The following is a 114074-nucleotide window of genomic DNA, read 5'->3' on the forward strand; positions in this document are numbered from 1 at the left end:
CGGCGCTGGTCGGCGGCGAGCGCCTTGGTCGGGGCCAGGTAGAGCGCGGTCGAGCCGCGGCCGTTGGGTGCCTCGGTACCGGTCAGCAGTTCGCTGAGCACGGGCGCCAGATATCCGAGTGACTTGCCTGAGGCGGTTCCTGTGGCGATCACCACAGTTTGGCCTGCTTTGGCCAAATTCATCGCTTCGACCTGGTGGGTCCAGGGCCGGCGGATGCCGAGGTCCAGCGCGGCGGCACGAATCTCGGGACGGATCGATTCGGGCCAAGGGGCGTGGCGTCCCTGGCGCGCGGGGAGATGCTCCGTATGGGTGAGTCGGTCCGAGCGGCCCCGGCTGGCGACCAGGAGGTCGAGCTGGGCCTCGGGCGGGCGGTGGCTGGGCGGCATGGAGACCCAGTGTGTCACCGGAGTGACGGAGAATCGCCGCAAGCCATCGTGCGGGCATGGTGCCAAGTGGTTGAATGAGGCGGTGGCGGCCAGTTGGCCGGACCGGCAGCATCTGGGCCGGTTGCTCGACCATGCGGTGGAGACCGTTCATACGGTGGAGACCGGCGGTGGAGACCGTCTGGGCGGGATCGGTGGTTTCGGCTGCCGGTGCGTCCGGCTCGCCGTAGAGAACGCAATGTGACCTAGCAAGGCAAGGTGCTGGAGGTTCCGTGGACCTGACCCTGTCGACCGAAACCGTAGGCGACCGCACGGTCGTCCGGGTTGGTGGCGAGATTGATGTGTACACCGCCCCGAAGCTTCGCGAGCAGCTGGTCGAGCTCGTCAATGACGGCAGCTACCACCTGGTCGTCGACATGGAGGGTGTGGACTTCCTGGACTCGACCGGTCTGGGTGTCCTGGTGGGCGGCTTGAAGCGGGTCCGGGCGCACGAGGGTTCGCTGCGCCTGGTCTGCACCCAGGAGCGCATCCTCAAGATCTTCCGGATCACCGGTCTGACCAAGGTGTTCCCGATCCACACCTCGGTCGAGGACGCCGTCCAGGCGACCGACTGATCCGGCGTGGCCCGGACCGCCCGCCGTCGTGCGGGCGGCCCGGGTCCGTTCGCTGCCCTGGACCAGCCCCGGACGGTCGGGCGTGCCAGCGGCTCCGAGTAGGCGGCTGTCGCCGCCGTCCCGGGTCGGTCCGACGCTCGGTACGCCTGAGTGCGGGGAAACCCCGAGAGGGAGAGATGGCAACCGTCGAACTGCGCTTCAGCGCCCTTCCCGAACACGTGCGGACCGCACGACTGGTGGCGGCCGCAGTGGCCAGACGCGCCGGTGTGGACGAGTCGGCTCTTGACGAGGTGCGCCTGGCGGTCGGTGAGGCCTGCTCGCGCGCCGTCGGGCTGCATCAGCAGGGCGGCGTGGGCGGTGCCGTGCGGGTGGCGCTGATCGATCAGGAGAAGCGTTTCGTCATCGAGGTCGGCGATGGTGCCGGCGAGCACAGTGAGCTTGCCGCGTCTGCCGACGGCGGTGCCGCCGAGGGCGGCGATGCGAGCGATGACGCCCTGGGCCTGGCGGTGATCACCGGCCTGGTGGAGGACGTCGAGGTGGGCCGCGACGACGACGGCGGCCTGATCCGCATGAGCTGGCCGATCAACCCGGCCTGAGCCCGGATCAGCCCGAAGCCTGAGCCTTGGATCGCCTGATCTGATCATTGGTCAGTGGCGCGTGGGTCCATCGGGCCTGATGGCGCGCCAGCGATCTGTGGTGCCATTCGACCGATGCTGATACACCCGGCAGGCTCTGATGCACCCGGCGAGCTCTGGCGCGCTCGGTGAGCTCTGGCGAGCCCAGAAATTCCGGCGCTCCTGGTGAATTCTGAGGCGATCGGGCAATTCTGTGATGGCCGGACAATTCCGTGGCAGCCGGGTAATCCCGGGATGGCTGGATAATCCCGGGGTGGTCGGACAACCCCGGGATCCCGGTGGGGTGGCCGAAAACCAGGGCTACCGGCCGTCGCCCATGATTCTTTTTTCTGCGCCGTCCACGGTCTATTTGAATCCCCGGCGGATTCCTACACTCACTCGTGGATACCCGGTCGGGGCGGGGCGGTCCGGCCCGTCCCGGTCGTCCTCGTCCCGGTCGCCTGTGCCACCAGAGCCAGCAGCGCACCGTCCGGACCGGCCGGTGCGCCGGCCGTCGGGGAGGACGCATGGCGGGATTCACACTCGACTCGGCACCGGAATTCGGATCAGGGGCACCGGTGCGCCCACAAATCATGAACATTCTGGCCGACGGTTCCAGTGGTGGTGCGGTGCTCACCGGTGGAAACCGGATTGTGGTCCTGGTGATCGCACTGATCGCCGTCGCCGCGCTCGGCGTGGCCTTTCTGCTGGTTCGTCAGGTGCTCGCAGCCGATGCCGGAACCCCGGCGATGCGGCGGATCGCCGCAGCGGTCCAGGAGGGCGCCAATGCCTACCTCGCCCGCCAGTTCCGCACCCTGGCGGTGTTCGCGACCGGCGCCTTCTTCCTGCTGATGCTGCTGCCCGCCGACAACTGGTCGCAGCGCCTGGGACGTTCGCTGTTCTTCCTGGTCGGCGCGGCGTTCTCGGCCGCCACCGGCTACCTGGGCATGTGGCTGGCCGTCCGGGCCAACGTACGGGTGGCGTCGGTGGCACGCGGAGTGACGGATGGTCAGGAGCGGTCGGCCCAGCGTGGCGCGATGCGGATCGCCTTCCGCACCGGCGGCGTGGTCGGCATGTGCACCGTCGGCCTGGGTCTGCTCGGTGCGACCGTCGTGGTGCTGGTCTACCGGGCGGACGCGCCTCGGGTGTTGGAGGGCTTCGGGTTCGGTGCCGCGCTGCTCGCGATGTTCATGCGGGTCGGCGGCGGCATCTTCACCAAAGCGGCCGACGTCGGCGCCGACCTGGTCGGCAAGGTCGAGCAGGGCATCCCGGAGGACGACCCGCGCAATGCGGCCACCATCGCCGACAACGTCGGTGACAACGTGGGCGACTGCGCGGGCATGGCGGCCGACCTGTTCGAGTCCTATGCGGTGACCCTGGTGGCGGCGCTGGTGCTGGGCCGGGCGGTGTTCGGCGACGCCGGCCTGGTGCTGCCGCTGATCGTCCCGGGGATCGGGGTGCTCACGGCGGTGCTGGGCATCGTCGCGGTCGCCCCGCGCGAGCGGGACCGCGGCGGCATGACCGCGATCAACCGGGGCTTCTTCCTCTCCGCAGCGGTCTCACTGGTGCTGGTGGCGGTGGCGGCGTTCACGGTGCTGCCGTCCGGCTTCGGCAGCCTGCGGCACGTGCCGTCCGCGATCGCCGCCCATCGCGGCGACCCCCGGCTGTTCGCGCTGTTCGCCGTGCTGATCGGGATCGTGCTGGCGGTGCTGATCCAGCAGCTGACCGGCTACTTCACCGAGACCTCCCGGCGCCCGGTGCGCGATGTCGGGCGCAGTTCGCTGACCGGCCCGGCCACCGTGGTGCTGTCCGGGGTCTCGCTGGGCCTGGAGTCGGCGGTGTACTCGGCGGCGCTGATCGGTGCCGCGGTCTACGGCTGCTACCTGCTGGCCGGCGGCTCGATCGTGCTGGCGCTGTTCGCCGTCGCGTTGGCCGGCACCGGACTGCTGACCACGGTCGGTGTGATCGTGGCGATGGACACCTTCGGCCCGGTGTCGGACAACGCCCAGGGCATCGCCGAGATGTCCGGGGAGGTGGCGGGTGCCGGTGCCCGGGTGCTGACCGAGCTGGACGCGGTGGGCAACACCACCAAGGCGATCACCAAGGGCATCGCGATCGCCACCGCCGTGCTCGCGGCCACCGCGCTGTTCGGCTCGTTCACCGACGCGATCGGCGAGGCGGTGACCAGCGCGGGCGGTACCGCCGTGATCGGCAGCCCGGCCGGGCTGAGTCTGGACATCTCGCAGCCCAACAACCTGGTCGGCCTGCTGCTGGGCGCGGCAGTGGTCTTCCTCTTCTCCGGACTGGCCGTCAGCGCGGTGTCCCGCTCGGCGGGTTCGGTGGTCTTCGAGGTCCGCCGGCAGTTCCGCGACCACCCCGGGATCATGGACGGCAGCGAGACCCCCGAGTACGGCAAGGTCGTCGACATCTGCACTCGGGACGCGTTGCGCGAGCTGGCCACCCCGGGCCTGCTCGCGGTGCTGGCACCGATCGCGGTGGGCTTCGGCCTCGGCGTCGGCGCGCTCGGCAGCTACCTCGCCGGGGCGATCGGTGCGGGCACGCTGATGGCGGTCTTCCTGGCCAACTCCGGCGGCGCCTGGGACAACGCAAAGAAGCTGGTGGAGGACGGCGCGCACGGCGGCAAGGGCAGCGAGGCGCACGCGGCCACGGTGATCGGCGACACGGTCGGCGATCCGTTCAAGGACACCGCCGGACCGGCGATCAACCCGCTGCTCAAGGTGATGAACCTGGTCTCGCTCCTGATCGCACCGGCGATCGTGAGGTTCAGCTACGGCGCCCACGCCAGCGCGGGGCTGCGCGGTGCGATCGCTGCGGTGGCGGTGCTGCTGGTGGTGGGCGCGGTGTACGCGTCCAAGCGGCGCACCGTGGATGTGGCGGGGCAGGCCCCGGCCGGCAGCGCGGTCACCGCCGAGGCGGGCGGCTGAGCCCAGCGGTCACCCGAAGCTGAGCCCACCGGTCAGCCGATGGCTTAGCCCACCGGTCCCCGAAGACGGTCGGCCCCCGGCGCGGTCCTCGCGCTGGGGGCCGACCCGTATCCGAACCCTGCTCAAGTCCCTGCTCAGCCCCCGGCCCCAGACCCGTTCGGCGGGAACCGATCCGGCGGGCGGACTCGTCGGGCAGGGGTGTCGGGTAGGTTCACTCGGGACCGATGGCGACTGATGGAGGGCTCTCCAGGTGGACGGGCGACTACTGGTGGACGGCGAGCGGAACGGAGCGCGGCGCTTCCGGCCGGGCGGTGCGGGCCGAGTGCTCGCCCTGCCGCTGCTCGGGGTGCTGCTCGCCACCGGTGCGGCGGCCTGCACCGACAGCAGCAGCGACAACAGCAAGGCGCTCGATGGTTGGGCCCAGCAGGTCTGCGACGGGCTGCGCGACCCGGTCGCACAGTCCCGTGCGGCCCTGGACGACACCGCCCAGGTCAAGCAGAACGAGTCCGCGGCCGACCTGCAGAAGCGGCTGTCCGGCGACCTCGGCCAGCTCAGCACCAGCAACCAGCAGATCGCCGATGCGATGAGCAAGGCGGGAGCCCCGAAGATCGCCAACGGCGCCGGGGTGCAGCAGGACGCGGTCAACGAGCTGCACCAGGCCTCCCAGGGCTTCAAGGACGTGCAGCAGAAGCTCACCGCGCTGCCCACCAACGACCAGGGGAAGTTCGCGGACGGCCTGAAGAGCATCGGCGACCAGGCGCAGCAGCTGGCCAAGCTGTCGAACACCGCGATGACCACGGTGCAGACCGGCGATCTGGGCAAGGCGTTCGCCCGCCAGCCCGGCTGCCGGGCCGCGGCGGACGCTTCGGGCAGCCCGGCGCCGAACGCGGCTCCGTCCGGCAGCGGCTCGCCGGCCGCCTCGACCGGTGCCTCCCCGGGCGCCCCGTCCAGTGGCAGCCCGGCAGCGGGCGGCTCCGCGTCCGGTTCCCCGAGTGGCAGCCCGAGCGCGGGTGGCTCCCCGAGCGGGAACGGCAGCGGCTCCCCGAGCGGGTCCGCCTCGCCGAGCTGACGCGAACCGTCGCCGAGCTCGAACCGCCGAGCTGACGCGAACCACCGAGCTGGGGCCAACCGCAGACCGTGTCGCGCCCTGACAGGCGGCAGCGGCCCCGGCAGGCGGGAGAATGGGCGGGTGACCACGCTTCCCACCCCCGATCCCGCCCGCCTCGCCCGCCTGCGTGAGGCGCTGCTGACCGCCTCCTACACCGCTGACGGCTGCCTCGATCTGCTCGGCCCGACCGGCTACGCAGCGCTGGCCCGCAACGAGGCGGTGCCGGCGCTGCGCGCGACCAGGGGCGGCACGCCGCTCGAGACGCTGATCCGGCTGTTCCTGCTGCAGCAGCCGGCCTCGTACGCGGCGGCCGCGGCGGCCCTGCCGGTCGATGACTGCCTGATCGACGGCTGGCTGACGGCCGACGGCGATCTGGTCCGGGCCACGGTGGACGTGCGCCCGTACGCCAACGAGGTGGCCGGCCTGGACAGCGCCGACGCCTGGGTGGTGTCCGACCTCGGCTGCGCGGTCGGCGGCGCGGGCGGGATCGGTGGCGGCGGCAGCGCAGCGGGCGTGCCGCGCCGCGAACTGGTGCTCGGGGTCGGCGGGGCCTCCACCACGCTGGCCAACCTGGCGGTCCGCCGCCCGGTCCGGTCGGTGCTCGACCTGGGCACCGGTTCCGGCGTCCAGGCGCTGCACGCGGCCCGGCACGCCCAGCGGGTGACCGGGACCGACCTCAACCCGCGGGCCCTGGCCTTCGCCCAGCTCACCCTGGCGCTCTCCGGTTTCGACCACGTCGAGACCGCCGAGGGCAGCCTGTTCGAGCCGGTCGGAGATCAGAAGTTCGACCTGATCGTCTCCAACCCGCCGTTCGTGATCTCCCCCGACAGCCGGTTCGTCTACCGGGACGGCGGCATGGCCGGGGACGACCTCTGCCGCAGCCTGGTGCGGTCCGCCGCCGCGCACCTGGAGCCCGGCGGCTACTGCCAGCTGCTGGCCAACTGGCAGCACGTCAAGGGCGAGGACTGGCACGACCGGCTGGCCGGCTGGGTGGCCGGCACCGGTCTGGACGCCTGGGTGGTCCAGCGCGAGGTGCAGGACGTGGCACAGTACGCGGAACTCTGGCTCCGCGACGGCGGTGACCACCTGGCCGGCCGGGAGGCCTACGAGGCCCGCTACAACGAGTGGCTGGACGCCTTCGAGGCGGCGGGCGTGGAGGGCATCGGCTTCGGCTGGATCACGCTGCGCAACTCCGGCGCCGAGCAGCCGGCCGTGCGCATCGAGGAGTGGCCGCACCCGGTCGAGCAGCCGCTCGGCCCGCACATCGAGCGGTGGTTCGCCCGGCAGGACTTCCTGCGCGAGCACGACGACGCGGCGCTGCTCGCCGCCCGCTACCTGCTGGCCGACGAGGTGGTCCAGGAGCAGGTGGGCGCGCCGGGCGCGGAGGATCCGGAGCACGTGGTGCTGCGGCAGGGCCGGGGAATGCGCCGGGCCACCAAGGTCGACACGGTGGGCGCCGGGTTCGCCGGGGTCTGCGACGGCTCGCTGGCGGCCGGGGACATCGTGGACGCGATTGCCCGACTGCTGGACGAGGACGGGTCCGGGCTGCGCGACCGGGTGCCCGAGTCGCTGCGGCTGCTGGTCGAGCAGGGCTTCATCGAGCCCGCCGTGTGAGGCAGCCCGCCGTGTGAGGCAGCGCGCTGGCTGAGGCAGCGCGTCGGCTAGAGCAGCCTGCCACCGGACGCTGCTCCCCGACCCGGGGAGCAGCGTTCACCCAGTCGTGACCTCTCGTTTCCCTGACGGACCCGGCGGCTCCGCCTCCGGTTGTCCCCGCCTTGCCAGGCTGCCCGGAGATTCCAGGCTGCCCGGTGATCCTCCCGGGGAGCAGGTGAGGGGGAGACGGGTGGCTGAGGAGCCGGCGACGGTCGCAGGGGGCGTATTGGTGCTCTTCGGAGGCGCACTGTTGTTCTGGTGCGCGGCGGAGTTGCGCCTGCGCCACCGGTTGCGCCGAAACGGCGTCCCGGTGACCGCCCTGGTGGTGCCGGACACCGCCCAGGGCCAGGTGGCGGACCCGGCCCCGCTGCTCTCCTACGCCACGCTGCCCGCCCTGGTGGCTCCCGGTGAGCCGGCCGAGGCCGCCGTGGTGCTGTCCCGCCCGCGCGGCACCACCACGCTGAGCCGGCCGGTCGGACTGCTGCCGGGCAGCTCGGTGCGGGTCTGCTACGACCCGCGCCGCCCGGCCCGCGTGGTGCTGACCGGCCTGGGTACCGCGGCCTCGCTGCCGATGGACGTCTTCTGGACGGTGCTCGGCACCAGCTCCCTGGCGGGCGGGCTGAGCCTGCTGGCCACCGCGCTGCGGCGCTGATCCGCCCGCGCCGATCTCCCGACGCGCATCCTCCGCCGACTCGGACAGCTACCGACTCGGACGGACAGTCATCCTCCCCCGACTTGGACAGCTACCGACTCGGACAGACGCGCATCCTCCGCCGACTCGGACGGACAGTCATCCTCCGCCGGCTCGGACAGTGCGGCCGAACTCGGCCATCGCGGTCGGCCGCCGTGTCCTGAATCGACCGGTTCCCGCCCCCACGACCGGCTTCCTGACCCGGTCAGAGGGATAACCGCGCGGCGGAAACGTCCATCATCGGGTTACCGTTCGAGTGGCGTCGGTCGGCCTTGCCGGTGAAAAAGCGGGATCCGTCCGTTTGACAAGGGTGACCAGGGTACGGTCACACTCCGCTGGTGGGGTCGTCGCACGGCGGTGGCCCAGGCGGTGGTGTGCCGGGCGTCGGCCATCCGTCGGCCAGCACACAGGAAGCGACCGGAAGAGAAGAGCGAAGGTGTCCCCGAGCAGCGAGACCGCGCAGGGCGGGAAGCGACTCGTCATTGTCGAGTCGCCCGCCAAGGCGAAGACGATCAAGGGCTACCTCGGCCCCGGCTACATCGTCGAGGCGAGCGTCGGGCACATCCGCGACCTGCCGAAGACGGCAGCCGAAGTGCCGGACAAGTACACCGGCGAGCTGCGCCGGCTCGGGGTGGACGTCGAGCACGACTTCACCCCCATCTACGTGGTCAGCGCCGAGAAGAAGGCCCAGGTCACCAAGCTCAAGCAGCTGCTCGCGGAGTCCGACGAGCTCTTCCTCGCCACCGATGAGGACCGCGAGGGCGAGGCGATCGCCTGGCACCTGCAGGAGGTGCTCAAGCCCAAGGTGCCGGTCAAGCGGATGGTCTTCCACGAGATCACCAAGGCCGCCATCCAGGAGGCGGTGGCCAACCCGCGGCAGCTCAACCAGCGTCTGGTCGACGCCCAGGAGACCCGCCGGATCCTCGACCGGCTGTACGGCTACGAGGTTTCCCCGGTGCTCTGGAAGAAGGTCATGCCGAGCCTGTCGGCGGGCCGGGTGCAGTCCGTGGCGACCCGCCTGGTGGTCGAGCGGGAGCGCGAGCGGATCGCCTTCACCTCGGCCTCCTACTGGGACCTGGTCGCCGTCTTCGGCACCGGCCGCACCCCGGCCGACTCCGCCAACCCGGAGACCTTCGGCGCCCGGCTGTCCAGCGTCGACGGCAAGCGGATCGCCAGCGGCCGCGACTTCGGCCAGGACGGTCAGCTGAGGACCGCCAACACCCTCCACCTGGACGAGACGGCCGCCCGCGCGCTGGCCGCCGCCCTGGAGCGCACCGCGTTCGGCGTGCGCAGCGTCGAGTCCAAGCCGTACCGCCGCTCGCCCTACGCGCCGTTCCGCACCACCACGCTGCAGCAGGAGGCCAGCCGCAAGCTGGGCTTCGGCGCCAAGCGGACCATGCAGGTGGCCCAGAAGCTGTACGAGAACGGCTTCATCACCTATATGCGTACCGACTCCACCACGCTCTCCGAGACCGCGGTGACCGCGGCCCGCGCCCAGGTGACCCAGCTGTACGGCGCCGACTACCTGCCGGACGCCCCCCGGGTCTACGCCAGCAAGGTCAAGAACGCCCAGGAGGCGCACGAGGCGATCCGCCCGTCCGGCGACCGCTTCCGCACCCCGGCCGAGACCGGTCTGAGCGGCGACGACTTCAAGCTGTACGAGCTGATCTGGATGCGTACCGTCGCCTCCCAGATGAAGGACGCGGTCGGTCAGTCCGTCACCGTGCGGGTCGGTGGCACGGCTGCCGACGGGCGGGACGTCGAGTTCTCCGCCTCTGGCAAGATCATCACCTTCCACGGCTTCCTCAAGGCCTACGTCGAGGGTGCCGACGACCCCAACGCCGAGCTGGACGACCGCGAGCGCCGGCTGCCGCAGGTGTCCCAGGGCGACCCGCTGGCCGCCGAGCAGCTCACCCCGGAGGGCCACGCGACCAAGCCGCCGGCCCGATACACCGAGGCCTCGCTGGTCAAGGAGCTGGAGGACCGGGAGATCGGCCGGCCCTCGACCTACGCGTCGATCATCGACACCATCATCAACCGCCGCTACGTCTTCAAGAAGGGCACGGCCCTGGTGCCGTCCTTCCTCTCGTTCGCGGTGGTGAACCTGCTGGAGAAGCACTTCGGCCGACTGGTCGACTACGACTTCACCGCGAAGATGGAGGACGACCTCGACCGGATCGCGGCCGGCCAGGCCGAGTCGGTGCCGTGGCTGAAGCGCTTCTACTTCGGCGAGGGTGAGGGCGCCGGCGGTGCCGCCGAGGCCGGCAACGGCGACGGCGACCACCTGGGCGGCCTCAAGGAGCTGGTCACCGACCTGGGCGCGATCGACGCCCGGGAGATCAGCTCGTTCAAGCTGAGCGACGAGATCACCCTGCGGGTCGGCCGCTACGGCCCGTACGTCGAGAAGGCCTCGGCCGAGGCCGACCAGCCCGGCCAGCGCGCCGACATCCCGGACGAGCTGCCGCCGGACGAGCTGACCGTGGAGCTGGCCGAGGAGCTGCTGGCCAAGCCGAGCGGCGACTACGAACTCGGCCACGACCCGGAGACCGGCCACATGCTGGTCGCCAAGGACGGCCGCTACGGTCCGTATGTCACCGAGGTGCTGCCCGAGGGCACCCCGAAGACCGGCAAGAACGCGGTCAAGCCGCGCACCGCCTCGCTCTTCAAGACGATGTCGCTGGACACCGTCACCCTGGAGGACGCGCTGCGGCTGCTGGCGCTGCCCCGGGTGGTCGGCACCGACCCCGAGGGCGTGGAGATCACCGCGCAGAACGGCCGCTACGGGCCGTACCTGAAGAAGGGGACCGACTCGCGCTCGCTGACCAGCGAGGAGCAGCTCTTCACGGTCACCCTGGAGGAGGCGCTGGCGATCTACGCCCAGCCCAAGCAGCGCGGCCGGGCCGCCGCCGCCCCGCCGCTGCGCGAGCTGGGCACCGACCCGGTCAGCGAGCGCCCGGTGGTGGTCAAGGACGGCCGGTTCGGCCCGTACGTGACCGATGGCGAGACCAATGCGACGCTCCGCAAGGACGACGACGTGGCCACCATCACCCCCGAGCGCGGCTATGAGCTGCTGGCCGAGAAGCGGGCCCGCGGGCCGGTGAAGAAGGCGGCCAAGAAGACGGTGAAGAAGGCGGCCGCCAAGAAGACCGCCGCGACCAAGACCGCCGCGACCAAGACCGCCGCGACCAAGACCGCCGCCAAGAAGACGGCGGCAAAGAAGACCACGGCGGCCAAGAAGACCACGACGGCGAAGAAGGCCACGGCGGCCAAGACCACCGCGGCGAAGAAGACGGCGACCAAGAAGGCGGCGGCCGAGAAGACCGCCGCCGAGCCTGGTCAGGAGGCCTGAACCGCGCCGGGGGCGGTGAGCTCGCTCACCGCCCCCGCGTCACAACCCGGTCATAGCCTGGCTTCACAGGGCCGTGCGCCCGTTGGCGCTCCGCCCTGCCCGCTACGCTGACCGTATGACGAGCGAGGAGCAGCCCACCCCCACTGTGCCCGTTCTCCCCGAAGTGGCGCCGGCCGGTACGCCCGGCGAGCGGGCGCGTGCCCTGCTGCGGCTGCGCCCGTACCGGCGACTGTGGGTGACCCAGCTGATCGGCGGTACCGCCGACCGGCTCGGGTTCCTGGTGCTGCTCGCACTGACCGTCACCGCTGCCGTCGAGGCCGGGCTGTTCGGCGGCGGCTACCGGGGCGCGGCCTTCGCGCTGGCCCTGGTCTTCGCCGTGCGGCTGCTGGCCGCCGGGCTGGTCGGGGTGGCGCTGCTCGGCCCGCTGCACCGGCTGCTCACCGGCCCGCTGGACCGCCGCTGGACGCTGATCGCCGCCGACGGGCTGCGCGCCGCACTGATCGGGGTCGCGCCCTGGTGGCCGGTCTGGACCCACCAGGCGGTGCCGGTCTACGCGCTGCTGGCCACGATCTTCGTGACCGGCGCGGCCGAGCGGGTCTGGTCGGCCGCCAAGGGCGCCACCACGCCCACCCTGCTGCCGGTCGGCGATCCCTACGCGCCGCAGGCCGAGCAGCGTTCGTCGGCGGCCAACCTGGACACCGTCCGCACCATCGACATGCGCACCGGCTGGGCCACCTTGCCGCTGGCGGCGGTCGGCCTGGTCGCCTTCACCCTGCTGAACAACCTGCTGGCCGCGCTCGGCGTGGACTGGCTGCGGGCCCACCAGGTCACCTCGGCCGCGCTCGGCGCGACGCTGCTGTTCGCCGGCTCGGCCGTCCTGCTCTACCTGCAGGACCTGCCCGGCGCCCCGGCCGGGCACCGGCCCGCTTCGCCGCTGCAGGGCCTGCGGGCGCCGACCGACGCCACCCCGGGCCCGGCGCTCGGCAAGGGCCGCACCGGCTCCGCCCCGTACTTCACCTTCGCCATCGCCGCGGCCTATGCGGCGATGGCCGGCACCGCGGCACTGGCCCTGTTCACCGCCGCCGAGCACGGCGCCGGGCCGATCGGCTACGGCCTGCTGGTGCTGGCCACCACCGGGCTGCCCTGGCTGGGCCTGCGGCTGACCCGGGTCACGCTGCCCGCGCTCTCCCGCCGCCGGCTGCTCGCGGTCGGCCTGCTGACCATCGGCGCCGCGCTGATCCTGGCCGGGCTGGTCTTCGACTACGTGCTGATCCTGCTGCTCACCTCGGCGGCCGCGGTGGCGGCCGGCCTGGTGGTCGGGGTCGGCCGCGGGCTGCTCGCCCAGGAGGTGGAGGAGGTCCGGCTGCCGCGGGTGACCGCGCACCTCTACGCGGTGCTGCGGATGGTCGTGGGCGCCGCGCTGGTCGGCATGCCGCTGCTGGCCGCCGCCTACGGCGAGATCGACTACGGCACCCGGGCCCCCGGCAGCTTCACCTTCGTGCACGGCGGCGCCGGCATCGCGGTGGCCACGGCCGGAGTCCTCACCCTGGCGCTGGCCGGTCTGGTGCTGCTGAAGACCGACGACCAGCGCGGCACCGTGCCGTTCGGCAAGGAACTGCTTGAGGCGCTCGGCGGTGACCGCGACGTGCCGGAGCACCGGGCCACCGGCAGCGGCTTCTTCATCGCGCTGGAGGGCGGCGACGGCGCCGGCAAGTCCACCCAGGCGCAGGCGCTGGCCGAGTGGATCCGCAGCAAGGGCCACGAGGTGGTGCTGACCCGCGAGCCCGGCGGCAGCCCGGTCGGGCAGCGGCTGCGCGGCCTGGTGCTGGACGTCGGCAACACCGGCCTGTCGCACCGGGCCGAGGCGCTGATCTACGCGGCCGACCGCGCCGAGCACGTGGAGAACGTGATCCGGCCGGCGCTGGCCCGCGGCGCAGTGGTGATCACCGACCGCTACATGGACTCCTCGATCGCCTACCAGGGCGCCGGCCGCGACCTGGCCGCCACCGAGGTGGCCCGGATCTCCCGCTGGGCCACCGGCGGCCTGGTGCCGGACCTGACCGTGGTGCTGGACGTCGACCCGACGCAGGCCCGCGAGCGCTTCACCGAGGCGCTGGACCGGCTGGAGAACGAGCCGATCGAGTTCCACGCCCGGGTCCGGGCCGGATTCCTGGCGCTGGCCGCCGCCGACCCGGTGCGCTACCTGGTGGTCGACGCCAGTAAGGCACCGGCGCTGGTCACCACCGCGATCCGGCACCGGCTCGACCGCGAGCTGCCGCTCTCCGAGCAGGAGAAGGAGGCGCGGCGCGAGCAGGACCGGCTGGCCCGCGAGGAGGCCGAGCGGCGCGCCGCCGAGGAGGCCCGCAAGAAGGCCGAGGCCGAGGAGGCCGAGCGCAAGCGCCAGGAGCTGCTGGAGAAGCTGCGCGCCGAGCAGGCCGAGAAGGAGCGGCTGGCCCGCGAGGAGGCGGCCCGCAAGCAGGCCGAGGAGGAGCGCAAGCGCGCCGAGGAGGCCCGGGTGGCCGCCGAGGCGGCGGCTGCCGAGCAGGCGGCCCAGGAGGCCGAGCGGCGGGCCGCCGAGGAGGCGCGCCTGGCGGCCGAGGCCGCCGAGCAGGCCCGCAAGGAGGCCGAGGCGCAGGCGCAGGCCGAGCTGCAGCGTCAGCGCGACGTGCAGCGCGAGGAGCAGCGCCGGCGTGCCGAGGAGGCTCTGCAGCGGGCCGAGGCGGCTCGGCAGGCGGAGGAGGCCGCCGCGGCGGCGCGGGCCGCGAACGACGCCGAGGCGGTGACCGAGGAGATTCCGATCCCGGGTGCCGATGACCTCACCGAGGAGATCTCGGAGGAGCAGCGGCAGGCGGCCGTGGCCGCCGCCGAGAAGCTGGCGGAGCAGCGCGGCGGGAAGACCGGGCGGCGCGGCGGTAAGGGCGGCAAGACGGACGGCGGCGGGAAGGACGCGGAGGCGGCAGTGGAGCGCACCGCGGTGCTCCCCGCGGTGCCGGGCGAGGCCGCCGAGGAGCGCACGGCGGTGCTGCCGGCCGTCGGCCCCGGCAAGCTGCCGCCGGTGCGGCCGGTGGAGGAGCGGGTGCCGCCGGGCCTGTGGCGGCCCGAGCCCCCGGCCGAGGCGGCCGAGCCGAAGCGTCCGCGCCGCCCGTCCTGGGCCGAGGAGACCCCGATGGACGACCTGCCGACGCTGACCGACTCGCTGCTCGGCTCCCGCGAGGAGTGGGCCCGCTGGGAGCAGGCCGACCCGGACGAGGACGACCGCGGCGGCAACGACCGCAAGCGGCGCAAGTAGCGAGGGTTCCGCGGCCCGCCCCGGTCTGTCCGGGGCGGGCCGTATGCTCGCTGGCGGAAGGCTCGAGCGGGTTGGCTCGGGCGCGAAGACCCGGCCGGTCGCGGTGCGGGCGCGGAGTGTGGGAGCAGCGGTGACCGTCTGGGACGACCTGGTGGGCCAGGAACGGGTGGTCGAACAGCTGACCGCGGCCGCCTCGGCGGCCCGGGCGACGGTGCTCGCCGGCCGTTCCGGCGCCCTGGCCCCGGGCACCAACGCCTCGCTGATGACGCATGCCTGGCTCTTCACCGGCCCGCCCGGCGCCGGCCAGGCCACCGCGGCGCGGGCCTTCGCCGCCGCGCTCCAGTGCACCAGCCCCGACCTCGACCTGGGCGGCACGCCCGGCTGCGGGTTCTGCGAGGGCTGCCACACGGTCATGGCCGGGAGCCACGCCGATGTGAAGATCGTCCGCAGCGACGGTCTGTCGATCGGCGTCGGCGACATGCGCGAACTGGTGCTGCGGGCCTCCTCCTACCCGACCGGCGGCCGCTGGTCGGTGATCCTGATCGACGCGGCCCACCGGCTCACCGAGGCCGCGGCGAACGCGCTGCTCAAGGGCGTCGAGGAGCCCTCGCCGCGGACCGTCTGGCTGCTCTGCGCGCCGTCGGTGCAGGACACCCTGCCGACCATCCGCTCGCGCTGCCGCCACCTGGTGCTGCGCACCCCCGCGCCGGAGGCGGTGGCCGACCTGCTGGTGCGGCGGGACGGCGTGGCACCGCAGCTGGCCGAGCAGGCGGCCCGGGCCGGCCAGGGCGACGTGGAGCGTTCGCGCCGACTGGCGTTGGACGAGCAGGCCCGCAGCCGGCGTCTGGAGGTGCTGCGGATCCCGCTGGAGGTCGCCGACATCGGCGGCTGCCTGGCGGCCGCCCAGCGCCTGGTGGACACCGCGAAGGCGGATGCCGAGGCGCTGGCCGAGACCCGGGACGCCAAGGAGACCGAGGACCTCAAGGCGGCCTACGGCGCGGCCGAGGGCCTGGGCGGCAAGGCCCCGCGCGGCATGGCGGGCGCGGTCAAGGAGCTGGAGAAGCGGCAGAAGAGCCGGGCCACGCGGACCCGCCGGGAGACCCTGGGCACCGCCCTGCTCGACCTGCTCGGCTTCTACCGGGACGTGCTGGCGCTGCAGTTCGGCTCGACCGGCGCGCTGGCCAACCAGGACCAGCGGGCCGCGCTGGACCGGATCGCCGCGGCCGGCCCGCCGGAGGCCACGCTGCGCCGGATCGAGGCGGTGCTGGCCTGCCGGACGGCGCTGGACCGCAACGTCGATCCGCTGCTGGCGGTCGAGGCGATGACGATGGCGCTGCGCGCGGGCTGACGGGGTGCTGCGCGCGGACCGGCGTGGTGCTGCGCGTGCGACGGGGGCGCTGCACGCGTAGCGGGGCGCGCTTCGTGCGGTGCGCGCGGGCTGGTGGTCCGCCTCCGTCCGCTGCTCGGGTGACGGTCGCTCGTTCGAGTGAACACCGTGGTCGGCGCTGCCCGGTGCGCCGCTTCCCGGGCGGCTTCTTGCACGCTGTGGAGCGAGCGCGCCGGGACCGGTCCGGCACCGAGTCCTCGCGAGGGAGTGCCCCCGATGTCCCGTCCAGTGCTGCTGGCGTCGGCCGCCGTGGTGCTGGTGGCGGGCTGCTGGTTGGCACGGGAGGCACTCGGGCGGTGGCGCGAGGAGCGCACGGCGTTCGCGTACGAGCTGGTGGCCGAGCTGCGGCCGGTGGTGCTGCGCCTCGGCGGCGCGCTGCTCTGCGGCCTGGGGGCGATGTCGCTGGCAGTGGCCGCGCTGCTGACCGGTGATCAGGCTGCGGGCGGCACCCACCGGCCCTCCGCCGAGTCGCCGGCCGTGCTGCCCACCCCCGGGAAGCCGCCGCCGTCCCCTAGTCCAGCTGCCGCGCCCCGCTTCACCGGCATCGGCCGCCCCGCCGAGGGGGAGCTGCTGGAGGCGGCGGTGCCCGGCGCGGACGGCAGCCCGCGCGCCGTACGGGTCTGGCTGCCCCCGCACTACGCCGACGAGCCGTCGGCCCGCTACCCCGTCCTGGTGCTGCCCGGCGCCGCCCCCGGCCGGACCGCGGACGCCGAGCTGCCGGACGTCTTCGACGGCCTGGCCTCGGCGATCAAGCTGGGCCGGGCCCGCCCGTTCGTGGCCGTCGCCCCCGCCGCGCCGATCGGCGGCACCGCTCAGCCCTGCGACCCGATGGCTGACGAGGACCGGATCCGGACCGCCGTGGCCGGCGCGTTCCGCACCCTGCCGCCCGGACCGCAGGGCTGGGCCGCCTTGGGCGTGGCGGCCGGTGCGCCGTGCGCGGTGGCCGCCGAGCTGACCCGCCCCGAGCTGTACGGCGCGGCGGCGGGTGTCTCCGGCCGCTACGACGCGGCGGCCCTGTCCCAGGCGGCCGGCGACCCGTCGGGCCCGGCGCCCCGGGTGCTGCTCGCTGCGGCGAAGGACGACGCCGACGGCTTGGCCGCCGCGCACCGCCTGACCGACGCGCTGCGCACCGGGCGCGGCCGGGCACCGCGCACCCAGGTGCGGATCTCCGACGCGGTGCTGGACTACACCCCCGAGCGGGAGCGGCTGCGGCTGGTCCGGCTGGCCGCCCAGTACCTGAGCGACACGCTCGCCCACCCCGCGCCCTGACCCAGCCCCGTTCCGCCTGCCCCCGATCCCGATCCCGACCCGCCGAGGAGACACCGCATGCCGCAGCCGTTGATGCCGCAGTCCTTGACACCGCTGCCGTTGAGGACGCTGCCGTTGAGGACGGTCGCCGCGCTGTTCGCCACCGGACTGCTGCTGGCCGGCTGTGCCGGTAGCCACCCCACCGGTGCGCACCCCGCCGCCGGCCCCGCCGCGCCGGCCCCGCTGCAACCGCTGCCCGCCGCGGTGCCGGCCGAGCTGACGCCCTACTACACCCAGCGGCTCAGCTGGCAGCCGTGCGACAACGGATTCCAGTGCGCCACCGTCAAGGTGCCGCTGGACTACGCGCACCCGACGGCCGGCGACCTGACCCTGGGTGCGGTGCGCCGCCCGGCGGACGGTGCGGGCGGCGCGCCGCGGACCGGTTCGCTGCTGCTCAACCCGGGCGGGCCGGGCGGTTCCGCGGTGGAGTACGCGGAGGCGGTGGCGAGCAGCTACCCGCCGGAGGTCCGCGCCGGCTACGACCTGGTCGGCCTGGACCCGCGCGGCGTCGGCCGCAGCTCCCCGGTCAGCTGCCTGAGCGGTGACCGGATGGACGCCTTCACCGCCGTCACCCCCGCCCCGCACGACCAGCACGAGATCGATCAACTGATCGCCGCCGACCGGGAGTTCGCGGACGGCTGCGCACAGCATTCGGGCGCCCTGCTGGGCCACGTCAGCACCGTGGAGTCGGCCCGCGACATGGACGTGCTGCGCGCCGTGCTCGGCGACGACAAGCTGAACTACGTCGGCAAGTCCTACGGCACCCTGCTGGGCGCCACCTACGCCGGGCTGTTCCCGTCCCGGGTCGGCCGGATGGTGCTGGACGGCGCGATGGACCCGGCGCTGGACGCGGTGACCGGCAACCGCGCCCAGGCGGGCGGCTTCGAGACCGCCTGGTCCTCGTTCGCCAAGGACTGCGGCAGCCGGACCGACTGCCCGCTCGGCACCGACGAGCAGCAGGCCGGACGCCAACTGGACGCGCTGCTGGGCTCGTTGGACGCGCACCCGCTGCCCGGCGCGGGGGCCCGCAAGCTGACCGAGGCGCTGGGGGTCACCGGGGTGCTGGCGGCGATGTACGCGCCACCCGCGTGGCCGCAGCTGCGCAGCGCGCTGGCCGCGGCGCGCGCCGGCGACGGCAGTTCGCTGCTGCGCCTCTCCGACGCGTACTACGAGCGTGCGGCGGACGGCAGTTACCGGAACCTGATGTTCGCCAACGCGGCGGTCGACTGCCTGGACCTGCCGCCGGCCTTCAACTCCCCTGCGGAGGTGGCGAAGGCGCTGCCGCAGTTCCAGCAGGCCTCGCCGCACTTCGGCACCGACCTGGCCTGGATGGGGCTGAGTTGCGCCTACTGGCCGGTCAAGGCGACCGGGGCGCCGCACACCATCCGCGCCGCCGGGGCCGCGCCGATCGTGGTGGTCGGCACCACCCGGGACCCGGCCACCCCCTACGCCTGGGCCCGGTCACTGGCCGGCCAGTTGGAGTCGGGCCGGCTGGTCACCTACGACGGTGACGGCCACACCGCCTACGGGCGGCACGACGACTGCGTGGACTCGGCGGTCAACCGCTACTTGGTCGAGGGGCAGCCGCCGGCGGACGGGCTGCGCTGCTCCTGAACTCCTCATCGGTCGCCACTGCCGCCAACCAGTCGTCCAGCAGCCGGATCTGACGCTCCGGCGGGAACTCGGTCGGCGCGAACAGCGCCTGTACCACCAGGCCGAGCACGAACGCCTGGGCGGCGGCGGCCAGATCGGCTGCCGGGATGTCGGCCGGCAGCTCGCCGCGCCGCTGGGCGATCTCCACCTGCTCGGTGAGCCTGACCCGGGAGCGCCGGTACCGTTCGGCGTGCTCGGCGGCCAGCTCCGGATCGGCCAGCGCGACGTCCCAGGAGCCGACCCAGATCCGGTTCCCGGCGGTGGTGTCGGCGTCCAGCGGCAGGACGTCGAGCAGCAGGGTGCGCAGCGCGGCCAGGCCGTCGGCGGGCGCGACCCGGCGGGGGCGCCGGGCCGACTGCTCGGCCAGCACCTCCAGGGCGGTGCGCAGCAGGGCCTGCTTGTTCGGGAAGTAGTGGGTGAGCAGCCCGGTGGAGGCGCCCATCTCGGCCGCGACCGCGCGCAGCGTCAGTGCCCCGAAGCCGCGATCGGCGAGCACCCGCCAGACGGCGGCCGAAACGTCGCGGCGGCGGGCGTCATGATCTCCACGAGCGGGCGGCATGGCGCTAGGGTACCTGCCAAACGTTTGTTGTGTACTGCTGCCGCTGCCCCCTCCAATCCCTCCAGAGGAGAAGCCGCCGTGTTCGCCATAACCCTGCCCGTCTCCCTCACGGCTTCCCGTACTGCCGTGCTGCGTCCGCTGGAACCGCACCACGCCGTCGAGTACCTGGCGCACATCGACCGGGCCCGGAACAGCGTCGACCGCTTCGTGCCCTGGGCCTCCCGCACCGTCGACCTCGACTCCACCCGGTCCCTGCTCCAGCAGTTGGCGATCGCCCAGCGGGTCGGGATGACCCTGGAGGGCGTGCAGCGCTCCTCCTTCCCGCACGGCGGGATGCGTCACGACATGGAGGTCTGGGCCGTGCTCGCCGAGGAATGGCGGGCCGCCGTCCCTGGGCGTTTCCAGGGGGTTTCTTAAGAGGTACTCCGATGGCCACAAGGCGCATCGCCTGACCGGCCGCTCCGGGGTGACACTGAACGGGCCAAGCACTCGGGCGGGTACGCACGCGGCGGCACGGCAGCGGCGGCTCGGCACCACCGGCCGCCGCCCGGCCGCCCGGCATCCGCCGACCGGGAGGAGCCCGACCGTGACCACCGCCATGACCACCGCTCCGCTCCGCACCGCCCCCGCCCCAGCCCCCGTCCCGATGGTCGAGGTCACCGGGACCGCACTGCTCCTCGACCAGCCGGCCGCACCGCTGGCCTACGGCGCCGTCACGGTGAGCGGGCTGCGCGAGACCGGCGACGCGGAGTACACCGCCCAGGCCCGCCTCCTCGGCTTCTCCACCGACGTCGGCCACGAGCCCGCGCTGATGCTGGAGGCCGCACGGCAGGCCGTCGCGGCGGGCGCCCGGACCTTCTACTCGGCGCCCCTCGGCAGCGAGACCGCCCTGACCTTCCTCCAGGTCCACTCCATGGGCCCGGGCCCGGTCGCGATCGCGGACTCCCTGCTCCTGAAGATCACGGTGACCGACCGCCGGGCCCACCACGGCACCATCACCGCCCTGGACCACACCGTCGAGCTCTTCGCCCACGACGCCCTGGTCGGCCGAGTCGACGTAGCCCTGCGCATCCGCTGACCGCCCCCTCCGACGCCCGGGGTGACGCTGACCCGCCGTCACCCCATACCCCCAGCCCACCCCATTACGGACCACCCCTCGAACCTGTGTAAACTAGCCCGCGTTGCCCGTAGTGGCAGCGGTGCCGCCTTAGCTCAGTTGGCCAGAGCAACGCACTCGTAATGCGTAGGTCGCGGGTTCGAATCCCGCAGGCGGCTCAGAGAAGGCCCAGGTCAGATACCCGCTGACCTGGGCCTTTTGCTGTTCCCCGGCGTGCGGGCAGGCGTCAGTGGCGCGCTACGAGATCGCTTGCGTGAGCGATGCGTGAGCGCGGGTGTTGATCTCGGGTTAGCCCTTGGCCTTATTGGCCTTGGACTTCGCCTTCTTCTTGGCCTTCCGCTTCGCCTTCTCGGCTTCGGCCGCAGCCTTCGCGGCGGCCTTGGCGTGAGCCTCGGCTTCGGTCTTCCGCTGGAGGGGGACGAGCTTCGCGGCGGCCTCGGCGGCGTCCTTGGCAAGCTCGGGCAGGACGCTGGTGTAGGTGTCCGACGTGATCTTGATGGAGGAGTGGCCGAGCATCTCGGACACCACCTTCATGTCGACCCCGCCGGCGAGCGCGAGGGTGGCCGCGCCGTGGCGAAGGTCGTGAAGCCGGATCGGTGGCAGGCCGGATGCGGCCACGAGGCGCTCGAACATGTCGGTGACCTTGCCCGGGTGGAGCCAGGAGCCGTCCTCGTTGGTGAAGACCCGGCCGGTCTCCTTCCAGGCCGGCCCCCAGTCGGCCCGCTCCTTCTGCTGCCGCTCGCGGTGACGCCGCAGGACTGCCACCGTGTCGTCGTCCAGCGCCACGGTCCGGAAACTCCCGTCGGTCTTGGGATCGGACTCCTCGACCTCCCAGCCGTCCTGCACGAGTTGGGCCGTGACGGTCAGCGAGCTGCGGTCAAGGTTGGTCTCGGACCACGGCTGTCCGCACGCCTCGCCCCGGCGAAGACCCCGGAAGGTGATCACGTGCCACATCGCATACAGGCGGTCGTCGGCCACGGAATCGAGGAACGCGCCGGTCTGCTGCGGCGTCCAGACCATCACGGGGGAGGGCTTTACGTCGGTCTCCTGCCACTGGGCGACCCGTTCGGGCGTCCAGACCAGACCCTTCGGCTTGGTCGCCGGGTCGAGCTCGACGCGGGCGGCCGGGTTGAAGGTGATCAAGCCCTCGGGGATGGCGGCGTTCAGGGCGGTCCGCTGGACGGCGGAACGGCCGTCAGCGCTCCTGGAAGCGTGCGGCCGGTGCAGATATGGCCACCGGCCCGCGCCCCGGCTTCCCCACCGACGTGCAGCCCCAGCTGACCGCCTTCCTCACCCAGGCCGAAGGCAGATCCCGCATCGACGAGCGGATCTACACCCAGCGCGGCACCCACCTGCCCTCCCTGGTCGCGTTCGGCGCCGCCGTCAACGCGAGCGGTTCGGTGATCACCGTCCGGGGCCGGTCCGCACTCAGGGCCGCCGACGTGGCCGGGGAGGACATCCGGGCGGTGACCGCTCTGGTGATCGCCGCCCTGGCCGCTGAGGGCACCTCTACGATCCGAGGGATGTACCACCTGCGGCGCGGATACGGCAGCCTTCTACCGAAGTTGGCTGCACTTGCTGCCTACTTGACGATCGATCAGGAGAATTCGTGACCCTCACCATGCCGTGGAAGTCGAACGCGCTCGCTGACCTGTGCGAGTGTCTGGATCTGATGACCGCTGACGGTACCGTGCCCGGCGGCGTCATCGCCCACGGCACGTTCAACAGCGACCCTGGCTACCTGGCCTCCGGCGTCGTCGCCCCCGAGTGCGGCGACGGCCGCCCCGGCCCGAACACGGTGTACGACGTGGCGTCGCTGACGAAGGTGTTGGCCACCTGGCCGATGGTCGGCGCCTCCCTCATGGATGGCTTCACCCTGGACATCCCGGTCCGCGAACTGCTGTCCGGCATCTCGGCCGAGGCACCCGGCGGTCAGGTGACGGTCCGCTTTGTTCATCGCCTTCGGCGAAGCACCACTCCGGGCAGGTTTCTGGCCCATCGGCATTCCTCCCAGGCAAACCGCAGCCAAGGAAGACGCGCCAGCCCGTTCGGCCCAGGTGCGCCGTGAACCGGATCAGCCGCGCGAAGGCGAGCTGCAGCAATCCCTCGATCCGCTCCGGTATGCCAGAGCCTTCCGTCCCCGCACCGCGCCCCTGGAGCATCAGAAGTACTGCAGCAAAGTACAGCAACCACCCCGTCCGACAACGGACGCCAATACACCTCGCACCACCTCTGACGTGCGCAGATGGCCTCAGCGACCGCCCAGCCCATAATTCGGGACGAATAGGCCATGGGTTCAAATCCCGCTACCCTGACCTAGTGCAGTGGCCCTGCCGGAGAAATCCGGCAGGGCCACTGGCGTATCTGCCGACACGAAGGCGCGGCGATCTCCCCGCTCCTCCCCCGGCCATCGGCAACGCTTGCTGGGGACACGTCAGCAAGTCCATGTCCCCTCCAATCCCACGATGTGATGCAGAACACGGGCAGATTGCGATGGCCGGTCAGCTGCCGCTGCGGGCCTGCCGACAGCTCGAACCTCGCGCCAGGCCAGGCCAACCCTCCTCCCTCTCCAAGCTCGCCCTCGGTGACCATGCCATCAGCCAGCCTTGCAACTAGTCCTGATATACCGTCAAGAAGGCGGCGGGGCAGGGCTGTTAACCTCTGCGGGCCACCGGGCCGGATGCTACTGGCGGGAGGCCGGAGAAAAGCCGGCCCCGGCGGTAGAGAGATCCGGCCGACACGGCTGTTTATAGGTGTCGGGTCGGCGGTGGCGCATCGCCGAGGACAGCGAGCCGAAGAGGTGCTCTGTTGATGTGGGTTCCAGTGCTGCTGGCTTTGATCGGAGGCGGCGTAAGGGTGGTGTGCCTGGTGGTTGCTGGCCGGATCGGGCTGGCTCGCGAGCGCGTTCGCGGCCACGTGGCTGTCGCGGTGCTGCGGGCCGCGAGGTCGGCTGTGACGGTGGTTGACCAAGGCCCGGACGGCCGCGTGCTGACCGTCCGGACGCGGCCCGAGTCGGTCATCGGTGGCACCCGGGGAGAAGCACGATGACGAGCGACAGCAGCCGCAGTAGCGGGCGGGACTTCGGGTTCGACACCGAGTCCTTCGACGACTTCTTCGCCCGGACCTACGAGGACACCCTCAAGCGGGCGGTCATGCTGTGCGGGCACCGGGAGGACGCCGAGGAGGCCGTGATCGAGGCGTACGGTCGGGCCGCCGCGCGCTGGGAAGAGCGGCTGCGCGGCTACGAATCTCCCGAAGGCTGGGTCTTCAGGGTGGTCAAACAAGAGATCTGGAAGAAGGCCACTACCGTCCGCAAGCAGCTCGCCGCCCTGCTGCTGCTTCCCGCGGCACGGCAGGCCACCACCGAACAGACCGTTGAGGCCCGCGCGGCGCTCGACGCCCTGAAGGCGCTACCGGAGCGGCAGCGGATCGTCATGGTGCTGAACTGCCTCTACGCCGTTCCGCAGTCGGACATCGCCGACCAGCTGGGCATCACGCCCAGTGCCGTCGCGAACCACGTCCTCAAGGCCCGCCGCGCGCTGCGGGCGGCGTGGGGATTCGGGCCGGACGAGGAAGTGAGCGGGCTGGTGGCGAGCCCGAGCGGTGGGCTGAAGCAGCGGGGGTCGCTGTTCCAGGACGTCGATCCACTGGTCGAGCGGTTGGCGGAGGCCGAGGCATGGCTCCAGGCCCGGTTCGAGTCGGACCCGGGCGTGCTGGATCAGGCTCGGGCGCGCATCGCGGCGGTGTCGGCCCGGGTGGGCGGGGGTCGGGCATGACATCCACCCGGAGTGGCATACTGCGTGCGCTGTTCGCCGTGAGCACGCTCGTGGGCATGTATCTGCTGGCGTTGATGGTGGTGCTGGTGGGTCTGCTTGCCATGTTCGGCCCCTTGACGCTGCACCACGGCCCCGCGAGCGATGTCCAGGTGTCCACGCGCAATATCAGGCTGATGTTGCCGATCGTTCTGGCGGTATTCTTCGGCGTCTTCGTCAGCCGACCCACGGGCACCGTCACGGACTCGGTGCTGGTCTCCCCTGCTGAGGCACCGGCCCTGTGGGACCAGGTGATTCGGCTGGCGGCCGAGGTCGGTACCCGGCCGCCGACGGAACTGCGGCTGGTGACGATTGCCAATGCCATGGTGAGCGAGGAAGCACCGATGCTGGGCCTGCTGGGCGGGCGACGTCGCCTGTACCTTGGCGTTCCACTGCTCATGGGCCTGACCACCGATGAGCTGTCCGCCATCCTGTGCCACGAGCTGGGTCACTACGCCGGCCGCCACATACGGCTGATCACAGTGACTTACCGGTGCGCCCTCGCCTTGGAACGGACGTGCGAACGGATGCGGGTCACCGCGACCCGCTCCGGCCTGGCGGCTCTGCCCATGATCACGCTGTACTGGGTGCTCTCCCGCTACACCACTGGCTATAAGTGGGTCACGCTGGCCGTCCGACGTCGGCAGGAGAACGAGGCTGATGCGAAGGCGGCCCTGATCGTCGGCGCGGACGTGACCGCCAATGCCCTGCGTAGGGCTCACGCCCTGGAAATCGCCTGGGAGGGCTTCCTGGCCACATACGTCGAACCAGTTCGGCAGCAGGGGTTCCTCCCCGCTGACCTCTTCGAGGAATTCGGGCAGATGCTCCACGATCCTCGGTACCAGCAGATGTTGACGGAGCTGAGCGACTCCCGGATACCCTCCGCGGCATCACCCCGAGAAACCCACCCGCCACTGGCCGAGCGGCTGCGCCGGCTCGATCTGCTGGACCGACCACACCCGGCATCCGGAACGCGCGATTCGGCTGCGGCGATCGCGCTCGTCGGCGACGCGAAGCCGCTGCTTTCAACCGTTCAAGAGCAGATGTACGCCACAGCACGGGCCGAGGCCGTCCTGCTGCCGTCCCCGCGCTGGACCGAAACCACTGCGGAGATCCTCGCGCAAACCCCTGCCAGGGAGCTCCTCCAGGTGGCAGGACGGCTCTCCCGGACCTCCGCACCCTCCCTGGGTACCGTCCTGGACCTGTTGGAAGGGGGTTGTGGTCAGCGACTTGGTCGGCGCCGCACGGATTCCATCGAGGAGGTCCACGACCTGTTCGGCTCCGCACTGCTCGCATTGGTCGGCCAGGCGCTAGTAGCCAGTGGCCAGGCCCGCTGGAAGCTCTTTTGGACCGGTCCCGTCCAGTTGGTCGCCGACGAGTCCATGCTGCTCGAGCTTCGGCAACTGGTCGAGTCCGCAGTGCGCCACCCCTACGAAGTGGACCGCCTGCGCCTGTGGCTCGTGCTGGCGGGGGCCGATCTCTCGATGACGCCAGAGGCCCAGCCGTCCGGTACGCCCCGACCTACGGATCGGCGAGAGGGTGCCCCGGCGGGCAGGAAGGCGTTCGGATACTCGTTGCCCTTCAAGCTGTGGACCCGGGAGGACCGGCTGACGGTCCTGATCGGCGGCGCGGTCCTTCTGGTCATCATGGTCACTGGCCTGGCCCGGGTGATTGCCAATGTGGACTGGGGTACTCCCACGGTGCCCGCTGGATGGCCGAACAACGCGGTCCAGCCGGTGCCGCCCTTCCAGCGGCCGGGTGGGGGCATCTCGCCGCCACCCGCCGCAGCAAGGCCGCTGCCATCGTGGCCACCGTTGCTCGTCGTCACCGTGCACCAAGGGGACACTCTGAGTGCGCTGGCTCAGCGCTATGGGACCACAGTAGAGGGGTTGCAGTTTCTGAACGGCCTCGGCAATTCCACCTTGATCAAAGCCGGGGACATGTTGATCATCCGACTCTGAGCCGACGAGTGGGAGGAAGCCGAAGCGCGAGCGCGGTAGTGGAACCGAGTTCTCGCGTCTCGGGGTATGGCGATCACGCTCGAGGCTGCTCGCGACCAGCTGCCCTGGAGTGGAGCTGCGTGAGCGATGCGTGAGCGGACGGCGTAGTACGTGCCGGTTCGGGTGGGATCGTGGATCACGGTGCAGCGTTCTGACCTGAGGATTCATCACCAGGTGGTTGATGCCAGCATCAGCCAACATGATCACTCTTGGGCTCGTAGTGCGTAGGTCGCCGGTTCGAATCCCGCAGGCGGCTCCATGGTGAGACCCCAGGTCATGCCTCTGACCTGGGGCTTTTCCGCCTTATCGGCCTTGGCGGTGGGCCGGGTGGGCGCTGGGTGGGCCGGTGGGGGTGGTCAGTCGGGTGGGGTGGTGATGCGGTAGCCGACGGTGGGGGTGGTGGTGATCACTGGGGGGTTGCCGAGTTTGCGGCGGAGTCTGCTGACGGTTACGGCGACGGTGTTGGTGAAGGGGTCGGTGTGCTCGTCCCAGAGCTGTTCCAGGAGGGTTTCCGCGCTGAGGTAGGCCGGGCTGGCTTGGAGCAGGGCGGTGAGGAGTTCGAACTCCTTGACCGAGAGGTCGAGTCGGCTGCCGTCGCGGGTCGCGGTGCGGTGGACGGGGTCGAGTTCGAGGCCGGCCGCGCGGAGTACCCGGGCGCGGGCGTAGGGGCGGCGGCGGGCCAGGGCTCGTAGTCGCAGGACGAGTTCGGGGAAGTGGAACGGTTTGACCAGGTAGTCGTCGGCGCCCAGGCTCAGGCCGCCGACGCGGTCGCCCGGCGAGTCGGCGGCGGTCAGCATCAGGACCATGGGCCGCTGGTCCCGTTCGGTGATCATCTGGCAGAGCGTGTCGCCGTGGATGCCGGGCAGGTCCCGGTCCAGTACCACCGCGTCGTAGGCCGTGGCGTCCAGCTTGGCGGCGGCCTCCAGGCCGTCGTAGGCGACGTCCACCGCCATGCCCTGGTCGCGCAGGCCCTCGGCCACCAGGTCGGCGAGCGATCGGGCGTCCTCCACGACGAGCACTCTCATGCCCGGGCCTCCTCGTGGTCCGCGCGCGGGAGGGTGACCGTGACGCGCAGGCCGCCCTCGGCACGGGCGTGCAGGTCGAGCGTGCCGCCGTGCGCCTCGGCGACCGCAGCGGCAATGGCGAGGCCGAGGCCGGATCCGTCGCCGCCGGTCCGCTCCGCGCCGAGTCGGCGGAACGGGCGGACGAGTTCTGCCGCCTGAGCCTGTGCCAGTACCGGCCCGCCGTTCTCCACGGTGACGTGGATGGTCCGCTCCCCGGCATGGACGGTGACGTTGAGCCAGCCCTCGGGCTCGTTGTGCCGAACCGCGTTGTCGACCAGGTTCTCCACCAGCCGGCACAGCAGCGTCCGGCTGCCGTGCACCCGGGCGCCGGGGTGGGCTGCGCGGGTCGCGGTCAGACCGCGACCGGCGAGGCTGCCGGCTTGTTGGTCGAGGGCAGCGGCGGCCAGCGCGTCCAGGCGGACGAGCTCGGTGCCCGGTGGCACGCCGTGCTGGGCGCGAGCCAGGGTCAGCAGGCCCTCCAGCAGCCGGTCGACCTGGTCGAGCTCGGTGCGGACCCGTCCCGCCAGCGTCAGGGTCTGCTGGGGGAGGGGGCCCGGCTTGGCGAGCGTCACGTCCACCGCCGCCCGCATGGTGGCGAGTGGGGTGCGCAGTTCGTGGGAGGCGTCGGCGACGAAGCGCCGCTGGGCTGCGAACGCGCCCTCCAGGCGTGCCAGTAGGCCGTCGATGGTGTCGCCGAGGTTCCGGAGCTCGTCGTGCGGGCCCTCGACGGCGAGCCGTTCGTCCAGGTTGTCGGCGGAGATCCGGCGGGTGGCGGTCGTCATCGCGCGCAGCGGCCGCAGGACGCGCCCGGCGGCGTACCAGCCGAGCAGGATCGAGAGCAGGCCCATGACGGCGAGGCCGACGGCCGAGCCCAGCAGCAGTTGGTGGGTCTGCCCGCTGCGGGCCTGGGCGAGCTGCTGCTCCAGGCTCGCGATCCGCGCGCCGGCGTCAGAAGGGGCCGAGCCACCGCTGCCGGGCGCGGACACGGCCTCCACGGATCCGCCCGCCACCAGGCCGACCACTGCCAGCATGGCGGCACCCGAGGCGAGGAAGAGGCTGGAGTACAGCACCGTGAAGCGCCAGCGGACGCTGCGGCGGCGCGCCGGTCGCGCCGGACGTTCCCGAGTCACTGTCGTCCTTCCCCCTGGCCGATCCGACTGCCTGACCAGGCTAGGCGAGGCGACCTAACAGCGGCATGACAGCTCCCGTTCCGCCCGTGTCACGCCCCCGCGCCCACCGTGGAGCGGGAACAGCCGAGCGGAAGGCCGAGTCGGGAGGACGGGCGGCAGTGATGAGGGACGCAGCAGTGGCGGGGGACGCGGCAGTGGTGAGGGACGACGTCGGCATCGAGGTGTCGGGCCTGCGGAAGCGCTTCGGCGCGACACAGGCGCTGGACGGGATGTCGTTCACGGTCCGGCCCGGTCGGGTGACGGGATTCGTGGGACCGAACGGCGCGGGCAAGTCCACCACCATGAGGGTCGTACTCGGCCTGGACGCACCCGACGAGGGACGCGCCCTGGTCGGCGGTCGGCCGTACCGGAGCCTGCGCAGTCCGCTGCGCTGGCTGGGCTCGCTGCTGGACGCCGGCGCGCTGCAGCCCAGCCGGACCGCACGCCACCACCTGCTGTGGCTCGCGCACTCGCAGGGGTTGCCCCCGAGCCGGGTGGACCAGGTGCTGGAGCAGGTGGGGCTGGCCGGCGCCGCGCGCCGCAGGGCGGGCGGCTTCTCACTGGGCATGCGGCAGCGGCTGGGCATCGCGGCGGCGCTGCTCGGGGAGCCGCCCGCCCTGATGCTGGACGAGCCGTTCAACGGCCTTGATCCGGAGGGCATCCGGTGGATCCGGCGGCTGTTGACGTCGCTGGCCGCCGAGGGGCGGGCGGTACTGGTGTCCAGCCATCTGATGAGCGAGCTGGAGGACGTCGCGGACCACGTGGTGGTGGTCGGGCGCGGCCGGGTCGTGGCCGACACCGGCGTGCGTGAGCTGCTCGCCAGGGTCTCGGCGGGCCGGGTGACCCTGCGCACCTCCGAGGCGCGGGCTGCCGCCGAGGTGCTCGCGCGCGCCGGCGGTGCCGTGCGGACGGCCGGGCCCCAGGCCCTTGAGGTCACCGGGCTGCCGGGCGAGGCGATCGTCGCACGGCTCACCGAGGCGAACGTGCCCTTCGCTGAACTGGCCACCCACCGGCCGACGTTGGAGGAGGCCTATATGGCGATCACTCAGGACTCGGTGGAGTACCGGGCGGGGGTCGAGCGATGAGGGCCCTGCGCGCCGAGTGGACCAAGTTCCGTACCGTGCGCGGCTGGCTGTGGGGCGCCGTCGCGGCGGTGCTCGCCTCCGTGCTCTTCGTGCTGGTCGGCACGGCCTCCTCGAACCAGCACCAGCAGGACGCGGCAGCGCTCCCCGTCGGCCCCGGCGGTGAAGCGGTCAACGACAGCTGCTACTTCGTGCACCAGACGCTGACCGGGGACGGCACGATCACCGTCCCGGTGGCCGCACTGAGCGGAACCTTGAGCGACATGACGGCCGGTCAGGACCGGACGGTGGCGGGCGTCACCCCGTGGTCCAAGGCCGGGATCCTGGTCAGGCAGAGCCTCGACCAGGGCTCGTCCTACGCGGCGATGATGGTCACCGGGGAGCACGGGGTGCGGATGCAGGACGACTTCACGCACGACCGGGCGGGCCTGGCCGGCAGCCCCTCCGCTGCCGAGCCGCGCTGGTTGCGGCTGGTCCGCTCGGGGACGACCGTCACCGGCTACGACTCCACCGACGGCGTGCGGTGGACCGAGGTCGGCACCGCCCACCTGCCCGGGGCAGCGGTCACCGTGCAGGTGGGGCTGTTCGTCGCCGCCCCGGCAGCGGTGCAGACGAGCGGCGGCGGGGGCAGCAGCCCCGCCACGGCCACCGGAAGCTTCGGCCGGGTGGCGCTCGGCGGCGCCTGGAGCCAGGCGGGCGGACAGTGGCAGGGCACGCAGGTGGGCGGCGACGCCGGTACGTCGGGCAGTTACCCGGCCGGCACCAGCGGCGGCTGGACCACCAACGGCGACGGCTTCACCGTCACCGGCGCGGGCGACATCGCCCCCGTCGTGGGCGGGCCCGCGCTCGGCCCCGCGTTCACGGTCGAGACCTTCCTGGTCGGCACCTTCGCGGGCCTGATCGTACTGACGGTGGTGGCCGTGCAGTTCGTCACCGCCGAGTACCGTCGCGGGCTGCTCGGCACGACTCTCGCGGCGGTGCCGCAGCGCGGCCGGGTGCTGGCGGGGAAGTCCGCGGTGGTCGCGGCGGTCGCCTTCGCGGTCGGCGCGGTGGCATCCGCCGTGAGCATCCCGCTGGGCGAACTGCGGGCGCACGCAGCGCACTTCTCGGTGCTCACCGTGCCCGTGGCGGTCGAGCTGCGCGCGGTCCTCGGCACCGGCCTGCTGCTGGCTGCGACGGCGGTCCTCGCACTGGCCCTCGGCACGGTGCTGCGGCGCAGCGCCACGGCGATCACCGCGGTGGTGGTGACGACGGTGCTGCCCTACCTGCTCGCGTTCGGCGGCATGCTGCCGACCGGCCCGGCCGAGTGGCTGCTCCGGTTCACGCCTGCGGCGGGCTTCGCCGTCCAGCAGACCCTGCCGCGCTACGGCCAGGTGCTCAGCGTCTACGCGCCGTCCTCGGGCTACTTCCCGCTCCAGCCCTGGGCCGGCCTCGCCGTCCTCGGAGCCTGGACGGCGCTCGCCCTCGCGGCGGCGACCGTGCTGCTGCGGCGGAGGGACGCATGAGTGCCCTCGACCTCACGGCGCTGCGGCGGGCCTGCCGCGCGGAGTGGACCAAGCTGCGCACCGAGGCGGGGCACGGCCGGCTGCTGCTCGGCCTGGTCCTGGTGACGGCGGGCGTCGGCGCGGCGGTGTCCGCAGGCGTCCGGTGCCCGGCGGCGGGCTGCGGCCAGGACCAGGTGCGGCTCAGCCTCGCCGGGGTGACGGTGGGTCAGGCGCTGGTCGCGATCACGGCGGTGCTGCTCGTCGGCAACGAGTACGGCACCGGTCTGATCCGCACCACGTTCGCGGCGGTGCCCCGGCGCGGCACGGTGCTCGCCGCGAAGGCCGCCGTGCTGAGCGGGACGGTTCTGGTGGTCGGCGGCGCCGCCGTGCTCGCCTCCGTCCTGGCGGGGCGGCTGGTGCTGCCGGGCAGCGGCTACACGGCCGAACACGGCTACGCCCCGCTCTCCCTCGCGGACGGCCCGACGCTGCGCGCGGCGGCGGGCTCGGTGGTCTATCTGGTGCTGGTCGCCCTGCTCGCCCTCGGCGTCGCCGCGGCGGTACGGGACGCGGCGGCCGCGGTCGGCGCCGTGCTGGCGCTGCTCTACCTGTTCCCGCTGCTCAGCCATGTCGTCACGGATCCGCAGCTGCAGCGGCTGCTGGCCCGGATCGGCCCGATGCCGGCGGGGCTGGCGATCCAGGCCACGACGGACCTGCGCCACCTCCCCATCGGCCCGTGGGCGGGCCTGGGCGTGCTGGCCCTCTGGGCGGCGGCCATGCTGCTCCTCGGTGGCACGCTGCTGCGGCTGCGCGACGCCTGAGGCCAGCCAAGCCGGGGCGCGGCGGACCAGTCGCGATTCTTTACGCGCGCTTTACACACTGTGCCAGAATTCCTGGGTGTGGCCCTGAAGTTGCTGATAGCCGATGACCAGGAGACGGTGCGGCGCGGGACGCGGCGGATCCCGGAGCGCCAGCCGGACACGGCGGTGGTCGGCGAGGCGGCGGACGGGCCGGCCGCGGTCGCGGCGGCGGACGGGCCGGCCGCGGTCGCGGCGGCCAGGGCGCCGCAGCCGGATGCGGCACTGGTGGACATCCGGATGCCGCGGCTGGACGGCCCGCAGGTCGTGCGGCAACTCGCCCAGTAATGGCGAGTAGTGGGGGAGACGTGACAGGCACGGCGTGGCGGTGGGGCGCGGCCCTGTACCTGGTGTTCGTGGCGCTGGTGGCCGCCCCGGCGGCCTTCGCGCCGCCGAGTGCGGCGCTGCTGGCGGGCAGCGCGGCGGTGGCGATGCTGGCCGCGGCGCTGCGCCGGCCGCCGCTGGGGCGCCCGGACCTGGTGACCGGCGGCGGCGCGGCGGCGGTGCTCTCGCTGGGCGTGGACGTGGGCTACCCGGGACAGCGCGGGCTGGTACTGCTCTGGGAGCCCTTCGAGTTGGCGGCGCTGCTGGTGCTGACCGCGCGGGTGATCCGGCACGGCAGCGCCCGGCAGGCCGCCGTGGTCGGCCCGGCGCTGGCACTGGCCGCCGTGCTGCTGCCGCTGCGCTTCACACTGCGGATGCCCACCGGGGCGCCGCTCGCCTCGGTGACGGGCACCGCGCTCGCCATCTTCCCGGTCGCCTGCGCCGTCGGCGTCGGGCTGTACCTGCGGGCCCGGGACGGGCGCCGGGCCCGCGCCGTGCAGCGGGCCCGGCACGAGCAGCGGCTCGAAGTCGCCCGGGATCTGCATGACTTCGTGGCCCACGAGGTGACCGGGATGCTGCTGGAGGTGCAGGCCGCCCGGGTCGGTGCGTATGACGAGGAGCAGAACCGGGAGCTGCTCGGACGGCTGGAGGAGGCCGGGCGGCGGGCCCTGGAGTCCGTGGACCGCAGCGTGCAGGCGCTGCGCGAGCCGGGCGACGCCGCCACCCGGGTGCACGGGCTGGCCGACCTGTCCGAGCTGGTCGGGCGGTTCACGGTCGGCGGGCGGATCGAGGGCCGGCTCGACCTGCCGCCGCAGTCGGCCGGCAGCGCGCCGCGCGAGATCGAGGACGCCGCCTACCGGCTGGTGCTGGAGGCGCTCACCAACATCCGCCGGCACGCACCCGGCGCGCGGCACCTGGAGGTGGTCGTGCGGTTCGTCGGGGGCGGCCTGGGGGTCACCGTGACCAACGGCGGCCGGCGGCCGGGCCGGATCACCGCGCTGCCGAGGCGCCGGCACACCGGGGGGACCGGCCTGGCCGCGCTGGCCGAACGGATCGAGGCGCTCGGCGGTCGGCTGACGGCGGGCCCGCACGAGGGCGGCTGGCGGGTCAGCGGGGTGCTGCCGCTGAGCAGCTGAGTGCGGGCCTGGGTCGTTTGAGTCGAGCTGGCGGACAACGGATACCGGCGGCAAGCGGGCCGTGATCGTCTTCGGCGTACGATGCCCGCGTGGAGGGGGAATCCGGCAGGGACGTCGCGCCGCGTCTGGCACGCGCCCTGGTGGTTGCCGTGGCCGCCGCGCTGGCCTCGGCGCACCTGCTCAAGGGGCTGGGACGGATACCGACGGCCCCGGTCGCCGGTGTCGCGATAGCCGCGGCCTGCCTGGCCCTGGTGGCGCTGCAGCTCCGGCACACCCGCTCCACCCCGGTGCGGGGGCGCGGGCCGGGCTGGGCGGTCGCGGAGCTGGCGGTCGCCTTCCTCGCGGTCGGCCCGCTGGGCGTGTCGGTCGGCCTGCTCTGCCTGCCCGCCGCCTCGCTGCTGCTGGAGCGCCGCCGGCTGCTGCTGATCATGTTCGGCACCGGCGCCGTGCTGGTCGAGGCCCTGCGGTCGGCAAGCGTCCGCGACGCCGTCGACCTGCTGCTGACCGTCGCACTCGGCGGCGTCATGCTGTACGCCGTCACCACCCTGGCACTGCTGGCGACCCGGGTGCACGCCGCCCGGCTCACCCTCGCGGCCGCCGCGGTCACCGATGAGCGGCTGCGCATCGCGTCCAGCCTGCGCAGCGAGCTGTCCCAGGGCCTGGCGGAGATCCACGGCCTGGCCGTCCGACAGGACCCGTCGGCCCTGGACCGGTTGATCGCGGTGGCGCGCCGGACGCTGGCTGCCGCCCGCGCCACCGCCGCGGAGCTGCGCAGCCTCTCGCTGGCCCCGGAGGCGGCGAGTGCCCGGGCGCTGCTGGCGTCCGCCGGTATCGCGGCCGACATCCGCGTCGGGCACCGCGAGCCGCTCGGGCCGGCCGGGACGGTGCTGGCGACGGTGCTGCGCGAGGCGGTCACCGCGGTCGTCCGGGTCGGCGACGCCCGCCGCTGCGAGGTCTCCACCGGCGAGCGGGCCGGGCGAGTGGTGCTGCGGGTGGTCAATGACGGGGTGCCGACGGCTGCCCTCGGTGCGGACGTCCTGGACGATCTGGCGGCCCGGGTCCGCGCGGTCGGCGGCCGGCTGACGGCGGGTCTGGAGCCGGACGGCCGGTTCGCCGTGGAGGCAACCGTCGCGGCCACCCCCGCCCCGGCGGCCGCCGCCGACCCGCCCGAGCTGCGCGGTGCCCTCGGCCTGTACCACTTCCTGCTCGCCGCCTTCTGCGTCAAGGCGCTGATGTTCGTCCCGGCGTCGGATCGCGGCCTCGGCGTGGCGTGCGTGCTGGTGTTCAGCGCCGCCCAGGCCCGCTTCGCCTTCCAGGACGCGGCCCTCCTCCGGTCGCCGGTCGGGGCCCGCCTCGCCCTGCTCGCCTCGGCGGTGCTCGCCCTGTTGCCGCTGCCCTGGTTCGGGCGGAACTGGATCGGCGCGGCCGGCATCCTGGCCGGCTCGCTGCTGATCGTGCTGCCGCTGCGGGCGGGCGCGGCCCTGGCCGCCGTGCTGGCGGTGGCAGCCGGCGTGATCAGCGGCCATGGTGCGGGTGCGGTGCTGCTGGCGGCGGTCAACATGCTGATCACCTGCGTGGTCGTCTACGGGGTGCTGCGCCTGGTCCGGCTGGTTCGGGAGCTCCAGCAGGCGGGGGCCGGGCTGGCCCGCGCCGCCGTTGTCACCGAACGCCTGCGCGCGGCCCGCGACTTGCACGACCTGCTCGGCCACGGTCTGGCCGCGATCCTGCTCAAGGCCGAGCTGGCGCGGCGCCTGGCGGACACGGACACCGGCCGCTGCCGGGCCGAGTTGACGGACATCGTGTCCCTGGCCGAGCGCGGGCAGGCCGAGTTGGGGGCGGTGGCCGGCGACAGTCCCCGGCTGTCCTTCGGCACCGAACTGGCCTCGGCGGCGGCGGTTCTGGAGGCGGCCGCCATCACGGTGGAGCTGGAGGACGCGCCGGTGCCGCCCGGGGCGGGGGCCGTGCTGAGCGTGGTCCTGCGCGAGGCCGTGACCAACATCCTGCGGCACAGCTCGGCCCGCCACGCGCGGATCGCCGCCTCGGTGGCCGGCGATCGGGTGCGCCTGGAGGTGGAGAACGACGGCGCCCCGGACGGCGTGACCGCGCCCGGTTCCGGGATCGGCGGGCTGACGGTCCGCGTCACCGAGGCCGGCGGCACCCTGGCGGCCGGCCCGGACGACGGCTGGTACCTGCTGCGCGCCGACCTGCCGCTGAACTGAGCGGCCGGCCCCGCTCCTTGGCGGTGCGACTCACAGCCATCCGGCGTCGCGGGCGATGCGCACCGCGTCCGTCCGGTTCCGTGCGTTCAACTTGCCGACCACCGCGGTCAGTACGTTGCGCACCGTCCCGGTCGACAGGTGCAACCGCGCGGCGATCTCCGGCGGTTCGGCGCCTTCGGCCAGTTCCCGCAGCACGTCGTTCTCCCGTGGGGTCAGCGGGTTGTCCGCCAGGTCCCAGGCGGCGACGGCCAGCGTCGGATCCAATACCCGTCCGCCGGAGGCGACTTGGCGAATCGCCGCGACGAGTTCCGGTGGCGGAACGGTCTTCAGCAGGAACCCGTCCACCTTCGCGTCCAGGGCCTTGCGGAGCAGCCCGGGACGGCCGAGCGAGGTGAGCATCAGGGTCCGGCAGCCCGGCAGCTTCTCCTTCAGCGCCGCAGCCGCCTGCAGGCCGTCCGACCGGCCCGGCATCTCGATGTCGAGGACCGCCACATCGGGCGTGAAGACCAGCGCCCGCGGCACCACGTCGTCGGCCGAGTCGGCCTGCGCCACGACCTCCAGATCGGGCTCCAGCTCCAGCAGCGCCACGAGTGCGCCGCGCACCACGTGCTGGTCCTCGGCCAGCAGGATTCTGATCACGTCACGACCCTACCCGTGACGATGTCACGGGTGCCGCGTGATGCCGTCCCTGGGCGGGGAGTTCGCAGGTCGGCAGGCTTGAGCACATGAGCGAAGCGATCACTTTGGACGCCGTGAGCAAGGTCTACGGCAAGGGGCGGGGCGCGGTCGCCGCGCTGCGGGAGGTGACGGTGCGGTTCCCCAGGGGCGGCTTCACCGCAGTGATGGGGCCGTCCGGTTCGGGCAAGAGCACCTTCCTGCACTGCGCGGCCGGCCTGGACCGGCCGACCTCCGGAACGGTCCGCCTGGGCGACACCGACCTGTCCCGGCTCAGCGAGACGAAACTGACCGAACTGCGCCGGGAGCGCGCGGGTTTCGTGTTCCAGTCCTTCAACCTGATCTCCTCGCTGACCGTCGAGCAGAACGTCACGCTGCCGCTGCGCCTGGCCGGGCGGCGTGCCGACGCCGGGCGGCTGGCCGAACTGGTCCGCCGGGTGGGGCTGCAGGACCGCGCGGGGCACCGGCCGGCCCAGTTGTCCGGCGGTCAGCAGCAGCGGGTGGCGATCGCCCGGGCGCTGATCTCCGACCCCGAGGTGGTCTTCGCCGACGAACCCACCGGCGCGCTGGACACCATGACGGCCCGCGAGGTGCTGACCCTGCTGCGGCAGACCGTCGACGAGCTCGGCCAGACCATCGTCATGGTCACCCACGACCCGGTCGCCGCGTCCTACGCCGACGAGGTGCTGTTCCTGGCCGACGGCCGGGTCGTCGACACCATGCTCGGCCCGACCGCCGCCAACGTCGCCGACCGCATGATCCGCCTGGGAGCGTGGAACCGATGATGCTGGGTCTCTCCCTCGCCACCCTCCGGCACCGGATGGCCGCCTTCGTCGGTGCGTTCGTCGCCCTGTTCTGCGCCGCGGCCATGGTCTGCGGCTGCGGGACGCTCCTGGTCACCGGCCTGACCAGCACGGTCCGGCCGGAACGCTACGCGGCCGCGCCGATCGTGGTCTCCGGGGACCGGAACGTCCACGCCATCGAGAAGCAGGGCAACGGCAAGACCAAGGAGAAGACCAAGCCGATCGCCGACCACGCCTGGGTGCCGGCCGACCTCGCCGAGCGCATCAAGGCCCTGCCGTCGGTGCGGGCGGTCGCCACCGAGGTGACCTTCCCGGTGCTGCTGCCCGGCGGTCCCAGCAGTGAGTCCTGGGGCCACGGTTGGGAGTCCGCGCCGCTGGCCGGCCTCACCCTCGCCGCCGGGCGGGCGCCGTCCGCCCCGGACGAGGTCGTCGTCGACGCGGCCACCGCCGCCCGGGCCCACCTGTCCCTCGGCGCCACCACACCCGCGCGCACCGCCTCGGGCACCCTGGCCGTGCGGGTGGTCGGCGTCACCGCCCAGGGGTTTGGCAGCCAGGCGGCGGTGTTCTTCGCCCCCGACCGGGCCCGTCAACTCGCCGGCCATGACGGCTTGGTCAGCGCGATCGGCGTCTTCCCGGCCGCACCGTCGGCCGCCGCCGACATCCGGGCCCTGCTCGCCACCGCACCGACGGTCTCCGCCGCACCGACGGTCTCCGCCGCACCGACGGTCTCCGGCGGCCCGACGGTCTCCGGCGACCCGACGGCTCCCGGCACCCCGACGGTCCCCGCCGCCGTGGTCAGCACCGGCGACGACCGCGGGACGGTGGAGTTCACCGACGCCGCCAACGCCCAGGTCCGCCTGATCAGCATGGGCGCCGTGCTGGCCGGAACCTCGCTGCTGGTCGCCCTGCTGGTCGTGGTCGGCACCTTCGGCCTGTCGATCCAGCAGCGGCAGCGGGAGATCGCGGTGCTGCGCGCCGTGGGCGCGACCGGACGGCAGGTCCGCAAGATGATCGGCGGCGAGGCGCTGGTCGTCGGCCTGGCCGCCGGTGCCCTCGGCGCCGTCGCGGGTCTGCCGCTGGGCGGCTGGCTGCACGAGCGGTTCGTGGCCCTGGACGTGATCCCGGCGAACCTGCCCGTCGTCCTCTCGCCGTTCCCGGTGCTCGTCGCGGCGGCCGCCACCCTGCTGTCCGGCTGGGCCGCCGCCCGGATCTCGGCCCGGCGCGCCACCGCCATCAAGCCGGTCGAAGCCCTCGGCGAGGCCGAGCTCAAGCCGGCGCGGCCGAGCTGGACCCGGATCGGGTTCGGCGTCCTCGCCACCGCCGGCGCCGTCGTGCTCACCGCGCTGCTCACCGTCCTGCACACCGATGCGGCGTCCACCCCGGTCTGCTTCAACGCCGTCCTGCTGTGGTGCACCGCGCTCTCCCTGCTCGGCCCGGTGGTCGTCAGGGGTGCCACCGCCGTGCTGGGCCTGCCGCTGCGGGTGTCCAGGGTCGGCGGCTACCTCGCCGCCCACAACCTGCGGGCCGGCGCGCACCGGCTCTCCTCGGTCGTCAACCCGCTGACCCTGCTGATCGCGATGGCCTGCACCATCCTGTTCACCGCGACCACCGTCGACCACGCCGCCGGGGCGCAGCGCCAGCGCGGGAACACCGCCGACTTCGTGGTGGGCCCCGCGTCCCGGCGACCGCCGCGGCGGAGGTCGCCGCCGTCCCCGGTGTGCGGACGGTGACCCGGGTGCTGCACACCACGGTTCGCGACGGCCTGACCGAGCGCAGCGTGCAGGCGGTCACGCCGGAGCACCTGGCCGACACCCTCGACCTCGGCGTCACCGCCGGCGACCTCGGCCGGCTGGCGGACGGTACTGCGGCGGCCGCCGACGGGCTGGGCTACCGGCTCGGCCAGCACGTCCACCTCACCCTGGCCGACGGCACCCCGGCCGATGTCACGGTCGTCGCCCTCTACGGCCGCGGCCTCGGCTTCGGCGACCTCGTCCTCGCGCACGGACCGGTCGCCGCCCACGTCGACGTGCCGCTCGACGACGAACTGCTGGTCCGCGGCGACGGCCTCACCCGGCCGGCCCTTGCGGCGGCCCTGCACGCCGATCCCGGCCTCGGGGTGCTCACCAGCGCCGCCGCCGAGGGATCGCAGACCCAGGTGAGCACCCAGATCGGCTACGTCATGCTCGGTCTGATCGTCGCCTTCGTCGCCATCGCGGTCCTCAACACCCTGGCGATGAGCATCGCCGACCGCCGCCGGGAGTTCACCGCGCTCAAGCTGACCGGTGCCACCCGGCGGCAGATCCGGCGGATGCTCGGCTGGGAGACGGTGACCTCCGTGGCCATCGCCACCGCCTTCGGCCTCGCGGTCGCCTTCGCGGTGCTCACCACCTACGCCGAGGGCATCACCCGCGGCACCGCCGGGATCGCCATGCCCGGCAGCCGGCTCGCCGCGATCCTGGCCGGCACCGTCGTCCTCGCCGCAGTCGGCACCTGGCTCCCCGCCGGCAGCGCCCTGCGCGGCCTGCGCCGCCCGGCCTGACCACCGGCTCGCTCAGCGGCCTCGCGGCCCTCCGGAGGGTTTGAGGCCGGAGGGTTTGAGGCTGGACGGCTTGGGGCCGGAGGGCTTGAGGACGGAGAGTACGACGCTGGCGAGGTACACCGACAGGGCGACGGTCGGGATGATCACCAGGTTGTAGCGGGTGAAGCCGAGGTGCATGTCGGCGATGGTGCCGGTGGGGTGCCGGGCGGCCAGCTGGGCCGCCTCGTGCAGTCGGGCGGTGAGCTCGACGATCGAGGCGGCCGCGGCGGCCAGGGTGAGCCAGAACTTGACGGTGACCCAGCGGTACTTGAAGAGGCGCCAGGGCGTGCCGAGGGCGAGGGCCAGTCCGCTCAGCAGGGTGAGCAGACTGAGCGGGACGATCAGTGCGTCGCCGAGGATCCGCATCGTCAGGTAGGTGCTGCGCAGGGTCGTCGCGCTGGAGGTCAGCAGGCCGGCGGTGCCGAGGGTGAGCAGGCAGAGCATCAGGCCGAGCCAGCTGATCGAGGCGACGAGGTGGACGATCAGCAGGGTCTTGCGGGCGGCCGGCGAGAGGCGTTTGGTCGCCATGACGCTTGGCCCTCCCTTCAGTTGAGCGGTTCCCGACGCTGGGATCCTCGCCGCCTGGGCCCAGCCGCGTCGTCACCCGGCGGACGGCCGTCGCCGTACTTCCGCGGGAGTACGGCACAAGTCCCCCGGCGGGGGACGCTCGGACGGCTGGCGGTCCGGTGAACTGAGGCCCGCCGAGCCTGGGACCTCCAGTCGGCGCCGCCCCAACTACGGAGGCCGTCAACCGTGTTGACCTCGATCACGACCCCGCCCCGCCGCACCTCCACCGGGGCGCTCAGCGGCGTCCTGTACGTGCTGTTCTTCGTGGCCAGCCTGGTGATCGGCGGCGTCACCGCGCCGTCCGGCCCGATCGCCACGCCGTACTCCAGCGATCAGGTGGCCCGCACGTTCCTGTTCGCCGACCCGTCCGCGCTGCACCGCTCGCTGCAACTCACCGGCCTGCTCCAGATGTTGTCGGCGCTGGCGCTGCTGGCCTTCGTCCCGGTGCTGGCGGATTTCGTGAGCCGCCACGGGAGTTCGGTGCGGGCGGGCCTGGTCCGGATGGCGGGCGTCGCGTCCGGGGTGCTGCTGGTGGTCTCCTCGGCCGGGGGCTGGCTCCTGTCGATGGTCAACTCCCTGGGCGACCTGGCCGTTTCCCGCACCCTGATGAACCTCACCTTCATCACCGGCGCCGCCCCCGCGATCGGCACCCTCGGCCTGGTGCTCTGGCAGGTGTCGCGCACCGCCCTGGCCGCCCGAGCGCTGCCCGCCTGGATCGGCTGGGCCGGCTCGGTGCTGGCCGTGGCAAGTGTGCTGTCGCTGCTCTCCCTGGTCGCCGAGCCGGCCACCCTGCTGATCCCGGTCGGCCGCTACCTGGGCTTCGTCTGGTTCCTCGCGGTGAGCCTGCTGCTGTGGCGCCGGGGCGGGACCGATGGCACGGAGTAGTCCTGTCCGCTTCAGCGAATGCAGATCGTCTTGACGGCGAATCCCCCGATGAGGCGTTCGACGACCGACCAGGCCCGGTCGGTGGTGAGGACGGGGAGGCCGTGGCGTTCGGCGACGGCGAGGCACAGGGAATCCGCAGTGGACAGGGTGCCCGGCTTGCCGGTGCGGGTGCGGCGCAGGTCCTCCTCGGTCCACTGGGAGCGAGCGGTGTACGAGAACTGTCGCAGCTCTGCGGCTCGGACCGCGTCAGCCTGGGTGATCTCCTCGACGAGGAGCAGACCGGCACCGACGAGGTCGTCCGCGATCGTTCGGGCGGGGCTGGGGTGTCCGTACGCCTGGGCTCGCCGGAGGATCTCGGTGAGGCAGACCGTCGGCAGCAGAGACCCGTCGAGGGCCTGTTCGACCAGGTCGGCTCCGGGCTCGTCAGCCATCCAGGCGAGTACGGCGCCGGCATCGAGAACGTGGGTCATGCGGCGTCGCGCCCCTGCTCCTCGTCCGCCTCGGCACGGTCATCGGCCGACAGGTCGACGCCGGCGGGGAGGCGGAACTTCAGGCGGCGCCTTATGTCGTCGGTCGTCTCGATGATCACTCCGCCGTCCTCCAGGACGCGCAGGTGGACGCGCGTGCCCTCGTGGATGTGGGCGGCGCGTTGGATGGCCACCGGCAGGATGATGCGTCCGCGATGCCCCACAGTGGTGGTGGCTACCGGGCGGTCATGGGTCACGCTCATGCAAGAAGGATACCTTTCGCGGTCTTGGTGCGCATGTCTCGATGTTGCGCACCAACCTTGCCATCGATGCCGCCGGTGGCCGGATCGCCGACTGAGGTCACCGTTCTAACCGCTGTCCGCGAGTCAATGGAATTACCCTCGGGCATGACGAACCGTCAGCACCGTGCTCTGCGTCCAATGCGGGGAGCGGTGCGGGCGAACGAGGGGGTGCGCCAAGGGTGTCGGAGGAGCAGGGGGCAGCCGGGGTGGCGCGGTGCGGCCGAGCCTGGTGCTCAGTCGGGCCGCCAGGGCGCTGGCGGCGGGGGAGTACGCCCAGGCCGTGGGCCTGCACCGGCAGTTGGACACGATGCGGCCCGGCCTGTCGCCGCAGTTCCTGCCGGCCAGGGCCGCCGCCCGTGGTTTTCTCGCCGCTCGGGCGGGCGACTGGGCGGCGAGCGCCGACTGGTACGCCTTCGTGCTGGACGCGCACGTCGAGGGGTTGCTGCCCGAGCCGCCGGCCGAGCGGCGCTGCCGGGTCCAGGGCTGCCGGCGGGGGCGGGGCTCGGAGCCGATGCTGCGCTGCGGCCAGTGCCATCGGCTCTGCTGCTCCGAGCACGGCGCCGCCCGGCCGGGCGGCCCGCAGCGCTGCGACGACTGCCTGTGGACCGCGCTGAGCAACCTGACCGTCGCGGCGGTCGCCCTCGACAGCCCGCAGACGGCCCTGCCCGCGCTCACCGCCTGGTGCGAGCAGGGCGGTTGGGAGGATGCCGGCCTGTTGCGCGACGTGCTCACCGGCGACCCGGGCGCAGCAGCCCAGTTACCTGCCGAGAGCCGCGAGTTGGGCCGGGTGGTGCTGCTGCGCCAGGCCGCCGGGGCAAGCGACCGGCACGACCTGTTGGAGCGCTTGTCGCAACTCGGGCAGGTGGACGGCCGGTTGGCCGGCCCGGCCCGGGAACTCCAGGCCCGGGCCGCCCAGCAGGCCACCCGCCGGGGTGATCCGGCCGCCGCCGACGAGGCCTGGCGCCGGGCCTGGGCGGCGGCGCCGAGCGATCTGGCACTGGTGCACGCCGCCGGGCTCGCGGCCCTGGCGGCCGCGACGGCGGAGTCGGACCCGGACCGCTGCGCGGCCGCGGCCCGGCGCGCGATCGGCTGCCTGGCGGTGACGGTGAACGGCGGCGCCTACTGGAAGGCGCTGGCCGAGACCACCGGCCGCCCGCTGACAGCTGAGGAGCAGGACGAGGTCCGCACCGCATTCGACGAGCAACTCCGGCTGCGCTTGCGGGCGCTGGACGCCCGGCTGGCGCGACCCGCCCACCAGGGCCTGGAGCTGGCCTGGACGGTGGAGACGGAGGCCGTCCGGCTGCTGATGGAGCTGGTCGTCGAGGCCGTGGGACCGCCCCTGCCGACCGGCTCGGGCAGCGCGCTGCTGGGCGGTCCGATGTTCCTGACGCTCAGTCAACCGATCGCCGCGGAGCCGCCCGGCTCCCGGCCGGGCGGCCTGGCCGCCGTGCTGGCCCTGCTGCGCGAGCGCCTGTCCTGGCCGCCCGGCCGGGAGCCGCAGCACAGCCATCCCGTGACGTTCCTGCGCCTCGTCGAAGTGGCGTCGCCCGACGGCCCGTTCCTGCAACTGCTGGCGGAGAAGCGCTTCCAGGAGGCGATCGAGATCGCCGAGGACGAGCTCGACGCGACGCCCGCGGACCGGCGCGGAGACCTGCGCCGCGGGGAGCTCCGCCATCTGCTGGGCCGGGCCCTGCTCGGCCGCGCCAAGGAGCGGCTGGACGAGCAGGATTGGCAGGCCGCCTTCGAGGACTACGAGCGCGCCGCCGACCAGGGAGCCGAACTGAACCCGCACCAGGCCGACTTGGAGCAGGCCGCCTACCAGTGGGGCAAGGAGCTGCGCCGTGGGGACCGCAGCTCCTGGCAGTCCTACGCGGCCGTGCTGAACCGCGCCCTGCGCCTGCTGCCGAGCCGCGGCCTGGCCGAGAACCTGGAGGAGGCGCTGCGCCGCCTGCCCGCCGACTACAAGCTGCCGCCGGTGCAGCGCCCCGAGCGGGCGCGGGTCAGCCGCCCGCACGCCGAACCGGTGCCCGAGGCGGCCGCCCCCAAGGCCGCCCGGCCGCGCACCGAGCAGTTGTCGCCCTACCTGGTGCTGGACGTGCCGCCGTCCGCCGACGGATCGGCCGTGCAGGCCGCCTACCTGCGGGAGTTGAAGGCGGCCGGCCGGGACGCCGCCCGCAAGAAGCAGGTCGCCGCCGCCCGCAGCGCCCTCAGCAGCCCGCAGCGCCGCCGGCTGGCCGACCTCCTGGTCCCGCTGCCCGGTCTCGCCGCCGACGGCGGGTCGCTCGAGGAACTGGGCGCCCGCTGCAGCCGGTTGGCCGAGCAGCAGGCCGCCGCGCTGCGCCCGCTGCCACCGGCGCTCGCCCAGCTGATCCCGCTCGCCCCGTAGCCGCACCCGACCCCGCCGCCGAAGGACCCGCCGATGACCACCCCGCCGCCCGAACCCGACCTCGACTTCCTCAAGCGCCGCTGCGCCGCACTGGCCACCCGGATGGAGCGGCTGAAGGATGAACACCGCGACGAGAAGAGCAGGTTGCTGTTCAGCCTGATCAGCGTCGACGACGCCCTGCTGCGCACCCGGGCCTGGCTGGCCCGGGTCGATCCGGAGGCCTCGGGGCTGCCACCGGGCGAGGTGGTCCGCCAACTGCTGGACCAGGTCGGCTCGGTGGGCGAGCTGCTGCAGCTGCGGCTGCGGGAGTTCGACGTCCGGCCGCTGCGCCTGCTGGACGGGCATCCGGACACCGAGGTGGCGGACGTGGTCGAGCTCTGGCCCACCCGGGAGGCGGAGCCGGGCACGGTGCTGGAGGAGCGGCGCCGCGGCTTCCTGCTGGGCGCCGAGATCCTGCGCCGCGCCGAGGTCGTGGTCGCGGTGGAGCCGCCGCCGGGCTCCGGCATCCCCGCACCCCGGGACGGGAAGGAACCCGGGCGGGACGCCCGCCGGGCCCGCTCCCACGCCCGGTCCGCCCGCTCCACCGCCCGCCGGGTCCGCCGCCTGCAGCACGGCTGACCAGGCCCCCAACTTCCGAATCTGCCGAATCTTCCGCATTTTCCGAACCCACGTGAGGACTTCGTACGGTGTACCGCACCCTCGGAATCGATCTGGGCACCACCAACTCCGTCGCAGCCTGGATGCGCCACGGCAACGCCGAGGTGATCCGCAACCAGGACGGCGAGCCCGCCACCCCGTCCGCCGTCGCGCTCGACAACGACGGCGGCCTGCTGGTCGGGGCACCGGCGCTCGGCCGGCGCGGCGCCGGCCAGGACGTCATCTGGGCCGTCAAGCGCCTGATGGGACGGCAGTTCGACGATCCCGAGGTGCAGCAGGCGGTGCGGCACCTCGGCGCCGGCGGCTACGCCGTCTCCGGCGCGCCCGACGGCGGGGTGCTGGTCCGGCTCGGCCAGCGCGACTACACGCCGGTGCAGATCTCCGCGATGGTGCTGCGCCGGATCAAGCGCGATGCCGAGGCCCGCACCGGCGAGCGCTTCGACCGTGCCGTGATCACCGTGCCCGCCTACTTCCACGAGCCGCAGATCGCCGCCACCCGGGACGCCGGGCAGCTGGCCGGGTTCCATGTCGCGCGGGTGCTGACCGAGCCCACCGCCGCGGCGCTGGCGCACGGCTACACGGCCGGGACCGAGGACGCCCCGGCGGTGCTGGTCTACGACCTGGGCGGCGGCACCTTCGACGTCTCGGTGCTGACCCTGGTCACCGAGCTCACCGACAACCTGGCGCTCGGCGGCGACCGGCTGCTCGGCGGCGAGGACTTCGACCACCTGCTGGCCGAGCGGTTGGAGGACCGGCTGCGCGACCAGCAGCCGGGCTACGACCCGCTGCCCGGTGACTCCCGGCTGCTCCGGGTGCAGGCCGAGCAGACCAAGATCCGCCTCTCCGGCGTCGACCGCACCGAGGTGCTGCTGCCCTCGCTCGGCAAGACGGCCGTCAACTTCCGTGCGGCGGTTGACCGCAGCGACTTCGAGCAGCTGATCCGGCCGCAGGTCGAGGCGACCGTGGCGGAGGTGCTGACCACCCTGCGCAGCGCCTCGCTGCTGCCCGAGGACATCGACCACGTGCTGCTGGTCGGCGGCTCCAGCTCGGTGCCGCTGGTCCGGGAACGCCTGGCGGACGTCTTCGGGGCCGAGAAGCTGCGCAGCGACGTCGACCCGATGCTCTGCGTGGCCCAGGGCGCCGCCGTGCAGACGGCCCTGCTGGCCGAGCTGGAGTGCCCCGGCTGCCTGGCCAAGTGCCCGCTGACGGCGAACAGTTGCCCGGACTGCGGGGCCGGCCTGGTGGGCCGGCCGACGGTCGACTGCCCCGGCTGCCACATTCCGGCGGACGCCGCGCTGGGCAGCTGCCCGCTCTGCGCCGCCGCGCTGCCGGATGCCGAAGCCGAACCGCCCGTCAACGACCAGGCGCCGAACCGCAGTTGCCCGGGCTGCGGGCTGCCGGTGCCGGACGGGACGAGGGTCTGCCCGGCCTGCGACACGGTACTCGCCGACGGCGCCGAGCAGGCCGGCCTGCGCTGCGCCGGCTGCGGCGAGGTCAACCCGGCCGGCGCCACCGCCTGCCTGTTCTGCGACGAGCCGTTCCCGGTCGCCGACCCGCAGAACGTCACCGCGCACCCGCTCGGCCTGAAGCTCAAGGACGGCCGCTTCTCGGTGCTGGTCGAGAAGGGCACCCCGTACCCGTTCGAGCCGATCCTGCGCACCTACAACCTCAACGCCAGCACCGGTGACACCCTGGAACTCGCGTTCTACGAGGGCGAGTTCCGCCACGCCGACCGCAACTCCCCGTTCGGCACGGTGCACTGCCAGCTGCCCCAGGGCATCTCCGGCACGCACCGGCTCACCGTCTCGGTGGAGCTGTCCACCGATCGGCTGGTGATCGTGCGCGCCAGCATGGAGGGCGAGGAGTTCGTGGTGCAGCAGTTCCGCCGCAGCGTGGTGCCGCCGCGGATCCGGGAGCGGGCGGCGGAGGTGCGTCGGGATCTGGCGCACTATGTGCAGCGCTGGCACCGCGAGCTCACCGAGGCCGAAATGGACGTGCACCAGGGGGCGTTGAGCACCCTCGACCGGATCATCGAGGGCGAGGGCATCGACGACTCGCTGGACTCGCTGCTCGACGAGACCGACGAGCGCCGCCGGCAGCAGACCTTCATCCGCAACCAGGACGCGGACGCCTACCTGTTCCGGCAGCACCTCGGCGCGCTGCTGCCCGCCGCCACCGACGCCGAGCTGTCCCGGGTGCGCGACGAGCTGCGCCGGGCCCGCGACGTCGCCGACTTCATCCGCGCCTACCGGATCGCCGAGCAGATCCGCGAGCTGGTCGCCGGGCTCGGCCCCGACATGCGCCGGGTGATGCTTAGCTGCGCCTTCGCCAACGAGGAGCGGCTGCAGCCCAAGCTGCGCCGCGACATCGAGACCGCCAAGCGGGAGTTGGACACCGCCCATGCCAACGGCGACACCCGGCGCAAGGAGGCGGCCTTCGACAGCTTCCTGCGCTTCCAGAGCGAGGTGGACGACCAACTGGCCGCCGGCCAGGACCGCAAGCCCCGGATCGTCCGGCCGGAGGACTGAGCCTGGTCAGACCTCTTCCCCCGCCGTCCGCCAGTAGGCCCCGCGCAGCCGGTCGAGCACCGGGTGCGCGGGCGCGAACCGGTGGCCGTCGACGGCGGTGATCGGGCGCACCCCGATCGCGGTGTTGCAGGCGAACGCGGCGTCGTACCAGTCCAGTTCGTCGCGGCGCACCGGCTCGGTGCGGTGGTCGGGGTGGAGCGCGGTGAGCAGCCGCATGGTGACGCCCGCCAGCACCTCGGCGCGCGGCCAGACCAGCCGCTCGCCGCGCACCAGGCCGAGGTTCCAGGTGGCGCCTTCGCCGACCAGCCCGTCCGGGTCGGTGAAGAGCACGTCGTCCCACCCGTGCAGTTGGGCGTCCCGGCGCAGCCGCAGCGAGTCGTAGAGGCCGACGTGCTTGATCGCCGGGTCGGCCCGCCGGTGCACGGCCGAGCAGACCCGCAGCGGCGGCAGTGCGCCCGGGTCGCCGGCTGCTCGGGTGCTGACCAGGATCCGCGGATCGCGGGCGTCGGCGGGCCGCCCGAGGTCGAACCCGGGGTCGTAGACGGTCACCCTGGCGATCACCGGCGCCGACTCGGCGGCCAGCGCCTGGCGCAGGTGGCCGCGCACCAGAGCGGTGTCCAGCTCGACCCCGAACAGGGCCCGGCAGTCCGCGGTGAGCCGCGCCAGGTGCAGCCCGAGCCCGCGCACCGTGCGGCCGTCGTCGGTGCGCAGCGTGGTGAAGTGTCCATAGGGCGTCAGGGCCAGCGGCGCCAGCCGGTCGGCGGTCACCGGTTGCCCGTCGAGGATCATCATGGGCGTCAGCATGGCAGCGGCGTCGGGCCCCGGGCGGGACGCCCCCACCCGCCGAGCGTTCCGTGTCACACGTCAAAGTTTGGTAAATATGGCAAGCGTGTGTTCGGCCGGGGGCTAAGCTTGTAGAGGTTTGCGACGGGTCGCAGACTGGAATTCGAAGGCACCTCGTTCGGTGAGGCGTCTTCACGGACACAGGCCACTGATCCCAACCGTCGAGAGACGCTCCGGATCAGGACAGATCTTCCCGACCTAAGGGTTGATCCCAAGTGGCTTCTGGCGAATGCGCCGGATCACGCCGTGAAGTGCCAAAGCTCTGACGAGTTGGGGTGTGCCGGCCTGCCTCGGGCGGGTTGGTCCGCTCCTTGCCGTGTCGTTCTGCGCGACGGATGGTCCGCGCGCACCGGCCGGGAGGAGGCGAGAGACATGGACTGCAGTAGTCCGGGCCACAGTTGCCCCTATTCCCGCCTGTCCTCGTACTCCATCGGCACGCGGTAACCACCTTCTCTGCGCGTTCATCTGACGTTGCGTCAGCCTTGTGCTGCCTGCTGCCGGATGCTGCCCTCGCAGGGCGGATAGCTGCTGCGTGCCCCCGAACTCCCCCTGATCGGGGGCTGAGGGAGGTTCGTCATGACCAACACCATCACCACCTCGCGCGACACCATGGCGCCCATCGCGGCGTCCACTGCGGCCGTGCTGGACGACGCCCACATCGGCGACATCCAGGGCGCGTTCGGCACCATCAAGTTGGACGACACCGCCCCGCGCCAGGGCCTGTCCGCCAAGCTGAAGACCCTGCTGGCCATCGTCGGCCCCGGCCTGATCGTGATGGTCGGCGACAACGACGCCGGCGCCTTCTCCACCTACGGCCAGGCCGGCCAGAACTACGGCACCCACCTGCTGTGGACGCTGCTGCTGCTGGTCCCCGTCCTCTACGTCAACCAGGAGATGGTGCTGCGCCTGGGCGCGGTCACCGGCGTCGGCCACGCGCGGCTGATCCTGGAGCGGTTCGGCAAGTTCTGGGGCGCGTTCAGCGTCATCGACCTCTTCCTGCTGAACGCGCTGACCCTGGTCACCGAGTTCATCGGCGTCACCCTGGCGGCCGGCTACCTCGGGCTGCCGAAGGTCCTCTCGGTGATCCTGGCGGCGGCGATCATCATCGCCTCGGCGTTCACCGGCTCGTTCCGCCGGTTCGAGCGGGTGGCCATCTCGCTCTGCGTCGGCTCGCTGCTGCTGGTGCCGATCTACTTCATGGTGCACCCGAAGACCTCGCAGATGGCGCACGACTTCGTGGTGCCCAACATGCCCGGCGGCAGCGGCCAGTTGGCCACCGTGATGCTGCTGATCATCTCCATCGTCGGCACCACCGTCGCCCCGTGGCAGCTGTTCTTCCAGCAGAGCTACGTCATCGACAAGCGCATCACCCCGCGCTTCATGAAGTACGAGAAGATCGACCTGTGGATCGGCATCGTGATCGTGGTGGTCGGTGCCGCCGCCATGATGGGCCTGACCGCCGCCGCCTTCGCGGGCACCGACGGATTCGGCCAGTTCAGCGACGCGGCGGGCGTGGCCAAGGGCCTGGAGGCGCACGCGGGCAAGCTGGTCGGCGTGCTGTTCGCGATCGCCCTGCTGGACGCCTCGATCATCGGCGCCTTCGCGGTCTCGCTCTCCACCGCCTACGCCATCGGTGACGTCTTCGGCATCAAGCACTCGCTGCACCGCGGCGTCGGCGGCGCCAAGGGCTTCTACGCGGTCTACGCCGGCCTGGTCGTCGCGGCCGCCGCGATCGTGCTGGTGTCCAGCGACCACACGCTGGGTCTGCTCACCCAGGGCGTCCAGGTGCTCGCCGGTGTGCTGCTGCCGTCCGCCTCGGTCTTCCTGCTGCTGCTCTGCAACGACAAGGAGGCCCTCGGCCCCTGGGTCAACGGTCCCAAGACCAACGCGTTCACCTCGGCGGTGGTCGGTGTCCTGGTCACCCTGTCGATCATCCTGACCGCCTCGGTGCTGTTCCCGGACATCTCCTCCGGCGCGATCCTCGACATCATGGCCGGCTGCGGCGTGGTCGGCGTCCTGGTCGCCGGTTACTCCTTCACCCGCCGTCGCACCGCCACCAAGGAGGACCCCATCGACCGCACCGGCCGCGAGAACTGGCGGATGCCCCCGCTGGAGACCCTGGCCGTGCCGGTCATGTCCCGCACCCGCAAGGTCGGCATGGGCGCCCTGCGCACCTACCTGCTGGTCGCGATGATCCTGGTCGTCGTCAAGCTGGTCCAGGTCGCGCTGGGCCACTGACACCCGCGGTCCACTTCTGACGGCGCCCACCCCGGTGACGGGGTGGGCGCCGTCATTCGGTTGTGGCCCCGTCATTCGGTCGTACGGTGACGAGCCCTCAGGCGCGCGGGTCCACGATCCGGATATTCCGCTCGGTGCGATGTGAACACCCGTTAGCGTGGCAGACCCGGTCACCCGTTCGAGGAGCCCGATGACGCCGAGGAGCCTGCCATGAGTACCCCTGCCGAACCCGCGCTCGCCCGGATACCCGGGTCGAAGAGCATCACCAACCGGGCGTTGCTGCTTGCTGCGGCGGCCGACGGGCCGAGCCGGCTGACGGCGCCGCTGGTCAGCGATGACACGGTGGCGTTCCGGGACGGGCTGGCCGCGTTGGGGGTGGAGATCACCGAGCAGGCCGGCGCGGACGGGGTGGACTGGCTGGTCCACGGGATCGGGCGCGGGCCGCGTGGGCGGGCGGGCGTGTGGTGCGCGGACGCGGGGACGGCGGCCCGGTTCCTGCCGGTCTTCGCGGCCACGGGGGCGGGGGAGTTCGCGTTCGATGCCTCCGAGCAGCTGCGGGCCCGGCCGCTGCGCCCGCTGATCGAGGCGATCGAGGCGCTGGGCGCCCAAGTGCTGCCGGGGGAGGGCGCGGCCGAGGGCGGTGGGCTGCCGCTGCGGGTGCGCACCGCCGGGCTGCGCGGCGGCGAGCTGGTGGTGGACTCCAGTAGCAGCAGCCAGTTCCTGACCGGGATCCTGCTCTCCGCACCGCTGATGGGCCGTCCGCTGACGGTTCGGGCGCCCGGCCTGGTCTCCCGGCCGTACCTCGACATCACGCTGGCCCTGATGCGCCACTTCGGCGGCGACCCGGCGGTCGGGCCGGACGGCCGGATCCGGGTGGCCACCGGCGGCTACCGGGCCCGCGACCTGCGGATCGAGCCCGACGCCTCGACGGCCTCCTACGTCTTCGCCGCAGCGGCGGTGACCAACCGCTCGGTCACCGTTCCCGGCCTCGGATCCGGCAGCCTGCAGGGCGACCTGCGGTTCGCTGAGGTGCTCCGGCTCACCGGCGCCCAGGTGGAGATCGGCCCGGACGACACCACAGTGACCGGAACCGGAATGGGGACATTGCGTGGAGGATTTGAAGTCGATATGGGGGACATCTCCGACACCTTCATGACCCTGGCCGCGATCGCCCCGTTCGCCGACGCCCCGATCACCATCCGCGGCATCGGCCACGCCCGCCTCAAGGAGTCCGACCGGATCGCCGCAACGGCCACCAACCTGCGCGCCCTCGGCGCCGAGGTGACCGACGGCCCCGACTGGATCACCATCACCCCCGGCCCACTGCGCCCCGCCGAGATCGCCTGCCACTGCGACCACCGGATCGCCATGTCCTTCTCAGTGCTCGGCCTGCGCACCCCGGGCATCACCCTGGACGACCCGGCCTGCGTCAGCAAGACCTTCCCGCAATTCCACCAGGAGTTGGCGCGGCTGTTCGGCTGAGTTCCGCGAGGCCATCGACCACGCCCCGCATCGGCGACGGGGTGGGCGCCATCGCCCGTTCAGGGGGTGGGCAGCGGATCCGGCTGTGGCCGTCGGCGGGCGGTCGTACGGTGCGGATGACGCCAAGTCGGGAGGAGATGCCATGACCGCTGAGCACCGGCCACAAATGTCAGCCGAGGCATTCGAGGCCATCGCCGCCGCCGCCGCTCTGCGCGAGGAGGTTGATCTGGAGTTCCTCCATGGGCAGTTGACCGTCAAGCGACCCGTGGATGGCGATCACGGCGAGATCATGCGCTGCGTTGCCAGGCAGTGCATCCAGCGGCTTCCGGGGCTCTGGCCGTATGCGAGACCCGGCCTCCGCGTGGAGCTGTACCGGACCGGCCGTGCCCGCCCCGACTGCGTGCTCGCCCCTGACGAGAGCTTCGCCGGACAGGGCGAGTGGGCCGACCCCGCCCCGGTGCTGATGGCCGTCGAGGTTACCTCCTACGACTCCGATACGGATGCCCGAGACCGGCGGGACAAGGTGCGTGCCTACGCCGAGACCGACATCCCGGTCTACCTGCTGATCGACCGGGACAGCTGCGAGGCGCTGGTGTACAGCGACCCGGTGGACGGCACCTACCGTTCCCTGGTCCGCCGCCCGTTCGGCGACGAGGTCGAGCTCCCAGCCCCAGTGGGCATGGTGCTGGATACCGAGCGGATGAAGAACTGGGTGCGGTGAGAACCCGGCTCGTGCCTCTCAGGGTCCCCCGCCGCGCTCTCGGCCTCCGCGCCCCCGCCCGCCGCGTTCTCGGGCGCTGCGAACCACTGCTCGAACCTCGGCGATCACGCGGGCGCTGACCCCGGGCGGCTCCGCCACGACGTTCGGGGTGCTGAGGCAGCGCGGGCAGAGCGCACCGGAGTGAGGCACCGGCGCGCGGCAGCCAGCGCACCTCGGGACGGTGGTCGGGGCCGCCGGGGGCTCGGGCGGGATCTTGTCGACCAGCCGCTTCCGGACGAACGGGCCCGGTGCGGAGACGCTGTGCGGCAGGTCGTTGGTCAGCACGTGCAGGAACTGCTCCAGCGTCACGCGCCGGGCGAACCATTCGGCGGCGAGCGGTTCCAGCGCCTCGCAGTCCTTGGCGGAGAGCATCAGCTTGGCGTCGGCGTTGCCCAGCTCGGCCAGCGCGCGGTAGGCCTCCGAGCGCGGCGGCGGGCCGGGTTCGGGGGGCGTGGTGCCGCCGGTGCGGCGGCTGTTCACGAAGCTCTGCCACCAGGATTCGGTGCGCGGAGTGCGGGAGAAGAACGTGCGCCGCACCCACCGGGTGACGCCTTCGCCGGCCTTCTCGATCTCCCGATGCAGGTACCCGGCCTCGCACAGCGCCGTCAGGGCCTTCCGCACCGCCTGCTGCCCGTAACGGGGTTGTTCGCGGGCCAGGGTCTTGATGTCGATCGCCGCGCCCTCGGGCAGCCGGTCGATGAAGTGTGCGAGATACGCCTCGCGCTCGGGCAGATGCGCGAAGTCTGCTGCATTTCTCGGGTGTTGGGACGGCGCGGTGCGCTTTCCGAAGCCGGGAGCAGCGCTAGGGTAGGAACTAGCCACGGATCGGCCTTTACAGTTAGACGATCATGTCGGTCAGACCCTCGTCAGGCGTCGCGAGCGCCTACGGGGGTCGATTTTTTGCCCTCTGCGGCGAACCGTACACGCCGACGCGCCCTGTAGCCAATTGCTGACGATAAGTCATATTCACTGTTCAGAGCGGAGTTTGGCGCAAGGGGTGGGTGGGTGGGAGAGAGCCACCCGCCGTTCGTTAGTAGGGAGCACTCGGCGCCCGAAGCTCAACGCTCGGGTGGCGAACAGCCGAGCATGCGAGCACTGTCCACGGCCCTGTGGACAGACCGGACAGCGGCAATTCACGCCGGGCAGGTGTCCCCGTTCTCGCCGTCGATCAGGAGCAGCTGGTCCTGATCGTCGACCCGGCCGAGCACCAGCAGCTGTTCGCCGGACGGCACAACATCGCGATAGAGAAAGGCCTTTGACCAGAGCAACCGGCCGTCCCTGGGTAGACGTGCTCGCCCTGGGGGATGCGGTCCACGGCCCGCCACCGCACCTGCCCGGTGGTGGCGTCCAGCGCGGTCGGCTGCCCGTCGACCAGCAGCAGCACCGTGTCCCCGGCGATCACCGGCGAGCCGAGGCTGCTGGCGGGCGCGCCCAGCGTCCAGAGCCCGGAGACCGGGTCGCGGCGGGTGCGGACGGGTACGGCGTCGGCGATCACGCGCCACTCCCCGTCGCGGCCATGCGGGTGCCTGCGGCGGCAGAACTGCTCCTGGTGCTGGCGTTTTCCGACGGCCACTCCGTCTCCGGGCAGCTACTCGGTATCACGGGCGGCGTCGGCGCCTTGGGAGCGCTGATACTTGCTGCGGGCTACCGCATCCAGCGGCTGGAGCAGCCCTCCCGGGAACAGCGCGGCAGCTGAACCCTCGCTTCACTCAACGCCGACGGCGCCGGGGGAACAGCATGCTGAGCGTCCCGAACACCAGCCCTCCGAACAGCAGCCCGCCCCACGGCACGACGCTGACCGGCTGATGCGTCACCATCGTGCACGTGAGGATGGCGAGGCCGCCGTTCACCACGAAGATGGCGAAGTTGCGGAGCCAGCGCCACCCGCTGGGGCGGTCTATCTCTCGGATCACAGCGGGCATTGTGCACCCTCCGGCACTCCGCCACCAGTGGGTGCGGTGGCACTGATCGCGGCGGTGACCTGCCGAAACCGTCCAGTCACAGCGCCTACGCCGCCGAGGCGCGGAGCTCGGGTGCGGAGGCGGCGAACGCGGCCCAGGCGGCGGGGGAGAAGGAGAGGTGCGGGCCGGCCTTGTCCTTGGAGTCGCGGATGTGGACGGTGGTGGGGTGGGCGGCTATCTCGACGCAGTTGCCGCCCTCACTGTCGCTGTAGCTGGACTTCCGCCAGTCGAGGGCGACTTCGATGCAGTCGTCGCCAGCGCTGGTGCTGTAGCTGGACTTGCACCATGTCAGTTCGGTACTCACAACGCCTCCGCCATCGTGCTGATAAATCGGGCCGAGTCCTCAACCCCGAGGGCCTGCATCCGGATCATGCCATGGCGTTGAGTCAGGACGCTCAGCCTTTCGGCGTCAGTAGACAGCATCCCGCTTTCGTGGCCTTCCACATAGGCGTAGTGCTGGTGCTCAGGGGTCTCAAGCAGGATGAACGGACCCGCCAATGCCGAGTGGGCGCCCCGTCCGACCGGCAGAACCTGGATGCTGACGTTCCTGAGCTTGCCCACCGCCAGCAAGTGGTGGAACTGGTTCTTCATCACCTCCTCCCCGCCGACCAGGGTGCGCAGCGCAGCCTCGTAGATGACGAACCCGAAGAGTGCGGGTGGGTTGCGGGTCAGCTTTCCTTGGCGCTCGATTCGGGCCGCTACTCGTTCGTCGAGCACGTCATCGCTGAATGGCGGACAGTGATCCGCCATCAGTGCCTGTGCGTAGGCTGGTGTCTGTAGCAGCCCAGGGATCAGCAGCGCCGAGTAGGCGTGCAGAGCGATCGCCTCGTCCTCTACCGCCATGAACTCCTTGGCATGGCTCGGGAACTTCTCCGGCTTCAGAAACGCCGTCGCCGCCAGCAGCATCCCCCGCGCATCGCAAAGGGTTTCGCCCGCGTTCAGCAACGTATAGGTCGGCCGCCGCCGACCCAGCTCCATGGACTTCACGGTCTCCAGGTCGTAGTTCGACTCTTCAGCCAACTGCTCCCTGCTGACCCCGCTGCGCTCGCGCCACAGCTTCACCTGGTTCCCGCAGTACCGCCATGCCATCGGACGCTCAGCGTTCGCACCCATCACAGCACCCCCAGAAGACTCGGCGGGTACGCCACAGGTACACGCACGATCTGGACCCAGCTTGCCACTCCCGAAGGCTACGGCCGGTCCATCACCGTAGGAGCTGCAATAGCCGGATTGCACCCTGTACGGGTGAGCGCCCGGCCTCCTCTGCGTGCCCCCAAGGACCCTGATGCCCAATCAGCCCTTCACCACCACCGTCTCCTTCTCCCCCCGCGCTCCCCGCAGCGTCGGCCGCGCCCGGCACGCCTTCCGGGCCGATGCCGACGCCTGGGGCATCCCCGAGGACATCGCCGACACGGCGGAACTGCTCCTCTCCGAGCTCCTCACCAACGCCTGCCGCTACGCCAAGTACCCTCCCGGCCGCGACATCTCCGCCACCTGGACCCTCGCCCCCACCACCGGCCTCCTCCGCATCGAGGTCTCGGACGCCAACCGCCGCCTCCCCAAGCCTCGCCAGGCCACCGCCGACGACGAGGCCGGCCGCGGCCTGGAGATCCTCGACGCCCTCGCCGCCGCCTGGGGCACGGACGTCCGCCCGTACGGGATCGGCAAAACGGTCTGGTGCGAGCTCAAGCTGCCGACCAGCCTCACCACTTGAGTGATGAGGCTGGTCGGCAGCGCGAAGTCGGGTGCTCCGGACCGCCTACCGACTCGACGTCGGAGTCGGCGCCGGTTGGTCGCTCGACCAGAACGGGTCGTCGTACTTCGGGATCATGTCCGGGTTTCCGTTGGACATGGTCGGCTGCGGAGTGGGGGTGCCGAACGGGTCTCGGCCGCGGATCACCGGGATAGGGCTGACACTGGCCTCGAAGGCGATGTTGTCGGCGGCGCCGACGGTGAGGCTGATGCTTGAACCGTCCGGTGTATCGGCGAACATCGCCGGCTGGTTGGGGTTGACCCGGGCGATGTGGTAGCCCTTGGCCTTCCAGCTGCGCTCCAGGAGTCCAAGCAATGCCCCGAACTTGGCCTTGGAGACCTTGGTCATGATGTACCGGTCCTGCGAGGCGGTCGCGTAGCCGCCGTCCTGTTCGGTCGAGTTCGGCCAGGCGTCCCAGTACTTCAGCGGCGGCTTGACGTCGGACATCGAATCGTCGAGCAGCGCCTTCAGCTTTTGTACGGCCTGGTCAGGAGTCATCAGTGGCCCCTTCGAGGGAGTTCCCAGGTGTGTCCCGGTGATGGAGGAAGAGCAGGAGGCGGCGCCCAGAGCCATAGCGAGCACGGTGGCCGTGATGCCGAGCGTGCGCGCGAATCGGCTCGTGTGGATCATCGCCCGGCCTCTCGGTTTACGTTGTTGTACTGGCCCGCCACGATTTGGCCGATGTTGTCGATCGAGTCCTTGGTGGCAGCGTCGGCAGGCGAATTCGGATTGGTCATGTAGTTGGAATGCGAGTCGAACGACAATGGGAGGCCATCTGCCACATCGAACCGCTGGGCACCGAATTGCGCACTGGCTGGATCGGTGCCAAACCACAACTGGTGAGGATCTGCCTGATTGTAGAGCCAGTCGGTGCCGGGTACGAGGGCTGGTGCGAGCGGCGGGAGAGCGACCGCGACGGCGCCGTCGACGCCGGTTTCGGTTTTCGAGGGCAGGTGCGTCACCGGATCGTTCTGGGCGGCGCCGACCCAGACGTGGCTCGGGTCGACGTTGAGTTGGGATGCCTTGTCCGCTCCGGTACCAGGGCTGCCGACCAGGATGATGTCGTCCGCCCCAGTTCCGCCAGGTTGCTGTGCAGCCAGGCCCACTGTGGTGGAACCGTAGCTGTGGCCGAGCGCAGTGAGGTGCGCCGGCGCACCCTCATGGGTCGCGCGAAGCCCGTTGAGGAACTGGTCGTAGGACACAGCGCCACTTTGGGCCCGGTCGGATGACAACACTTCCGCCGGTCGGGTGTCCCCGTCTGCCAGCTTGTCCAGGCCGGGTGGCGGATCGTAGCCGAGCCAGACCATGGATGCAGTCGTGGCGTTCGGGTCCGCCTTCGTCGCGGACAGCCAGACGTTGTAGGCACGGTCGGCGTCTTTGCCGCCTACCGACGAGAGCGTCGTACCGAGCCCGGGCACGTAGGCGCTGACATTCTGGGCGGTATCCGGGTTGCCGTAGGAGAGGATGCCGCGTCCCTGGCCTTGGTCACCGACACCGATGAGGAGGGCCGGTGGCTGCTTACCCGCGTTCTGGTCCAACTTCGCCTGAATCGCGTTGAAGCCATCGAGCTTGACCTTGTCGTCGGCCGACAGGGGCTGCTTCTGCTGGTACTGGTTGATCAGGTTGGTCAGGTTGATCCGGTTCGCCTGGTCCCGGGCGAGCGACGGTATCCCGTCGCGGTTGCCTATGAGATCCGGGTGGGTCTTGATCAGGCGCTGCTGCTCGTCCGGCGTGAGTCGGTTCCACCAGGTGAGGACATCGGCGGGCTTCGAGTCCTTCCCCGGGAACCCAGCCGAGAGCAGGTCCGTCCCCGCCTGGGTGACCGTGCCCAGGTCCTTCTGGGCCTGGGTGGTGTCGAGGCCGGTGCCGGTACGGGCCCGCTGGGTCAGGTCGTCGAGCAGCTTGGCGATCCGCGCGTCAGCGGTCGTCGCCTCGGTGACGGCGTCGCTGATCCGGTTGGCGATGTCCTTGCCTTGCTGCGGCGTGTTGTAGTCCGGGTCCTTCCGTTCGGCTGCGGCTGGCGGAGGCCAGGTGACCGTCCCGTCGTTCGCCACGGTGAAGCCCCCGTTCTGCGCGTCCTGCAGGGCTTCCTGGAGTTTGGACTGGGCCAGCCGGAAGCTGTCGGCTGCCTCGCGCAGCAGGGCACCCATCGCCGACATCTCGGTGTGTGCCGCGTCGAGCCGGTTGCTGGTGTTCTGCAACGAGGTGTTGGCCGCGCCGGCGGCTGTGCCGATCCACCGGTTGTCGAAGATGTGCTTGACAACCTGGGAGTTCAGCTGGTCGACATGACCCTGGAATGCTGCAGCGAGCTTGTCGTAGGCCGCGGCGACCGAGTCCAGCGGGCCGAGATCGGCTTCACGCAGTTCAGCAAGGCTGACCATCAGTTACCTGCCGAGGGGTACGGGGCCCCGGCGGGGCCGGGGAACGCATTCGCCGCGTTTGTGTCCGTGTTGCGGTACGAGGCTGCTGTCTTGGTCAACTTGTCGCCGACGCCGTCGACTTCGGTGCCCAAGGCGCGCAGGCAGTCCTCCCAGGCGGATGTGCAACTGCTCAGTGAGCCGGCGGTCTGCCAGCCGAGTAGGCCTCCGACGGCATCATCGGACGGCTGCTGGATGGTCTTCAACTCGTTCGGTATCGCTGCGCCGGTGTCGTGGGCGACCTTCGCCGCCGCATCCAGATCACTCGGGTCGACAGCGAACGTTGTCCCGCCTCCGCCAGCGCTCGCGCTAACCATGGTCCCCCCTTGGAGTTTGCGACTTTGGCCCGGGCATCACTCACAGCATCGAATGTCGATCTTACTGTAATGATGAAAATCTTATTCGCCTATGGCGGTGGGCTGGCGGTCAGGCACTCCGGATCCTCGGTTCAGCGTCCAGCCCCGTTCGACTCGGTGGCGGGCAACAGTCACCTGCATGGGCCTGGCTGTCCGAATCAAGTAGGCCAACTGTCATGCCACTTGATCCGGCAGGCGCTACCGGGCCGAGTAGGTCTTCAAGCTGACGGCCCGTCCGGAGCCCTTTGTGCGGATCTCGGCGGCCACCGCCTTGTCCACCGGAACCACCACCCGGTCCCCGGCCGGCAGCCGGACCAGGCCGCCGATGGGGGTGCGGTGGACGACCTGCTGCGAGGCGCCGGGGGCCGGGGTGTCGTAGACCAGGTGGACGACGCGCAGGGCGATCGGCACGGGGTGCGGGTTGTGGAGGCCGACCGCGGTGAACGGGGTGAACCGGCTGACCGCCCTGCCTTCCTCGACGCGCAGCCGCTCGTGCCCTACGCCCGTGCGCGCAGGCGGCGCAGCATCCGGGCGTCCTGGAACCCGACCGCAAGCGCCGCCGATTCGCTGGTCGCGCCGTGCGAGATGAGGTGCTCGGCGCGTTCGAGGCGCAGCTCCTGCTGGTAGCGCAGTGGGGTCAGGCCGGTGGCCGCGGTGAAGCGGCGGGTGAGGGTCCGTTCGCTGACTCCGGCGGCGGTGGACAGGTCGGACAGGCTCAGCTTGTTGGTGAAGCGGGTGTCGATCAGATCCTGGACCCGGTGAACCGCGTCGACGAGATGGGCCCGGTGGCGGAGCATGGCGCTGGCCTGCCGCTCGTCGCCGTTGCGGCGGGCGTAGACCACCATGGAGCGGGCGATCCGGGCGGCGGCCGACGGCCCGTGCCGGACCGCCACGAGGTGCAGCGCGAGGTCGATGCCGCTGGCGATGCCGGCGGAGGTGACGACGCGGTCGTCCACCACGTACAGCACGTCGGGGACGACGCTCGCCCGCGGATAGCGCGCGGCGAGCTCGTCCTGCACTTCGTGGTGGGTGGTGCAGCGGCGGCCGTCCAGCAGCCCGGCCCGCCCGAGCGCGTCCGCACCGGAGCAGACGCTGGCGACGGTGCCGCCCGCCGCGTGGTGGGCGGCCAGCCGCTGCAGCGTGTCCGGGGTGAGGGCGCCGCTGCCGCCCAGGGTGGGCGAGCGCCAGCCGGGGACCACGACCAGGTCGTCGGCGGTGAGGGCCGGCCAGCTGGTGTCGGCCCGCAGCGTGACGCCCTGGGCCGATGGGACGTCCTCCTGCTCGGCCACGTAGCCGATCTCGTACCCGTGGCCGAGGTCGGCCGCCGTCGAGAACACCTGGGCGGGCCCGGCCAGGTCCAGCAGGTGCAGCTGCGGGACGAGCAGGAAGACGACGCGCGTCACGATCCGGTCAGCTCCTTGACGGTGGCGATGGTGGCGAAGCGGCCCGCGAGCGCGTACTCGGTGCGGGCGATGATCTCGTCCGTGGTGAGGGTGCGCGGGTCGGCGAGGATCTCGTCCATGGTGCGGTCGGCCGGCGCGTCCCGGTGCGGGATGGGGTTGGTCGCGGTCGCGTCGGTGACGAAGGTGACGTCGTAGCCGAGGTCGAACGCGACCCGCGCGGTCGTCTCGCAGCACTGCTCGGTGCGGATGCCGCTGATCAGGAGGTGGTTGATGCCGCGCTGGGTGAGGAGCTGCTGCAGGTTGGTGGTGGTGAAGGCGTTGTGCGAGCTCTTGGTGATGATCGGCTCGCGGTCGGCCGGGACCAGGCCCTCGATCGGGCGGACGTGGCCGAGCGCCGGGTCGAACACCGTGCCGGTGTCCGGCTCGGCGTGCATCACCCAGACGACGAGGTCGCCCTTGGCCCTCGCGGCCTCCACCAGGCGGTTCACCTGGGCGACGATATCGGGGTTGGAGACGGCGGCCCAGTCGGGGCGCTGGCGGAAGGACTCCTGGACGTCGATCACGATGAGTGCGCTGTTCATGTGTCCATCCTGGCCGCCGGGCGCCCCGCCGCTGAAGACCTGATCGTGTCCCGGTGCGGAACGATCCGGTCAGGCGATCCCACTCCGGCGGCGGACCGCGCTCCGCGGCCACCGCAGCCGTCGCAGCCCCAGGGTGGCGACGGCGAGCGCGATGGTGGCGAGCCCCGAGGCGCCCAGCACCTGCCGGGGGCCGAAGGCGGTGGTGAGGGGGCCGCCGAAGGCGGTGCCGAGCGGGGCGGAGGTGAGCATGGCGGCGCTGCGGGCGGCCAGTACGGTGGTCAACTGCTCGGCTGGGGTGCGGTTTTGGAAAAGGGTGAAGGACAGGGCGGTGAACGGGCCGTAGATCAGCCCGCCGAGGGCGAAGCAGGTCAGGGTGACGGGTGCCGGTGCCCGCAGGCCGAAGGGGAGCAGCATGAGGCCCCAGCCGGCGACGATGCCCAAGGTGACTGGCCAGAGCGGGAGTTTGCGCAGAGTGCCGACGGTCAGGCCGCCGAGGACGGCGCCGGCACCGAAGAGCGTCCAGTAGAGCCCGAGCAGGCGGGTTCCGGCGTGCAGGTCGTCGGTGACGTGGAGCGGGAGGGCCACTTCCACCGGGCCGTAGAGGAAGTTGAAGCACCAGGTCAGCACGAGGATCCCGAGCAACTCCGGCCGCCCGCGCAGGAAGCGCAGGCCGGCCAGTGACCGTGTCGGGGTGACCGGCTCGGCCGTGCCGCCGCCCAGCCGGCCGACCTGGACGGCCAGTACGGCGAACGAGACGGCGTCGAGCCCCACGACCCAGGCCGGGCCGACGGCCGTCGCCAGCAGCCCGGCGAGCGCGGGGCCGACGATCACGGACGCCGAACCGCTTGAACTCACCAGCGCGTTCGCGGCCAACCGCTGCTCAGCCGACAGCAGTTGGGCAAGCAGCGCATATTTGCCCGCGTTCCCCAGGCATGCAGCAGCGACGACCCGGCCAGCAGCGCGACGTACAGCGCCGGACGCAGCACCCCCGCCGCCCAGGCCAGTGGCACGCACCCGAGGAGCACCGCGCGCAGCACGCTGTCCACCGCGAGCAGCCGCCGGGCCGGCAGCCGGTGCGCCCAGCGCCCGAAGGCCAGCGCCCCGAGCGCTCCGGGCAGCGCGTACGCGGCGATCGCGGCCCCGACGACCAGCCCGGCCCGTCCGGGCGGTGCGATCCGTACGGCCAGCCAGGCCACGGCGACCATGCTCATCCCGTCGCCCAGGTCGGAGGCGGCCAGGGCCGGCATCAGTCGGCGGAACCGGGGGTGGGTGAGGAGCGGCTGATAGGCGCGCGGGAGGAGACGGAGTGCCGGTGGGATGGTCATCCGGTCAGATTGGTCGCTCAAGCGCACTTGAGGTCAAGGGCGCTGGTCGAGGGCGCCTGCTGACCCATTGTCAGACCCGGCCCGTACCGTCATTCCCATGAGAGCCACCGGTACCTTCAGCGTCCTGTCCTTCGTGCCGACCGATCTCGCGCCCGAGCCGGCCATCGCCACCAATGTGCCCGTCGGGGTGTCGCGGATGGAGAAGCGGTTCGAGGGGGAGGTCGCCGGGCGGTCGGCGACGCTGTTCACGGCGGCCTTCGACCAGGCGACCGGCACGGGGACGTACCTGGCGATGGAGTCCTTCGAGGGGGAGCTGAACGGGCACCGGGGCGCGTTCAACTTCGTGCACTCGGCAAGTACGTCGGGCACCGACCGGAGCAACGAGTTCTTCGCCGTCGTGCCGGGCAGCGGCTCGGGGGGCTGGCGGGCATCACGGGCACGGGCGGGCTGACCCTGGAGGCGGACGGGACGCACCGGATCTGGCTGGAGTACACGATCGATTGATCGAGCGTCAGAAGTGGTGAGTGCCTTGAAGGCGAATGGGTGGTGGAGATTCGGCGGTTTGCGCCAAGGTGTGGGATGTGATTGACGCACAGTCGGATGAGCTGGTGATCCTGGTCCACGGGACCTTTGCGGGCGACAAGGACAGGCGCGATGAGGGTCCGCGCTGGTGGCAGCGGGGCAGCACCACCTGGGAGGCCCTGACCGAGGTGCTGCCCCCGGGGGCGGTGCTGCCGGACGAGGAGACCGGGCTCTTCCATTGGACCGGCGCCAATGCGCAGTCGGAGCGGTTGCGGGGGAGTGCCGATCTGCTCGCCGTGCTGCTGTGGCTGGAGGAGCGGGGGCGGTCGTACCACCTGGTCGGGCACAGTCACGGCGGCTCGGTGATCTGGGAGGCGTTGGTCTCGGCGCAACTCCTCTCCGAGACCAAGGAGGTGCCTTCATCCTTGAGAGGCTCGCTGGGGATCGCTCCGGCCTCGCTGAAGTCCAAACACTGGGTGGAGTGGGCGCAGCTGCCCGGGCTGCGCAGTGTGACCACGGTGGGGACGCCGTTCCTGCACTTCCTGCCCAGAACGACCTGGCTCACCAGCGGCTGGCGCAGCCGGCGCTTCACCCTCAAAGGGCACGACGTCGGCTTCGTGCGAAACATGGTGAGCTTGTCAATCTATGTTCCGGCCCTGGTTGTCATGGTGGGCGCGCTGCTCGGCCTGCCCGCCCTGACCATCGGGGCGATTCTCGAACTGTTCGACGTCGCGGTCCCGTTCGGGCTGATGGGGCTGGCCTGGGGCGCCGCCCTGGTGCTGACAGCGGTCCTGTTCGGCCCGGTCAACCGGCTCCTGTTCGCCGACGCACTCACCCACCGGGCGCGGACCTCGCGAACAGTCTTCGAGCGCTTCGCGGACCGCTGGCTCGGCCTCTGGGCACCCGACGACGAGGCCATCGGAATGCTGCGGGGCGTGGCCGCCCCACGGCGCCCGGACTACCGGTGGCTCTGGCATCCGGCAGCCGACCGCGAGCCCTGGGCGGCCCCGGAAGGCACGGGGACGCCGATACCGCGCGTCCCGGTCCGGATCGCCGATCCGATATCGAACACCGGCATGGTTCCCCACGCGTCGCTCTGGAAGCTCACCCGCACCCTGGGCCCCCTGCGCGCCGTCTTCAACCGCTGGATCGGCCCGCGCATTTCGGGCGCGATCTCCCGGCTGCTGCTGCACACCGTCCAGGGCAACGACCTGCCGCACACCAGCCTGGTGTACGCCTCCCCGTGGCCGCTGCCACTGGACGACCTACCGCCGGGGCTGCCCGAGACGCTCGCCTTCCGGCTGACCGCGCACGCCAATGCCAGGGCGGCCCAACTCGCCCCAGCCATCCGGGAGATCCTCGCCCAGGCCGCGCTTGACGGCATCTCGCTGCCGCAGGCGGCGGCCAGTCGGCAACGGCCGCGTCCGGACGGCGCGCTGGTGCACACCGGCTATTTCGAGGATCCGGAGCTGGTGCGGTTGATCGGCCTGCACATCGAGCGTCACATGGCCCGGCCGCCGCTCAAAGCCCCCGATGAGCCGGCGCTGCTGAGTTGGCTCGACGAGAACGCCGAGGCGGTGCAGCGCCGGCTCGCGGAGTTCCGCAGCGCCGTGCCTGAGTGACGGCAGTGACGGCAGTGACGGCGCCGGCTTTCGCCGCTCAGCCGAGCCGGCGCTCGGGCTGTCAGCCGCCCAGGTGGCGTTCGATCCGGGCGATCGCGTCGGCGTTGCCGGTGAAGAGATGCGCGTGCAGGCCGACCGCTCGGGCGCCCTCGATGTTGGGGGCGTGGTCGTCGATGAAGAGGCACTCGGCCGGGGTGGCGTCCAGCGCGCCGAGGGCGGCCGCGAAGGCGCGCGGGTCGGGCTTCTGCACGCCGATCTCGTGCGAGTAGACGAGGCGCTCGGCCAGGCCCGCGAACCCGTAGGCGGCCTGCTCGCGCTCCCTGGCGCCGACGAAGCTGTTGCTCAGGACCGCGATGCGGCAGCGGGACCGCAGGCCCGCCAAGTAGTCGATCATCTCCTGGTTGGCGCTGCCCAGGTAGTCCGCCCACAGGTCGTCCAGCAACGCGGTGAGCTGCTCGCCGTCGAGCCCGAGCCGCGCGGTGAGCTGGGCTGACACCCCGGGCTCGTCGATCTCGCCGATCATCCCGGCCGCCCAGACATCGGCCATCCGCTCCTCGATCGCCCCTTCCGGCAGCCCCAGCCGCCGCTCCCACCGCCCGGGCCAGCCGGTGTGGGGGGTGAGCTCCAGGACGCCGCCGATGTCAACGATCAGGCAGGGCAGGTTCATACGGGTTCCCTTCGTGGATGCAGTGGGCAACTGCGCTCCACGCTGGGGGTTCCCGTTGGGTGAAGGTCAAGCGCGGGCGGCCTCAGCGCACCCCGGACGCCACCGGGCGCGCCGCCGCCCGGGCTGCCCAGCGGCCCTCCTCGCGGGTGATCCGGACCGGGTGGTCGAAGCAGGCGCTGATCAGGTCGGTGGTCACCACGTCGGGCGCGGGACCGCTGGCCACGCAGGCGCCGTCGCGCAGGAGGAGGGCGTGGGAGGTGGTGGTGGGGAGCTCTTCCAGGTGGTGGGTGACCAGGACGCTGGAGAGGGAGGGGTGGAGGCGGCGCAAGTCGTCGAGGCTGGTGAGGAGTTGCTCGCGAGCCGTCAGGTCGAGGCCGGTGGCGGGCTCGTCGAGGAGCAGCAGGCGCGGTTGCGGCATCAGGGCGCGGGCGATCAGGGTGCGGCCGCGTTCACCCTGGGACAGGGTGGTCCAGGGGGCGTCGGCGCGGCGGGTCATCCCCAGGGTGTGGATGAGGGAGTCGGCCTGCGCCCGTTGCTCGGGGGACGGCGGGTGGAAGCGATCGGGCTCGATGCTGTTGGTCAGCCCGGTGAGCACCACCTCGCGGACCGTCAGCGGCGAGCGCAGGGGGTGACGCGGGTTCACATGGCCCAGGTGGGCGCGGAGTTCGCGGATGTCGACCCGGCCGAGCTGCCTGCCCAGCACCTTCACGGTGCCCCGGGTGGGGTGCGAGACGGCGCCGAGCAGGGCCAGCAGGGTGCTCTTGCCCGCGCCGTTGGCCCCGAGGACCGCCCAGTGCTCGCCGGGCGCGATGGTCAGCGAGATGTCCCGCAGCAGGTGGCGGCCGTCCCGGACCACGTCGACGGCCTCGGCCTGCAGAACGGGTTCGACAGCGGTCATCGGGCGCGCCTCCGACGGGAGTCCAGGGGAATGCCGAGAGCGGGCAGCCCGGGCACGCTAACAAAGGGTTCGCCCCCGTACCGTCGCCGTTCCACAGGGTGGACTGCGCTCGACACGGAGTCCGCCGCTACTCTTCGCAGAAGCCCAGGTCGGTCCAACGGCCGGCAGCACGGACTACGAGGAGCTGGACCAGGTGATCGGACGAGCGCTGAACGGCCGCTATGAACTGGTCGGCACCCTCGGGGTCGGCGGCATGGCCACGGTGTACCACGGCGTGGACCGGGTGCTGGGCCGCCCCGTCGCCGTCAAGATACTCAACGGCGGGCTGGCCGAGGACCCGCGGTTCGCCGAGCGGTTCCAGCGGGAGGCGCAGCATGCCGCGATGCTGGTGCACCCGCGGATCGCCATGGTCTTCGACTCCGGGATGGACGAGGGCTCCCCGTACATCGTGATGGAGCTGATCCGGGGCCGCTCGCTGAGCTCGGTGCTGGCCGAGGCCGGGCCGCTGCCGGTGGAGCGGGCGGTCGGCATCGCGGCGGCGGTCTGCGAGGCGCTGGAGGTCGCGCACACGGCCGGCCTGGTGCACCGGGACATCAAGCCCGGCAATGTGATGCTCACCGACGACGGCGGCGTCAAGGTGGTGGACTTCGGCATCGCCCGGGCCTCCGACTCCGGCCAGCAGCTGACCCAGACCGCCACCGTGCTCGGCACCGCCGCCTACCTCTCGCCGGAGCAGGCCACCGCCGGCGAGGTGGACGGCCGGGCGGACCTCTACGCGCTGGGCTGCGTGCTCACCGAGCTGCTCACCGGCGAGCCGCCGTTCACCGCAGAGACGCCGGTGGCGATCGCCTTCAAGCAGGTCACCGAGGAGGCCGCGCCGGTCAGCCTGCACCGTCCCGAGGTGCCGCCGGCGCTGGACATCGTGGTGACCCGGCTGCTCGCCAAGCGGCCCGAGGAGCGGCCGGCCACGGCGGCCGCCGCCCGGGCCGAACTGCTGGCCGCGGTGCCGGTGGCCGGTGCGGTGGACCGCACCGCCGAGCTGCTGGCGACGGCCGCGCCGGACGGCGACCGGACCCAAGTGCTCCCGATGGGGTCCGGGAGCGGCGCGGCCGGCTTCGGAAACGGCGCCGGGGGCTTCGGCGGCGGCACGGGGGGCTTCGGAGCCGTCCCGGCCGCCACCTCGCTGATGGACGCGCTCCCGGGGCAGTCCCCCGAGCCCGCACCGGCGCCCCGGTCCCGCCGCACCATCGCGCTGGTGCTCGGCGGCGCGGGCGTGTCGGTGGTGGCACTGCTGGGCGTGCTGGCCCTGGTGAACCCGTCCTCGTCGAGCAACCCGTCGGCCGCCGCGCACTCGCCGGTCGCGAGCCCGGCGGCGACCCAGCCGGCCACCGCCCCGACCACCGGCGCCTCGGCCCAGGCTGCCCCGCCGTCAACGAGCGCACCCCGCCAGACCCCGGGCACCCCGATCGCCGCCATCGCCGGACTGCGCACCGACGTCGCGGCCACCCCGATGCAGCCGAAGGACCGCCAGACCGCGCTGATCAAGACCCTGGACACCGCGACCGCCGCGCTGAACGCCCAGCAGCCCGCCCAGGCGGACCTGGCCCTGAAGGCGGCGCAGCGCCAGGTCCACGACCTGAGCAAGAAGCACACCATCGACGCCCAGACCGCCGCCGGCTGGCAGCGCCAGCTCACCGCGATCATCGGCTCCCTCAGCAGCGGTGGCGGCGCGACCGCCAACGCGGATGACAACGGGGACAACTGACGCAGCACCACCTCGACCTGTGGCACCATGCCCTCATCGGCAGGACGACGGGGGGTACGGGGTGGCCACGGTCGAACAGGTCAGAGCGGCGGCACTGCGGCTGCCGAGGACCGAGGAGCACCTGATCCGTGACCGGGTGAAGTTCCGGGTCGGCCGGATCGTCTACCTGGCGCTCTCGCCGGACGAGACGACCCTCGGCTTCGCGTTCCCGCGCGAGGAGCGGGCGGCGCTGCTGGCCGCAGAGCCGGACCGGTACCTGCCGCCCGTGCCGTCCGACGAGCGCTACAACTGGCTGCGGCTGCGCCTGGCGGCGTTCGACGAGGCCGAGCTCACCGAGATCGTCGAGGAGGCCTGGCGGATGGCGGTGCCCAAGAAGCTGGCCGCCTCGGTCCTCATGCCGGTCGGGCCCACCCTGGCCGAACTGCGGGCGGCCGCCGAGGTTTTCGCCGGCTACGGCGCGGTGGACACGGGCTGGGAGCGCTGGGCCGCCGAGACCGCGCCGGCCGCCGATCTGGCCGACCCGGCGCACCGCGCGGCGCTGCACCGCTGGCTCAACTCCTGGGGCTGCCGGATCCGCTACCCGCGCCCCGGGGAGCCGGACCTGATGGCGGACGGCCTGGCCGGGTGGTGGCAGCGGCACGCCGCCGCCCTGCCGGCGGTCAGCCTGCTGAAGCTGACGGACCAGCAGATCGACCGGCTGGCCGACGCCTACGCCGAGCTGCAGGCGCTGCCGGTCGGCCCGACCCGCACCCTGGGCCCGACCGCCGCCGCCAAGGCGCTGTACGCCCTGCGCCCGACCGCCGTGATGCCCTGGGACGCGGCGATCGCCAAGCGGCTGCACGGCGCCCGGGACGGCGCCGCGTTCGCCCGCCATCTGCGCTGCGGGCGCGCCTGGGCCGGGGCGGTGCTGGCCGAGTCCGGGCTGACCGAGCAGCGGCTGCCGGCCGAGCTGGGGCGCGGCTCGGTGCCGCTGGCCAAGGTGCTGGACGACTACCTGTACGTGACGATCACCGCGGCGGGGTGACCGCGACTGCGGCACGCTGACGGTCACCGGGGCGGGCTGACGGTGACTGCGGCGTGCTGACGGTCACCGCGGCCCCGGCGGCAGCCGCACTGCCGTGGGTGCGGCGCGAGTACCAGTCGCCGATCCGGACCAGCAGGGTGCGCGGCGGGGTGAGGGAGATGCGGGCCATGGTGCTGTCCTCCGGTCAACGGGGCGCCGGGCGGCGCCGTCAACCAGGGGACGGAGCGGCCGCGTCGGATGTGACAGGCTCCCCGGGCTCGTCCAGGAACTCCACCACTGCCAGCACGGCGAGCAGCGCCACGGTCAGCCAGATCACCACCATGTCGGTCGGATAGCTCCAGGTCACCAGTACGACCGTCGCGATCACCACGGCTGCCCAGTTCAGCCACAGCTTGAACCGGTGGACGAACCGCCCGACCGGCCCCAGCCGCATGCCGAGCCGCTCGGCGGCCCGCCGGACCGCGTCGATCCCGGCCTGCCAGAGGGTGCGCACCGCGCGCGCCCAGCGCCCGGTACCGCTCACCCAGGCGCCCAGCGCGACCAGGATGCCGAGCACCACCACCAGGCGGACGCCACCGCGCAGGTAGTGCGTCAACCTGTCATAGACGGCGTGGGCCGCGGCCTGATTGACGTCGGCGGGCAGGTGGTCCAGGTAGACCGGCCGGAACACGGACAGCCCGATGCTCAGCACCGCGGCCCCGGCCGCCATGGCGAGCGCGGCGGTCACGGTCGCCCGCCGGCGCCGGACGGCCGCGAGTACCCCGCCCACGGCCAGCAGCACGGTGAGCACCGGCAACCAGAATCCGAACACGTCGAGCAGGCGCAGCCAGGTCCGGATCGTGCCGATGCTCTCCGACTCGATCAGCACGTAGTCGGTGTGCACGGTGGGGATCTTCGAGGCGACGCTCAGGCCGTTGGCCACCAGCCGGCTCTTCGCCTGGTCGATCACCGGTGCCAGGTCGAGGGCCACGGTGTTGTCCGTGATCTTCACGGCGCCGCCGCCCTGGCCGGTGAGCGCGCGGTTCAGGGAGTCGTGGGCGGACCGGTTGATCTGCTCCCACAGCGCGGCGAACTGGTCGCTGGCCACCGCGCCCGCCACCTGGTCGTGCACCAGCGAGGTGATCGCGCTGGTCACCGCGCTCCCGGCGGAGTTCACCAGTTGCTGGAGGAGCGGCCGGTCGGTCGTCGGCACCAGGCCGAGCAGGGTGCCGATCGGCAGCGCGTCGACGATCTGGGTGGTCACCCGGTCGGTGACGGCTGCCTGCACGGCCGGGTCGCGGGCCAGCGGGGCCATGGTGGCCACGTAGCGGTCGGTGTCGGTGAGCGTCGAGCGGGCCCAGGCGGCGGCCACCGAGGCCGGGGTCAGTACGGTCGCCAGGATGATGAGCACCACGGAGAGCAGGCTCAGCAGGCGGAACCGATGGCGGGGGCGCTGCTCGAGCTGTGCGATCCGGCCGTGTAGCTCCGCGAGCTCGGCGTCGCGGTCCTCAGGGGGCTCAGAAGGTGGCTGGTCGAGCGGATGGTCGGTCACCAGATAAGCAGATATCAGGATAAAACGGACAGCGACTCGAGATGTCACGTTCGGGTGTACCGGGCAGGCCGCTTGCTCCGTGCGCATCGCGGGCACGACGAAGCCCCTGGCGGTCCGTCGGGTAGGACGGGCCAGGGGCTCGTGATGGCCCGGGAACGGGCCTGGACCGGGGGTCTCAGGTGATGTTGTCCTTGGCCACGGCGTCCTCGGCCTTGGTGACGTTGACCCGCTCCACGGCCGGGCGGTCGCCGGCCGTCGACTTGGCGGTCCCGTCGGAGTCCGCGCCGTCCTCGCGCATGGCCTTGGTCTCGGCCTTCAGGATGCGCATCGACTTGCCCAGCCCGCGCGCCATCTCAGGCAGCTTCTTCGAGCCGAACAGCAGGATGATGACGACCAGCACCACCAGGAGGTGCCAGGGCTCCAGACCGTTGCGGAACATCCCTGACCACCGGTCCCTTCGGTTTACTCGCCGTTGCAGAGCCGGGCGGGCCGCCCGGCTCTGCAAGTATGCCTAACCCGGAGCCGGAACGTATACACCGCTCGGGAAACGGCGGTCAAAGAGGCGGTGACGGAGTAGGCTGCGGCGGGTTTCGGGCGCGTCGTGGTCTGCACCACACTTCGGGCCTGCGCCGCGCCCGGGCCGGCACCCCGGTCGGACCCGTCCGAGGTGCGGGGGCGTGGCGCAGGCCCGATGGTGGGTCACATGACGAACACCCAGAAGATCTCCATGGGATTCCAGCCCAACCGGCAGCTGATCGGCGCCGGCATGGTGCTCGGCGCGGTGGGCGCGGCCGCCGCCACGGTGGGCACGATCATGATTTTCTCGGCGCTCGCGGCGGCGGGGCGGAGCTGGCTCCGGCAGCTGGAGACCGCCCCCGCCGAGCGGGCCTCCCGGGCGCTGACGCAGGCCAAGGCCGCCTCGCAGGCCGGACTGGACGCCTGGCGCAGCGCGGCCGCGTCCAACTAGTCCCCGGCTGGTCCTCGGCGGGGCGCGCCGGCCGGTGAGCGGCTTGCTGACCGGGGTGCCGCGGCACCGCATGGGCCGGCGCCTCGGCGACGGTCGGCCGGTTCGCCGCATGGCCGCGCGGCGCTTCCGCGCAGCTCCTCCCGACGGCTCCACCAGCTCGCCCGCGCCGCCAGTGGCGGGTGCGGCGGGGCTGGACGGCCCAAAGGCCCCGGGCATTGGACGCCCGGGGCCTCGGAGCGCTACCGCAGGGCCTTACAGCCCGAGCGACTTGGCGATGATGGTCTTCATGACCTCGCTGGTGCCGCCGTAGATCCGGAACACCCGGTTGTCGGCGTACAGGCGCGCGATCGGGTACTCCAGGATGTAGCCGTAACCGCCGTGCAGCTGGAGGCACTTGTCGACCACCGCGGAGGCGGCCTCGGTGGTGAAGAGCTTCGCCTCGGCGGCGTCGGCCACCGTCAACTCGCCCTCCTGGTACAGCTCCAGGGCCTGGTCCACGAGCGCCTGCATCGCGGTGACCTGGGTCTTGCACTCGGCCAGCACGAACTTGGTGTTCTGGAACTCGGCCACCGCCTGGCCGAAGACCTTGCGGTCCTTGACGTACTGCAGTGCGAAGTTGACCGCCGCGGCGGCCACCGCGTAGCCGCTGACCGCGATCGCCAGGCGCTCCTGCACCAGGTTGTGGGTCAGGTAGCTGAACGCCTTGCCCTCCTCGCCGAGCAGGTCGGCGACCGGCACCTTGACGTCCGCGAAGGCGAGTTCGGCGGTGTCCGAGGTGCGCAGGCCGATCTTCTCCAGCTTGCGGCCGACGGTGTAGCCCTCGGACTTGGTGTCCACGCAGAGGATGGAGAGGCCGGCGCGGCGGTTGGCCGGGTCGTACGGGCTGGTCCGGGCGACCACCAGGACCAGGTCGGCCAGCACGCCGCCGGTGATGAAGGTCTTGGCGCCGTTGAGGACGTAGTGCGTGCCGTCCTCGGAGAGCTTGGCGGTGGTGGTGATGCCGGCCAGGTCGGAGCCGGTGCCGGGCTCGGTCATGGCGATCGCGGTCATGATCTCGCCGGAGATGAAGCCGGGCAGCCAGCGCTGCTTCTGCTCCTCGTTGGCGTACTCCAGCAGGTACGGCAGCACCAGGCCGGTGTGCACGCCCGACGAGCCGAAGCTGACGCCGGCCCGGGCGGTCTCCTCCATGAGCACGGCCTGGTACTTGAAGCCCGTCTCGCCCGCGCCGCCGTATTCCTCCGGCACCTCGATGCCGAACACGCCCAGCTCGGCGAGCTTGTTGTAGAAGCTGCGCGGCGGGTGGCCGTCCTTCTCCCAGGTCTCGTAGACCGGGACGACCTCCTTGGAGATGAAGTCCCGGATCGTCGCCCGGAACGCCTCGTGGTCCTCGTTGTACACAGTGCGGCGCACGACGGCGCTCCCTTCGCACAGGGGCCTGCCCGGCGGGGCCGGTCGGGGCTGCGGCCGCGCTCCCGGATGCCGGGTTTAACGCGGCCTAAGTTAATCCTCAGTAGCTTTGCTGTCCAGGGTGGGCGCGTGCCTTGGGTGACCGGTTCCACCCGCCCCCGGGGCCCGTGGCAGTGGACCTGGGTCGACTTTTTGTGAATCATTGCTAGCCACAGGCCCGCAGGGCGGAGGAGGCGAGCGCGGATGGACCGGGAGGCGGCGGTGGTACGCCGGCCGCGCGGGCGCCGCACCCAGATCCTGCTGGCGGCCGCGGAGCAGTTCCATCGGCGCGGCTACCACCAGGTGGCGATGGCCGAGGTGGCGGCCGCCGTCGGCATCACCGCCCCCGCGCTCTACCGGCACTACCGGGGCAAGCCCGAGCTGCTGCGCCAGGCGGTGCGCGGCGGCCTGGACGAACTGGACCGGGCGGTCACCGCCGCCGGGACGCGGCCGGAGCGCGGACCGGTGGCGCTCGCCGAGGCGCTGGCCGCCGTGGCGCTGGACCAGCGGGCGCTGGGCACGCTCTGCCAGCGCGACGCCCGACTGCTGCCGGCCGCCCAACGCTCGGAACTGCGCCGCCAGTTGTGCGCCACGGTCCGCTCCGGAGCGGGGCAGCTGCGCGCGGCCCGCGCGGAACTCGCCACGAGTGAGGCCGAGTTGCTGCTCTGGTCGGCGCTCTCGGTGGGCGGCAGCCTGTCGTACCACACCTTCGCCCCGCCGCGCCGGCGGTTCGAACAGCTGCTCTCGGGGCTGCTGTGCGGCGTGCTCGATGCACAAGTCGACACAGCGTCAGATGTCAGGAGCAAGAGACGAGTTGACGAAGACGAGCCGGTCGGGCGCCGCGAGGAGCTGCTGGCCGCCGCCGTGCGGCTCTTCGACGAGCGCGGCTTCGACAACGTCAGCACCGACCGGATCGGTGCGGCGGTCGGCATCGCCGGGCCCAGCCTCTACAAGCACTTTCCGACCAAGGTCGACCTGCTGGCCGCCGCCCTGGTCCGCTGCCGGGAGCGGCTGTGGCACGAGGTGGCTGGCACCCTGACCGGGCCGGGTGAGCCGACCGCCATGCTGGTGAACGGCCTCGCCGCCTACGTCGACTTCGCCCGCCGGCACCACCACTACCTCGGCGCGATGGTCAGCGAGACCGAGCGGCTGGCCGAGCCGGACCGCACCCGGGCGGTGGACTTCCGCCGGGACTTCCTGCGGCTCTGGGTCGACCTGCTGCGGCAGGTACGCCCGGAGTACGACAAGGCCGAGGCCCGGATCCGGGTGCACGCCATGTTCGCCCTGGTCAACGACGGGGTGCGGCACCCGGCTTGGCGGCGGACCGGCCAACCGGCGCCGGGGCTGGCGCAGTTGGCCGGCACCGTGCTGGGGCTGCCGGGGACGGCCTGACGGGGCGGGCCCTCGGCAGGGCCCGCCCCGATGCGCGGATCAGCCGTTGTGCACCTGGTTCACATTGCCCTGCTGCGTACCGACGTTGCCCCCGTTGCCGGCCACCAGGGTGGTGTTGGTCTGGTTGCTGGCGCCGGAGCCGGTGGCCACCTGCAGCCCGCTGTTGCTGTTGCCGGCCACGCTGCCGACGATGTTGCCGGAGCCCCAGTTGCTGACGATGCTGCTGTTGGAGCCGTTGCCGGCGACGGCGCCGTTGTCGGCGGCCTGGGCGCTGCCGGCACCGATCAGCAGGAAGGCGCCGAGCGCTGTGGCGGCGGCGAGAGCCCGGGTACGGGACACGATGGTCTCCCTAGGAGTTCTGGTAATGCTGCGAGTTGGCGCCCGCGGGGTGGCCGCCCCGGGTGCGCCGCTGGTTGTGGCGTCGCGCAGAAAGCTTCCCTCGCCGTCGACCTTTGGAGCCAGGAATCGAGGACCGAATCCCTCAAAGGGGTCATAACACCCGGAAATCCCACTGCGTCAGGTTTAGGCCCGGCAAGGGCAAACCCGGTGGTCCGGCGATTGTCAGACTGGCAGACTGGGGCCTCATGTCTGAAGAAGGTCACGAGAACCTGCGCACCACCGAGGTCGATCTCGGCGGACTGGTGAGCGTCCTCGCCACCCACCTCTACTCCACGCCGCTGGTCGCCCTGCGCGAACTCGTCCAGAACGCCCACGACTCGCACACCCGGCGCCGCCTGGAGGACCCGGCGGGCGCCCACCGGGCCGTGATCCGGGTCAGCGGCGACCCGGTCCGGCGCACCGTCGCCATCGAGGACACCGGCGCCGGCCTCACCGAACCGGAGATCCACGCCTACCTGGCGACCGTCGGCACCGGCTACACCCGGCTGCTGCGGGACCTCACCGGCAACGAGGACCTGATCGGCGCGTTCGGCCTGGGCTTCCTCTCCGCCTTCTCGGTGGCCGACGAGGTCACCGTCACCACCACCTCGCACCGCGCCCCCGAGCTCGGCCACCGCTACCGCAGCCGCGGCGGCGAGCAGTACAGCGTCGACCCGGTGCCGCCCCGCCCGCAGCCCGGCACCGTGGTCGAACTGACCCTGAAGCCCGAGCACGCCCACCTCGCCGACGAGGAGGTGCTGCGCGACGTGCTGGCCCGCTACTGCGTGCTGCTCGGCGTCCCGGTGCACGTCGGTGACGACGAGCACCCGGTCAACGCGGTCCCGGTGCCCTGGCGCGAGGCGTTGCCCGCCGGCGAGCAGCACGCCGCCCGGATGGCCTTCGCCACCGCCTTCGGCCGCCGCTTCGAACCGCTGACGGCCTTTCCCGTCGAGCCGACCGAGCAGACCGACGCCGCCGGCCTGCTCTGGGTGCAGGACGGCGGCACCTACGGCAGCAGCGACAACCGCGACCTGGCCGTCTACCTGCGCGGCATGCTGCTCGCCGAGGACGCCCGCGACCTGCTGCCCAGCTGGGCCGGGTTCATCGGCGGCGTCGTCGAGTCCAACCGGCTCACCCCCACCGCCAGCCGCGAGGACCTGCAGCGCGACGAGCACTACCGGGCCCTCCAGCAGACCCTCGCCGACGCCATCGTCAACGGCCTCTACGAGACGGCGCGCCTGCACCCGGCCGCCTGGCGCCGCATCCTGGCCCGGCACGGCCAGGAACTGCTCGGCGCCGCGCTCTGCGACGACCGGCTCTTCACCCTGCTCGCCGACGACGTGCCGGTGCCCACCTCGCAGGGGGACCTGACGGCGGGCGCGCTGCGCGCGGCCGGCGGCGGCGCGGTGCACGTCGCGCTGGGCTCCGGCGGCGGCTTCGAGGAGATGCTCTACCGCGCCATGCGGGTGCCGATCGCGCGCGGCGACCGCTACGCCGTGCTGCCGTTCCTGCGCCGCTACGCGCAGCTGCGCGACTGCCGGATCGTCGAACTCGGCAGCGAGAGCGGCAACCGGGAGCTGTTCCGCGACCCGCAGACCCCGCTGGCGCCCGAGGAGGCCGGCTGGCTGGCCGCCGCGCTCGCCGACGAGGGCGAGCAGCTGGTGCCGGCCAGGTTCGACCCGCCGGGCCTGCCGCTGGTGCTGGTCCCGGACCGGGAGGCCGAGCTGAAGGCCCGGATCGAGGACGACCAGGCCGACGCCCGGATCCCGTCCGCCGCGCTGCGCCTGGCCCGGGCGTTCACCGCCCGCACCGACGGCAGCGTGCGGGCCCGGCTCTACCTCAACACCGACGCGCCCGCCGTGCGCGACCTGCTGCGCGCCTACCGGGCCGGCCACACCGGGGCCGCCACCGCCGCCGGACTGCTCCGCTCGGTCAAGGTGATCATGGCGGCCGCCGCCTCGGACGCCCGGGCCGGCGACGACCTGACCGCCGCACTGGCCGGCATCGGCACCGCCGTGGCCGCGCTGACCGCCCCGGCTGAGGGACTGTCAGTGGACGTGGGCACACTGTTCCCGCAGGACGACGGCGGGGAGGACGAGCGATGACCACTGACATCTGGGACTGGGTCTACGAGACCCACACCCGGCTGGTCGAGGGCGGCCAGCACCGGCTGGCCACGGCGCTGGTGGAGATCGCCGGCCATGCCGTCGACGGCCGCAACGACCAGCTCGACGCGATGTATCCGGAGGCGCTGGCCTCGGCCCGCGCGCTCAACCTGCCGTGGGTCGAGGTCTTCCTTCGGCACTGGCGGCTGCAGAACCTGCTGAACAAGCGCCACCAGGGCGAGCGGGCGATGGCCGAGGCGGTCTCGCTGCTGGAGTTCGCCCACCGCGAGGAGACCGCCGGCTGCCCGCAGTCGGTCTGCGCGGTGCAGGACTTCACCATCTGCCACGCCAACATCGACGGTCCCGGGTACGTGCCGGAGCGGCTGGCGGTGCTGGAGGAGGCGCTGGAGCGGGTCGAGCCGGCCCGGGCCTGCTTCGACTGCCTCTCCCGGGAGTACGCCGACACCCTGGAGGACGACGGCCGGGCCGATGCCGCCCTGGCCCACCTGGACCGCGCCCAGGCCCGGATCCAGGCGGCCGGCGAGACGGTCTCGCTCTCCTTCGGCCACGCCCGCGCCTCCGCCCTCCACCGGCTCGGCCGGCACCAGGAGGCGCTGGACTCGCTGGTCGCCGCCGAGCAGGCGTACACCAAGGCCGGGCACAGCCTGGACGACGACGACCGGCGCAAGTGCGGCGTGATCCGGGCCCGGCTGCTGGCCCACCTGGGCCGGCTCGACGAGGCGCTGGCCGAGCTGCCCGACGCCGCCGAGGCGGACGAGTTCGCCGACGTCCGGCACCGCTGGGCCGAGGCCGTCGACCTGCTGACCGCCGCCGACCGGTACCCCAACGACGCCCTGCTGGGCGCCCGGCTGGCTCGCTGGGTCTCCTACCTGGACGCGGCCGGCTCGCACCGCCCCTGCCTGGACCTGGCCCTGACGGCGGGCCGAATCGCCGTGCGGCGCGGCGCCCGCGAGGTGGCGCTGGCGCTGGCCGCCACCGGGGAGCGCAAGCTGGCGCTGCTGCGCCGCACCGGCCCGGTGGCCGACCGGCTGGCCGAGCTGCGGGCGGCGGCGCTGGCCCTGCCGGTGGCCGAGCTGCCGGTGCCGGCCGCCGAGCTGCTGGTCCACCTCGCCGCCCGGGACGAGGCCGCGCCGGCGGACCCGGAGGCCGACCTTGAACTGCTGGCCGCGGCCTGGGCGGCGGCTGACGACGCGTTGCCGCCGCCCGCCGCGACCGACCTGCTGCTGAGCCTGGCCGGACTGCTCGCCTCGCTCGGCCATGAGCAGGCCTCCGCCGGGCTGCTCTGGGCCCGACTGGACCAGGACCCGGACCACCAGGACTTGGTGGGCATGCTCGGCTCGGTGCTGATCGAGGCCCGGGACGGCGACGGGATCCGCCGGCTGGCCGACCGGGTCGCCGCCGCCGGCTCGCCGCAGGGGCACTGGCTGCGGGCCCGCTGGGCGATGGCCCAGAGCCGCTGGCCGGAGGTGCTGGAGCAGTGCAGGGCGCTGCTGAGCGCGCACCCGGACCGGCTCAACCCGCGCCGGATGGCCGCTGCCGCCGCCACCGAGCTGGGCGACCACGCCGCGGCCCAGCAGTTCTACCAGGATCTGATCGAGCACTCGCAGTCCCCCGAGGAGACCCCGCTCGACCAGCCGCACCGCACCGTGCAGCCGGCCGACCTGTGGCAGTTGATCACCGCGGCGACCGCCAACCGCGACTGGCCGGTGGTCCGGTGGACCGGGCGCCTGCTCGGCATCGAGTTCGACCAGCCGGACGGTCCGGTGGACGAGGAGTGGCAGTACGTCATCGTCCGGGCCCGGCGGGGCAACGGCGCGCAGACCGACCTGCCGGCCGTGCGCACCGGCCCGGCCACCGCGCGGATCCTGCCGGTGCTCGGCGAGGACATCGCGCTCAACCACGGTGACGTGGTGGTGTTCCGCCCCGAGCTGCTGGAGCCGGCCCCGGCCGAGGACGCCCCGGAGCAGGAGAAGGAGCGCTGGCGGCCCACCTTCGAGCTGCTGACCCTGCTCGACCCGGCGGGCTACACCACCTGGTTCGTGGACGGCGCCTGGCCTGGCGAGGCCGGCTGGGAGGCGCTGCGGCACGGGCTTCGGGAGCGCGGCTTCGGGATCTGGGCCTACAGCGGCGAGCAGTACCTGATCACCGACCCGGTCGCCGGGGAGGTCACGCTGCCCGGCGTCTACGCGGCGATCGGCGTGCCGCCCACCGCCTCGGCGGCCGAAGCCGACGCGCTGCTGGAGGCGCTGACCGTCGACTGGCCGCACCGGCTCAGCTGGCTCGACCTGGCCAAGGCGGCCGGCGTCGACACCGCCCGGCACGAGGAGGCGGTGCAGCTTTACGGGCTCTGAGGCGCCAAGGCGTCTGAGCTGCGGTGATTCTCCCCACCGGTAGGGACGCGGCATCGCGTTCGACCACCCGGTAGTCGTATCGTCGGGATGGCCGGTCCGGTACGCGCGGTAGCCGGGAGCGGCCGACTTGTCCATATGCGTCATGACTTGGCGTCGGGCAAGGTGGAGCCGGAGATCACCAGCAGTCAGGAGCAGCAGCAGTGCCTAAGCGGGGCCGTCGGGGTGGGAGCGAGCAGCGGGGCGGCAATGCCAGCAAGGGCGGTGAGCCGGTTCCGCCGTCCCAGGCGCCGCCCACCGAGAACCTGCTCGCCAACCCCGCACCGCCGGCCGACCAGGTGCAGCTGATCCCGCTGGCCCCGCTGCCGCAGGAGACCGAGGGGCTGCTGACGCCGGGTCAGCGCACCGGTGAGCAGCCGCTGCCGTCCGTCGCCGAGGAGACTGTCGGGGAGACTGTCGAGGAGATCACCGAGGAGACTGTCGAGGAGATCACCGAGGAGACTCCCGAGGACGCCGTCGAGCAGCGGCCCGAGCTCGTGGACACCGACGAGTTCGCCGCCTTCGAGGCGTTCGGCGGCGGCTCCGAGGACACCCTCTCCCCGGAGGTCTGGCGGGCCGTCGGCTACAACCCGCCCAGCGGCGCGATCCCGATCCTGCAGCAGGGCCCGCGCGGCACCGAGCCCTGGCCGGACCGGATGCGCACCCTGCTGCGCACCCCGATGTCCGAGCGCCCCGCCTCCGAGCGGGCGCCGCACCTGGCCAAGTCGGAGTCCGTCGCCCGCAACGTGCCCCGGATCTTCGACCTGACGCTGCGCATCGGCGAGCTGCTGCTGGCCAGCGGCGAGGCGGCGGAGGACGTGGAGGCCGCCATGCTCGGCGTCACCCACGCCTACGGGCTGGACCGCTGCGAGCCGCAGGTCACCTTCACCCTGATCTCGATCTCCTACCAGCCCTCGCTGGTGGAGGCACCGGTCACCTCGGCCCGGGTGGTGCGCCGCCGCACCTCCGACTACACGCGACTCGCGGCGGTGTACCGACTGGTCGCCGACATCACCGGCGGCAACGTCACCGTCAACGACGCGTACCGCCGGCTCGCGGCGATCCGCCGCAACCGGCACCCGTACCCGGCCTGGGTGCTGTCGCTCACCGCCGGTCTGCTGGCGGGCGCCGCGACCTTCCTGGTCGGCGGCCGGGTGGACGCGAAGGCGTGGCTGGTCTTCGTGAACGCGGTGGTCGCCGCGATCATCGGCGACCGGCTGGCCTCGCTGGTGGCCGGCCGCGGGCTGCCGGAGTTCTACCAGTTCGTGCTGGCCGCGATGCCGGCCGCCACCTTCGGCATCATCCTGTCGCTGAACAGCTCGGGGCTGCGCGGTTCGGTGGTGGTCACCGGTGGCCTGTTCGCGTTGCTGCCCGGACGCGCGCTGGTCGCCGCCGTGCAGGACGGCCTGACCGGCTTCTACATCACCGCCGCCGCCCGCCTGCTGGAAGTGGTCTACCTGGTGGCGGGCATCGTGATCGGCGTGATGCTGATCCTCTATGCCGGAGTCAGCTTCGACGCCCAGCTGAGGCCCAGCGAGTCGCTGGTCGGCAACTACAACCCGCCGGTGCAGCTGGTCGCCGCGATGCTGCTGACGCTGTTCTTCGCGATGCTGCTCCAGGCGAGCCGCCGCACCCTGGCGCTGGTCACGCTCAACGGCGGCATCGGCTGGACGGTCTACGGTGTGCTGGTCTACAACGGCGGGGTCTCGCCGATCGTGGCGACCGGGATCGCGGCCGGCGTGGTCGGCCTGTTCGGGCAGCTGATGGCCCGTTACCGGTACGCCTCGGCGCTGCCCTACGTCACCGCCGCGCTCGGCCCGCTGATGCCCGGATCCGCGCTGTACCTGGGGATGCTCGCGTTCGCGCAGGGGCAGCCCTCGCCCGGCCTGGTGTCGATAAGCAAGGCGGCCGCGCTGGCCATGGCGCTGGCGGTCGGGGTGAACCTCGGTGGCGAGGTGGCCCGGCTCTTCATGAAGGTGCCGGGGCCGAGCGGCGGGATCGAGGTGGCGGGCCGCCTGGTGCCGTACCTGACCGGGCCGCGCCGGGCCGCGAAGCGTACCCGCGGCTTCTGATCGCCCGTTGAAGGGGGCAGCACGCCGATGACCGCGAGCCCGAGGACGTAGCACCGATGCAGTTGGCCGGCCTGGTGGAGGCATACCGCACGCACATCGTGGCCGCGCACAAGCAGCCGCTCTTCCTGCTGCTGGCCGGGTTCATCAGCTCGTTCGTCTTCATCAGGTTCAGCGTGCGGATGATCCGGGCCAAGGTGCGCTGGTGGCCCGGGAACATCACGCCCGGCGGGCTGCACATCCACCACATGGTGTTCGGGGTGGGCGCGCTGCTGGTGGCCGGGATCGGGGTGTTCGCCACCAACGGCGGCCGTCCGTGGATCGACTGGTTCGGGCTGCTCTTCGGCATCGGCTGCGGCCTGGTGCTGGACGAGTTCGCGCTGATCCTGCACCTGGAGGACGTCTACTGGAAGGAGGAGGGCCGCAAGTCGGTGGACGCGGTGATCCTGGGCATCCTGGTCACCGGCCTGCTGCTGATCGGCTTCGTACCGCTCGGGGTGGTGCCCGGGGCGGGCGGCGCCGAGGGGTCGGGGCGCTGGGGCGTGGTCGGGCTCATCTCCTTCAACGCGCTGATGTCGATCGTCGCGCTGCTCAAGGGCAAGGCGTGGACCGGGCTGCTCGGCATCATGGTGCCCGGCCTGTCCTGGATCGGGGCGGTCCGGCTGGCCCGGCCGTCCAGCCCTGGGCGCGCTGGCGGTACGGCGACCGGCCGCGCCGGCGGGCCCGGGCGGTGCGGCGGGACCGGCTGCTGCACGCCCGGGTGGACCGGGCCCGGACGTGGCTCTTCGACCTGATCGCGGGCGCCCCCGACAAGGTGCCCGCGCACCACGCGGTGACCCATCGGATGGCCGAGCGGGTGGCGGCCCGAGCCACCGCGCACCTCGACCCGAACCGTGCCAACCGCCCGGCCGCGGCACCCGCCGAGCGCGCCGCCGACCAGCGGCGCCGCACCGTGCAGGCCGGCCGGGTCCGCTCCTACCGTGCGCGGAGCGCGCGCCGGCGCGGGCCCTGACCCCGAGTACGGGGCCGACTGCCTCCGCGATCTCACCCGGATGGCCGCAGGGATCATGGTGCTGATGATCCGTCGGATTTGAGAATATTACGTCGAGTGACCGGACAGTTACGCGATGGGATGACTCATTGATCACTGAACGGATGATCCGCACGCGGAACCGCAGCCGGATGCTCGCCCGGATCCGCGCCCGGCGCTGCCGCACGGCCCCGCTGCTCGCCCTGGTCCTGCTGGTCAGCGGGACGGTACTGGCCCCACCGGCCACCGCTCGCCCGGCCGCCCTGTCGTCGCCGGCCCCCTTCCGGGCCGCCCCGCCGGCCCTGCCCGCCCTGCCCGCCCTGCCCGCCCTGCACGTTCTGGCCGCCGCGCCCACCGACGACCCGCCGCAGCCGAACGGCCAGGCGTACCCCAGCACCGGCGACATCGACCGGGCCCGGGCCGCCGCCGCCCGGCGGGCCGCCGCCGCGAACGCCATCGAGGCCAAGCTGGCCGACGCCCGCACCGAACTCGAGCGGGCCGGACAGCGCGCCGAACAGGCCGTCGAGGCCTACAACGGCGCCCAAGCCAGGCTCACCCGGGCCCGCGCCGCATCGGCCGCTGCCGCCGCCCGCGCCGCCACCGCCGAGTCGGTCCGCATCGACGCCGCCGAGCAGGCCGCCGCGCTGGCCGCCGCCACCTACCGCACCGGCGCCACCCCCGAGCTCTCCGCCTTCAACGACCTGTTCGCCGTGCGCGGCCCCCGCGCCGCCGCTGAACAGTCCGCCGCGGTGGGTGCCGCCGGCCGCACCACCCGGCAGATCCTGGACGAGGCCACCAGCACCGCCCGGGCCGCCGCCGACGCGCAGCGCGCCGCCCAGGCCGACGCCGCCGCGGCCGAGCGGGCGGCCGGCGCGGTCGCCCGGGCCAAGGCCGCGGCCGAGGCCCAGCTGACGGCCCACCAGCAGACCGTCGCCGAACTGGGCGAGCGCCGGGAACGCCTGCTCGGCGAACTGGCCGCCGCCCGCAACACCACCGTGGAGCTGGAGCGGCGCCGGCAGGCCGCCCTGGAGGCGATCGCCGCGCAGCAGGCCGAGGCGGCGGCCAAGGCGGCAGCGCTCGCCGCGGAGAAGGCGGCAGCCGAGAAGGCCGCCGCGGAGAAGGCAGCGGCTGAGAAGGCCGCCGCTGACAAGGCGGCCGCCGACAAGGCCGCTGCGGACAAGGCCGCCGCCGAGAAGGCCGCGCAGCAGTCCGATGGGGACGCGCCGGACCAGTCCCAGCAGGCCGCACCGCCGCCGCCCGCGCCCTCGTCCGAGTCGGGTGGCCAGGTGGCTGCCGCCTATGCGCGGGCCCGCCTGGGTCTGCCGTACGTCTGGGGCGGCGAGGGGCCGGGCGGCTACGACTGCTCGGGCCTGACCAAGCTCGCCTGGCAGCAGAGCGGCCGCCGGCTCACCCACTTCGCGGCCGACCAGTACGCCGAGTCCACCCCCGTGACCTACCACCAGCTGCGCCCCGGCGACCTGGTCTTCTGGTCGCACACCGGCAAGCCCGCCGACATCTACCACGTGGCGATCTACCTGGGTGACGATCAGGTCATCATGGCGCCCCACCCCGGCGGCACGATCGAGCAGACCGGCCTCTGGGTGATGGGCGGGCCCACCTACTTCGCCCGGCCCTGAACCGGATCGGTCCTGAACCCGGCGGCGACTGGCGCCCGGCAGCCGTCGGGGCCGCGCCGTGCGTGCGGCGCGACCCCGACAGCTGCGGTGCGGCTAGCCGTTGCGCGGGGCGAAGACGCCGAAGGCGGCACCCTGCGGGTCGCGGATGACCGCGATCCTGGGGCCGTTCTCCATCTCCACGTCCACCGGGCCGTGCATGATCTCGGCGCCGAGCTTCGAGGCGCTACCGGCGGCGGCGTCCACGTCGCGGACCATGAAGAACGGGGTCCAGTGCGAGGGGACCTCCGGCGGGAACATGGTGCCCATCTCCATGACGCCGCCGAACATCTTTCCGGCCAGGCCCACCATCGGGTACTGCTCGCTCGGCGTGACCTCCCAGCCGAAGACGCTCTTGTAGAAGGCCACTGCGGCGTCCCGGTTCCGGGTGGCGAGGTCGATCCAGCCGAAGGCGTTCGGCTCGTCCGCCACACCGAAGCCGGCGAACTGCCCGGCCTGCCACAGCGTGAACGGCGCGCCGGTCGGGTCGCTGAGCAGGGCCCAGCGGCCCAGCGGGCCGACGTCCATCGGGCCCATCCAGAGCTGGGCGCCGGCCGCCTTGGCGGCGTCGGAGACCTCGTCGGCGCTGGGGGTCGCGAAGGCGAGCAGCCACTGCACCGGCTGCTGCGGGTTCATCAGCGGGGCGACGGCCGCAGCGGGGGCGCCGTCCAGGGAGAAGATCGTGTAGCCGCCGTACTGGGGGTCCTGGGCGGTGGCGGTCCAGCCGAACAGCCGGCCGTAGAACCGCTGGGATTCCGCCAGATCGGATGTGCTCAGCTGCACCCAGCAGGGCGAGCCGGGGAGGATTTCGGTCACCTTCAACGCAGTCCCTCTCGACGTCGTTTTCGGGGGCGGGCTTCTCATCCAAACCCGCCCCCGGCACCGGCGCCACCGGACGGCGGTCCATCCGGTGCTCCCGCGCGGCACACGGGTTCAGCGGCAGAGCTCGGAGACGGTGTCCTCGAAGTCGGGGAACTCCCGGGCGGCCGCCTCGATCACGGCCTCGGGGGAGCGGCGCCGGTCCGGCGCGAACCGCTCGGCGATGGCGGTGATCTCGGGGTTGGCGCGCGGGGTCCAGTCGCCGGACGGGTCCGGGCAGGCCGCCTCCGCAGGGCCGTAGCCACCGGCCAGCAGCCACAGCAGGTCGCCCAAGTCCCGTGCCACCACGCCGGTTTCGCCCTCCGAACCGAGGAACACCACGGGCTGCTCGGTGACCGGCCGGCCCGGGCGGACCAGCCAGAACGCTGCGTACCCGCCGGCGCCGTTCATACCGAAGACGCGGAACTGGCCACCGTCCACCTCCTTGTTCCCCGTCCAGAGCCGGAACCACCAGGCGGTGTCCTCGGCGGCCTCGAAGGCCGGGTAGGGCTCGAAATCCACCCAGCTGTGCTCGTCGTCCTCGAACGGGACGGCCAACGCGGCAGCGAGCGCGGCGGGGAAGCCGCGGTCATCGGTCAGCGTCATGCGCACACGCTAGCGGCCGGCACCGTCACCCCCGTTAGGCTTGCGCGATGAGCAACGAGCCGCTCCGGCTGACGGTCCTGGGCAGTGCGACGCCGTATCCGAGCGCGGACAACCCGTGCTCCGGCTACCTGGTGTCCGGCGGGGGCACCCGGGTGTGGGTGGACGCGGGCAGCGGAACCCTGGGGCCGCTGCAACGCCACGTCCGGCTGGACGAGTTGGACGCGATCTGGATCTCGCACCTGCACGCCGACCACAGCGCGGACCTGCTCACCGCCTACTACGGCGCGCTCTACGCGGACATCCGCCTCGCCGCGCCGATCCCGCTCTACGGCCCACCGGGCATCGCGGACCGGCTGGCCGGCTTCCTCAGCAACACCCCGGCGCGCAGTCCGATCGAATCGGCCTTCGCCGTCACCGAGTTGACCGACGGCCATCAGGTGACCATCGGCCAACTCACCCTGACCAGCCGGGCGGTGGCGCACGGCATCCCTGCGTTCGCGCTGCGCGTCGAGTCCGGCGGGCGCACGCTCGTCTACTCCGGGGACACCGCGCCGTGCGCCGCCCTGACCGAGCTGGCCGACGGGTGCGACGCACTGCTCTGCGAGGCCGACCTCGCGCAGCCGCCGGCCGCCGGTGAGTACGTGCACCACACCCCCGAGGACGCGGGCGGGACGGCGCGCGCGGCCCGGGCCGGCCGGCTGATCGTCACGCACGTCGGCCGGTCCCTGACACCGTGCCAGGCCGTCGCCCGCGCCGCGACGCGCTTCGGCGGCCCCGTCGCCCACGCCGACCCCGGTGCGGTCTTCGACCTCGCGAACCCGCTCCTGTAGTGGCCCGATCGCGGTCGGTTAACGGATTCGCCTGACAGCGCGGCCGGCGGCCGGGCACGATGCTCCCATGGCACGACTTGAGAACCAGGTCTTCCCGCTGCTGAAGGCCTGCGCGGACCCGGCCTCGCGCACTGCGGCGACCCGGCGGGACCACCCGGGCTGCCAGATCGTCACCGCCACCATGGAGAAGGACATGGGCACCGGTGCCGTTGACAACACCATGTTCCTGGCGGCCGGCATGGCGATCGCGGGTGCCACGGTGCTGGAGCTGGGCGCGATCCACCGCGGTGTCCGGGCGCTGACCTTCATCGATGCGCTGGACCAGGGCAGTGCGGACGAGAAGTGGCTGATGATGCTGCTCCGCAGCTTCTTCGCCGAGGAGGGGCCCACCCCGCCCGATGTGCTGGGCCAGTGCTGGGACAGCAGCCAGGACGAGTTCTACGACCTGATCGTGGAACTCGGCGACTTCGGCGCCACCCTGATCGACCGTCTGACCAGCCGCGGTGCCTACACCGAGGCGGAGATCCTCCTGGAGATCGTCGACGCGCTCGGCGACGAGGAGGGCGGGGGCGGCGAGGGCGGCGAGTAAGGCGAGGAGCGCGACTGACCCCTCGCCCCCGGGCGCCCGGTCATTCGGACACCCCGTAATTCGGATGCCCGGTTTGTCGCCCCGGCCTACGGTGGACGGATGAGCGAAGAGGTGGCGCCGACCGACGGCATCGAGATCCGCAGCATCACCGAGGGCGAGCTCGGGGCCTGGGGCGACGCAGTGAGCAGGGGCTTCCAACGCGCCGGGATGCCGGAGGCACTGGAGTTCCGCCGGCTGCGCAACTACCCGGGGCGCACCCTGGGTGCCTTCGAACGCGACAAGATCGTCGGCACCCTGCGCAGCTTCCCCAACGAGCTCACCGTGCCCGGCGGCGCGCTGCTGCCCGTCTCCGCCATCTCGGGCGTCACGGTCCGTCAGACCCACCGCCGGCGCGGCCTGCTCAACCGGATGATGGCCCGGGAGCTGGCCGGAGCCCGCGAACGCGGTGAGGCGGCGGCCATTCTGGTCGCGGCGGAGTACGGCATCTACCGCCGGTACGGCTTCGGTCCCGCCACCCGTGCGGACGGCCTGGTGGTCAACCTGCACCACGCGGAGGGCCTGCGCGCCGACCTGCCCGAGTCCGCCGGCCGCCTCGACCTGGTGAGCATGGCCGAACTCGCCAAGTACGGCCCGGAGTTGCACGAGTGCTGGCGCCGCAGCCGGCCCGGTGCGATCGGCCGCGACGAAGCGTTCTGGCGGGAGGCCACCGGCACCATCGAGATGCCCGGCCCGGAGCGGAAGGAACCGTTCGCGGTGGTCCACCGGGACGCCGGCGGCACCGTCACCGGACTGCTGGTCTACTCGGTCACCGACCAGTGGGACGGCCCCAACCCCGACTGCGTCCTGACGGTCCACGACTTCCTCGCCCTGGACACCGTGACGGCCGTGGCCCTCTGGCGCTACGCCTGCTCGATGGACTGGGTCCGCAGCGTGTCCATCGCCTCGCTCGCCCCCGACGACCCGCTGCCGCTGCTCCTCAACAACCCCCGGGCCGCCAGGCCGCACCCCGAGCAGTGGGACCACACCTGGCTGCGGGTGCTCGACGTGCCGGCCGCGTTCGGTGCGCGCACCTATGCCGGGCCGGGGCGCGTGGTGCTCGACGTCACCGACCGGCAGGGCTACGCGTCCGGCCGCTGGCTCCTCCAAGCGGACGTGACGGGCGCGGGCACGGCCGAACCGACCAGCGAGGAGCCGGACTTGGCCATCGATGCGGCCGTCCTCGGCAGCCTCTACCTGGGAGCCGAGTCCGCCACCCGCCTCGCCGCAGCCGCGCAGCTGACCGAACTGCGCCCAGGCGCGGCCTTCGCCACGGACCGGCTGCTCGGGACGCCGCTGAAGGCGTACAACCCGGACACCTTCTGAGCCCCGACTCCGTTGCCAGGCGCCTGAGTTCCGGCCGAGGGTGCGGAGCAGGCGGGGCGGGAGGGAAGTGGCCGCGTTCCCATCTCAGCACGTTCGGACCCCGGCCGGCCCCCGATGCCTCAGCTCCCCGCGCGGGCCCCCATGGTCGGCAGGATGAAGTCCTGGATCAGCCCCTTGGCGTCGCGGACGATGGGACGGAAGACGCGGTAGCGGGAGAGGCGTATCACCCGGGCGGCCATGGGGGTGGAGCGGCGGACGAAGGCGCGGGTGCGCTCGGTGTCGGGGGTGCGGTCGAAGACCCAGTAGAGGACCACGATCATCAGGTGCAGCCAGAGCAGGTCGGGGAGCAGCTCGGTGAGTTCGCGGTCGAGCTTGGTGCGCAGGTCGGAGCCGGTGAGGACGTCGCGGAACAGGTCGACGGCGGTGGCGCGGGCGCGGTGCGACTCGTTGGCGAACGGGCTGAGCGAGTTGCTCGGGTCGGCCGCGGTGCGGAAGAACTGGGCGGCGAACTCGTGGTACGGCGCGGCGCAGTCGATCCAGGAGAGCAGGGCGATCTCCAGCCGCTTGGCGAAGTCGGTGTGGCCGCGCAGCCGCGCCTGTGCCTCGGTGGCGTGCTCCAGGGTCATCCGGTCGTAGAAGCCCTGGATCAGGTACTCCTTGCCGGCGAAGTAGTAGTAGGCGTTGCCGACCGAGATGCCGGCTTCGGTGGCGATGGCGCGCATGGTGGTCTTCTCGTAGCCGCGTTCCTGGAAGAGCCGCATGGCGGTCTCCAGGATCAGGGCCCGGGTCTGCTCGCTCTTGCCGGTCTTGGGGCGTGCGCGGCCGCCCGGAAGCTCGGCCGCCGAGGCCGGGTCCGGGGCGGGGCCCGGGGTGGGGTCGCCGGTGCTGGGGGTGCTGCCCGTCTGCTCGTCCACGGTCGTCGAGCCTAGCGGGACGGCATCCGGGGTGGCCTGCGGGCATGCGCGGGCGAACCGGGTGTCCCCTCCACACCCGGTTCGAACGCGTTCAAAACAGCGAGCCGACTCTAGTGGGAGATCTTGAATGCGTTCAAGGCTGATTCCGTGTCAGGATCCTCGGATGATCGATTCCACCGTCACGATCCGCACCGGAACCGCCGCCGACGCCCTCGCGGTGGCCGACCTCCACACCGAGAGCTGGCGCACCGCCTACGCCGGGATCGTCCCGCCGGAGGCACTCGGCGCCGACCTCGCGCAGCAGCGGCGCGAGCTGTGGGAGATCCGGCTGACCGCCGACTACGGGCCGGCGGAGAACACCCCGCACCTGCTGATCGCGGAACGGGCCGGGACGGCGGGCGTGCTGGGGTTCGGGTACCTGGTGCCGCAGCCCGACGGGCGGGTGCTGCTGGACAACCTGCACGTGCGCCCCGGGCTGACCGGCGGCGGCATCGGCGCGGCCCTGCTGACCGCCGCCCGCGCCTGGGTGGCCGAGCAGCACCCCGGCGCGCCGTTCTACCTGGAGGTGCTGCGCGACAACCGCCGCGCCATCGCCTTCTACGAGCGGGCCGGCGGCCGCCGCACCAAGGAGGGCCGGGCACCGTTCCCGGGTGGCGGCGAGCTGCCGGAGTACGAGTACACCTGGGACCGCCCCTAGGGCCGCTCCTGTGGATCACGCCGGACGCCCTGATCCACGAGACCGCCCCTAGCCGGCTGCGTGAGCCGGGTCCGTCGGCTGGACCGTCGCCCGCCGCAGGCGGTGCCGGGCGGTGTGGGCGATCAGCAGGGCGGTCGCCGCGGCGACGGCCGGGAGGACGAAGCCCGCGCCCGGGGCGGTGTGCTGGATCAGCAGGCCGCCGAGCACCGAGCCGGCCGAGCTGCCGGTGATGATCGCCGCGACGGCCACCGCCATGCCCGCGTTCAACGCGCCCGTGGGGAGCAGGCGCTGCAGCAGGGTGAAGCCGCTCACCATGGTCGGCGCGGTCCCGCTGCCGGCCAGCAGCATCGCCGGGGCGAGCAGCGCCACCCCGCCGCCCAGGCCGACTGCGCCCAGCGGGAGCAGCAGCAGCGCGGCCATCGCGGTCAGCCCGAGCAGCAGCCGGCGCACCGCACCGCCGCGCGCGGGCAGCATCCCGAAGGCCAGCCCGGCCGCGCAGGAGCCGGCCGCCTGGAGACCGAGCAGCGGGCCGGCCGCCCAGCTGTGGCCGTGCGCCCCGGTCCAGGCGAGCGTGGTGATCTCCAGCGAGCCGAACAGGATCCCGGTGCCGAAGAACACCGCCAGCAGCGCGGGTACGCCATGGGCGCGGGGGCGCACCCCGTCGCCGGCGGTGACCGGTGCGATCGGCGGCTCGGTTCGCCGCTCGGCGGCGAACAGCACGCCACCGACGGTGGTCAGCACCGCGATCGCCAGCAGCCCGGCCTCCGGCTGCCAGGTGCAGAGCACCGCGCCGAGCACCGGCCCGGTCATGAAGCAGAGTTCGTCCAGGGCCTGCTCCAGGGCGTTGGCGCGGTGCAGGACGGTCGGGTCGTCCTGGTGCAGATGGGCCCAGCGGGCCCGGGCCATGCCGCCCAGGTTGGGGCCGAAGGAGGAGGCGAAGGCCGTGGCGGCCAGTGCCCAGGTCGGGGCCTGCCGGTGGATCAGCAGTACCAGGGCGAGTTGGGGTGCGAGGGTGAGCAGTGCGGCCGGCAGGGCGATCCGGCGCTGCCCGTAGCGGTCGACGAGCCGGCCGAGCAGCGGCAGTCCGATGGCCACGCCGACCATGGCCGCCGCCGTGACGGTGCCGGCCAGCGCGTAGGAGTGGCGGCGGACTGCGATGGCGGTCAGCAGGCTGACGCCCTGCATCGCGTAGCCGAGCCGTCCGAGCAGCCCGGTGAGCGTGAAGGCGAGCGCGCCGGTCGGGGTCAGCACCTGGCGGTACGAGGAGAACACGGGACTCCAGCAGGTCCGTTGAGGCGTTGTGGGATGCCCTTAGCCTCGCCGCCGCCCCCGGGGCCGGTCCAACACCTGTTCGGTGGCATTGACGCAGTTGCGTTGTGAATCCCGCGGAGCTCCTTGTACGCTCCCGCGCATGCCCGCCGACCTGCACCCCCGCCTGCTGCGCGGTTTCGTCGCCACTGCCGAGACGCTGCACTTCGGGCAGGCCGCCCAGCGGCTGCACGTGGCGCAGCAGGCGCTCAGCCGGGACGTCCGGACCCTGGAACGGCTGCTCGGCCGGGAGCTGTTCGCCCGCACCACCCGCAGCGTGGCACTCACCGCGGCCGGGGAACGGCTGCTGCCGCAGGCGCGACGGTTCCTCGCCCTGCAGGACGAGATGCTGGCACCGCCCGGCGGCGGGCCGGTACTGGTCGACCTCAACAGCGCGGTGACCGGCGAGGACCTGACGGTGGACCGGATCCTGGCCGCCGCCCGGGCGGCCGACCCCGGGCTCCAGCTGATGGCCCGCTACCACGGTGGACTGGCCGCCGGGGCGCGGGAGTTGCTGGCCGAACGGCTGGACGTGTCGTTCGGCTGGTTCAACGGGCTGCCGGCCGTGCTGCGCGAGCAACTGGCGCACGTGCCGGTGCGGTTGGAGCAGGTGGCGCTGCTGCTGCCCGAGAGCCATCTGCTGGCCGGGCGGGCGGTGATCCGGCTGGCCGAGCTGGTCGGGCACCCGGTGGACATCTGCGCGGGCAATCCGGCCACCACGGAGTGGGCGGCCTTCGGTGAACGGCTGCTCGGCGCCCACGGGTTGACCGCCGCGCCACCGCTCGCCCCGCCGGTCGGCCCCGCCGAGACCGCGCGCTACCTCGCCCAGCACGCCGTACCGATGCTCACCACCACCGGCGGACCGCAGCTGCCGGGCGTGGTCACCCGCCCGCTGGTGGAGCCGGTGCCGCTGACCCTGGTGAGCCTGGTGCGCCGTCCGGGCCCGCCGGCCGACGGGGTGGCGCTGCTGATCGATCAGGCGGGTCAACTGGCGGCAGCAGAGGGCTGGTTGACGCGCCCGCCGGGGTGCTGGCTGGCCGCGGAGGACGAGGTGCTGCTGGCCGGCGCTTGAGCGGGTTGGCCCCCAGGCGCCCGTGGCGTCCTGAGTAAGCGCTTGCTCAGGACGCTGCTGTGTGGGCTCGTGGGCTCGGTAAGCAAGCGCTTGCTCGGGGCGCCCTGGCCAAGCGCTTGTTCAGCCGTCCGCGCGCAGCTTGCCGCCCTGGCCCCAGCTGTCGGTGGGCACCTCGTGGATCCAGACGGAGACGGTCTCGGCCGGAATCTGCAGGGTGTCCACGAAGGCGTCGGTGATCCGGGCGAGCAGCTCGCGCTTCTGCTCGACGGTGCGGGGGCCCTGCTGCACGGTGACGATGGGCATGATCTGCTCCTCGGTTCGCGGCCCTCCCGGCTGTTCCGGGCGACCTGCTGACGGAGATCAGTTCATCGCAGCAGCGGGGGTGCGACCCAGACCCGATTCGCTCTGGCAGCGATCACGGATCCTGATCGCCGCTGCTCGCACCGGTCGACGCGTCGGCGCGGCAGGTGGCGGCCAGCAGCTCGAGCTCGGGGGAGAGCGGGCCCGGCCGGAGGGCCAGGCTGGTGGGCAGCGCGAGCCCGGGGGCGGCGAACGGGACGAAGGCGATCCGGGGGATCCGCATGATCTTGGCGTTGGTCGCGTAGACCACGGTCCACATCGGGGTGCCGGAGCCGATCGCGGCCAGGGTGTCCTGCAGGGCGCTGCTGGGGGCCGGGCCCGGGATCGGCTCGAAGCCGGCGGCGTGGCAGTTGTTCAGCACCAGGTCGACCAGGGACGGGTTGTCGCGCCGCTCGGTCAGCCGCAGCGGGAGCTCGGCGAGGTCGGCGAACTCCAGGGTGGCGCGCGCGGCGAGGGGGTGGCGGGCCGGGATGGCGGCGACCAAGGGGTCCTGCCAGAGCGGCAGGTGTGTCAGTTCGGGGGCGTGGGCGGGGATGGTTCCGCGCACGAAGGCGGCGTCCAGTCGGCCGTCCGCGACCTGGGCCAGGCGTTCGCGGGCCGGGAGCGCCAGCAGTTCCAGCCGCATGCCGGGTGCCTGGCTCTCGAAGGCGTCCAGGATCCGGTCCAGTCGTTCGCCGAGGCCGGTGATGGTGCCGAGCCGCAGTACGCCCGCACTGCCCGTGGTGAGGTCGGCGGCGACGGCGCGGGCCGCGTCCTCGGCGGTGAGCACCGCCCGGGCGGCGGGCAGGAAGGTCTGGCCGGCGGTGGTCAGACGGACGGTGCGGGGGGTCCGGTCGAACAGCTCGACCTTCAACTCCCGTTCCAGTCGCCGGATCTGCTGGCTGACGGCGGGTTGGCCGATCAGCAGCCGCTCGGCCGCCCGGCCGAAGTGCAGCTCCTCGGCCACCGTGACGAAGTAGCGCAGCTGGCGCAGCTCCACCGCAGATCCTCCCCCGCTCCGTGATCCCCGGTCATCCTGCCGTATCGGCGGATCCGGGGACCACGGGGTGGTGCGGCAGTTGGACGGCGTCGGCCACGGCCGCGGGATCAGGCGCGGACGGCGGAGATGTCGAAGCTGAGCTTGACCTTCTCGCCGATCAGCACGCCGCCGGTCTCCAGGGCCGCGTTGTAGGTCAGGCCGAAATCGGTGCGGTCGACGGTGGTGCGGCCCTCGAAGCCGAGCCGCTGGATGCCGTACGGGTCGGTGGCGCTGCCGGTGTAGTCCAGGTCGAGCACGACCGGGCGGGTGATGCCCTTGATGGTGAGGTCGCCGGTCATCCGGTAGGTCTCGCTGTCCAGCTGCTCGGCGGCGGTGCTGCGGAAGGTGATCTCCGGGTGCCGCTCGACCTCGAAGAAGTCACCGGTGCGCAGGTGGCCGTCGCGCTGCTCGTTGCCGGTGTCGATGCTCTCCACCTTGATGGCGAGCTCGGCGGTGGAGGCGGCCGGGTTGCTGCCGTCCAGGTGCAGGGTGCCCTGGTAGTCGGCGAACTCGCCGCGCACATTGGTGACCATGGCGTGCCGCACGCTGAAGCCGATCCGGCTGTGCGTGGTGTCGACCGTGTAGTCGCCGGTGAGGTGTGCCAGGTCGGCGGAGGGCGTGTCGAGCGTGGCGGCGGGGGCGGTGCTGGTGGCGGCCGGGGCGGTGGCGGTGGCGGACTTGCGGCTGAAGATGCCCATGACGACTCCTTGGTAGGTTGGTTTAGCGTTCAACTTCCTGAGTCCAACGGTAGCGCGCTTTGGTTCAAGCTTCAACTACATCGAAGAAACGTCCGACTCGCTGGTTAGGCTCACGGGGGATCGAGTCGGCGCAGGGGCGTCGACGGACGGCGGAAGCGGAGGTGGCGGCAGCCGATGTTCGCCCTGCATGCCCGCTGGCTGCCGGACGCCGGCGGAGTGGCCCTCTGGGCCGAGGACGCCCGGGCGCTCGGTCGCGCACGGGAGGCAGCACCGGGCCGTGCCGTTTCCACCCACCCGTTCGCCGGCTCGGCCGAGCTGCTGACCCGGCTGCTCGGCGGGATCGGGCCCGGCCTGGAGTGGCTGGCCGGGCAGGCGGCCGAACGCTGGCTCACGCTCACCCTGCCCGGCCTGGGCGGCACGCCGGTTCCCTCGCCCGAACTGCTCGGCGGCGGGGCCCGGCACGCCGACTCCCGGCGGGACTGGCGGGTGCCCGTGCTGGTCTTCGAACCGGCGCAGGCGGCCCAGCTGCTGGGCGAGCTGTTCGACCCGCACTGGGCGCTGACCAGTGCCGAGCTGCCCGAGCTGGGCCGGGTGGACGTCGCCTACGGGGCGTCCCTGCGCTGGCTGACCGGCGTCCACGACCTGGCCTGGCGGCTCGCGGGCGGCGGGCGGGTGCTGCCGGGGCTGGCGCGGGTGCGGGGTGCCGGGTACGCCCGCTGGCAACCGGCGCCGACGGTGGCGGACCACCGCGAGGCGCGCGCCCTCGCCGCCGGCTGCCCGCCGGTGGTCCGTGGCGAACGGCCGGCGGACGAGCTGCTGGAGGAGGCGCTGGCCGTGCTGACGGACCGCGAGGTCCGCGTCGCGCTCGCCGAGCGACCGCTGCGGCTCCCGCAACTGGACGCTGATGACGACGAGTTGGCGCAGCGGTGGTTCGCGGCGCTGCTGGTGGCGGACGGCCCGGGGCCACTGCACGGCCCGGCGGCGGAGCTGGACGCTCTCGCCGTCAAACTGGCCGCCTGGCACGGCGCCGCCGCGCCGGACGCGCTGCGGCTGTGCCTGCGCCTGGTCGAGCCGCTCGGGCCCGATCCGCTCGACCCGCAGGGGCGGGCGGTCGGTGAGCACTGGCGAGTCGACCTGCTGGTCCAGGCGGTGGACGAACCCTCGCTGCTGGTCCCCGCCGCCGAGCTGTGGGCCGGCGGCCCGGCGCAGGCCGCCCTGGCCCGGCACGCCGCCGACCCGCAAGCCGCCTACCTGGCCGCACTCCAGCGGGCCGCCCGCTGCTGTGCGCACCTGGCCCCGGCCCTGCGCGAGGTGCGGCCGACCGAGCTGCGGCTGGACCGGGCCGGTGCGCTGGACTTCCTGCGTACCGCCGCGCCCGCCCTGGCCGCGGCCGGATTCGGGGTGCTGCTGCCCGGCTGGTGGCAGCGGCCACCCCGGCTTGGGCTGGCACTGACCGTGCGCCCGGGCACCCCCAGCGCCGTGGACCGGGCGACCCGGCTCGACCACGACGCGCTGATCGCCTTCCAGTGGCAGCTCGCGCTGGACGGCGAACCGCTCACCGCCAAGGAGCTCGCCGACCTGGCGGCGGCCAAACGCGGCCTGCTCCGGATCCGCGGGCAGTGGATCGAGGCCGACCCCGAACGGATCGCGGCCGCCGTCGGCTTCCTGGAGCGCGAGGGCACCGGCAGCAGCCCGGCCGGTCCGCTGCTCCGGCTCGCGCTGGACCCGGGCGCCCTGGTGGCCGGCCTGCCGGTCGGGGCGCTCCGGGCCACCGGGGTGCTCGGCGACCTGCTGCACCAGGGGGACGACGTACCTGACGGCGGCGCGCTGCGACTGCCCGAAGCGTTCGGCACCACCCTGCGCCCGTACCAGGAGCGCGGCGTCGCCTGGCTGCGTTCGCTCAGCCGGTTCGGACTCGGCGCGGTGCTCGCCGACGACATGGGCCTCGGCAAGACCGTGCAGTCCCTCGCACTGCTGGCCCTGGAGCACGACGCCGGCCAGGCCGACCCCGTGCTGCTGGTCTGCCCGATGTCCCTGGTGGCCAACTGGCGCAAGGAAGTTGCCCGATTCGCGCCGATGCTGCGGGTGCATGTGCAGCACGGCGCCGGTCGCCCCACCGGCGAGGCGCTGCAACTCGCGGTAGCCGAAGCCGACTTGGTGATCACCAGCTACGGCGTGCTGCAACGCGACGCCCCGCAGCTGCGCGCGATCCGCTGGCGCCGGGTGATCGCCGACGAGGCGCAGACCGTCAAGAACGGTGCCACCGCCCAGGCCCGGGCGCTGCGTTCGCTCCCCGCCGCGCACCGGATCGCGCTGACCGGCACCCCGGTGGAGAACCGGCTGTCCGAGCTGCACGCCATCCTCGACTTCGCCAACCCCGGACTGCTCGGCTCCGCCGCCGCGTTCCGCGAGCGCTACGCCGTCCCGATCGAGCAGCACCGCAGCGCCGAGCGGACGGCCGAACTGCGGCGCCGCACCGAGCCGTTCGTGCTGCGGCGGCGCAAGGGCGACCCCGGGGTGCTGGCCGAGCTGCCGCCCAAGCAGGAGAGCACGGTGTGGTGCCCGCTCACCGCGGAGCAGGCCGGGCTCTACCAGGCCGTGGTCGCCGACCTGCTGCACCGGCTGCGCGGACTCAAGGGCGTGGAACGCAAGGGCGCGGTGCTCGGGGCGATCGGGCGCCTGAAGCAGGTCTGCAACCACCCGGCCCAACTGCTGCACGACCGCTCGGTGGTGGCCGGCCGGTCCGGCAAGCTCGCCCGCCTGGAGGAGTTGCTCGACCAGTCGCTGGCCGCCGGCGAGCGGACCCTCGTCTTCACCCAGTACGCCGAGTTCGGTGCGCTGCTGCAACCCCACCTGGCCGCCCGGCTCGGCACCGAGGTGCTCCATCTGCACGGGCGCCTCGGTGCCCGCCGCCGAGCGGAACTGGTGGAGCGGTTCCAACAGGACGACGGGCCAGGGGTGTTCCTGCTCTCCCTCAAGGCGGGCGGCACCGGGCTCAACCTGACCGCCGCCGGCCAGGTGGTGCACCTGGACCGCTGGTGGAACCCGGCCGTCGAGGAGCAGGCCACCGACCGCGCCCATCGGATCGGCCAGCACCGCACGGTGCAGGTCCGCCGCTTCGTCTGCGCGGGCACCGTGGAGCAGCGGATCGATGAACTGATCGACACCAAGCGTGAGTTGGTGAGGTCCGTGATGCCGCAGGGCGAGCGCTGGCTGACCGAGCTCAGCACGGGTGAGCTGCGGGAGCTGCTGACCCTCACCGAGGAGGCGATCGCGGAGTGACCGAACCGGACGGAAGGACTGGAGCGACTGGAAGAATTGGAGCGACTGGAAGAACTGAGCTGGACGACTTCTGGAGCGGGGACTTCACCCTCCGCCGGGAACCTCCCGAACAGGCCCCCGCGGAGCCGCCGCCGTTCGAGCTGCCGGCTGCCAGCGGGGTGACCGTGGGTGGCCGCGACCTCGCGCAGCTGCTGGCGCCGGTCTACCGGGCGCTGACCGGATGACCGGACCGCTTGACCCTCAAGCCGGTCGAGCCCCCAGAGTCCTCGACATGGAGAGTGCGACGCGCGGGATGCGCAGCATCGGCCAGCTGGCCAGGGAGAGCGGACTGAGCGTCAGCTCGCTGCGGTTCTACGACGGCGCGGACGTCTTCGGCCCCGCCTGGGTCGACCCGCAGACCGGCTACCGCTGGTACGCGGCCGATCAGCTGGCCGCCGCCCGACTGCTGGCGCGGCTGCGCAGGCTGGGCCTGCCGCTGACGCAGATCCGGGTGGTGCTCGCGGCGCCGCCCGGCGACCCCGTCGCCCATCGGGTGCTGGACGCCCATCTGCGGCGGCTGGAGGACGGCCTCGCGGACGCGCGGCGCGAACTCTCCGCTGTCCGAGAACTGATCGACCAGAGGGAGCAACCGATGACCGCCGCCACCACCGCCCGCCTCACCGTCGGCCGGGCCGAGCTGGCCGCCGCACTGGCCGCCGTCCGCTTCGCCGTCAGCGCCGACCCCGAGCTGCCGATGCTCGGCGGCATCCTCTTCGACCTGGACGGCGAGACGCTGACCCTGGTCGCCACCGACCGCTACCGGCTGGCGATCGGCCGGGCGCCGGTCCGGGCCGAGCCGGGCACCGAGTTCTCCGCGCTGGCGCCCGCCGCGCTGGCGGACCGGATGCGGGCGCTGGCCGAGGAGGGGGCCGGGGAGCTGGTGCTCACGGTTGCGGGCGGCGAGCTGCGGGCCGAGGCCGACGGGCACACGGTCGCGGGGGAGCGGCTCGACCTGGACTTCCCCGACTACCGCCGGCTGACCCGGCTGGGGCAGACCCACCGGGTGGAGATCGGCAGCGCGGAGCTGCGCCGCGCCGTGCTGGACGGCCCGACCCGGCCGTTCACCCCGGAGCACCCGGCAGGGGAACGGCCGGCGGCCGAGGTGCCGCTGACCGTGCTGGCGGTCGACCGGGCCGGCGCGCTGAGCGTGGTGGCGGGCGAGGTGATGACGCCCACGGCCGAGGAGCGGCTGCGGGTGGCGGTCAACCGCGACTACCTGCTGGACGCCCTTGCCGCCGGGGCGACCGGCCAGCTGGTCCTGGAACTCGACGGCGACCTGGGCCCGCTGGCGATCCGCGCGGCCTCGGGCGAGGCGGGCGGCTTCTCGATCCTGATGCCGGTCCGGGTCTCCTGAGGTCCCACGCCGTCAACCGACGCCGCGGCCAACCGACCGCGGCGTCAACCGCTCGTCGTCAGCCGACCACGGCGCAAACGGGACCGGGCCGTCAACCCACCACGGCGTCAGCCGACCGGGCCGTCAACCGACCACGGCGCGCAGGCCCAGCGTGACGAGTACGGCGGCGCTGACCCGCGCCAGTGCCGTCCGGGCCGGCCCGTGGGCGAAAGCCGCGGCGGCCCGGGCGACGACGACGGTCCAGGTGAGCAGCCAGGCGCAGACCAGCGCCGCCTGGGCGGTGGCCAGCAGCAGGATCTGCGGCGGCAGCGGCCGGTGCGGGTCGACGAACTGCGGCACCAGGGTCAGGAAGATCGAGGCCGCCTTCGGGTTGAGCACGTTGCCGAGCACCGCCTGCCGATACGTGCCGCCCACCGCCCGGTCCACTTCGCGTCCGGCCTCCCTCCGCTGCGCACCGACCCGGTGCCAGCTCCACAGCCCCAGGGCGACCAGGTAGCCGGCGCCGGCCAGGCGGAGGGCGGCGAACGCGGTACTCGACCGCATGACCAGGGCGGAGAGGCCCAACGCGGCGAGGGTGGCGTGGACGTAGAGCCCGGTCGCGGTGCCGGCCGCCACCAGCAGGCCCTGCCGGCGACCGGCGCCGCTCACCCGCTGCACCAGCAGGGTGAAGCTGGCGCCGGGCGTGGCGATCAGCGGGAAGACGGCCGCCAGGAAGCCGGCGACGGCCCGCAGCGGCATCAGGCCTGCCCGTCGGGAACCCGGGGCACCACGCGGAAGTGGGTGGTGAGCCGGTGCTGCTCGTCGAGACCGTGCTCCTTGTCAAAGACGTGGAAGGCGAGCGCGGGCGGCTGGGCGCGGTCCGCGGCCTGGTCGCCCTCCCAGGGCAGCCGCAGCGTCCAGGTGGTGGCCGGGGCGATCAGCAGCGGGCGGCCGGCGAAGGTGCTGGCGGCGGCAGTGTGGGCGTGGCCGGTGAGGATGGCCGCCACCTCCGGGTGGCCGGCCAGCAGCGCGGCGAGCTCCTCCTCGCGCTGCAGCATGAGGGTATCCGGCAGCGGGTGGTGGAGCCGCACCGGCGGGTGGTGGAAGGCGACCAGCGCCGGGGTGCCGGCCGGCAGCGAGTCCAGCGTGTCCGACAGCCATGTCAGGGTCTCGGCATCCAGCAGGCCCTCGTCCGCACCCGGGATGCTGGAGTCGCACATCAGGATCGCGGTACCGCCGATCAGGTGCATCCGGTTGATCGGACCGTCGCCCGCCGGCTCGCCCAGCAGCGCGGTGCGCATGGGTGAGCGGGCGTCATGGTTGCCCGGGCAGGTGAGCACCGGGAACGGTGCGGCGAGGATCCGGGCCGCCTCCTGGTACTCGCTCGGCTCGCCGTGATCGGCGATGTCCCCGGTCACCAGCAGGGCGTCGACGGGGGTGGGTAGTGCGCGCAGGTAGTCCATCACCCGGGCGGCGCGCTCGCGGGCGCGCTCGGTGCCGTCCAGGTGGAGATCGCTGATCTGGGCAAGCAGAACCATCGCGGGGTTCCCCCTCTTGAGTGCCTAACGGTAAACATCGGTTTTTCCGTTGAGGACGGTAGAGTACGGTCGCAGCGTTGATCAAGAGGGACTGATCACTAGGGACTGATCAAGAGGGACTGAGAGGCGGCATGACGACCGGGGTATACCTGGCGCTGGAGCTGGCGAGCACGGTTCGCCACGACGGCAACGGCGGTGTGGCGGACGATCTGACGGACCTGGCCGGGCTGGCCGGCTGGGTCGATGCGCAGCGGGAGCGCCTCGCGGCCGCGGGGTTCACCGCCGCTCCGACGGCGCTGGCCGCCGCGCTCGCCGACCAGGAGACGCTGGCTCAGGTGCTCGCGGTCCGGGCGGCGTTGCGGGCGCTGCTGGCCAGGGCGGTCAGCCCGGCACCGCCGAGTCCGGCGGACGCGCACCGGCTGATCCCGGCGGAGCAGGCGGTGCTGCGACTCAACGCGGCGGCCCAACGGGAGCCGGTGGCACCGCGGTTGGACTGGCCGGCGGGGGCCGAGCCGCACGCTCGGTGGCAGCCGGTGGCGGTGCCCGCGGCAGCGGGCGAGGTGGCCGCCGGGCTCGGGGCGGCGCTCGCGCGGGCCTCGATCGGGTTCCTGACCGGCCCCGAGGTGCGTCGGCTGCGAGCCTGCACGGCGCCGCGCTGTGTGCGGTACTTCCTCCAGGGCCACGGCCGGCAGGAGTTCTGCAAGCCCTCGTGCGGCAACCGGGCCAGGGCCGCCCGCCACTACCAGCGGCACCACGCCGGCCCGCAGGCCTGAAGCCGGACGAGCCCGAGCCGGCCGACGCCCCCATCACGGGGACGCCGGCCGGTGGCGGTGAGGGTGCGGGTCAGGCGGCGAGCGCCTGGTCCTGGGGCTGGGCCTCGGCGGGCTGGGGCTTGCCGCCGCGCATCACCAGGGCGGCCAGCAGCGCGGCGGCCAGCACACCGACCGCGCTGATCGTGAAGGTCGTCGACATCGCGGAGGTGAAGGCCTGCCGGGCGGTGTGGACCAGGCCGGCGTCACCGTGGGCCGCTGCCAGGGCGCCGGTGATCGACTGCTTGGCCGCGTCGGGGGTGCCGGCGGGCATCTTGGCGGCGAAGCCGCTGGAGAGCAGCGAACCGAGGATCGCGATGCCCAGCGCGGTGCCGGCCTGGCCGATGGTGTCGTTCAGTGCGGACCCGACGCCGGCCTGCTCGGCCGGGATGGTGCCCATCAGCGCGGCGACCGCGGCCGGCATCGCGATACCGGCGCCGAAGCCGAGCAGGGCGAGCGCGGTGGCCGGGACGGCGAAGCCGGTGCTCACGGAGACGGTGGTCAGCAGTGCGAAGGACGAGGCCATCACCAGCATTCCGGCCAGCACCAGCGGGCGGTTGCCGGTCTTGGCGGCGAGCTTCATGCCCAGCCCGTTGCCGACCAGCGCGGCGACGGCCAGCGGCAGGAAGGCCAGGCCCGCCTTCAGCGGCGAGTAGCCGAGGACGGACTGCAGGTACTGGGTCAGCACCAGGAGCAGACCGCCGTTGCCGATCTGAACGAGGGTCAGCGAGAGCGAGCCGCCGCTGAAGTCGCGGTGGCGGAACAGGGCCAGCGGGACCATCGGCTCTGGGTGGTGTTCTCCCAGATCACGAAGCCGACCAGGGTGGCGACCGCGACGGTCAGGGTGATCGCGGACTGGCCGCCGAACGCGCCATGCCGCGGCAGCTCGATGATCCACCAGATCAGGGCGGTCATGCCGACGGCGGAGAGCACGGCGCCGAGCGGGTCGGGCTTGCGCCAGGCGCCCTTGGACTCCGGCATCAGGGTGAGGCCGGCCAGCACGGCCAGGGCGACGACCGGGACGTTCAGGAAGAAGATCGAGTGCCAGGAGAAGTGGGCGATCAGCACACCGCCGAGCACCGGGCTGCCCACCAGGCCGAGCATCGACACCGAGCCCCAGGCAGCCATCGCCTTGCCGCGCTCCTCGGCGTCGAAGACGGTGATCAGGATGGACAGCGTCGACGGCATGATCAGCGCGCCGCCGATTCCCATGGTCACCCGGGCGGCGATCACCTCGCCGGGGGTGCTGCAGAAGGTCGCCGCCAGGGAGGCGGCCCCGAAGAGCAGTAGGCCGATGATCATCACTTTCCGGCGGCCGAACCGGTCGCCCAGGCTGCCCGAGGTCAGCAGCAGTCCGGCGAAGACCAGGACGTAGGAGTCCAGGATCCACTGGGTGTCCTGGGCGCTCGCGCCGAGGTCCTTGGCCATCGAGGGCACTGCCACGGTCAGCGCCATGCTGTCGACCGTCAGCACCAGGGAGCTGAGGCAGAGCACGATCAGGACCCACCAGCGGCGGGGGTTGCGGGCTTCCATGGCCGTTCCTTTCGGCTTGCGCACACTGTTCCGTCGATGCGAACACTGTATGCATCAGCGAACAGTGTGCGCAAGCCCGGATGTGTGTACGCTGAATGCGAACGCTGTACGCACCTGGTGGGCCGAGGCTGCCGGGTGGGTTGTCGGATGCAGCTTTCGGATGCTCGAAGGCAGACGCGCCAAGGGAGTCTCAATGATTGAGTCAAGCCGTCTGCGCGACGGGATCGGAGGTGAAGATCCGGTTGTCGCGCACGAGCGCCCACAGGACGCTGACCCCGGGCACCAGCCCGGCTGCCGAGGCGAGGTGGCCGGCGTCCGCGTAGGCTGCCAGGTCGCCGGCGGCGACGACGAATTCGGCGCCGAGTATCGGGCCGATGCCGGGCAGCGACTCGATGATCTCGGCCTGCGGGTGGGCGTGGAAGGTGTCGCGGATCTGCCTGTCGATCCGCTTGAGCCGGTCGTCCAGGGCAAGGATCTGCGCGGCGAGGTCGGCGACGATCCCGGCGGCGACGTCCTCTCCGGGCAGCACGGTGTGCTGTGCGTCGGCGGCCTGCAGCGCGGTGGCGGCGACCGTGTCGGCGCCGCGGACGCCGCGGTTGGCGAGCCAGGCGGTCAGCCGGGCCCGGCCGCGACGGCGCAGGGCGGCCGGGGTCTGGTAGCCCGTCAGCAGTACCAGGGCGCCCCTCCTCGTCCCGAACAGCATGCCGTTGGCCCGAGGAACACCCCGCTGTCATCTCCGTGAAAACCGACGTGAGCGCAGATCTCAATCAGCAGCCAGGGCGCCCCGAAGAGCCGGGCGGCCACTCCTTCGAAGCCACTGACGGCAGAGAGCCATAAGCCACACCCGGCCCTTCCGGGCCGCCTAACAACTTACGGAGAGCCATGACTGCCAAGACGAACCAGATCCCGTCCGTGTGGGCTCGCCGCGAGCGTGAGGCGGAGCAGCCCGCCCTCAGCCGCGCGGCGATCGTCCGTGAGGCGGTCGCCATGCTGGACGCCGAGGGCGTCGAGGCGCTCAGTATGCGCAAGCTCGGCGCCCGACTGAACGCCGGTGCGACCTCCCTCTACCGGCATGTCGCCACCAAGGACGAGCTGATGGAGCTCGCGGTGGACGAGGTCTTCGGTGAGATGGCGGTACCGCCCGCGGGCGACCCGGACTGGCGGGATGCGGTCACCGAGGCGGCCCGGTCCTTCCGGGCGACCGCTGTGCGCCACCCCTGGCTGGCTTCGGTGCTGGGGCAGGCGGGGCTCGCCTATCTGGGCCCCAATCTCATGTCCTTCACCGAGCGGCTGGCGGCGCTGTTCACCGCGGCCGGTTTCGCCGAGCCGGGCAAGGCGATCGACACGCTGCTCTTCTATGTGATCGGGGTGGGCAGCACCGAGGCGGCCTGGCTGACCACGGTGGCCCGCAGCGGTGAGACCGAGGCCGATTTCGTCGCCCGGCTGATGCCGGCGGCGCAGCAGGCGACCGAGGGGCGCGACCGCCTGGGGTCGGGTGCAGCCGACATCGATGCCGCAGTCGATCCGGCGGCCGCCCGGGAGGCCAAGTTCCGCTACGGCCTGGAGGTGGTCCTCGATGGGCTGGCGCTGCGGCGCGGCGACGCGTTGTGACTGTGCGCCGTAGATGGCCAGGGTTTCGCGTTACTTGGCCGCTGGCCCTGGCTCTGACTAGAGCGAACCCCTGGGGAACCGCAGATTGTCGGTGTCGCGGAGGCTTGGCCGGTCCAGCCTCAGTCGACGTCCCGACCATGTACCGCGCTCCGCGGAGGCGCGCAGACCAGGAGCAGAGACGAAGCTGACTTCCTGGTGCTGCGCGCCGAGGTGTGACGGGTTGTCCGCTGCGCGGGGCCCGGCGGGGGTGGGGGAGAGGGCGGTTGCGGTCAGCCTCCGTGCGCGGTGAGTGTGTAGCCTTCGGGGCCCTCGAAGGAGAACATCGGCCCGAACGGGCTGTCTGCTATGGGGGTCAGGATCCTGACTCCGGCGGTGGTGAGCTGGTCGCGGAGCTGGTGGGCGTCCGTGGTTCGGAACCAGAGCACCACGCCCAGGCCGGGACGTGCGGTGTCGGCGAGGTCGACGCCCGGGAGGAGCTCGCGGACGGCGAACGGGGTCGGCTTGGTGTCGAACACGACCGCGTGGGGCGGCGAGACGGCGGCCCGGCGCAGGCCCAGGTGCTGCTCGCAGAAGGTCGCTGCTGCTTGCACGTCGCGCACTTGCAGGGCGACGAAGTCGGGGCCGTCGATGGTGGCAGGCATGGGTACTCCTCGATCCTTGATGTCAGAACTTTGACATAGCGGAGACTAGGATCCCGGGAAACCCATGTCAAAATGCTGACATGATGGAGAGCCCGTTGGTCGAGCCGCCCCACCCCGCCAAGGACGTCACCCAACACGTGGGTTACATGCTCAAACGCGCCCAGGCTGCCCTGCGCAGCGCCATGGACAAGGTCCTGCGCGAGCACGGATTGACCGTGCCGCAGTACGCCACTCTCGAACTCCTGGCTCTGCACCCCGGCATGTCCAACGCCGACCTCGCCCGCGCGACCTTCGTCACCCGGCAGTCCGGAAACGTCGTCCTGCGGGGCCTGCAGGAAGCGGGACTGATCACCCGGCCCGCCACCGCCGATCACGGCCGAGCCCGGCCCGCCCACCTCACCAAGGAAGGCCGCACACGCCTGGCCGCGGTCCAAGCCGCCGTCTACGCCACCGAAGAGCGCATGGTGGAGGCGATCCCGCCACAGCGCATGGCCGCGCTGCTCACTGACCTCGGCCGCATCGCGGCAGCCCTGGAGAAATGACCCGGGCTCCCGATTGTCGGGCCGGGCCGAAGCGATGCCTGTGGTGGCAGGGTCGGCGCCGAAGGCCGCCGGTTGCTGCTCGGCCGGAGACTCACCCGGTTCTGACTCGTGGCCAACCAGGCCGCTCAGGCTGGCCGACAAGCTGGGAAAGATTGGCCCAGCCGGCCTGCAAAGTGGCCAACTGCGAAGCAAAGTCACACGCGTCCCGGTAGCGCCGAGAGGATGGGTGCTTGCTGTTGCAAGCACCCGAGCTAGCATGGGGTCATGGCTTCACTGAACGTCAGTTCGCTGGGTGACTACATCCGCGAGCAGCGGCGGAACGCGCAGTACTCGTTGCGCCAGTTGGCCGAGGCAGCGGGTGTGTCCAACCCGTATCTCAGCCAGATTGAGCGAGGACTGCGCAAGCCGAGCGCGGAGATCCTGCAGCAGATCGCGAAGGCGCTGCGGATCTCGGCGGAGACGCTCTATGTGCAGGCCGGCATCCTCGAGGAGCGCCCGGCCGGTGGAGCCGACCTGCGGGCCGCGATCTTCGCGGACACGGCGATCAGCGAGCAGCAGAAGCACGCGCTGCTGGCCGTGTACGAGGCCTTTGTGACCGAGAATCAGGCAGCCACGGGCTGAGCCCGGCCCGCGGCGGAGAGGACGATCCCATGCCCAGCACCGATGAGATCCGCAACGAGATCCGCAAGACGCTGAGCGACCCCACGCCGCTCTACGCGCTCGCGGGTGCCGGCGATCTCGCCTACCAGAAGCTGCGCGAGGTGCCTGGCCGGGTCGAGGCGCTGGCCGCCGACCGCAAGGCCGCCCAGGACGCCGCGGTGGCCCGGCTGCACGAGGCGCAGGGCAAGCTGGCCGACGCCCAGGCCAAGGTGGTCGGGACGGTCACCGCACTGCCCACCGACCTGAAGTCCCTGCAGGGGAAGGCGCAGGAGTTCGCACTGCAGCAGGCCGGTCTGGCCGCCGGACTGGCGGTCAAGGCCAAGGAGGTCTACGACGAGCTCGCCGAGCGCGGCAAGGTCGTGGTGACCCGCCCGGCGCGGGTGACCGGCGAGTCGGTGACGGTGGAGCGGGCCGAGTCGGTGCCGGTGGACGTCGAGGAGACCGAGGTGGTCGAGGGCGAGCCGGTCGCCGAAACCCCCAAGCCGGCCGCCAAGAAGACCACCCGGACCCGGAAGAGCCCGGACACGGGCAAGTAGGCGGCATCGGCGAGCGCGGATCGAGCGCAGACTGGGTGCGGCGCGGGGGCGCGCCGGGCGCGGACTCGGTGCGTCGAGTAAGGACAGTGACAGGACATCGCCCGGAAGCCGCCCCGGCGTGGCAGGGTTGAGGCAGATCGCCGTGGGAAGTCACCTGGGGCGACGGTGGCGCGGTGCGCGGGAGGAGACCCGGTGATCCTGAACTCGTTTGACTGGCTGAACCCCTTCGAGTGGCTCGCCACGGTGATCCTGCTGTTCAAGGTGTTCGCATTCGTCGACGCGGCGACCCGGCGGGAGGATGCCTACCGGGCGGCGGACAAGAAGACCAAGGGCTTCTGGCTGATCATCCTGGGGCTGGCCCTGGCGCTCGACCTGATCTTCGGGGTCAATCCCCTCGGCAGTTTCCTGACCCTGGCCGGTCTGGTGGCCGCGATCGTCTACATCGTGGATGTGCGCCCCGCGATCCGGGCGCTGACCGGTGGCCGCGGCGGCCCGGCCGACCGGCTCGGCAGGGCGCTGCGCTCACGCGGCCGCAAGGGCGGCGGCCGCTGGTGACGGCGGGTCGCGATGGGCTGACCGGTGGTCAGCCCATCAGCTGATGCGACTGGTTGCGCTCCAGCAGCAGCACGGCGACGTCATCGGTGAGCGCGCCGCCGTTGAGCTCCTCCACCTCGGCGAGCGCGCCGTCCACCAGCCGACCGCGGGTGAGGCCGTTGGCCTGGTGGTCGCCGATCAGGGAGAGCAGCCCGTCCTGACCGAGCCGCCGCGAGCCCGCGCCGACCCGGCCCTCGATCAGGCCGTCGGTGTAGAGCAGCAGGCTCCAGCCCGGCTCCAGCTCCAGGTGGTACGGCGGCCAGACCGCATCGGTGTCGTCGCAGGGCAGCAGGCCGAGCGCCGGACCGGCGTGGTCGCTGGGCAGCACCACCGGGTGCTCGCCGCCGGAGAGCAGCAGCGGCGCCGGGTGCCCGGCCAGGTAGAGCTGGGCGTACTCGACGGCCGGACCCTCGGAGGGCAGCGGCTGCTGGCCGATCCCCGGCGCCGGTCGGTCGGGCAGCGCCTGCGCGCCGGTCACGGCCTGGCGGTGCGGGCCGGCCAGGTGCTCCGGCGGCGCGCTGGGGGTGATGACCAGCATGCAGAGGGTGGCGAAGATCTCCTCGTTGCGGCGCTCGTGCTCCAGCACATGCTGCAGCGTGGTGAGCAGGGTCTGCCCGGTGAGCCCGGCGAAGACCAGGGTGCGCCACGCTATCCGCAGTGCGACGCCGAGCGCGGCCTCATCGGGGCCGTGGCCGCAGACATCGCCGATGACCACGTGCACGGTGCCGTCGTCGGTGCGGACCGCGTCGTAGAAGTCGCCTCCGAGCAGGGCACGGCGGCGGCCCGGGCGATAGCGGCGGGTGAAGGAGAGGTCGGCGCCGTTCAGCAGCGGGGTGGGCAGCAGGTGGCGCTGGAGCCGGGCGTTCTCCTGGCCGCGCAGCTCGGCCTCGACCAGGCGGCGCTGCGACTCGTCGGCCCGCTTGCGCTCCACCGCGTATCGCAGGGCGCGGGCCAGCAGCGGGCCGTCGGTGGCGCCCCGGGTGAGGAAGTCCTGGGCGCCGGCGGCCACGGCGCCGGCGCCCAGCTGGTTGTCGGCGGCGTCGGTGAGCACCACGACGGCCGCGTTAGGGGCCAGCCGGAGCACCTCGCGCAGCCCGTCCAGCGGGTCAGACCGGTCGGGGGCGCCCGGCCCGCCCGGCTGGTCGGTCGGCGGGGTGGCCAGATCGAGCAGTACGCAGCTGAAATCGGCCGACGCGGGGCGGCTGCGCCGCTGTGCGGCCAGCAGCCCGGCGGCGGCGGGCAGCCCGTGCGCCCGGTGCAGTTCGAACGTGGTGCCGCCGGTGGCGATCAGTTCCTGGATCAGCCGGGTGTCGGTGGTGTCGTTCTCGATCAGCAGTAGCTTGAGCGGGCCCGCCGCGCGGTCGCCGGTCACCGGGCGGGTGATGGCGCGCGGTGCGGGCAGGGCGACGCCGACCGTCGGCTCGGCAGTCCCCGTGCCGTCGGCCGCACGACGGGGCAGCCGGGCCGCGTCGGCGACGCCGCTCAGGTCGCCGAGGGCCGCGGCGCTGCCGAGGCCGCCGAGTCGGCCCAGTTCCTCGAGGGAGTCGAGGCCGTGGATGGAGTGCAGTCCGTTCATGCCGTTCAGCTCGTCCTCGCCGACCACCGGGGCGGTCGGATCAGGGCAGGGCGCGGCGACGCGCTGGCGTACGCCAGCAGCGGCCGGGGCGCCGGACCGGCTGTCGGAGCCGTGTCCTTGCCCGTCTCCCATAGCGGGCACGGATGATTCCTCCTCTTCCCTGACGGGGTAACGGGTGCGGTCCACGGGTAGTGCCCGCGCGGCACCGCGAGTCAGGGAGCCTTTCGCGACCATAACGTGATCTCCGGGGATTTCCTTGGCTGGTCGGCGTGGATGTGGTTATTGCCACGCTGGTGGCGGGGCTGACGGCTAGCGTGTGGAGCTCGGGTCCGGCGGACCCTGGTCGAGCTCGGGGAGCTGACGGTGACACAGATCACACTTGTTCAGGGTGATATCACGAAGCAGCGCGTTGATGTGGTGGTCAATGCCGCCAACTCGTCCCTGTTGGGCGGCGGTGGCGTGGACGGCGCGATCCATCGGGCGGGTGGCCCGGAGATCCTCGCCGAGTGCCGGGCGCTGCGGGCCGGGCACTACGGCAAGGGGCTGGCGACGGGGCAGGCGGTGGCGACCACGGCCGGGAAGCTGCCGGCCGGGCATGTGGTGCACACCGTCGGCCCGGTGTACGGGGCGTACGAGTTCGAGCAGGGGGCGGAGCTGCTGGCGTCCTGCTACCGGCAATCGCTCCGGCTCGCGGTGGAGCTGGGGTCCGCATCGGTGGCATTTCCGGCGATCTCGGCCGGGGTGTACGGGTGGCCGATGGAGTCGGCGGCGCGGATCGCGCTGTCGACCGTGCTGGCCGAGGCGGCAGGGGGTGCGGGCGGACTGGCGGAGGTGCGGTTCGTGCTGTTCGGGGCCGAGGCCTATGAGGCCTTCGAGCGGGTGCGGGACGAGTTGCTGGGCGGCCCGGCGGGAGCGCGGGAGTAGGCGCGCGGGGGCGAGTCGGCCCAAACGATCTGTTCGAATCAAGGAGCGTCAGCTGAACTGCCCCCATGGTGGCCTGACGGGCCGTCAACATGCCAGGGTAATTCGATAACTCGTTCGAGTGAATTGGCGGAGCCGCTCGAAGCTTCGAGCCCGCGGGGCACCGCAGCGCCGTCAGGGCGCCAGCGCCGACCAGGGCAGCGTGACCTCGCCCTGCCGCCACCGCCCGGGCCCGTCCAGCAGCGGCCACTGCCCGCCCAGCGCGGTGCACGCGGCCACCCAGCGCTGCCGGGCCCCGAACGCCCCGTACGGCGCCGCGGCCGCCCAGGCCCGGTCGAAGTCGGTGAGGAAGGCGTGTACCGGTCGCCCCGGCACGTTGTGGTGGATCAGCGCCTTGGGCAGGCGCTCGGCGAGGTCGGAGGGCCGCTCCAGCCCGGCCAGTCGCGCCGCGAAGGTCACCGTGCGCGGCCCCTCCGGGCCCAGCGCCACCCAGACGTGCCGGCGCCCGATCTCGTCGCACGTCCCCTCGACCAGCAGGCCGTCCGGCGCCAGCCGGTCGCACAGCCGCTGCCAGACCGCCTCCACCGCCTCCTCGTCGTACTGGCGCAGCACGTTGGCGGCCCGGATCAGCTGGGCGTCGGCCCCGTCCAGCGGCACCTCGAAGCCGCCCCGCCGGAAGGTCAGGAAGGGCGGCACGACGTACGGCAGCGCGGCCGCCACCCGGGCGGGCTCGATCTCGATGCCGACCATCCGCACGTCCGGCCGGACCGTGCGCAGTCGGCCGTACAGCTCCACCGCCGTCCACGGCGCCGCGCCGTAGCCCAGGTCCACCGCCACCGGCGCGGTGTCGGCGCGGCGCAGCCGGGTGCCCAGGGTGTGCACGATCCAGCGGTCCATCCGACGCAGCCGGTTGGTGTTGGTGGTACCCCGGGTGACGGTCCCTACCGGTCGGGCGCCGCGCCGGGCGGCCGTCCCGAACGCGCCCGGGTCGAACGATGCAGCCATGCCCGCAGGGTACGTGGCCTCGGGCCGGCCCCGACCCGGGCGGTGCGCACGACGACTGAGTCGAGGCTCACGGCGGCGTCCGGGAATTCCGGCTCCCCTCAGGGGGTTGTGCGCCTGTTGGACCCAGTAAAGCGGTCGCGCCACAGATCAGAGAGGTCGCAGTCAGGTGATCCAGCACCCCGTGTCGACGGCAAGGCGCGACCGGCAGTCCGCGTCGCGCGGGCGGCTGCACGCCTTCGCCACCCGCGGCCGCCGGCCGCGCCGGATCGCGATGCTGAGCGTCCACACCTCCCCGCTGCACCAGCCGGGCACCGGTGACGCCGGCGGGATGAACGTCTACATCGTCGAGCTGGCCAAGCGGCTGGCCACCCTCGACATAGAGGTGGAGGTCTTCACCCGGAGCACCTCCTCCGATCTGCCGCCGAGCGTGGAGCTGGCCCCCGGCGTGCTGGTCCGGCACGTCACCGCCGGCCCCTACGAGGGCCTGGTGAAGGAGGACCTGCCGACGCAGCTGTGCGCCTTCACCCACGGGGTGCTGCGCACCGAGGCGGGCCACCGGCCGGGCCACTACGACCTGGTGCACTCGCACTACTGGCTCTCCGGGCAGGTCGGCTGGCTCGCCGCCGAGCGCTGGGGGTGCCGCTGGTGCACACCATGCACACCATGGCCAAGGTGAAGAACGCCGCACTGGCCGAGGGCGACACCCCCGAGCCGGCGGCCCGGGTGATCGGCGAGACCCAGGTGGTCGAGGCCGCCGACCGGCTGATCGCCAACACCGCGGACGAGGCCCGTGAGCTGGCCTTCCACTACGCGGCCAGGCCCGACCAGCTGGCCGTCGTCCACCCCGGGGTCAACCTGGAGCGGTTCGAGCCCGGCGGCCCGGGCGGGCAGCAGGCCGCGCGCGCCCGGCTGGGGCTGCCGCAGGATGCCGTGGTGTTGCTCTTCGCCGGCCGGATCCAGCCGCTGAAGGCGCCGGACGTGCTGGTCAAGGCGGTCGCGGAGCTGCTTGCTCGCCGCCCGGAGCTGCGCGAGCGGCTGGTGGTGGCGGTGGTCGGCGGCCCGTCCGGCAGTGGCCTGGCGGAGCCGAAGGGCCTGCAGAAGCTCGCCGCGCAGCTGGGGCTCTGCGATGTGGTGCGGTTCCATCCGCCGGTCGGCCAGGCCGAGCTGACCCAGTGGTACCGGGCCGCGACGGCGCTGGTGATGCCGTCCCATAGCGAGTCCTTCGGCCTGGTGGCACTGGAGGCACAGGCCTGTGCCACGCCGGTGGTCGCGGCCGCGGTCGGCGGGCTGCCGGTGGCGGTGCGGGACGGCGAGACCGGCACCCTGGTGCCGGGCCACGACCCGGCCGACTGGGCGCGGGCCCTGGAGCCGTATCTGACCCGACCCGAGCTGGTCGCCCGGCAGGGTGCGGCGGCGGCCCGGCATGCGGCGGGCTTCGGTTGGGGTGCGGCCGCCGCGGCCACCGCCGAGGTCTACTCGGGAGCGATGAGCAGACCGGCCGGGCTGCTCAGCCTGGCCCGGCGGCGCTCGGGCTGAGCGCGGCAAGCCGCCGAGCGGGTGGGGCCCCTGCCGCGTGGGACGCCGGCAGTGCACAGCCGCTGCGTGCGGCAAGCCGCCGAGTGGGTGAGGCGTCGGCCACCTGGGATGCCAACTGCGCAAGCCGCCGAGCGGGTGAAGCGCTCGCCGCCTGGGATGCCGGCCGGTGAGACGCCGGTCGCAAACGGCGGCAACGGTGCCTACCAGCCGGTAGCGTCACCGCCATGGCAACCCGTACCAAGGACGAGGCCCTCGGCCTGCTGGCCGCCGCGCTCGACGAGACCGGAGTGGGCTGGGAGCCGGCCGCCGCCGACCCGTACACGCTGGTGGCGACCCTCCCCGGCACCCGCAAGCTCAGCACCACGTGCGCGCTGCGGATCGGCGACCACACCCTCTCGGTGAACGCCTTCGTGATCCGCCGCCCGGACGAGAACCACGAGGTGGTGTTCCGCTGGCTGCTGGAGCGCAACACCCGGCTGTACGGCGTCGCCTACGCGCTGGACGCGCTGGGCGACGTCTACCTGACCGGCCGGCTCCCGCTGGAGGCGTTGGACGCCCAGGCGGTGGACCGGCTGCTCGGCACCGTGCTGGAGGCGGCCGACGAGCCGTTCAACACCCTGCTGGAGCTGGGCTTCGCCACCGCGATCCGGAAGGAGTGGGAGTGGCGGACCAAGCGCGGCGAGTCCACCCGCAACCTGGCCGCCTTCGCCCATCTGGCCGGTCCGCAGCAGCAGCCGACCGCCCCGGAGTAGCAGCCGGCCTCCCCGGGCCGGCAGGGGTAGCCGGCCCGGGTCGTCAGTCGGAGACCGCTGCCACGCTCCGGGCGGCGCGGCAACTCGAGCGGCTGGCCGGCCCGGCGCGGCAGCAGCCGGCCGTCCCGGGCCGGCACGGGTGCCGGCCCCCGGGTCGTCAGTCGGCGACCGTCGCCATGCTTCGGGCGGCCGCGGCGCTGCGAGTGGTTGCCGTGGCGTCGGCCCGGCGGGCGACCAGCAGGTAGCCCGCGCCCGCGACGGTGCCGAGCAGCGCGCAGCCGCCCCAGACCACGCCGGGCCCGCCGTGGTCCAGCAGCAGTCCGCCGGCCGCCGGGCCGACGAATGCCGCCCCGGACCAGGCCAGCGAGGAGACGCCCTGGTAGCGGCCGCGGGCGTGGGTCGGGGAGAGCTCGGCCACCAGGCTCATGTTGGTGGGCACCTGGATCACCTCGCCGACCGTCCAGACCGCCACGCTCAGCGCGTAGACGAGCACCGAGCCGCCGGCGAAGACGGCGATGGAGATGCCCCAGCCGGCCAGCAGTGCGGCGGTCATCAGCACCCGGGCGCGGTCCCGGC

The 114074-nt window shown here is 72.8% G+C and carries 100 protein-coding genes, 1 tRNA gene, 7 pseudogenes and 1 riboswitch (2 of these 109 running past the window's edge); of the genes and pseudogenes, 64 read left to right on the forward strand and 44 right to left on the reverse strand.

Annotation, left to right across the window (positions count from 1 at the left end):
- A protein-coding gene (locus tag E6W39_RS23460; RefSeq protein WP_141635198.1) for a DEAD/DEAH box helicase crosses the window boundary here: on the reverse strand, positions 1-386 show its start. The gene continues 2113 nt to the left of window position 1, outside the view; 386 of the gene's 2499 nt are visible here — the first part of the coding sequence; its start codon is at positions 384-386; its stop codon lies beyond the left edge, outside the window.
- 269 nt (positions 387-655) lie between these two features.
- Here E6W39_RS23460 and E6W39_RS23465 point away from each other — a divergent pair, with 269 nt between their 5' ends.
- The 11 genes from E6W39_RS23465 to E6W39_RS23515 all read left to right on the forward strand — a co-directional run bounded on the left by E6W39_RS23465 (position 656) and on the right by E6W39_RS23515 (position 18955).
- Positions 656-997 (forward strand): STAS domain-containing protein, encoded by a 342-nt coding sequence (locus E6W39_RS23465; protein WP_101380996.1) that lies wholly within the window; start codon positions 656-658, stop codon positions 995-997.
- 176 nt (positions 998-1173) lie between these two features.
- Positions 1174-1593 (forward strand): ATP-binding protein, encoded by a 420-nt coding sequence (locus tag E6W39_RS23470; RefSeq protein WP_141635199.1) that lies wholly within the window; start codon positions 1174-1176, stop codon positions 1591-1593.
- Between the two features lie 611 nt (positions 1594-2204).
- Positions 2205-4556, forward strand: a complete 2352-nt coding sequence (locus tag E6W39_RS23475; RefSeq protein ID WP_141635200.1) for a sodium-translocating pyrophosphatase — start codon at positions 2205-2207, stop codon at positions 4554-4556.
- 250 nt (positions 4557-4806) lie between these two features.
- Entirely contained in the window at positions 4807-5625 is an 819-nt protein-coding gene (locus E6W39_RS23480; RefSeq protein ID WP_141635201.1) for a hypothetical protein, read from the forward strand.
- 120 nt (positions 5626-5745) lie between these two features.
- Positions 5746-7278, forward strand: coding sequence for a DUF7059 domain-containing protein (locus E6W39_RS23485; RefSeq protein WP_141635202.1), 1533 nt, complete (start codon positions 5746-5748; stop codon positions 7276-7278).
- 268 nt (positions 7279-7546) lie between these two features.
- On the forward strand, positions 7547-7969 hold the full coding sequence (locus tag E6W39_RS23490; RefSeq protein WP_141635203.1) for a hypothetical protein: 423 nt from the start codon (positions 7547-7549) through the stop codon (positions 7967-7969).
- A 475-nt stretch (positions 7970-8444) separates the two neighbouring features.
- Complete coding sequence (gene topA, locus E6W39_RS23495; protein WP_141635204.1) at positions 8445-11357, forward strand: type I DNA topoisomerase; 2913 nt, start codon at positions 8445-8447, stop codon at positions 11355-11357.
- A gap of 115 nt (positions 11358-11472) precedes the next feature.
- Positions 11473-14646: a dTMP kinase gene (gene tmk / locus E6W39_RS23500; RefSeq protein ID WP_141635205.1), complete on the forward strand. Its 3174-nt coding sequence runs from the start codon at positions 11473-11475 to the stop codon at positions 14644-14646.
- A 130-nt stretch (positions 14647-14776) separates the two neighbouring features.
- On the forward strand, positions 14777-15994 hold the full coding sequence (locus E6W39_RS23505) for a DNA polymerase III subunit delta' (protein WP_141635206.1): 1218 nt from the start codon (positions 14777-14779) through the stop codon (positions 15992-15994).
- A 255-nt stretch (positions 15995-16249) separates the two neighbouring features.
- Complete coding sequence (locus tag E6W39_RS23510; RefSeq protein WP_141635207.1) at positions 16250-17302, forward strand: hypothetical protein; 1053 nt, start codon at positions 16250-16252, stop codon at positions 17300-17302.
- 57 nt (positions 17303-17359) lie between these two features.
- On the forward strand, positions 17360-18955 hold the full coding sequence (locus tag E6W39_RS23515) for an alpha/beta hydrolase (RefSeq protein ID WP_228718315.1): 1596 nt from the start codon (positions 17360-17362) through the stop codon (positions 18953-18955).
- On the opposite strand, the gene E6W39_RS23520 is transcribed toward E6W39_RS23515, so the two are convergent.
- The gene (locus tag E6W39_RS23520; protein WP_141635208.1) at positions 18900-19553 is read right to left on the reverse strand and encodes a TetR/AcrR family transcriptional regulator; all 654 of its coding nucleotides are present in this window, start codon (positions 19551-19553) and stop codon (positions 18900-18902) included. The genes E6W39_RS23515 and E6W39_RS23520 overlap by 56 nt on opposite strands.
- Before the next feature lie 78 nt (positions 19554-19631).
- Between E6W39_RS23520 and E6W39_RS23525 the strand changes: the two genes are divergently transcribed.
- The 3 genes from E6W39_RS23525 (at position 19632) to E6W39_RS23535 (ending at position 20828) form a co-directional block, all read left to right on the forward strand.
- A complete protein-coding gene (locus E6W39_RS23525; RefSeq protein ID WP_228718316.1) occupies positions 19632-19970 on the forward strand; it encodes a GNAT family N-acetyltransferase in 339 nt (112 codons plus the stop codon).
- Between the two features lie 169 nt (positions 19971-20139).
- On the forward strand, positions 20140-20631 hold the full coding sequence (locus E6W39_RS23530) for an AfsA-related hotdog domain-containing protein (protein WP_141635209.1): 492 nt from the start codon (positions 20140-20142) through the stop codon (positions 20629-20631).
- 123 nt (positions 20632-20754) lie between these two features.
- Positions 20755-20828: transfer RNA gene (locus E6W39_RS23535), tRNA-Thr, on the forward strand.
- 130 nt (positions 20829-20958) lie between these two features.
- Here the strand turns inward: E6W39_RS23535 and E6W39_RS23540 are convergent.
- Positions 20959-21855: pseudogene (locus E6W39_RS23540) on the reverse strand (tyrosine-type recombinase/integrase); the annotation flags it as partial.
- Between the two features lie 32 nt (positions 21856-21887).
- Here E6W39_RS23540 and E6W39_RS23545 point away from each other — a divergent pair.
- The 4 genes and pseudogenes from E6W39_RS23545 to E6W39_RS23560 form a co-directional block, all read left to right on the forward strand.
- Positions 21888-22283 (forward strand): annotated as a pseudogene (locus tag E6W39_RS23545) (UDP-N-acetylglucosamine 1-carboxyvinyltransferase); the annotation flags it as partial.
- Positions 22280-22738 (forward strand): serine hydrolase domain-containing protein, encoded by a 459-nt coding sequence (locus E6W39_RS39620; RefSeq protein ID WP_181799414.1) that lies wholly within the window; start codon positions 22280-22282, stop codon positions 22736-22738. The pseudogene E6W39_RS23545 and the gene E6W39_RS39620, both read left to right, overlap by 4 nt.
- A gap of 976 nt (positions 22739-23714) precedes the next feature.
- On the forward strand, positions 23715-24446 hold the full coding sequence (locus tag E6W39_RS23555) for an RNA polymerase sigma factor (protein WP_141635212.1): 732 nt from the start codon (positions 23715-23717) through the stop codon (positions 24444-24446).
- A gap of 38 nt (positions 24447-24484) precedes the next feature.
- A complete protein-coding gene (locus E6W39_RS23560; protein ID WP_181799415.1) occupies positions 24485-26443 on the forward strand; it encodes a M48 family metalloprotease in 1959 nt (652 codons plus the stop codon).
- 395 nt (positions 26444-26838) lie between these two features.
- Here E6W39_RS23560 and E6W39_RS23565 read toward each other — a convergent pair whose 3' ends face one another.
- Positions 26839-27507 carry a response regulator transcription factor gene (locus E6W39_RS23565; RefSeq protein WP_141635214.1) on the reverse strand — a complete coding sequence of 223 codons (669 nt, stop codon included), beginning with the start codon at positions 27505-27507 and terminating at the stop codon, positions 26839-26841.
- Positions 27504-28676, reverse strand: a complete 1173-nt coding sequence (locus E6W39_RS23570; protein ID WP_228718317.1) for a sensor histidine kinase — start codon at positions 28674-28676, stop codon at positions 27504-27506. The genes E6W39_RS23565 and E6W39_RS23570 overlap by 4 nt, the downstream gene beginning before the upstream one ends.
- Before the next feature lie 161 nt (positions 28677-28837).
- On the opposite strand from E6W39_RS23570, the gene E6W39_RS23575 reads away from it, so the two are divergent.
- The 6 genes and pseudogenes from E6W39_RS23575 (at position 28838) to E6W39_RS23600 (ending at position 35814) form a co-directional block, all read left to right on the forward strand.
- The gene (locus tag E6W39_RS23575) at positions 28838-29800 is read left to right on the forward strand and encodes an ATP-binding cassette domain-containing protein (RefSeq protein ID WP_141635215.1); all 963 of its coding nucleotides are present in this window, start codon (positions 28838-28840) and stop codon (positions 29798-29800) included.
- Complete coding sequence (locus E6W39_RS23580) at positions 29797-31302, forward strand: ABC transporter permease subunit (protein ID WP_141635216.1); 1506 nt, start codon at positions 29797-29799, stop codon at positions 31300-31302. The genes E6W39_RS23575 and E6W39_RS23580 overlap by 4 nt, the downstream gene beginning before the upstream one ends.
- The gene (locus E6W39_RS23585) at positions 31299-32099 is read left to right on the forward strand and encodes an ABC transporter permease (RefSeq protein ID WP_228718318.1); all 801 of its coding nucleotides are present in this window, start codon (positions 31299-31301) and stop codon (positions 32097-32099) included. Before E6W39_RS23580 ends, E6W39_RS23585 begins: the two co-directional genes overlap by 4 nt.
- A 78-nt stretch (positions 32100-32177) precedes the next feature.
- Positions 32178-32417, forward strand: a pseudogene (locus E6W39_RS23590) (response regulator); the annotation flags it as partial.
- Between the two features lie 26 nt (positions 32418-32443).
- Complete coding sequence (locus tag E6W39_RS23595; RefSeq protein ID WP_228718319.1) at positions 32444-33595, forward strand: sensor histidine kinase; 1152 nt, start codon at positions 32444-32446, stop codon at positions 33593-33595.
- A gap of 89 nt (positions 33596-33684) precedes the next feature.
- Positions 33685-35814: a histidine kinase gene (locus tag E6W39_RS23600; protein ID WP_141635218.1), complete on the forward strand. Its 2130-nt coding sequence runs from the start codon at positions 33685-33687 to the stop codon at positions 35812-35814.
- A 30-nt stretch (positions 35815-35844) separates the two neighbouring features.
- Here the strand turns inward: E6W39_RS23600 and E6W39_RS23605 are convergent, their stop codons facing one another.
- The gene (locus tag E6W39_RS23605) at positions 35845-36453 is read right to left on the reverse strand and encodes a response regulator transcription factor (RefSeq protein ID WP_141635219.1); all 609 of its coding nucleotides are present in this window, start codon (positions 36451-36453) and stop codon (positions 35845-35847) included.
- A gap of 86 nt (positions 36454-36539) precedes the next feature.
- Between E6W39_RS23605 and E6W39_RS23610 the strand changes: the two genes are divergently transcribed.
- From E6W39_RS23610 to E6W39_RS41930, 3 genes are read left to right on the forward strand one after another with little or no spacing between them, the layout of a single operon-like run.
- Positions 36540-37274: an ABC transporter ATP-binding protein gene (locus E6W39_RS23610; RefSeq protein ID WP_141635220.1), complete on the forward strand. Its 735-nt coding sequence runs from the start codon at positions 36540-36542 to the stop codon at positions 37272-37274.
- The gene (locus E6W39_RS23615; RefSeq protein ID WP_228718320.1) at positions 37271-39022 is read left to right on the forward strand and encodes an ABC transporter permease; all 1752 of its coding nucleotides are present in this window, start codon (positions 37271-37273) and stop codon (positions 39020-39022) included. The genes E6W39_RS23610 and E6W39_RS23615 overlap by 4 nt, the downstream gene beginning before the upstream one ends.
- Positions 39010-39831, forward strand: coding sequence for an ABC transporter permease (locus tag E6W39_RS41930; RefSeq protein WP_228718321.1), 822 nt, complete (start codon positions 39010-39012; stop codon positions 39829-39831). The genes E6W39_RS23615 and E6W39_RS41930 overlap by 13 nt, the downstream gene beginning before the upstream one ends.
- Positions 39832-39843: 12 nt before the next feature.
- Here E6W39_RS41930 and E6W39_RS23620 read toward each other — a convergent pair whose 3' ends face one another.
- Positions 39844-40398 (reverse strand): DUF2269 domain-containing protein, encoded by a 555-nt coding sequence (locus E6W39_RS23620; RefSeq protein ID WP_141635221.1) that lies wholly within the window; start codon positions 40396-40398, stop codon positions 39844-39846.
- Between the two features lie 225 nt (positions 40399-40623).
- Here E6W39_RS23620 and E6W39_RS23625 point away from each other — a divergent pair, with 225 nt between their 5' ends.
- Positions 40624-41322, forward strand: a complete 699-nt coding sequence (locus E6W39_RS23625; protein WP_141635222.1) for a hypothetical protein — start codon at positions 40624-40626, stop codon at positions 41320-41322.
- Positions 41323-41333: 11 nt separating this feature from the next.
- Here E6W39_RS23625 and E6W39_RS23630 read toward each other — a convergent pair whose 3' ends face one another.
- Entirely contained in the window at positions 41334-41792 is a 459-nt protein-coding gene (locus E6W39_RS23630) for a PIN domain-containing protein (RefSeq protein WP_141635223.1), read from the reverse strand.
- A complete protein-coding gene (locus tag E6W39_RS23635) occupies positions 41789-42052 on the reverse strand; it encodes an AbrB/MazE/SpoVT family DNA-binding domain-containing protein (protein ID WP_141635224.1) in 264 nt (87 codons plus the stop codon). The genes E6W39_RS23630 and E6W39_RS23635 overlap by 4 nt, the downstream gene beginning before the upstream one ends.
- A gap of 253 nt (positions 42053-42305) precedes the next feature.
- Here E6W39_RS23635 and E6W39_RS43085 point away from each other — a divergent pair, with 253 nt between their 5' ends.
- The 3 genes from E6W39_RS43085 to E6W39_RS23650 all read left to right on the forward strand — a co-directional run bounded on the left by E6W39_RS43085 (position 42306) and on the right by E6W39_RS23650 (position 47662).
- Positions 42306-44477: a PHD finger domain-containing protein gene (locus E6W39_RS43085; RefSeq protein WP_141635225.1), complete on the forward strand. Its 2172-nt coding sequence runs from the start codon at positions 42306-42308 to the stop codon at positions 44475-44477.
- Positions 44478-44510: 33 nt separating this feature from the next.
- Positions 44511-45095, forward strand: coding sequence for a nucleotide exchange factor GrpE (gene grpE, locus E6W39_RS23645; protein ID WP_141635226.1), 585 nt, complete (start codon positions 44511-44513; stop codon positions 45093-45095).
- Between the two features lie 68 nt (positions 45096-45163).
- Positions 45164-47662: an Hsp70 family protein gene (locus tag E6W39_RS23650; RefSeq protein WP_141635227.1), complete on the forward strand. Its 2499-nt coding sequence runs from the start codon at positions 45164-45166 to the stop codon at positions 47660-47662.
- A gap of 6 nt (positions 47663-47668) precedes the next feature.
- On the opposite strand, the gene E6W39_RS23655 is transcribed toward E6W39_RS23650, so the two are convergent.
- Positions 47669-48454 (reverse strand): aminotransferase class IV, encoded by a 786-nt coding sequence (locus E6W39_RS23655; RefSeq protein WP_141635228.1) that lies wholly within the window; start codon positions 48452-48454, stop codon positions 47669-47671.
- 157 nt (positions 48455-48611) lie between these two features.
- Positions 48612-48787, forward strand: a riboswitch (M-box (ykoK) riboswitch).
- Between the two features lie 294 nt (positions 48788-49081).
- Here E6W39_RS23655 and E6W39_RS23660 point away from each other — a divergent pair.
- The 3 genes from E6W39_RS23660 (at position 49082) to E6W39_RS23670 (ending at position 52946) form a co-directional block, all read left to right on the forward strand.
- Positions 49082-50743, forward strand: a complete 1662-nt coding sequence (locus tag E6W39_RS23660; RefSeq protein ID WP_141635229.1) for an NRAMP family divalent metal transporter — start codon at positions 49082-49084, stop codon at positions 50741-50743.
- A 210-nt stretch (positions 50744-50953) separates the two neighbouring features.
- Entirely contained in the window at positions 50954-52225 is a 1272-nt protein-coding gene (aroA, locus tag E6W39_RS23665) for a 3-phosphoshikimate 1-carboxyvinyltransferase (protein ID WP_141635230.1), read from the forward strand.
- 142 nt (positions 52226-52367) lie between these two features.
- The gene (locus E6W39_RS23670; RefSeq protein WP_141635231.1) at positions 52368-52946 is read left to right on the forward strand and encodes a Uma2 family endonuclease; all 579 of its coding nucleotides are present in this window, start codon (positions 52368-52370) and stop codon (positions 52944-52946) included.
- 18 nt (positions 52947-52964) lie between these two features.
- Here E6W39_RS23670 and E6W39_RS23675 read toward each other — a convergent pair whose 3' ends face one another.
- Positions 52965-53807, reverse strand: a complete 843-nt coding sequence (locus tag E6W39_RS23675) for a hypothetical protein (protein WP_141635232.1) — start codon at positions 53805-53807, stop codon at positions 52965-52967.
- A 346-nt stretch (positions 53808-54153) separates the two neighbouring features.
- Positions 54154-54480 carry a hypothetical protein gene (locus E6W39_RS23680; protein WP_141635233.1) on the reverse strand — a complete coding sequence of 109 codons (327 nt, stop codon included), beginning with the start codon at positions 54478-54480 and terminating at the stop codon, positions 54154-54156.
- A 21-nt stretch (positions 54481-54501) separates the two neighbouring features.
- Here E6W39_RS23680 and E6W39_RS23685 point away from each other — a divergent pair, with 21 nt between their 5' ends.
- On the forward strand, positions 54502-54681 hold the full coding sequence (locus tag E6W39_RS23685) for a hypothetical protein (protein ID WP_141635234.1): 180 nt from the start codon (positions 54502-54504) through the stop codon (positions 54679-54681).
- Positions 54682-54694: 13 nt separating this feature from the next.
- Here the strand turns inward: E6W39_RS23685 and E6W39_RS23690 are convergent, their stop codons facing one another.
- The 3 genes from E6W39_RS23690 to E6W39_RS23700 all read right to left on the reverse strand — a co-directional run bounded on the left by E6W39_RS23690 (position 54695) and on the right by E6W39_RS23700 (position 56059).
- Positions 54695-54898: a hypothetical protein gene (locus E6W39_RS23690; protein WP_141635235.1), complete on the reverse strand. Its 204-nt coding sequence runs from the start codon at positions 54896-54898 to the stop codon at positions 54695-54697.
- Positions 54899-54992: 94 nt separating this feature from the next.
- Positions 54993-55250 carry a DUF397 domain-containing protein gene (locus E6W39_RS23695; protein WP_141635236.1) on the reverse strand — a complete coding sequence of 86 codons (258 nt, stop codon included), beginning with the start codon at positions 55248-55250 and terminating at the stop codon, positions 54993-54995.
- The gene (locus tag E6W39_RS23700; RefSeq protein ID WP_141635237.1) at positions 55247-56059 is read right to left on the reverse strand and encodes a helix-turn-helix domain-containing protein; all 813 of its coding nucleotides are present in this window, start codon (positions 56057-56059) and stop codon (positions 55247-55249) included. The genes E6W39_RS23695 and E6W39_RS23700 overlap by 4 nt, the downstream gene beginning before the upstream one ends.
- A 172-nt stretch (positions 56060-56231) precedes the next feature.
- Here E6W39_RS23700 and E6W39_RS23705 point away from each other — a divergent pair, with 172 nt between their 5' ends.
- Positions 56232-56660, forward strand: coding sequence for an ATP-binding protein (locus tag E6W39_RS23705; RefSeq protein ID WP_141635238.1), 429 nt, complete (start codon positions 56232-56234; stop codon positions 56658-56660).
- A gap of 45 nt (positions 56661-56705) precedes the next feature.
- Here the strand turns inward: E6W39_RS23705 and E6W39_RS23710 are convergent, their stop codons facing one another.
- The 7 genes from E6W39_RS23710 to E6W39_RS23740 form a co-directional block, all read right to left on the reverse strand.
- The gene (locus E6W39_RS23710; RefSeq protein ID WP_141635239.1) at positions 56706-57197 is read right to left on the reverse strand and encodes a hypothetical protein; all 492 of its coding nucleotides are present in this window, start codon (positions 57195-57197) and stop codon (positions 56706-56708) included.
- 128 nt (positions 57198-57325) lie between these two features.
- A complete protein-coding gene (locus tag E6W39_RS23715; protein WP_141635240.1) occupies positions 57326-59080 on the reverse strand; it encodes an alpha/beta hydrolase in 1755 nt (584 codons plus the stop codon).
- Positions 59080-59433 (reverse strand): type VII secretion target, encoded by a 354-nt coding sequence (locus E6W39_RS23720; RefSeq protein ID WP_141635241.1) that lies wholly within the window; start codon positions 59431-59433, stop codon positions 59080-59082. The genes E6W39_RS23715 and E6W39_RS23720 overlap by 1 nt, the downstream gene beginning before the upstream one ends.
- Before the next feature lie 237 nt (positions 59434-59670).
- On the reverse strand, positions 59671-59883 hold the full coding sequence (locus tag E6W39_RS23725; RefSeq protein WP_141635242.1) for a hypothetical protein: 213 nt from the start codon (positions 59881-59883) through the stop codon (positions 59671-59673).
- An 86-nt stretch (positions 59884-59969) separates the two neighbouring features.
- The gene (locus E6W39_RS23730) at positions 59970-60875 is read right to left on the reverse strand and encodes a GlxA family transcriptional regulator (RefSeq protein ID WP_141635243.1); all 906 of its coding nucleotides are present in this window, start codon (positions 60873-60875) and stop codon (positions 59970-59972) included.
- Complete coding sequence (locus E6W39_RS23735; protein WP_181799417.1) at positions 60872-61456, reverse strand: cysteine hydrolase family protein; 585 nt, start codon at positions 61454-61456, stop codon at positions 60872-60874. The genes E6W39_RS23730 and E6W39_RS23735 overlap by 4 nt, the downstream gene beginning before the upstream one ends.
- A gap of 69 nt (positions 61457-61525) precedes the next feature.
- A complete protein-coding gene (locus tag E6W39_RS23740; RefSeq protein ID WP_323809074.1) occupies positions 61526-62470 on the reverse strand; it encodes an MFS transporter in 945 nt (314 codons plus the stop codon).
- A 408-nt stretch (positions 62471-62878) separates the two neighbouring features.
- On the opposite strand from E6W39_RS23740, the gene E6W39_RS23745 reads away from it, so the two are divergent.
- On the forward strand, positions 62879-63232 hold the full coding sequence (locus tag E6W39_RS23745) for a DUF3224 domain-containing protein (protein WP_323809075.1): 354 nt from the start codon (positions 62879-62881) through the stop codon (positions 63230-63232).
- Positions 63233-63362: 130 nt separating this feature from the next.
- Positions 63363-64925, forward strand: a complete 1563-nt coding sequence (locus E6W39_RS23750) for a hypothetical protein (RefSeq protein ID WP_141635244.1) — start codon at positions 63363-63365, stop codon at positions 64923-64925.
- 61 nt (positions 64926-64986) lie between these two features.
- Here E6W39_RS23750 and E6W39_RS23755 read toward each other — a convergent pair whose 3' ends face one another.
- Positions 64987-65592 carry an HAD family hydrolase gene (locus E6W39_RS23755; RefSeq protein ID WP_141635245.1) on the reverse strand — a complete coding sequence of 202 codons (606 nt, stop codon included), beginning with the start codon at positions 65590-65592 and terminating at the stop codon, positions 64987-64989.
- Positions 65593-65674: 82 nt separating this feature from the next.
- Entirely contained in the window at positions 65675-66490 is an 816-nt protein-coding gene (locus tag E6W39_RS23760; RefSeq protein ID WP_141635246.1) for an ABC transporter ATP-binding protein, read from the reverse strand.
- Positions 66491-66683: 193 nt separating this feature from the next.
- Between E6W39_RS23760 and E6W39_RS23765 the strand changes: the two genes are divergently transcribed.
- Together E6W39_RS23765 and E6W39_RS23770 are read left to right on the forward strand one after the other, a co-directional pair.
- Positions 66684-68255 carry a protein kinase domain-containing protein gene (locus tag E6W39_RS23765; RefSeq protein WP_141635247.1) on the forward strand — a complete coding sequence of 524 codons (1572 nt, stop codon included), beginning with the start codon at positions 66684-66686 and terminating at the stop codon, positions 68253-68255.
- Positions 68256-68316: 61 nt separating this feature from the next.
- Positions 68317-69279: an MmcQ/YjbR family DNA-binding protein gene (locus E6W39_RS23770; RefSeq protein WP_141635248.1), complete on the forward strand. Its 963-nt coding sequence runs from the start codon at positions 68317-68319 to the stop codon at positions 69277-69279.
- On the opposite strand, the gene E6W39_RS41950 is transcribed toward E6W39_RS23770, so the two are convergent.
- From E6W39_RS41950 to tatA, 3 genes are all read right to left on the reverse strand, one after another.
- Positions 69263-69448 (reverse strand): hypothetical protein, encoded by a 186-nt coding sequence (locus E6W39_RS41950; RefSeq protein WP_228718324.1) that lies wholly within the window; start codon positions 69446-69448, stop codon positions 69263-69265. The genes E6W39_RS23770 and E6W39_RS41950 overlap by 17 nt on opposite strands.
- 39 nt (positions 69449-69487) lie before the next feature.
- The gene (locus tag E6W39_RS23780) at positions 69488-70810 is read right to left on the reverse strand and encodes a hypothetical protein (RefSeq protein WP_141635249.1); all 1323 of its coding nucleotides are present in this window, start codon (positions 70808-70810) and stop codon (positions 69488-69490) included.
- 175 nt (positions 70811-70985) lie between these two features.
- Complete coding sequence (gene tatA / locus E6W39_RS23785) at positions 70986-71249, reverse strand: Sec-independent protein translocase subunit TatA (RefSeq protein ID WP_141635250.1); 264 nt, start codon at positions 71247-71249, stop codon at positions 70986-70988.
- A gap of 264 nt (positions 71250-71513) precedes the next feature.
- Here tatA and E6W39_RS23790 point away from each other — a divergent pair, with 264 nt between their 5' ends.
- Positions 71514-71777, forward strand: a complete 264-nt coding sequence (locus E6W39_RS23790) for a hypothetical protein (protein WP_141635251.1) — start codon at positions 71514-71516, stop codon at positions 71775-71777.
- Positions 71778-72029: 252 nt separating this feature from the next.
- Here E6W39_RS23790 and E6W39_RS23795 read toward each other — a convergent pair whose 3' ends face one another.
- A complete protein-coding gene (locus E6W39_RS23795) occupies positions 72030-73187 on the reverse strand; it encodes an acyl-CoA dehydrogenase family protein (RefSeq protein ID WP_141635252.1) in 1158 nt (385 codons plus the stop codon).
- A gap of 240 nt (positions 73188-73427) precedes the next feature.
- Between E6W39_RS23795 and E6W39_RS23800 the strand changes: the two genes are divergently transcribed.
- Positions 73428-74615: a TetR/AcrR family transcriptional regulator gene (locus tag E6W39_RS23800; RefSeq protein WP_141635253.1), complete on the forward strand. Its 1188-nt coding sequence runs from the start codon at positions 73428-73430 to the stop codon at positions 74613-74615.
- Positions 74616-74654: 39 nt separating this feature from the next.
- On the opposite strand, the gene E6W39_RS23805 is transcribed toward E6W39_RS23800, so the two are convergent.
- Positions 74655-74954 carry a hypothetical protein gene (locus E6W39_RS23805; RefSeq protein ID WP_141635254.1) on the reverse strand — a complete coding sequence of 100 codons (300 nt, stop codon included), beginning with the start codon at positions 74952-74954 and terminating at the stop codon, positions 74655-74657.
- A 245-nt stretch (positions 74955-75199) separates the two neighbouring features.
- Here E6W39_RS23805 and E6W39_RS23810 point away from each other — a divergent pair, with 245 nt between their 5' ends.
- The 6 genes from E6W39_RS23810 to E6W39_RS43090 all read left to right on the forward strand — a co-directional run bounded on the left by E6W39_RS23810 (position 75200) and on the right by E6W39_RS43090 (position 84242).
- The gene (locus E6W39_RS23810) at positions 75200-77098 is read left to right on the forward strand and encodes an ATP-binding protein (protein ID WP_141635255.1); all 1899 of its coding nucleotides are present in this window, start codon (positions 75200-75202) and stop codon (positions 77096-77098) included.
- Positions 77095-79470: a tetratricopeptide repeat protein gene (locus E6W39_RS23815; RefSeq protein WP_141635256.1), complete on the forward strand. Its 2376-nt coding sequence runs from the start codon at positions 77095-77097 to the stop codon at positions 79468-79470. The genes E6W39_RS23810 and E6W39_RS23815 overlap by 4 nt, the downstream gene beginning before the upstream one ends.
- Positions 79471-79670: 200 nt before the next feature.
- Entirely contained in the window at positions 79671-81578 is a 1908-nt protein-coding gene (locus E6W39_RS23820) for a threonine/serine exporter family protein (RefSeq protein WP_228718325.1), read from the forward strand.
- Between the two features lie 56 nt (positions 81579-81634).
- Positions 81635-82369, forward strand: coding sequence for a hypothetical protein (locus tag E6W39_RS23825; protein WP_228718326.1), 735 nt, complete (start codon positions 81635-81637; stop codon positions 82367-82369).
- Positions 82336-82587: a hypothetical protein gene (locus tag E6W39_RS41955; protein ID WP_228718327.1), complete on the forward strand. Its 252-nt coding sequence runs from the start codon at positions 82336-82338 to the stop codon at positions 82585-82587. The genes E6W39_RS23825 and E6W39_RS41955 overlap by 34 nt, the downstream gene beginning before the upstream one ends.
- Before the next feature lie 143 nt (positions 82588-82730).
- Complete coding sequence (locus E6W39_RS43090) at positions 82731-84242, forward strand: C40 family peptidase (protein WP_141635257.1); 1512 nt, start codon at positions 82731-82733, stop codon at positions 84240-84242.
- A 93-nt stretch (positions 84243-84335) separates the two neighbouring features.
- On the opposite strand, the gene E6W39_RS23835 is transcribed toward E6W39_RS43090, so the two are convergent.
- Positions 84336-85094, reverse strand: a complete 759-nt coding sequence (locus E6W39_RS23835) for a VOC family protein (protein ID WP_228718328.1) — start codon at positions 85092-85094, stop codon at positions 84336-84338.
- Positions 85095-85211: 117 nt separating this feature from the next.
- Positions 85212-85742, reverse strand: a complete 531-nt coding sequence (locus E6W39_RS23840) for an SMI1/KNR4 family protein (RefSeq protein WP_141635259.1) — start codon at positions 85740-85742, stop codon at positions 85212-85214.
- 47 nt (positions 85743-85789) lie between these two features.
- On the opposite strand from E6W39_RS23840, the gene E6W39_RS23845 reads away from it, so the two are divergent.
- From E6W39_RS23845 to E6W39_RS23855, 3 genes are all read left to right on the forward strand, one after another.
- Positions 85790-86572 carry an MBL fold metallo-hydrolase gene (locus E6W39_RS23845; protein ID WP_141635260.1) on the forward strand — a complete coding sequence of 261 codons (783 nt, stop codon included), beginning with the start codon at positions 85790-85792 and terminating at the stop codon, positions 86570-86572.
- Positions 86573-86639: 67 nt separating this feature from the next.
- Entirely contained in the window at positions 86640-87161 is a 522-nt protein-coding gene (locus E6W39_RS23850; protein WP_141635261.1) for a hypothetical protein, read from the forward strand.
- A gap of 99 nt (positions 87162-87260) precedes the next feature.
- The gene (locus E6W39_RS23855; RefSeq protein WP_141635262.1) at positions 87261-88523 is read left to right on the forward strand and encodes a GNAT family N-acetyltransferase; all 1263 of its coding nucleotides are present in this window, start codon (positions 87261-87263) and stop codon (positions 88521-88523) included.
- A gap of 119 nt (positions 88524-88642) precedes the next feature.
- Here the strand turns inward: E6W39_RS23855 and E6W39_RS23860 are convergent, their stop codons facing one another.
- Positions 88643-89437, reverse strand: a complete 795-nt coding sequence (locus E6W39_RS23860; RefSeq protein WP_228718329.1) for a TetR/AcrR family transcriptional regulator — start codon at positions 89435-89437, stop codon at positions 88643-88645.
- Positions 89438-89600: 163 nt separating this feature from the next.
- Here E6W39_RS23860 and E6W39_RS23865 point away from each other — a divergent pair, with 163 nt between their 5' ends.
- Positions 89601-90134 carry a GNAT family N-acetyltransferase gene (locus tag E6W39_RS23865; RefSeq protein ID WP_141635263.1) on the forward strand — a complete coding sequence of 178 codons (534 nt, stop codon included), beginning with the start codon at positions 89601-89603 and terminating at the stop codon, positions 90132-90134.
- A 48-nt stretch (positions 90135-90182) separates the two neighbouring features.
- On the opposite strand, the gene E6W39_RS23870 is transcribed toward E6W39_RS23865, so the two are convergent.
- A complete protein-coding gene (locus E6W39_RS23870) occupies positions 90183-91406 on the reverse strand; it encodes an MFS transporter (protein ID WP_141635264.1) in 1224 nt (407 codons plus the stop codon).
- A gap of 139 nt (positions 91407-91545) precedes the next feature.
- Between E6W39_RS23870 and E6W39_RS23875 the strand changes: the two genes are divergently transcribed.
- Complete coding sequence (locus E6W39_RS23875) at positions 91546-92514, forward strand: LysR family transcriptional regulator (RefSeq protein WP_141635265.1); 969 nt, start codon at positions 91546-91548, stop codon at positions 92512-92514.
- Between the two features lie 120 nt (positions 92515-92634).
- On the opposite strand, the pseudogene dmpI reads toward E6W39_RS23875, so the two are convergent.
- The 3 genes and pseudogenes from dmpI to E6W39_RS23890 all read right to left on the reverse strand — a co-directional run.
- Positions 92635-92829, reverse strand: a pseudogene (gene dmpI, locus E6W39_RS23880) (4-oxalocrotonate tautomerase DmpI); the annotation flags it as partial.
- Between the two features lie 100 nt (positions 92830-92929).
- The gene (locus E6W39_RS23885) at positions 92930-93853 is read right to left on the reverse strand and encodes a LysR family transcriptional regulator (RefSeq protein WP_141635266.1); all 924 of its coding nucleotides are present in this window, start codon (positions 93851-93853) and stop codon (positions 92930-92932) included.
- Between the two features lie 107 nt (positions 93854-93960).
- A complete protein-coding gene (locus E6W39_RS23890) occupies positions 93961-94590 on the reverse strand; it encodes a YceI family protein (RefSeq protein ID WP_141635267.1) in 630 nt (209 codons plus the stop codon).
- 174 nt (positions 94591-94764) lie between these two features.
- Between E6W39_RS23890 and E6W39_RS23895 the strand changes: the two genes are divergently transcribed.
- Together E6W39_RS23895 and E6W39_RS23900 are read left to right on the forward strand one after the other, a co-directional pair.
- Positions 94765-97872 carry a DEAD/DEAH box helicase gene (locus E6W39_RS23895; RefSeq protein WP_141635268.1) on the forward strand — a complete coding sequence of 1036 codons (3108 nt, stop codon included), beginning with the start codon at positions 94765-94767 and terminating at the stop codon, positions 97870-97872.
- A 271-nt stretch (positions 97873-98143) separates the two neighbouring features.
- Entirely contained in the window at positions 98144-99265 is a 1122-nt protein-coding gene (locus E6W39_RS23900; protein ID WP_141635269.1) for a DNA polymerase III subunit beta family protein, read from the forward strand.
- 123 nt (positions 99266-99388) lie between these two features.
- Here E6W39_RS23900 and E6W39_RS23905 read toward each other — a convergent pair whose 3' ends face one another.
- Positions 99389-100003, reverse strand: a complete 615-nt coding sequence (locus E6W39_RS23905; protein WP_141635270.1) for a LysE family translocator — start codon at positions 100001-100003, stop codon at positions 99389-99391.
- Entirely contained in the window at positions 100003-100782 is a 780-nt protein-coding gene (locus E6W39_RS23910; protein WP_141635271.1) for a phosphodiesterase, read from the reverse strand. Before E6W39_RS23910 ends, E6W39_RS23905 begins: the two co-directional genes overlap by 1 nt.
- A gap of 131 nt (positions 100783-100913) precedes the next feature.
- Between E6W39_RS23910 and E6W39_RS23915 the strand changes: the two genes are divergently transcribed.
- Positions 100914-101555: an ABATE domain-containing protein gene (locus E6W39_RS23915; protein WP_141635272.1), complete on the forward strand. Its 642-nt coding sequence runs from the start codon at positions 100914-100916 to the stop codon at positions 101553-101555.
- Positions 101556-101625: 70 nt separating this feature from the next.
- On the opposite strand, the pseudogene E6W39_RS44250 reads toward E6W39_RS23915, so the two are convergent.
- Together E6W39_RS44250 and E6W39_RS23925 are read right to left on the reverse strand one after the other, a co-directional pair.
- Positions 101626-103124: pseudogene (locus E6W39_RS44250) on the reverse strand (MFS transporter).
- 202 nt (positions 103125-103326) lie between these two features.
- Positions 103327-103809, reverse strand: a pseudogene (locus E6W39_RS23925) (transposase); the annotation flags it as partial.
- Positions 103810-104006: 197 nt separating this feature from the next.
- Between E6W39_RS23925 and E6W39_RS23930 the strand changes: the two are divergent.
- Positions 104007-104735, forward strand: a complete 729-nt coding sequence (locus E6W39_RS23930; protein ID WP_141635273.1) for a TetR/AcrR family transcriptional regulator C-terminal domain-containing protein — start codon at positions 104007-104009, stop codon at positions 104733-104735.
- A 269-nt stretch (positions 104736-105004) separates the two neighbouring features.
- Here E6W39_RS23930 and E6W39_RS23935 read toward each other — a convergent pair whose 3' ends face one another.
- The gene (locus E6W39_RS23935) at positions 105005-105376 is read right to left on the reverse strand and encodes a VOC family protein (RefSeq protein WP_141635274.1); all 372 of its coding nucleotides are present in this window, start codon (positions 105374-105376) and stop codon (positions 105005-105007) included.
- Positions 105377-105456: 80 nt separating this feature from the next.
- Here E6W39_RS23935 and E6W39_RS23940 point away from each other — a divergent pair, with 80 nt between their 5' ends.
- From E6W39_RS23940 to E6W39_RS23955, 4 genes are all read left to right on the forward strand, one after another.
- Positions 105457-105918 (forward strand): MarR family winged helix-turn-helix transcriptional regulator, encoded by a 462-nt coding sequence (locus tag E6W39_RS23940; RefSeq protein WP_407658442.1) that lies wholly within the window; start codon positions 105457-105459, stop codon positions 105916-105918.
- A gap of 264 nt (positions 105919-106182) precedes the next feature.
- A complete protein-coding gene (locus tag E6W39_RS23945; RefSeq protein WP_141635275.1) occupies positions 106183-106539 on the forward strand; it encodes a helix-turn-helix domain-containing protein in 357 nt (118 codons plus the stop codon).
- Between the two features lie 29 nt (positions 106540-106568).
- Entirely contained in the window at positions 106569-107114 is a 546-nt protein-coding gene (locus E6W39_RS23950; RefSeq protein ID WP_141635276.1) for a hypothetical protein, read from the forward strand.
- Between the two features lie 192 nt (positions 107115-107306).
- Positions 107307-107669, forward strand: coding sequence for a DUF2516 family protein (locus E6W39_RS23955; RefSeq protein ID WP_407658443.1), 363 nt, complete (start codon positions 107307-107309; stop codon positions 107667-107669).
- A gap of 28 nt (positions 107670-107697) precedes the next feature.
- Here E6W39_RS23955 and E6W39_RS23960 read toward each other — a convergent pair whose 3' ends face one another.
- The gene (locus E6W39_RS23960) at positions 107698-109416 is read right to left on the reverse strand and encodes a PP2C family protein-serine/threonine phosphatase (protein ID WP_228718719.1); all 1719 of its coding nucleotides are present in this window, start codon (positions 109414-109416) and stop codon (positions 107698-107700) included.
- 231 nt (positions 109417-109647) lie between these two features.
- On the opposite strand from E6W39_RS23960, the gene E6W39_RS23965 reads away from it, so the two are divergent.
- The gene (locus E6W39_RS23965; protein ID WP_141635277.1) at positions 109648-110208 is read left to right on the forward strand and encodes an O-acetyl-ADP-ribose deacetylase; all 561 of its coding nucleotides are present in this window, start codon (positions 109648-109650) and stop codon (positions 110206-110208) included.
- A gap of 171 nt (positions 110209-110379) precedes the next feature.
- On the opposite strand, the gene E6W39_RS23970 is transcribed toward E6W39_RS23965, so the two are convergent.
- Positions 110380-111210, reverse strand: coding sequence for a class I SAM-dependent methyltransferase (locus tag E6W39_RS23970; protein ID WP_141635278.1), 831 nt, complete (start codon positions 111208-111210; stop codon positions 110380-110382).
- A gap of 328 nt (positions 111211-111538) precedes the next feature.
- Here E6W39_RS23970 and mshA point away from each other — a divergent pair.
- Positions 111539-112746 (forward strand): annotated as a pseudogene (gene mshA, locus E6W39_RS43635) (D-inositol-3-phosphate glycosyltransferase).
- Positions 112747-112970: 224 nt separating this feature from the next.
- Positions 112971-113498, forward strand: a complete 528-nt coding sequence (locus tag E6W39_RS23980; protein WP_141635279.1) for a YbjN domain-containing protein — start codon at positions 112971-112973, stop codon at positions 113496-113498.
- Positions 113499-113655: 157 nt separating this feature from the next.
- Here the strand turns inward: E6W39_RS23980 and E6W39_RS23985 are convergent, their stop codons facing one another.
- On the reverse strand, positions 113656-114074 hold the final stretch of the coding sequence (locus tag E6W39_RS23985; RefSeq protein ID WP_228718330.1) for an MDR family MFS transporter. 868 nt of this gene lie beyond the right edge of the window; only the last 419 of its 1287 coding nucleotides appear in the window; its start codon lies off the right edge, out of view — the gene reads right to left on this strand; its stop codon occupies positions 113656-113658.

Source organism: Kitasatospora acidiphila, assembly GCF_006636205.1.
Classification (GTDB): domain Bacteria; phylum Actinomycetota; class Actinomycetes; order Streptomycetales; family Streptomycetaceae; genus Kitasatospora; species Kitasatospora acidiphila.

Coding starts and splice junctions, on each gene's coding strand:
- E6W39_RS23470 (WP_141635199.1), top strand. CDS start 1,174: ATGGCAACCGTCGAACTGCGCTTCAGCGCCCTTCCCGAACACGTGCGG.
- E6W39_RS23475 (WP_141635200.1), top strand. CDS start 2,205: ATGAACATTCTGGCCGACGGTTCCAGTGGTGGTGCGGTGCTCACCGGT.
- tmk (WP_141635205.1), top strand. CDS start 11,473: ATGACGAGCGAGGAGCAGCCCACCCCCACTGTGCCCGTTCTCCCCGAA.
- E6W39_RS23510 (WP_141635207.1), top strand. CDS start 16,250: ATGTCCCGTCCAGTGCTGCTGGCGTCGGCCGCCGTGGTGCTGGTGGCG.
- E6W39_RS23515 (WP_228718315.1), top strand. CDS start 17,360: ATGCCGCAGCCGTTGATGCCGCAGTCCTTGACACCGCTGCCGTTGAGG.
- E6W39_RS23520 (WP_141635208.1), bottom strand. CDS start 19,553: ATGCCGCCCGCTCGTGGAGATCATGACGCCCGCCGCCGCGACGTTTCG.
- E6W39_RS23555 (WP_141635212.1), top strand. CDS start 23,715: ATGACGAGCGACAGCAGCCGCAGTAGCGGGCGGGACTTCGGGTTCGAC.
- E6W39_RS23565 (WP_141635214.1), bottom strand. CDS start 27,507: ATGAGAGTGCTCGTCGTGGAGGACGCCCGATCGCTCGCCGACCTGGTG.
- E6W39_RS23575 (WP_141635215.1), top strand. CDS start 28,838: ATGAGGGACGCAGCAGTGGCGGGGGACGCGGCAGTGGTGAGGGACGAC.
- E6W39_RS23580 (WP_141635216.1), top strand. CDS start 29,797: ATGAGGGCCCTGCGCGCCGAGTGGACCAAGTTCCGTACCGTGCGCGGC.
- E6W39_RS23585 (WP_228718318.1), top strand. CDS start 31,299: ATGAGTGCCCTCGACCTCACGGCGCTGCGGCGGGCCTGCCGCGCGGAG.
- E6W39_RS23610 (WP_141635220.1), top strand. CDS start 36,540: ATGAGCGAAGCGATCACTTTGGACGCCGTGAGCAAGGTCTACGGCAAG.
- E6W39_RS23615 (WP_228718320.1), top strand. CDS start 37,271: ATGATGCTGGGTCTCTCCCTCGCCACCCTCCGGCACCGGATGGCCGCC.
- E6W39_RS23620 (WP_141635221.1), bottom strand. CDS start 40,398: ATGGCGACCAAACGCCTCTCGCCGGCCGCCCGCAAGACCCTGCTGATC.
- E6W39_RS23630 (WP_141635223.1), bottom strand. CDS start 41,792: ATGACCCACGTTCTCGATGCCGGCGCCGTACTCGCCTGGATGGCTGAC.
- E6W39_RS23635 (WP_141635224.1), bottom strand. CDS start 42,052: ATGAGCGTGACCCATGACCGCCCGGTAGCCACCACCACTGTGGGGCAT.
- grpE (WP_141635226.1), top strand. CDS start 44,511: ATGACCACCCCGCCGCCCGAACCCGACCTCGACTTCCTCAAGCGCCGC.
- E6W39_RS23655 (WP_141635228.1), bottom strand. CDS start 48,454: ATGATGATCCTCGACGGGCAACCGGTGACCGCCGACCGGCTGGCGCCG.
- E6W39_RS23660 (WP_141635229.1), top strand. CDS start 49,082: ATGACCAACACCATCACCACCTCGCGCGACACCATGGCGCCCATCGCG.
- aroA (WP_141635230.1), top strand. CDS start 50,954: ATGAGTACCCCTGCCGAACCCGCGCTCGCCCGGATACCCGGGTCGAAG.
- E6W39_RS23670 (WP_141635231.1), top strand. CDS start 52,368: ATGACCGCTGAGCACCGGCCACAAATGTCAGCCGAGGCATTCGAGGCC.
- E6W39_RS23685 (WP_141635234.1), top strand. CDS start 54,502: ATGCGGGTGCCTGCGGCGGCAGAACTGCTCCTGGTGCTGGCGTTTTCC.
- E6W39_RS23700 (WP_141635237.1), bottom strand. CDS start 56,059: ATGGGTGCGAACGCTGAGCGTCCGATGGCATGGCGGTACTGCGGGAAC.
- E6W39_RS23705 (WP_141635238.1), top strand. CDS start 56,232: ATGCCCAATCAGCCCTTCACCACCACCGTCTCCTTCTCCCCCCGCGCT.
- E6W39_RS23710 (WP_141635239.1), bottom strand. CDS start 57,197: ATGACTCCTGACCAGGCCGTACAAAAGCTGAAGGCGCTGCTCGACGAT.
- E6W39_RS23715 (WP_141635240.1), bottom strand. CDS start 59,080: ATGGTCAGCCTTGCTGAACTGCGTGAAGCCGATCTCGGCCCGCTGGAC.
- E6W39_RS23720 (WP_141635241.1), bottom strand. CDS start 59,433: ATGGTTAGCGCGAGCGCTGGCGGAGGCGGGACAACGTTCGCTGTCGAC.
- E6W39_RS23735 (WP_181799417.1), bottom strand. CDS start 61,456: ATGAACAGCGCACTCATCGTGATCGACGTCCAGGAGTCCTTCCGCCAG.
- E6W39_RS23745 (WP_323809075.1), top strand. CDS start 62,879: ATGAGAGCCACCGGTACCTTCAGCGTCCTGTCCTTCGTGCCGACCGAT.
- E6W39_RS23755 (WP_141635245.1), bottom strand. CDS start 65,592: ATGAACCTGCCCTGCCTGATCGTTGACATCGGCGGCGTCCTGGAGCTC.
- E6W39_RS23760 (WP_141635246.1), bottom strand. CDS start 66,490: ATGACCGCTGTCGAACCCGTTCTGCAGGCCGAGGCCGTCGACGTGGTC.
- E6W39_RS41950 (WP_228718324.1), bottom strand. CDS start 69,448: ATGGCCCGCATCTCCCTCACCCCGCCGCGCACCCTGCTGGTCCGGATC.
- tatA (WP_141635250.1), bottom strand. CDS start 71,249: ATGTTCCGCAACGGTCTGGAGCCCTGGCACCTCCTGGTGGTGCTGGTC.
- E6W39_RS23790 (WP_141635251.1), top strand. CDS start 71,514: ATGACGAACACCCAGAAGATCTCCATGGGATTCCAGCCCAACCGGCAG.
- E6W39_RS23800 (WP_141635253.1), top strand. CDS start 73,428: ATGGACCGGGAGGCGGCGGTGGTACGCCGGCCGCGCGGGCGCCGCACC.
- E6W39_RS23810 (WP_141635255.1), top strand. CDS start 75,200: ATGTCTGAAGAAGGTCACGAGAACCTGCGCACCACCGAGGTCGATCTC.
- E6W39_RS23815 (WP_141635256.1), top strand. CDS start 77,095: ATGACCACTGACATCTGGGACTGGGTCTACGAGACCCACACCCGGCTG.
- E6W39_RS23825 (WP_228718326.1), top strand. CDS start 81,635: ATGCAGTTGGCCGGCCTGGTGGAGGCATACCGCACGCACATCGTGGCC.
- E6W39_RS43090 (WP_141635257.1), top strand. CDS start 82,731: ATGATCCGCACGCGGAACCGCAGCCGGATGCTCGCCCGGATCCGCGCC.
- E6W39_RS23840 (WP_141635259.1), bottom strand. CDS start 85,742: ATGACGCTGACCGATGACCGCGGCTTCCCCGCCGCGCTCGCTGCCGCG.
- E6W39_RS23845 (WP_141635260.1), top strand. CDS start 85,790: ATGAGCAACGAGCCGCTCCGGCTGACGGTCCTGGGCAGTGCGACGCCG.
- E6W39_RS23850 (WP_141635261.1), top strand. CDS start 86,640: ATGGCACGACTTGAGAACCAGGTCTTCCCGCTGCTGAAGGCCTGCGCG.
- E6W39_RS23855 (WP_141635262.1), top strand. CDS start 87,261: ATGAGCGAAGAGGTGGCGCCGACCGACGGCATCGAGATCCGCAGCATC.
- E6W39_RS23865 (WP_141635263.1), top strand. CDS start 89,601: ATGATCGATTCCACCGTCACGATCCGCACCGGAACCGCCGCCGACGCC.
- E6W39_RS23875 (WP_141635265.1), top strand. CDS start 91,546: ATGCCCGCCGACCTGCACCCCCGCCTGCTGCGCGGTTTCGTCGCCACT.
- E6W39_RS23890 (WP_141635267.1), bottom strand. CDS start 94,590: ATGGGCATCTTCAGCCGCAAGTCCGCCACCGCCACCGCCCCGGCCGCC.
- E6W39_RS23895 (WP_141635268.1), top strand. CDS start 94,765: ATGTTCGCCCTGCATGCCCGCTGGCTGCCGGACGCCGGCGGAGTGGCC.
- E6W39_RS23900 (WP_141635269.1), top strand. CDS start 98,144: ATGGAGAGTGCGACGCGCGGGATGCGCAGCATCGGCCAGCTGGCCAGG.
- E6W39_RS23905 (WP_141635270.1), bottom strand. CDS start 100,003: ATGCCGCTGCGGGCCGTCGCCGGCTTCCTGGCGGCCGTCTTCCCGCTG.
- E6W39_RS23910 (WP_141635271.1), bottom strand. CDS start 100,782: ATGGTTCTGCTTGCCCAGATCAGCGATCTCCACCTGGACGGCACCGAG.
- E6W39_RS23915 (WP_141635272.1), top strand. CDS start 100,914: ATGACGACCGGGGTATACCTGGCGCTGGAGCTGGCGAGCACGGTTCGC.
- E6W39_RS23930 (WP_141635273.1), top strand. CDS start 104,007: ATGACTGCCAAGACGAACCAGATCCCGTCCGTGTGGGCTCGCCGCGAG.
- E6W39_RS23935 (WP_141635274.1), bottom strand. CDS start 105,376: ATGCCTGCCACCATCGACGGCCCCGACTTCGTCGCCCTGCAAGTGCGC.
- E6W39_RS23940 (WP_407658442.1), top strand. CDS start 105,457: ATGATGGAGAGCCCGTTGGTCGAGCCGCCCCACCCCGCCAAGGACGTC.
- E6W39_RS23945 (WP_141635275.1), top strand. CDS start 106,183: ATGGCTTCACTGAACGTCAGTTCGCTGGGTGACTACATCCGCGAGCAG.
- E6W39_RS23950 (WP_141635276.1), top strand. CDS start 106,569: ATGCCCAGCACCGATGAGATCCGCAACGAGATCCGCAAGACGCTGAGC.
- E6W39_RS23960 (WP_228718719.1), bottom strand. CDS start 109,416: ATGGGAGACGGGCAAGGACACGGCTCCGACAGCCGGTCCGGCGCCCCG.
- E6W39_RS23970 (WP_141635278.1), bottom strand. CDS start 111,210: ATGGCTGCATCGTTCGACCCGGGCGCGTTCGGGACGGCCGCCCGGCGC.
- E6W39_RS23980 (WP_141635279.1), top strand. CDS start 112,971: ATGGCAACCCGTACCAAGGACGAGGCCCTCGGCCTGCTGGCCGCCGCG.